The 115,343-nt window shown below is 63.2% G+C and carries 78 protein-coding genes and 1 pseudogene (1 of these 79 only partly in view); 46 read left to right on the top strand and 33 right to left on the bottom strand.

Going from position 1 to position 115,343, the window contains the following annotated elements:
• The first annotated feature begins 299 nt into the window (after positions 1-299).
• Genes AC1DD7_RS02850 through AC1DD7_RS02870 form a run of 5 tightly spaced genes read left to right on the top strand, consistent with a single transcriptional unit; the run spans position 300 to position 5,618 of the window.
• Positions 300-1,433: an ABC transporter substrate-binding protein gene (locus AC1DD7_RS02850; protein ID WP_477513713.1), complete on the top strand. Its 1,134-nt coding sequence runs from the start codon at positions 300-302 to the stop codon at positions 1,431-1,433.
• A gap of 2 nt (positions 1,434-1,435) precedes the next feature.
• On the top strand, positions 1,436-2,437 hold the full coding sequence (locus AC1DD7_RS02855; RefSeq protein ID WP_477513714.1) for an ABC transporter permease: 1,002 nt from the start codon (positions 1,436-1,438) through the stop codon (positions 2,435-2,437).
• On the top strand, positions 2,413-3,165 hold the full coding sequence (locus AC1DD7_RS02860) for an ABC transporter ATP-binding protein (RefSeq protein WP_477513715.1): 753 nt from the start codon (positions 2,413-2,415) through the stop codon (positions 3,163-3,165). Before AC1DD7_RS02855 ends, AC1DD7_RS02860 begins: the two co-directional genes overlap by 25 nt.
• A 51-nt stretch (positions 3,166-3,216) precedes the next feature.
• A complete protein-coding gene (locus tag AC1DD7_RS02865; protein WP_477513716.1) occupies positions 3,217-4,584 on the top strand; it encodes an LLM class flavin-dependent oxidoreductase in 1,368 nt (455 codons plus the stop codon).
• Complete coding sequence (locus AC1DD7_RS02870) at positions 4,584-5,618, top strand: aldo/keto reductase (RefSeq protein ID WP_477513717.1); 1,035 nt, start codon at positions 4,584-4,586, stop codon at positions 5,616-5,618. Before AC1DD7_RS02865 ends, AC1DD7_RS02870 begins: the two co-directional genes overlap by 1 nt.
• Positions 5,619-5,643: 25 nt before the next feature.
• Here the strand turns inward: AC1DD7_RS02870 and AC1DD7_RS02875 are convergent.
• The 18 genes and pseudogenes from AC1DD7_RS02875 to AC1DD7_RS02960 form a co-directional block, all read right to left on the bottom strand.
• Positions 5,644-6,635 (bottom strand): annotated as a pseudogene (locus tag AC1DD7_RS02875) (AAA family ATPase).
• A gap of 33 nt (positions 6,636-6,668) precedes the next feature.
• Complete coding sequence (locus tag AC1DD7_RS02880; protein WP_477513718.1) at positions 6,669-7,493, bottom strand: inositol monophosphatase family protein; 825 nt, start codon at positions 7,491-7,493, stop codon at positions 6,669-6,671.
• Positions 7,490-9,811, bottom strand: a complete 2,322-nt coding sequence (ligA, locus tag AC1DD7_RS02885) for an NAD-dependent DNA ligase LigA (RefSeq protein ID WP_477513719.1) — start codon at positions 9,809-9,811, stop codon at positions 7,490-7,492. The genes AC1DD7_RS02880 and ligA overlap by 4 nt, the downstream gene beginning before the upstream one ends.
• A 69-nt stretch (positions 9,812-9,880) precedes the next feature.
• Positions 9,881-14,341, bottom strand: a complete 4,461-nt coding sequence (locus AC1DD7_RS02890) for an FtsK/SpoIIIE domain-containing protein (protein WP_477513720.1) — start codon at positions 14,339-14,341, stop codon at positions 9,881-9,883.
• On the bottom strand, positions 14,338-15,042 hold the full coding sequence (locus AC1DD7_RS02895; protein WP_431119257.1) for a hypothetical protein: 705 nt from the start codon (positions 15,040-15,042) through the stop codon (positions 14,338-14,340). Before AC1DD7_RS02895 ends, AC1DD7_RS02890 begins: the two co-directional genes overlap by 4 nt.
• 48 nt (positions 15,043-15,090) lie before the next feature.
• Positions 15,091-16,854: a serine/threonine protein kinase gene (locus tag AC1DD7_RS02900; protein WP_477513721.1), complete on the bottom strand. Its 1,764-nt coding sequence runs from the start codon at positions 16,852-16,854 to the stop codon at positions 15,091-15,093.
• Positions 16,851-18,710 carry an FHA domain-containing protein gene (locus AC1DD7_RS02905; protein ID WP_477513722.1) on the bottom strand — a complete coding sequence of 620 codons (1,860 nt, stop codon included), beginning with the start codon at positions 18,708-18,710 and terminating at the stop codon, positions 16,851-16,853. The genes AC1DD7_RS02900 and AC1DD7_RS02905 overlap by 4 nt, the downstream gene beginning before the upstream one ends.
• Complete coding sequence (locus tag AC1DD7_RS02910) at positions 18,697-19,599, bottom strand: PP2C family protein-serine/threonine phosphatase (protein ID WP_477513723.1); 903 nt, start codon at positions 19,597-19,599, stop codon at positions 18,697-18,699. The genes AC1DD7_RS02905 and AC1DD7_RS02910 overlap by 14 nt, the downstream gene beginning before the upstream one ends.
• On the bottom strand, positions 19,596-21,080 hold the full coding sequence (locus tag AC1DD7_RS02915) for an RDD family protein (RefSeq protein WP_477513724.1): 1,485 nt from the start codon (positions 21,078-21,080) through the stop codon (positions 19,596-19,598). Before AC1DD7_RS02915 ends, AC1DD7_RS02910 begins: the two co-directional genes overlap by 4 nt.
• On the bottom strand, positions 21,073-23,586 hold the full coding sequence (locus AC1DD7_RS02920) for a transglutaminase TgpA family protein (protein WP_477513725.1): 2,514 nt from the start codon (positions 23,584-23,586) through the stop codon (positions 21,073-21,075). Before AC1DD7_RS02920 ends, AC1DD7_RS02915 begins: the two co-directional genes overlap by 8 nt.
• The gene (locus AC1DD7_RS02925; protein WP_477513785.1) at positions 23,583-24,869 is read right to left on the bottom strand and encodes a DUF58 domain-containing protein; all 1,287 of its coding nucleotides are present in this window, start codon (positions 24,867-24,869) and stop codon (positions 23,583-23,585) included. The genes AC1DD7_RS02920 and AC1DD7_RS02925 overlap by 4 nt, the downstream gene beginning before the upstream one ends.
• A 52-nt stretch (positions 24,870-24,921) precedes the next feature.
• Positions 24,922-25,893, bottom strand: coding sequence for an AAA family ATPase (locus AC1DD7_RS02930; protein ID WP_477513726.1), 972 nt, complete (start codon positions 25,891-25,893; stop codon positions 24,922-24,924).
• A gap of 54 nt (positions 25,894-25,947) precedes the next feature.
• The gene (locus AC1DD7_RS02935; protein WP_477513727.1) at positions 25,948-32,037 is read right to left on the bottom strand and encodes an Ig-like domain-containing protein; all 6,090 of its coding nucleotides are present in this window, start codon (positions 32,035-32,037) and stop codon (positions 25,948-25,950) included.
• Positions 32,038-32,281: 244 nt separating this feature from the next.
• Positions 32,282-38,440 (bottom strand): Ig-like domain-containing protein, encoded by a 6,159-nt coding sequence (locus AC1DD7_RS02940; RefSeq protein WP_477513728.1) that lies wholly within the window; start codon positions 38,438-38,440, stop codon positions 32,282-32,284.
• A gap of 620 nt (positions 38,441-39,060) precedes the next feature.
• Positions 39,061-40,239 carry an adenylate/guanylate cyclase domain-containing protein gene (locus AC1DD7_RS02945; RefSeq protein WP_431119244.1) on the bottom strand — a complete coding sequence of 393 codons (1,179 nt, stop codon included), beginning with the start codon at positions 40,237-40,239 and terminating at the stop codon, positions 39,061-39,063.
• Positions 40,229-40,822: a PH domain-containing protein gene (locus AC1DD7_RS02950; protein WP_431119243.1), complete on the bottom strand. Its 594-nt coding sequence runs from the start codon at positions 40,820-40,822 to the stop codon at positions 40,229-40,231. Before AC1DD7_RS02950 ends, AC1DD7_RS02945 begins: the two co-directional genes overlap by 11 nt.
• Positions 40,815-41,738 carry a biotin--[acetyl-CoA-carboxylase] ligase gene (locus AC1DD7_RS02955; protein ID WP_431119241.1) on the bottom strand — a complete coding sequence of 308 codons (924 nt, stop codon included), beginning with the start codon at positions 41,736-41,738 and terminating at the stop codon, positions 40,815-40,817. Before AC1DD7_RS02955 ends, AC1DD7_RS02950 begins: the two co-directional genes overlap by 8 nt.
• Positions 41,739-41,794: 56 nt before the next feature.
• Positions 41,795-42,703: an SDR family oxidoreductase gene (locus AC1DD7_RS02960; protein WP_477513729.1), complete on the bottom strand. Its 909-nt coding sequence runs from the start codon at positions 42,701-42,703 to the stop codon at positions 41,795-41,797.
• A 216-nt stretch (positions 42,704-42,919) separates the two neighbouring features.
• On the opposite strand from AC1DD7_RS02960, the gene AC1DD7_RS02965 reads away from it, so the two are divergent.
• The 7 genes from AC1DD7_RS02965 (at position 42,920) to AC1DD7_RS02995 (ending at position 52,007) form a co-directional block, all read left to right on the top strand.
• The gene (locus AC1DD7_RS02965; protein WP_216925413.1) at positions 42,920-44,503 is read left to right on the top strand and encodes an acyl-CoA carboxylase subunit beta; all 1,584 of its coding nucleotides are present in this window, start codon (positions 42,920-42,922) and stop codon (positions 44,501-44,503) included.
• A complete protein-coding gene (locus tag AC1DD7_RS02970; protein ID WP_431119236.1) occupies positions 44,500-44,748 on the top strand; it encodes an acyl-CoA carboxylase epsilon subunit in 249 nt (82 codons plus the stop codon). Before AC1DD7_RS02965 ends, AC1DD7_RS02970 begins: the two co-directional genes overlap by 4 nt.
• A 74-nt stretch (positions 44,749-44,822) precedes the next feature.
• Positions 44,823-46,505 (top strand): DUF885 domain-containing protein, encoded by a 1,683-nt coding sequence (locus AC1DD7_RS02975; protein WP_477513730.1) that lies wholly within the window; start codon positions 44,823-44,825, stop codon positions 46,503-46,505.
• A gap of 114 nt (positions 46,506-46,619) precedes the next feature.
• Complete coding sequence (locus AC1DD7_RS02980; protein ID WP_431119233.1) at positions 46,620-48,053, top strand: dicarboxylate/amino acid:cation symporter; 1,434 nt, start codon at positions 46,620-46,622, stop codon at positions 48,051-48,053.
• Between the two features lie 92 nt (positions 48,054-48,145).
• Positions 48,146-48,604 (top strand): YbjQ family protein, encoded by a 459-nt coding sequence (locus AC1DD7_RS02985; RefSeq protein WP_477513731.1) that lies wholly within the window; start codon positions 48,146-48,148, stop codon positions 48,602-48,604.
• A 144-nt stretch (positions 48,605-48,748) separates the two neighbouring features.
• Positions 48,749-49,480, top strand: coding sequence for a TetR/AcrR family transcriptional regulator (locus AC1DD7_RS02990; protein WP_477513732.1), 732 nt, complete (start codon positions 48,749-48,751; stop codon positions 49,478-49,480).
• A gap of 1 nt (position 49,481) precedes the next feature.
• On the top strand, positions 49,482-52,007 hold the full coding sequence (locus AC1DD7_RS02995) for an MMPL family transporter (protein WP_477513733.1): 2,526 nt from the start codon (positions 49,482-49,484) through the stop codon (positions 52,005-52,007).
• 167 nt (positions 52,008-52,174) lie between these two features.
• On the opposite strand, the gene AC1DD7_RS03000 is transcribed toward AC1DD7_RS02995, so the two are convergent.
• A complete protein-coding gene (locus AC1DD7_RS03000; RefSeq protein WP_477513734.1) occupies positions 52,175-52,432 on the bottom strand; it encodes a hypothetical protein in 258 nt (85 codons plus the stop codon).
• Between the two features lie 111 nt (positions 52,433-52,543).
• Between AC1DD7_RS03000 and AC1DD7_RS03005 the strand changes: the two genes are divergently transcribed.
• The gene (locus AC1DD7_RS03005) at positions 52,544-53,209 is read left to right on the top strand and encodes a Maf family protein (protein WP_477513735.1); all 666 of its coding nucleotides are present in this window, start codon (positions 52,544-52,546) and stop codon (positions 53,207-53,209) included.
• Positions 53,210-53,269: 60 nt separating this feature from the next.
• Entirely contained in the window at positions 53,270-55,141 is a 1,872-nt protein-coding gene (locus AC1DD7_RS03010; protein WP_477513736.1) for an acetyl/propionyl/methylcrotonyl-CoA carboxylase subunit alpha, read from the top strand.
• A gap of 67 nt (positions 55,142-55,208) precedes the next feature.
• Here the strand turns inward: AC1DD7_RS03010 and AC1DD7_RS03015 are convergent, their stop codons facing one another.
• Positions 55,209-56,618: an MFS transporter gene (locus AC1DD7_RS03015; RefSeq protein ID WP_477513737.1), complete on the bottom strand. Its 1,410-nt coding sequence runs from the start codon at positions 56,616-56,618 to the stop codon at positions 55,209-55,211.
• A gap of 295 nt (positions 56,619-56,913) precedes the next feature.
• Between AC1DD7_RS03015 and AC1DD7_RS03020 the strand changes: the two genes are divergently transcribed.
• The 4 genes from AC1DD7_RS03020 (at position 56,914) to AC1DD7_RS03035 (ending at position 62,981) form a co-directional block, all read left to right on the top strand.
• Entirely contained in the window at positions 56,914-58,326 is a 1,413-nt protein-coding gene (locus AC1DD7_RS03020; RefSeq protein ID WP_477513738.1) for an MFS transporter, read from the top strand.
• Positions 58,327-60,570: a molybdopterin oxidoreductase family protein gene (locus tag AC1DD7_RS03025; protein ID WP_477513739.1), complete on the top strand. Its 2,244-nt coding sequence runs from the start codon at positions 58,327-58,329 to the stop codon at positions 60,568-60,570. It begins immediately after the preceding gene.
• Positions 60,567-62,129: an FAD-dependent oxidoreductase gene (locus AC1DD7_RS03030; protein WP_477513740.1), complete on the top strand. Its 1,563-nt coding sequence runs from the start codon at positions 60,567-60,569 to the stop codon at positions 62,127-62,129. Before AC1DD7_RS03025 ends, AC1DD7_RS03030 begins: the two co-directional genes overlap by 4 nt.
• A 120-nt stretch (positions 62,130-62,249) precedes the next feature.
• Complete coding sequence (locus AC1DD7_RS03035; protein ID WP_477513741.1) at positions 62,250-62,981, top strand: MBL fold metallo-hydrolase; 732 nt, start codon at positions 62,250-62,252, stop codon at positions 62,979-62,981.
• Between the two features lie 99 nt (positions 62,982-63,080).
• On the opposite strand, the gene AC1DD7_RS03040 is transcribed toward AC1DD7_RS03035, so the two are convergent.
• Positions 63,081-64,490, bottom strand: a complete 1,410-nt coding sequence (locus AC1DD7_RS03040) for an NAD(P)H-quinone dehydrogenase (RefSeq protein ID WP_431119213.1) — start codon at positions 64,488-64,490, stop codon at positions 63,081-63,083.
• A gap of 128 nt (positions 64,491-64,618) precedes the next feature.
• Here AC1DD7_RS03040 and AC1DD7_RS03045 point away from each other — a divergent pair, with 128 nt between their 5' ends.
• Positions 64,619-65,419, top strand: a complete 801-nt coding sequence (locus AC1DD7_RS03045) for a purine-nucleoside phosphorylase (RefSeq protein ID WP_224091904.1) — start codon at positions 64,619-64,621, stop codon at positions 65,417-65,419.
• 24 nt (positions 65,420-65,443) lie between these two features.
• On the opposite strand, the gene AC1DD7_RS03050 is transcribed toward AC1DD7_RS03045, so the two are convergent.
• The gene (locus AC1DD7_RS03050; RefSeq protein ID WP_477513742.1) at positions 65,444-66,736 is read right to left on the bottom strand and encodes an Ig-like domain-containing protein; all 1,293 of its coding nucleotides are present in this window, start codon (positions 66,734-66,736) and stop codon (positions 65,444-65,446) included.
• Complete coding sequence (locus AC1DD7_RS03055; protein ID WP_477513743.1) at positions 66,733-67,404, bottom strand: hypothetical protein; 672 nt, start codon at positions 67,402-67,404, stop codon at positions 66,733-66,735. Before AC1DD7_RS03055 ends, AC1DD7_RS03050 begins: the two co-directional genes overlap by 4 nt.
• Positions 67,405-67,942: 538 nt before the next feature.
• Between AC1DD7_RS03055 and AC1DD7_RS03060 the strand changes: the two genes are divergently transcribed.
• The 3 genes from AC1DD7_RS03060 (at position 67,943) to AC1DD7_RS03070 (ending at position 73,114) form a co-directional block, all read left to right on the top strand.
• The gene (locus AC1DD7_RS03060; protein ID WP_431119209.1) at positions 67,943-69,544 is read left to right on the top strand and encodes a glycoside hydrolase family 68 protein; all 1,602 of its coding nucleotides are present in this window, start codon (positions 67,943-67,945) and stop codon (positions 69,542-69,544) included.
• Between the two features lie 92 nt (positions 69,545-69,636).
• A complete protein-coding gene (locus tag AC1DD7_RS03065; RefSeq protein WP_477513744.1) occupies positions 69,637-71,268 on the top strand; it encodes a glycoside hydrolase family 32 protein in 1,632 nt (543 codons plus the stop codon).
• 100 nt (positions 71,269-71,368) lie between these two features.
• The gene (locus AC1DD7_RS03070) at positions 71,369-73,114 is read left to right on the top strand and encodes a phospho-sugar mutase (protein WP_477513745.1); all 1,746 of its coding nucleotides are present in this window, start codon (positions 71,369-71,371) and stop codon (positions 73,112-73,114) included.
• A 21-nt stretch (positions 73,115-73,135) separates the two neighbouring features.
• Here AC1DD7_RS03070 and nirD read toward each other — a convergent pair whose 3' ends face one another.
• Entirely contained in the window at positions 73,136-73,504 is a 369-nt protein-coding gene (gene nirD, locus AC1DD7_RS03075; protein WP_431119205.1) for a nitrite reductase small subunit NirD, read from the bottom strand.
• A gap of 282 nt (positions 73,505-73,786) precedes the next feature.
• Between nirD and nirB the strand changes: the two genes are divergently transcribed.
• From nirB to AC1DD7_RS03115, 8 genes are all read left to right on the top strand, one after another.
• A complete protein-coding gene (gene nirB / locus AC1DD7_RS03080; RefSeq protein ID WP_477513746.1) occupies positions 73,787-76,432 on the top strand; it encodes a nitrite reductase large subunit NirB in 2,646 nt (881 codons plus the stop codon).
• Positions 76,433-76,440: 8 nt separating this feature from the next.
• Positions 76,441-77,475, top strand: coding sequence for a uroporphyrinogen-III C-methyltransferase (gene cobA, locus AC1DD7_RS03085; RefSeq protein WP_477513747.1), 1,035 nt, complete (start codon positions 76,441-76,443; stop codon positions 77,473-77,475).
• Positions 77,476-77,485: 10 nt separating this feature from the next.
• Positions 77,486-78,643, top strand: a complete 1,158-nt coding sequence (locus AC1DD7_RS03090) for a uroporphyrinogen-III synthase (RefSeq protein WP_477513748.1) — start codon at positions 77,486-77,488, stop codon at positions 78,641-78,643.
• A 194-nt stretch (positions 78,644-78,837) separates the two neighbouring features.
• Positions 78,838-79,857 carry a LacI family DNA-binding transcriptional regulator gene (locus AC1DD7_RS03095; RefSeq protein WP_477513749.1) on the top strand — a complete coding sequence of 340 codons (1,020 nt, stop codon included), beginning with the start codon at positions 78,838-78,840 and terminating at the stop codon, positions 79,855-79,857.
• A 153-nt stretch (positions 79,858-80,010) separates the two neighbouring features.
• On the top strand, positions 80,011-81,306 hold the full coding sequence (locus tag AC1DD7_RS03100) for a sugar ABC transporter substrate-binding protein (RefSeq protein WP_477513750.1): 1,296 nt from the start codon (positions 80,011-80,013) through the stop codon (positions 81,304-81,306).
• Positions 81,307-81,395: 89 nt separating this feature from the next.
• The gene (locus AC1DD7_RS03105) at positions 81,396-82,358 is read left to right on the top strand and encodes a carbohydrate ABC transporter permease (protein WP_477513751.1); all 963 of its coding nucleotides are present in this window, start codon (positions 81,396-81,398) and stop codon (positions 82,356-82,358) included.
• 1 nt (position 82,359) lies between these two features.
• Positions 82,360-83,247 carry a carbohydrate ABC transporter permease gene (locus AC1DD7_RS03110; RefSeq protein WP_477513752.1) on the top strand — a complete coding sequence of 296 codons (888 nt, stop codon included), beginning with the start codon at positions 82,360-82,362 and terminating at the stop codon, positions 83,245-83,247.
• A gap of 36 nt (positions 83,248-83,283) precedes the next feature.
• Complete coding sequence (locus AC1DD7_RS03115) at positions 83,284-84,816, top strand: glycoside hydrolase family 32 protein (protein ID WP_477513753.1); 1,533 nt, start codon at positions 83,284-83,286, stop codon at positions 84,814-84,816.
• A 76-nt stretch (positions 84,817-84,892) separates the two neighbouring features.
• On the opposite strand, the gene AC1DD7_RS03120 is transcribed toward AC1DD7_RS03115, so the two are convergent.
• Positions 84,893-86,341: a sugar porter family MFS transporter gene (locus AC1DD7_RS03120; RefSeq protein ID WP_477513754.1), complete on the bottom strand. Its 1,449-nt coding sequence runs from the start codon at positions 86,339-86,341 to the stop codon at positions 84,893-84,895.
• A 135-nt stretch (positions 86,342-86,476) separates the two neighbouring features.
• On the opposite strand from AC1DD7_RS03120, the gene AC1DD7_RS03125 reads away from it, so the two are divergent.
• Positions 86,477-87,493: a LacI family DNA-binding transcriptional regulator gene (locus AC1DD7_RS03125; protein WP_477513755.1), complete on the top strand. Its 1,017-nt coding sequence runs from the start codon at positions 86,477-86,479 to the stop codon at positions 87,491-87,493.
• Between the two features lie 22 nt (positions 87,494-87,515).
• Here AC1DD7_RS03125 and AC1DD7_RS03130 read toward each other — a convergent pair whose 3' ends face one another.
• Positions 87,516-88,112: a dihydrofolate reductase family protein gene (locus AC1DD7_RS03130; RefSeq protein WP_477513756.1), complete on the bottom strand. Its 597-nt coding sequence runs from the start codon at positions 88,110-88,112 to the stop codon at positions 87,516-87,518.
• Between the two features lie 101 nt (positions 88,113-88,213).
• On the opposite strand from AC1DD7_RS03130, the gene AC1DD7_RS03135 reads away from it, so the two are divergent.
• From AC1DD7_RS03135 to AC1DD7_RS03185, 11 genes are all read left to right on the top strand, one after another.
• Positions 88,214-88,639 carry a hypothetical protein gene (locus tag AC1DD7_RS03135; protein ID WP_477513757.1) on the top strand — a complete coding sequence of 142 codons (426 nt, stop codon included), beginning with the start codon at positions 88,214-88,216 and terminating at the stop codon, positions 88,637-88,639.
• Between the two features lie 147 nt (positions 88,640-88,786).
• Positions 88,787-91,498, top strand: a complete 2,712-nt coding sequence (locus AC1DD7_RS03140) for a GMC oxidoreductase (RefSeq protein WP_477513758.1) — start codon at positions 88,787-88,789, stop codon at positions 91,496-91,498.
• Complete coding sequence (locus AC1DD7_RS03145; RefSeq protein WP_477513759.1) at positions 91,495-93,516, top strand: hypothetical protein; 2,022 nt, start codon at positions 91,495-91,497, stop codon at positions 93,514-93,516. Before AC1DD7_RS03140 ends, AC1DD7_RS03145 begins: the two co-directional genes overlap by 4 nt.
• Positions 93,513-94,601 (top strand): alpha/beta fold hydrolase, encoded by a 1,089-nt coding sequence (locus AC1DD7_RS03150; protein WP_442006285.1) that lies wholly within the window; start codon positions 93,513-93,515, stop codon positions 94,599-94,601. Before AC1DD7_RS03145 ends, AC1DD7_RS03150 begins: the two co-directional genes overlap by 4 nt.
• The gene (locus AC1DD7_RS03155; RefSeq protein ID WP_442006286.1) at positions 94,598-95,599 is read left to right on the top strand and encodes an acetoacetate decarboxylase family protein; all 1,002 of its coding nucleotides are present in this window, start codon (positions 94,598-94,600) and stop codon (positions 95,597-95,599) included. Before AC1DD7_RS03150 ends, AC1DD7_RS03155 begins: the two co-directional genes overlap by 4 nt.
• On the top strand, positions 95,596-96,078 hold the full coding sequence (locus AC1DD7_RS03160; RefSeq protein WP_431119171.1) for a hypothetical protein: 483 nt from the start codon (positions 95,596-95,598) through the stop codon (positions 96,076-96,078). Before AC1DD7_RS03155 ends, AC1DD7_RS03160 begins: the two co-directional genes overlap by 4 nt.
• Positions 96,075-96,557, top strand: a complete 483-nt coding sequence (locus AC1DD7_RS03165; RefSeq protein ID WP_442006287.1) for a hypothetical protein — start codon at positions 96,075-96,077, stop codon at positions 96,555-96,557. The genes AC1DD7_RS03160 and AC1DD7_RS03165 overlap by 4 nt, the downstream gene beginning before the upstream one ends.
• The gene (locus tag AC1DD7_RS03170) at positions 96,554-97,915 is read left to right on the top strand and encodes a patatin-like phospholipase family protein (protein ID WP_477513760.1); all 1,362 of its coding nucleotides are present in this window, start codon (positions 96,554-96,556) and stop codon (positions 97,913-97,915) included. The genes AC1DD7_RS03165 and AC1DD7_RS03170 overlap by 4 nt, the downstream gene beginning before the upstream one ends.
• A 160-nt stretch (positions 97,916-98,075) precedes the next feature.
• On the top strand, positions 98,076-98,936 hold the full coding sequence (locus AC1DD7_RS03175; RefSeq protein WP_477513761.1) for an FAD-dependent oxidoreductase: 861 nt from the start codon (positions 98,076-98,078) through the stop codon (positions 98,934-98,936).
• A 127-nt stretch (positions 98,937-99,063) separates the two neighbouring features.
• Positions 99,064-99,756, top strand: coding sequence for a deoxyribose-phosphate aldolase (gene deoC, locus AC1DD7_RS03180; RefSeq protein WP_477513762.1), 693 nt, complete (start codon positions 99,064-99,066; stop codon positions 99,754-99,756).
• Between the two features lie 52 nt (positions 99,757-99,808).
• A complete protein-coding gene (locus AC1DD7_RS03185; RefSeq protein ID WP_442006291.1) occupies positions 99,809-100,036 on the top strand; it encodes a hypothetical protein in 228 nt (75 codons plus the stop codon).
• A gap of 60 nt (positions 100,037-100,096) precedes the next feature.
• Here the strand turns inward: AC1DD7_RS03185 and AC1DD7_RS03190 are convergent, their stop codons facing one another.
• The 7 genes from AC1DD7_RS03190 to mfd form a co-directional block, all read right to left on the bottom strand.
• Positions 100,097-100,906, bottom strand: coding sequence for a PIG-L deacetylase family protein (locus AC1DD7_RS03190; RefSeq protein WP_477513763.1), 810 nt, complete (start codon positions 100,904-100,906; stop codon positions 100,097-100,099).
• A complete protein-coding gene (locus tag AC1DD7_RS03195) occupies positions 100,896-102,038 on the bottom strand; it encodes a glycosyltransferase family 4 protein (protein ID WP_477513764.1) in 1,143 nt (380 codons plus the stop codon). Before AC1DD7_RS03195 ends, AC1DD7_RS03190 begins: the two co-directional genes overlap by 11 nt.
• Positions 102,039-102,043: 5 nt before the next feature.
• Positions 102,044-105,010, bottom strand: a complete 2,967-nt coding sequence (locus AC1DD7_RS03200; RefSeq protein ID WP_477513765.1) for an oligosaccharide flippase family protein — start codon at positions 105,008-105,010, stop codon at positions 102,044-102,046.
• A gap of 35 nt (positions 105,011-105,045) precedes the next feature.
• On the bottom strand, positions 105,046-106,476 hold the full coding sequence (locus tag AC1DD7_RS03205) for a glycosyltransferase family 4 protein (RefSeq protein ID WP_477513766.1): 1,431 nt from the start codon (positions 106,474-106,476) through the stop codon (positions 105,046-105,048).
• Positions 106,473-107,285, bottom strand: a complete 813-nt coding sequence (locus tag AC1DD7_RS03210; RefSeq protein WP_477513767.1) for a glycosyltransferase — start codon at positions 107,283-107,285, stop codon at positions 106,473-106,475. The genes AC1DD7_RS03205 and AC1DD7_RS03210 overlap by 4 nt, the downstream gene beginning before the upstream one ends.
• Before the next feature lie 94 nt (positions 107,286-107,379).
• The gene (locus AC1DD7_RS03215; RefSeq protein ID WP_431119151.1) at positions 107,380-108,189 is read right to left on the bottom strand and encodes a metal-dependent hydrolase; all 810 of its coding nucleotides are present in this window, start codon (positions 108,187-108,189) and stop codon (positions 107,380-107,382) included.
• Positions 108,190-108,193: 4 nt separating this feature from the next.
• Complete coding sequence (mfd, locus tag AC1DD7_RS03220) at positions 108,194-111,826, bottom strand: transcription-repair coupling factor (protein WP_477513768.1); 3,633 nt, start codon at positions 111,824-111,826, stop codon at positions 108,194-108,196.
• Between the two features lie 57 nt (positions 111,827-111,883).
• Here mfd and AC1DD7_RS03225 point away from each other — a divergent pair, with 57 nt between their 5' ends.
• The 4 genes from AC1DD7_RS03225 to nhaA all read left to right on the top strand — a co-directional run.
• On the top strand, positions 111,884-113,485 hold the full coding sequence (locus AC1DD7_RS03225) for an SDR family oxidoreductase (RefSeq protein ID WP_477513769.1): 1,602 nt from the start codon (positions 111,884-111,886) through the stop codon (positions 113,483-113,485).
• Between the two features lie 50 nt (positions 113,486-113,535).
• Positions 113,536-114,033, top strand: a complete 498-nt coding sequence (locus AC1DD7_RS03230; RefSeq protein WP_431119148.1) for a DUF2505 domain-containing protein — start codon at positions 113,536-113,538, stop codon at positions 114,031-114,033.
• 1 nt (position 114,034) lies between these two features.
• Complete coding sequence (locus AC1DD7_RS03235) at positions 114,035-114,256, top strand: SCO4848 family membrane protein (protein ID WP_477513770.1); 222 nt, start codon at positions 114,035-114,037, stop codon at positions 114,254-114,256.
• Positions 114,257-114,416: 160 nt separating this feature from the next.
• Positions 114,417-115,343, top strand: partial view of a Na+/H+ antiporter NhaA gene (gene nhaA, locus AC1DD7_RS03240; RefSeq protein ID WP_477513771.1) — the 5' portion only. The gene runs 372 nt beyond the window's last position; only the first 927 of its 1,299 coding nucleotides appear in the window; it begins with the start codon at positions 114,417-114,419; the stop codon falls past the right edge of the window.

Raw genomic sequence — 115,343 nt, forward strand, 5'->3', positions numbered from 1 at the left:
AGAGCTGGCGAAGGGTGCTGCGACCGTGCTTGAGTTGCCACACGGCAACCGCACACTGCCGTTCACCCGCTTGGACAAGCTCGGAAAGACGAGCATTCGCCATATGCCAGCATTCGGACAATGCCGGCATTCGGACATACAGAACAGGAGGAACGATGCCCCCGGCCCAGATCAGCGTGACGCAGGCTCGCACCTGCTGTCCGTCCTGCCTTCAGAAATAAGCGATTTGCACCACCGCCGCCCGTTTGACGCCATTGGCTCCGGGCTGCGGCGACCTACCCGCACCTGAAAGGCCTCACATGTCCGCGTCCCCCCGCGTTCGAACACTGATCAACACCCCTCACCAACACACTGCACCCAATCGTCCTGCACCCAACCGCCGCCACATCCTGGGCGCCTTCCTTGCCCTCCCCGTCGTCGGCCTGCTGGCGGCCTGCGGCGGTTCGGCAACGGCTGGTGGCGGATCCACCCAGGCCGCGCAGGTCACCGCGCCGCTGGCCACCACTGTCCCGGAAGGAACCACCCTGGTGGTGGGCGACCCCACGGTCCAGGTTGCCTTGGAACTCTCCGGGCTGGACAAGAAACTCAGCTTCCCCGTGAAGTTCGCCAACATTTCCGGCGGCCCGGCTACCACCGAAGCCTTCCGGGCCAATGCCCTGGACGTTGGTTCGGTAGCCGACATTCCTCCTATCCACGCCACGTGGACCGGCCTGGACGTCCGGATCATTGCCAGCGTCTTCCGCCAGGACGCCGTGAACCACCCGCTCTACGAGCTGGGCGTGGCACCCGCTGCCGGGATCAAGGATCTCCAAGGACTTCGCGGCAAGAAGATCGCGTACAGCCCCGGCCAGGCGCAGGGCGCGCTCGTCCTGCGCATCCTGGAAAAGGCAGGCCTGCAGCAAAGCGACGTCAAGCTCGTGGAACTGCCCAGCACCGGGGACACCTATTCCACCGCCCTGTCCAGCAAGCAGGTTGATGCTGCCCCGCTGGGCGGCGTTCAAATCAAGAGATACCTTGCCAAGTACGGCGCCGACGGCGGAACCACGCTCCGGCACGGCCTCCGCGACGATCCCGGCCATCTGTATGCGCCGGCCAAAGTCTTGGAAGATCCGGCCAAGGCTGCAGCACTTGCTGAGTATGTGGGGCTGTGGGGTCAGGCACAGCGATGGATTCAGGACCACCCCAAAGAGTGGCTTGAAGGCTATTACGTCAAGAACCAGGGGCTCTCCGCCGAGGACGGCCAGTACCTGATCGACGCCGCCGGCAAGCGCGACCTGCCCACGTCGTGGACGGAGGCCATCGCCCGCCACCAGCAAACCATCGACCTGCTGGCCCGCGAGCAGAAGAAGCCGAAACTGGACGCCGCCAAGCTGTATGACCTGCGTTTCGAGGCCATCGGCGGCACAGCATACGCCGTGGCAGGGGGTGCTTAGCCATGACAACAACTGCTGCCCAGCGTGCGTCTGCCGCTACTGCCCGTGCCCGCACCGCTCCCCCGCCAACACGCGACGTCGGCACCCCGCCGTTGGCCGCCGTCGAACCTCATGGAGGTGCCGAACCTCATGGAGGTGCCGAACCTCATGGAGGTGCCGAACCTCATCTGGTTCTCGAGCCTCATCTGGATCCTGCGTTAACAGGCCGCCCGGATGTCCGGCCCGCCAGCCGGCGCCTTGGACCTGGTCGGCGTCGCCGCCTGGCCGGTTTGGTGGGTCCCGCCGCGCTGATCCTTGGGTGGGTTGCGGCCTCGGCCACCGGCCTGCTGGATCCACGGATCCTGTCCGAGCCGTGGACCGTGGTGTCCACGGCGGGCGAACTGATCGCAGACGGCCGGCTCCAGGAGAACCTGGCCATTTCTGCCCAGCGTGCCGGTTTGGGGCTCTTCTTTGGGATTGTGGTGGGCGCCCTGCTGGCGCTCGTGGCTGGACTGAGCCGGGCAGGTGAGGCGCTGATCGATGGGCCTGTGCAAATCAAGCGCGCCATCCCCGGCCTGGCCCTGATCCCCCTGCTCATCCTTTGGTTCGGCATCGACGAAACCATGAAGGTCCTGACCATCACCTTGGGTGTGTTCGTGCCGATCTACCTGCAAACGCACGCGGGGCTGCGGGGGATCGATCTTCGCTACGTTGAGCTGGCCCAGACTGTCGGGCTGACCCGGTCCGGGTTCATCCGCCGTGTGGTGCTCCCCGGGGCGTTGCCCGGATTCTTCCTGGGGCTCCGCTTCGCCGTTACTGGCGCCTGGGTGTCCTTGGTGGTGGTGGAGCAGATCAACTCCACCAGCGGCATCGGCTACATGATGGAGCTCGCCCGCACCTATGGCCAAACCAACATCATCGTCCTGGGCCTCGCCGTCTACGGCGTCCTTGGCCTGCTTTCCGACGCAGCCGTACGGCTCCTTGAACGAAAGGCATTGTCATGGCAACGTACGCTGGCAGGCTGACTCTGGACCAGCCGCTGCAGGCAGGAGCCTCTTCAGCGGAGACTTCCTTTGAGGTCTCCGTCCGCAACCTCATCCGCAGTTTCGGACCCAAGGGCGTGCTCAACGGCGTGGACCTGGACATCGCTCCTGGCGAGTTCGTCGCCCTGCTCGGGCCAAGCGGCTGCGGCAAGAGCACGCTGCTCCGCGCCCTCGCCGGCCTTGACCGCGACGTCCGCGGCAGCGGAATCGTCAAAGTCCCGGAACAGGTCTCGGTAGTGTTCCAGGATTCGCGACTCCTGCCGTGGGACACCGTCCTGGGCAACGTCACTTTGGGCCTCAGGGATCACGACGCCGGTGCCCGCGGACGCCGCGCCCTCGCCGAAGTGGGACTCGGCGGCCGCGAAAAGGCCTGGCCACATGAACTGTCCGGAGGTGAGCAGCAGCGCGTCGCCTTGGCGAGGTCGCTGGTGCGGGAGCCCCGGCTGCTTCTGGCCGACGAACCCTTCGGTGCCCTCGACGCCCTGACCCGGCTGAAGATGCACGTCCTGTTGAAGGATCTCGTGGCCGCACATCGTCCCGCCGTCTTGCTTGTTACCCACGACGTCGATGAAGCGATCACGTTGGCCGACCGCGTCATTGTCCTCCAAGACGGCCGCGTCGCTCTGGAGCGCAAGGCCGGAACCGCCGTCGACCATTCATCGCTGAGGGGCGAGCTCCTCGCTGCCCTCGGCGTCCACGTAGCTGCCTGAAACCCAACCTCTCACTCATCCCAACACCTCACGTAATCCAAGGAGAAACACATGTCCACCCCACCACGCCAACTCCACCTCAACGCCTTCCTGATGAGCACCGGCCACCACGAAGCCTCGTGGCGCCTGCCGGAAAGCGATCCTTTCGCCGCCACCAAGGTGGAGCACTACCAGCACCTGGCCCGCACGGCCGAACGCGGGAAACTGGACTCCATCTTCTTTGCGGACTCCCCTGTCCTCTTCGGAGAGGTGGGCCGTCGCCCTGCCGGCAAGCTGGAACCCACGGTCATGCTGACCGCCATCGCCGCCGCAACACAGAAGATCGGTCTGATCGCCACTGCCTCCACCACTTACAACGACCCCTTCAACCTGGCACGCCGCTTCGCTTCGGTGGACTGGGTGAGCGGAGGCCGCGCCGGTTGGAACGTCGTCACGACGGCGGGGCCGGACGCTGCGCGGAACTTCGGCGTCGATGACCAGCCGGCACACGCGGTTCGCTACGAGCGGGCGGCCGAGTTCATCGAGGTAGCCCAGAAACTGTGGGATAGCTGGGAGGATGACGCAGTCCTCGCCGACAAGGCCGAGGGCGTGTGGGGAGACGCCCACAAGATCCGCGCCATTGAGCACGAGGGCAAGCACTTCCGCGTCCGCGGTCCGCTAAACGTCCCCCGTTCCCCACAAGGCCACCCGCTGATCGTGCAGGCCGGATCCTCGGAGGACGGCAAGAAGCTCGCCGCCCAGTACGCCGAGGCAGTCTTCACCGCCCACCAGACAGTGGAGGATGCGCAGGCCTTCTACGCCGATCTCAAGGCCCGCACCTTGGCCGCTGGACGGGACCCCGAAGGCATCAAGATCCTGCCGGGCATCGTCCCGGTGATTGGTTCCACGGAGGCAGAAGCGCTGAAGCTCGAGCGCGAACTCGATGAGCTGATCAAGCCTGAATATGCCCGGGAGCAGTTGGCAAAGACCCTGCGGGTGGCACCCCAGGACCTGCCTCTGGACCAGCAGCTGCCGGCGGACCTTCCCTCCGAAGACGACATCGAGGGCGCAAAGAGCCGCTACACGCTGATCGTGGAGCTTGCCCGCCGCGAGCAGCTCACAGTCCGGCAATTGATCGGTCGCTTGGGCGGCGGGCGTGGCCACCGCACCTTCTCCGGGACGCCCGAGCAGGTAGCCGACGCCATCCAGGACTGGTTCCAAGCAGGCGCAGCCGACGGTTTCAACATCATGCCGCCGGTTCTCCCCTCCGGTTTGGAGATCTTCGTGGACCAGGTGGTGCCGATCCTCCAGCAGCGTGGCCTCTTCCGCACCGAATACACGGCGTCGACGCTGCGCGGGCACTACGGGCTTGCACGGCCCGCGAACCGATTTGCAGGTTCTGCGGCACAGCAGCTCACCTCCATCGGCTCGGCATTCTGATGACCGAATACCGCAACCTCGGGCGCACCGGCGTCAAGGTCAGCCAGCTGACCCTGGGAACCATGATGTTCGGGGCCATCGGCAATCCTGACCACGACGACAGCATCCGCATCATCCACAAGGCCTTGGACGCGGGCATCAACATAGTGGATACGGCCGATGTGTACTCCCAGGGCGAGTCGGAGGAGATCGTCGGAAAGGCCTTGAAGGGACGCCGCGATGACGTGGTCCTGGCAACCAAGGTCCACGGACGCCTCGGCGAGGACGTGAACCAGGCCGGCAATTCGCGCCGCTGGATCATCCGTGAAGTCGAGGACAGCCTGCGACGACTCCAAACAGACTGGATCGACCTCTACCAAGTCCACCGGCCGGATCCAGACACGGACATCGACGAAACGCTCGGCGCGCTCAGTGATCTCGTCGCGCAGGGCAAGATCCGGTACATCGGGACGTCCACGTTCCTTCCGGGGCAAATCGTCGAGGCACAGTACGTGGCCCGCGAGCGCCACCGGGAGCGGCCCGTGACCGAACAGCCGCCCTACTCGCTCCTGGCCCGTGGCGCTGAACGCGAGGTCCTGCCGCTTGCGCAGCGGCACGGGCTCGGTGTCCTTCCGTGGAGCCCCCTGGCTGGCGGTTGGTTGTCCGGAAGGATAAAGCACGACGGCGGACACCTTGCGTCGAGCCGGGCCGCACGCCAACCGGCCCGGCATGATCCTGACCTGCCCGAGAACGCCCTCAAGACCAAAGCCGTGCTTGAGCTGACGGACCTCGCCGACCAAGCCGGATTGTCCTTGATCCACCTCGCCTTGGCCTTCGTGCTGGAGCACCCTGCGGTGACCTCGGCGATCATCGGGCCACGGACACTGGAGCACCTCGAGGCGGCGCTCGGAGCGGACAAGCTTACGCTGTCCCCCGACGTCCTGGACAGGATCGACGAGATCGTGGCGCCGGGCACAACGCTGAACACGGCTGACGCGGGCTACGAGCCGGCATGGCTGACCGACCCGGCCCGGCGGCGTCGTTCATCGCGGTAAAACCCGGTTACCACGATTGTTGCTGTTACCGCTTGGGCCAACTCCACAACGGGCCTTCCAAGGAACCGAGTCCCTTGATCCTGGTCTCGCCCAAATCCTTGTAAAGTTCGTGCTCGTGGGCCGCTCCACTTTTCCGGAGCGCCCTGAGCAGTGCTTCGGAGTGGGTCACAACGATCATCTGGCTGTTGGCACTGGCTTGGACGATGAGTCCAGCCAGTGCCGGCATCAGATCGATGTGGAGGCTCGTCTCGGGTTCGTTAAGGACCATCAATTCCGGTGGGCGCGGAGTGAGCAATGCGGCGGTCAACAGCAGGAACCGCAACGTTCCATCCGAGAGTTCGGCTGCCTTCATGGGCCGCAGCATGCCAGGCTGCCGCAGCTCCGCCAGGAACGCACGGAGTCCCGGACCCGCAGTACTTCTGGAGCCCGGTCCTGGTCCGAAACTTCCGTCAGCATGCTCTGGAACGTGTCCAGCCGACGCGAAAGTTCAGTCCAGTCCCCGTCAGGTCCCCGGAGCTTCGCAAGGCTTCCTTTGCGATCTACCAACAGGGAACCTGGCCTTGCGACCGGCCCGGAAAAGATCTGTTCGCGCTTGATCTCGGGATCCAGGCTAAAAGCCGAAGGGCGGGGCCTGCCTGTTTCCTGGTCGAATCCGGCCCCACTGGACACGGGCATGCCCAAGTCCACGAGGTAACCGAAGTCGTCCCCGGAATACCCCAGTTTCAGGTTGACAGAATCCCGGCGGACCGTGCCTTGGACCGGAACTTCGCCACGCCGCATTGCTTCGCTGATTGACTCAGGGCCGGCCCAGAGTGTGGACGCCAGTCCGCCATCCCTGGCCAAGGATCCCACCACGTTTCCGGAGTCGCCCCCGGCGCATTCAGCCAGGAGGCGCAGCGCGCGGTACAGGGAGGATTTGCCACTGCCGTTGGCACCTGTGACCACGTCCAAGCCATGCAGCTCCACCGCGAGATCGCGAATGGAGCGGTAATTGGCGATCGCAAGGGTCCTGATCACGGCGAAGGGATGCTGGTCATGGGTACAGGAGGGTCACAGGGGAAATTTGCCGGATAGCTCCAAGGCCCCTGCGCACGTCCACGCGGCCAAGCGATCCTCGATGGTTGGGCCGCCGTCGAGTGGGCTCTCAAGCCGTGGCCTGCGCACCCAACATCCCGCTTCTTCGGCGATCAGGGCGCCTGCAGAGAAATCATGCTCGTTCAATCCGCGCTCCCCAAAGGCGTCGTAGGTGCCATCTGCCACCAGGCACAGATCCAAGGCCGCGGAACCCAGCCTCCGAACATCCGCGAAGCCGTTCATCAGTTCGGCGAGGCCTTCCGCTTGATTGGCGCGGGTAGCGGGATCGTAACTGAATCCTGTGGCAAGGATGAGGCCGGTACGTCCGGGAACGGGGCCAGCCAAGCGGGTAGTCTCCCCCGCAACTTCCAACCAGGCGCCCTCGCCCCGGGCCGCCGAATAGACGCGGCCAAGGGCCGGCGCGTGAACTACTCCCGCCAGCCAGACGCCGTCGGCATCTGCTACGGCCACTGACGTGGCGTAATAGACGATGTTGCGGATGAAGTTGGTGGTGCCATCAAGGGGATCAATGGACCAGCGGTAACCCGAGGCTTGCTCGGGCCGCGTTGTACCGTGCTCCTCGCCCGTGATGGTGTCGTTGGGCCGTGCCGCCAGGATTGCTTCGCGGACTGCGTTCTCGGCTGCGACATCGAACTCGGTCACCCAGTCACCGGCATCGCCCTTGTTGGATATTCCCAACCCCACGCCGCCTGTGCCCGCGGCAGATCTCCGGGACAGGACAGCCGCGCCCGCAGCAGCAGCGCGTTTCGCTACGGCGAGCAACTCAATGGCGTCGGTCATTCTGCTTCTGCCTTCACTGTCTCGGCAGCGTCGGTTTCGGTTTCAGCGTCAGCATCGGCGTCGGCCTCGGCCTCGGCTTGGGCGTCGGTCTTTACCGGGCCATTCGCCAACAGCTCGCGGAAACCGTCCTCATCCAATATCGGAACACCGAGCTGCTCGGCTTTATCCAGCTTGGTCCCAGCACTTTCACCAGCCACGAGGTAACTGGTGTTCTTGGACACGGATCCGGAAGCCTTTCCGCCACGGATGATGATGGCTTCCTTGGCCTCGTCCCGGCTGAAGTTGGGCAGCGTTCCCGTGACCACGATAGTGAGGCCCTCAAGGGTTCGCGGCACGCTGGTATCGCGTTCGTCTTCCATCCGCACGCCGGCAGCGGCCCAGCTGTCCACGATCTCGTTGTGCCAGTCCACGGCGAACCATTCCTTCAGGGCCGCCGCGATGGTAGGTCCAACTCCGTCAACATGCGCAAGCTGCTCTTCAGTGGCATTCCGGATCGCGTCCATGCTGCCAAAAGCGGTCGCCAGGGCCCGGGAGGCCGTGGGTCCCACATGGCGAATGGACAATGCCACAAGGACACGCCACAGGGGCTGCTTCTTCGCTTTCTCCAGCTCGGCAAAGAGTTTTTCCGTGGTTGCCGTTGGCTTCGATGGCGACTTGGCCGTCCCCCGTGAGTAGAAGTACGGAACGAGCTCATACTGGCCCGTGCCTACGCCCTTGGACCTCTTCTCCCGGCGGATCATGACATTCGCCAGATCCTCCCGGGTCAAAGAGAACAGGCCAGCTTCGCTCGTCAATGGCGGAGTTTCCGGCTCCGCCGGCTGGGTCAGGGCGATCGCCGCTTCCCAGCCCAGGGCTTCAATGTCGAACGCACCGCGGCCGGCCAGATGGAAAACACGCTCACGCAGCTGGGACGGGCAGGACTTGGCATTGGGGCAACGGATGTCCACGTCGCTTTCTTTTGCCGGTGCCAGCGGGGTGCCGCACGACGGGCACTCGGTGGGCATCACGAATTCGCGCACGGGTGGATCCTGTTGGTCGCGCAGCGCCAGTACAGGTCCAACGATCTCGGGAATCACGTCACCGGCCTTGCGGAGAATCACGATGTCGCCGATCATGACGCCCTTGGCCTTGACCACATCCTGGTTGTGCAGAGTGGCCATTCCCACGGTGGAACCCGCGACCTTCACTGGCTCCATCAGGCCGAACGGCGTGACGCGCCCGGTGCGGCCCACGTTGACGAGGATGTCCAAAAGTTTGGTGTGGACTTCCTCCGGCGGGTACTTGTAGGCGGCGGCCCATCTGGGGACGCGGGAGGTGTAGCCGAGCGCACGTTGGGTGGCGAAGTCGTCAATTTTGACCACGATGCCGTCGATTTCGTGAAGGAGGTCGTGCCGGTGCTCGCCATAATGGGCGATAAATTCCAGGACGCCTTCAAAGGAATCCAGAACTTTGAAGTAGGGGCTGACAGGCAGCCCCCAGTCAGCCAGCAGTTTGTAGGTTTCGGATTGGCTCTTGGCATCCAGGCCTTCCCGGGCGCCGATACCGTGAACGAACATGCTCAGGGGACGCTTTGCTGTTTCTGCCGGGTCCTTCTGGCGGAGCGAGCCCGCAGCCGCATTACGTGGATTGGCGAGCGGGGCTTTGCCTGCGGCAACCAGGGCTTCGTTGAACTCAACGAAGGCCTTGGAGGGAATGAACACTTCCCCACGGATCTCAACTTCCGAGGGAAAACCCGAGCCGCTGAGTTGACGCGGGATCTCCTTGATGGTGAGGACGTTGTGCGTGATGTCCTCACCGGTTGTGCCGTCGCCTCGGGTGGCCGCGCGCACCAATTTTCCGTCCCTGTACAGCAGGTTGACGGCGAGTCCATCGATTTTCAGTTCAGTCAGCCAGGCAATGGGTGGGACGCTGTCCCCGAGCCTGGCCACAGACGCTTCAGCCTTGCGTACCCAGGCTTCGAGCTCCTCGAGGGAAAAGACGTCGTCCAGGCTGTACATCCGCTGCAGATGCGCGACGGCGGTGAAGGCGGCAGAGACTTCGCCACCGACTTCCTGCGTGGGTGAGTCGTTGGAGACAAGTTCCGGGTGCAGCGCTTCGATTTCTTCCAGGCGACGGTAGAGTTCGTCGAACTCGGCGTCGGAAACCGTGGGCGCGTCCTCTTGGTAATAGGCATACCGGTACTTGCGCACGAGGTCCGCAAGTTGCTCATACTCATCCCGCAGGCTCTCCGAAGGGGGTGTTCCCTCTTCTACGACTAAGGCCGCAGCGGCAACCTGGGTTGTGGTGTCGACCGGATCTGGATTCTCTGGTGTGCTCACACGTCTATCTTGCCGCAACCCACGGACATTATTGACCCGTCAGGATGAGAGCCCCATGCCGGCCGATTCCTAGCTGCGGTTCTCCGGCGGCATGGCGATCTGCAGCTTGCGTACCTTTCCACGTCCCACGATGTACCCGCGGCCAGGGATGAAGTCCTTGCTGATCCTGCCCAGCGAGGTGTTCAGGAGGGTATCCCCTTCCACATCTCCAGGGTTGAGCAACAGTCCACGCCTGCCCGATTTGAAAGGCTGGGCCAAGGACCACGCCTGGGACCACGTGGAGGTTTCGGACTCGCCCACCACCCACTGATCGGCCTTGATGGCAGCCGTGACCAACCGTCCCACGCCTGATTCTGCCAACGTGTCCGTGAACTCGGTGAGGCCCTCGATGAAGATGGCCATGCTGCCGGGGTTGTCCGTGGCTTTGTCGATGAGATCATCCACCACGTCCGAGACCTCGTCCGGCCCCACCAAGGACCTGCTCCAGATGTTCAGTGAGGCAACCGCAGAGCGGCGCGAACCGATGTAGATGAGGTCTGTCCGCGGGTTGGACCGCCGCAGCGCGTATGCCAACGTGACCAAGGCAACTGTGCGTCCGGCACCAGGCGGCCCCGCGAGCAAGAGCGAACCCTTGGCAGCGATGGTGGCCGAACCCAAGGTCTCGTCGTCCACACCAATAACAGGATTGTCCGGGGCACCGGTGGGCAGGATATCCAAATCCACTAGTTCCGGAAGTCGCTGGATCTGTGGCGCCTGTTCCAGGCCCTGGCGAACCATGGCCTGGCTGAGTTTGGACACTTCGCGCGCCTGCAGGGCCAGGTTCGAGTTGCCACCCAGCACGGCCAGTTGGACTTCCAGGCCATCGAGCAAACCGCGGCCGGGAGGCGAGGCTGCGCTGAGGACGTCCTTGGGCACATCAAGCGTCATGTAGTCGTCTTCGGAGCTAAGACGCAGGACCAAACGCTTTTGGATCGAGGCAAGGAGCGACGCCGGAACAGAGTTGGTTCGGTCACCGCTCACTACCAGGTGGATGCCCAGGGGACGTCCATCGGTTGCCAACTGGAGGAAGATGTCCCACAGTGCGGACAGGTTGCTGTACTCATAGCCTTCACGGAAGGCGGACATGCCGTCCACCAGGATGAAGATGCGCTTTTCGTCCGGACGGTTTGCGAGTTGCCGGTATTCAACAATGGTGGAGGCCCGGACCTCGGCGAACTGCGTAGCGCGGTCATCGGCCACCTCCTTGAGCCAGCGCAGAAGGCGCCCAACCCGTTCGACGTCGTCGCCGTTGATGACCTCACCCACGTGCGGAAGTCCATCCAGCATCTTCAAACCTGAAGAACCACAGTCGATGCCATACACGTGGACGGGACCACCACGCGGCGTGACAGCGGCCGCGATGGCGATTCCGCGCAGCGCCGCCGACTTGCCCGAACCACCAGTACCGTAGACGGCCATGTTGCCGTCCTTGTCCGGTTCATAGAACACGGTGGGCTGGTCCTGGTGCGCGGGGTCATCGGCCACGCCCAGCAGGAGTCGCTCGTCCGTGCGTGGGTTTGGCAATTTGGAGAAGTCGTAGGTCATGGCGAGTTCGTTCAGCCACGGCTTGCGTGGTGGTTCAATCGCCAGGAAGTCCGCGGCCCGGATGATGTTGCCGGTCATTCTGGCGATGTCGTTGGGGCCCGCAGGTTCCTCCTCCACAGCTGTGGCAGGCGGCGGCTCCCAGGAGGGACCGGATCCGAAGGCCATTTCCACGATGTCGATCCGGGGGCGCTGCGGCTTCTCGGTGGTCCAGCCGCCGGCATATCCGGTCTGGAACCCCTGGATGCGGCCGGGCCCGGTCTTCGCAGCACCGCGGCCTGGAATGGAAGGATCGAAGTAGGCCGCCGTGGGGACGCCAAGAATGTCCACCGCATCCACTTCATCTGCCATGCGCAACGCAACCCGGAGGTTCGTGTTTGCCCGCAGGTTGTCCTTGATGACGCCCGCAGGGCGCTGAGTGGCGAGGATCAGGTGCAACCCCAGGGAACGTCCACGGGCAGCAACGTCCACCACGCCGTCAACGAACTCAGGAACCTCAGTTGCCAGCGCCGCGAATTCGTCCACGATGATGATGAGGTACGGCGGCGCCTCGGGGTCTGCTTCCCGCTGTAGCGCCAGCAGGTCCTTGGCCTTTTTACGGTTCAGGAGGCGTTCACGATAGTGAAGTTCGGCCCGCAATGAGGTGAGGGCCCTGCGTACCAGGTGCGGAGACAAGTCGGTGACGAGCCCCACGGTGTGCGGCAGGTGCAGGCAGTCCGCAAAGGCAGCACCACCCTTGTAGTCCACGAACAGGAAGCTGACGCGGTCCGGGCTGTAGGCCGCTGCCATTCCCATCACCCATGACTGAAGGAACTCTGATTTGCCCGCGCCAGTGGTTCCGCCCACGAGGGCGTGCGGTCCTTCGTTCTTGAGGTCCAGGTAGAACGGTTCAACGCCCTTGGAGCCCACCAAGGCACGCAGGCTTCCGTTGTCCTTGCGGTTGGGCACGGCCGTGGCATGGACTGAATTGTTCTCCTGCCAGCGTTCGGCAACAGCCTGCGGGTTGTCCATCAGTTCCTTGCCGATCAAGGTGGCGTAGGAAACGGCACGCGGGAGGTCCGAATCGTCCTCGAGCGGATTTCCGACGTCTACCAGCGGCGACATCATGCGCGCCAGCTGCGTGGCGAGACCGACGTCGAGGCTTTCGCAGCTCACCGGGTAGGTGTGGCGGCCAAGGCGGACCTGGCCGGTAGTGGTGCCGTGATCGCCGTCGACGGAGAGGAAGTCCCGGCAAGCAGCAGGCAGGGACTGCACATTCGCTGCCACCCACATGACGTGCACCCCGAAGTCCGGGCCGCGTTCCACCAGCCGCGTCAGCCGTCCCCGGTCCACAGGCGCATCGTCCTCAACGACTACCAGGACGGCAGGTACTACGGGGCCGGGAATCTCTTCGTGCTCGTCCTTGAGCGCGGGGCGTGGCTGCGGACCGGGCTCTGTGGCTTGGGCCTCGCGCTGCTCCACGAGGTCTTCCAGGCGCGAGAGCAGCGAGGCACCAGCAGCAGGGCCGGCGGCCAGATGGTCGCCGGAGAGCGGGCTGTGGCCGGAACCAACGTGCGGGAGCCACTGCAACCAGTCCCAGCGCTCACGCGAGCGGGCCGAGGTCAGTGCAGTCAACACCACCTCCGCGGGCGAGTGGAGTCCCACCAACTGAAGCACCATGCCTCGGGCTACATCGTCCACCACGCTGCGGTCCCCTGCCACGCCGAACGAACCCGAAGTGCGCAGCTGGGACACGATCGGCACGCCATCAATGACGCGGACCTGCTGCAGGCATTCCTGGATTTCCCTCATGTACCGGGGTTCAGTTTCGTTGGCGCCGGGTTCTTCGAACTGAATCCGCGACGGCGAAGATCCGAGTCCGAACCGGACACCAAGGAAATGCTGATGCTCAGGACGGTTGGTCCACAGGAGCGGGCCGAGTTTGTAGATGGCATCCACGGTATCGCTGACGGACGGCGCTTCCTGAAGCCGCACGGCCCGTTCAATGTTCTGTTGCCTGTCAATGTCCTCGCGGAACGCCAGCATGGAAGCCTGGAACTGCTTATGGCCTTCCTTCGCCTGGCGCTTGCTCTGCATCTTGTGGTCCACATAGTGGCCAACAATGAACAGCGGCATCATGGCCATGAAAAGCACCGAGAGCAGGTTCTGGGTGAATGCGAAAAGAACGCCACCCATCAGCAGCGGGGCGATCAACATGATGTACGGGAATGGTTGGTGTTCGGGGCGTTTGGGGCCGGCTGGCGGCACGCGCTTGGGAGACTCAAACCTCGGCAGCACACGCGGCGAGCGGTTGAAGTCGACCAGCGGCGATGATGGGCCGCCTCCATGGTTCCGCGACAGTGACACAACTCCCACGGTGGTATCGCCCAGGGTCACCGTATCCGAGGACTCAAGGGTTGCCCGGGTGACCGGCAAACCTTCCATGAGGAGTCCGTTGGCCGAGTTCGTGTCCACGATCTCCACGGTCTCGCCAACTGTGATGCGCGCGTGGCGTTTGGACGTCAGCGGGTCCGAGAGACGGATATCGGCGTCCCTGTCCCGGCCGATGTAGCTGGTGCCGAAAGGCAGTGAAAATTCGCGTCCGACGTCGGGCCCTGACATCACGCGCAGGGTCGCCGCGGCTGGTCCCCGGTTTTGGCCGTTGGTACCGCCGTTGCCGTTCGACGCGAACTGCTCGCTCACCTGCGCGAGCGAAACCTTGGAGCCGGGCCGCAGCCCGGACTCGAGCAGGTTATCCGAGGGCCTGAGAACATGGCCGGAAAGCCCGCCGCCCACGAACGCTTCGTCCACGCTGATGGACAGGTTCGACGGCGGTTCGGTGCCCTTTCGCGCGGGGTCGGCAGCCCAAAGTTCGGTGGCGATGTCCGCCACCGTGGCGCGACCATCCACCGTAACGGCGAGGTCCTTTGCTTCCGCGGGGTCTCGCCGCAAGGTCAAGCGGAACTTCATGCTTCGTCTGCTCCAGTCATGGTTTCCAGAAGGTACAGGTCCGCGGCTGTCACCAGGTGTGAGGTCACGGCGTGCTCCACCAGGCGGGCGCGACGGTTGGTGGCGAGTTTGCCGGCGCCGCCACGCAAGCCCACGACGCCCACGCGGTCCAATTTGTCGCAGACGTTATCCAGCTTGCGATTGAAGCGGGTCAGGGCCCAACCAAGCCTCTTGGCCGCCTCCGCCGAGGACGGAATAGCGCTGAAGCCGGTGCCATCCCGGCGCAGCATGGGCTCGGCGAGGGCGACGATCAGTGCTTTCTGCGAGTCGGTAAAGACCACCGGCCCGATGGTGGTGTCCCCCGCTTGGTCCTCGTCCCTGGCTTCATGCCGGAAGGAGGGCGTCTTCAAATGCACAGCGAACTCATAAGTGGTGGGCCCGGCGGTGAAGATGACATTGGTGTGGCTGAAAACGAGCGGAATCCGGGCGCCGGGGGCCAGCCAAGCCTGCATGCCGCCCGATCCGTCCGCGACGGTTGCAGAGAGCATGCTGCCTACGTTGCTCAGCCACCACATGCCGTCATAGCGTGCAATCTGCAAAAAGCGCCGGTGGAGGTACGGGTTGTCGTCGACTTCCAAGTCTCCTTCCCGACCGATGTCAAAGACGTCTTCGTCGGATGGTTCGTACCATTCCCCACAGAAATCTATTGCTAGATCCCCCATGATCTGTGCCTCCTCAGTCGGCGGTAAGTATGTGTCAGGTGACTGCTGCTAATCCACGCAGGCAATGGATCCCTGTCCGCCCGACGAGGCACTGCCGTCAGCACGGACTATCAGTACCTGGATGCAGAGAGGCGATTCCGTCCCATAGGCCAGCGCCCGGGGTTCCACTTCGGAGTTGCTGAATTCACCGTCGAGGACGGCTGTCTTGTATCGCCATTTGTACGTGTCGCCCTTCTTGGGCTGCGGGTTCTTCCACTCGAAGTCTGCGAAGTCGGGCTTGTCCGCCCTGCGCTTGCCGACCAAGCCTTCCACGTCGGGAACCCCGCCGTCGCCCAAGGCGTCGACGGCTGACTTGCTCGACGTCTCCGTGGGGAGCACTTTCGGCTGCGCCTGGGCACCCAAGACCACGCCAACCGCAACGGCGACCACCAAAACCGTGGCACCAGTCGCCGCCAGCCAGAGATTGCGCTTGCCATGATCCACGGCGGCCGCATCGTCTTGGGACGCCGGCGATGCGCCGGCAAATGCCTTGGAGCGCCGGACCGTTGCGCCTGCGTCGTCCTGTGGACGCGAAGGCTGCCAACCGCGCAGTACCGTCGACTCCGCCACGTCCGGTTGCCCGACCTGCCGGTAATCCCTGACTGGCACTTGGAACTGCGGCGGGGTTTGCTGGGCCGGGTTTGACTGGGCCGGGTTTGACTGGGCCGGACTTGGCTGCGTGGGACGGATCTGGCCCGGCTGGACCGTTTGCGGCGGGCCGGCAGGCTGTGCAGGAGCCTGGGTGGCGCCGGGAACAGTGGAAGGGAAGGTCCGCGCCGGGAACGTGGGAGCCGATCCAGTGGTCGCAGTTCCCGAAGCGTCCGGATCGATCGAGGCGATGCTGCGGACGCGCGTTTCCTCGAAGTTGTCGTCAGGGTGCTGTTCGTCTCCGTGACCCGGTTCTTCGAGCACCTCGAAGGGCGTCACGGACAGGTTCAGCTCGGTCTGGATCCGCTGCAACGCCAAGGCAAAAGCGTGGGCCGACGAGTAGCGGGATTCCGGAGACTTCGCCATGGACGTGGACAGGACGAGTTCCAGGGACTCCGGAACGTCGGCACGGCCGAGCCTGGGCAGGGGCGAGTTGGTGATGCGGGAGATCAGTTCCCGCTGCGAGTTGTCCTGGCCCGGAAGAACAAAGGGTGAACGACCCGCAAGGAGCGTGTACAGCGTGGCACCGAGCGCCCAAATGTCCACCGGAACGCCATCAACTGCTCCGCCGCGGAATTGCTCCGGCGGTGACCAGGGGATGGACATTCCGGCGTCGTCCTCGGTATCGGCCCCAATGGTCCCGGAAATGCCAAAGTCAGTGAGGGCGGGACGGTTGTAGTCGGTGACCAGGATGTTGGCGGGCTTGATATCCCGATGCACGATGCCGGCCCTGTGTGCGGTCTCGACGGCGGATGCCACCTGGATGCCGACGGCCAGGACCTCATCCACGCTGAAGCGCTGGCGGCGGTAGCGGACATCGAGGCTGGGCCGGGAGCAGTACTCCATGGCCAGGTAGGAATGGCCGCTCTCCGTGATTTCCGCCTCGAAAATCGTCACGATATACGGGTGCGAGGACAACTGCGCCATCAGGTTCGCTTCGGACTCGAAACGACGGCGTGCGCCCTCGGTTTTCAAGTCGGACAGCAGCACCTTGACGGCTACTTTACGGCGCGGCCTGTCCTGCTCGTACAGGTACACGTCAGAGAAGCCACCGGAGCCCAGGAGGCTGATGTACTTGAATCCGGGAATGGGCGGAGGCGGCGCGGGGGGCCTCTTGGAACTCAAAGAATCTCCTCGAAACGCAATGAAATGTCGTCGCCCAATTCAGCGATGTCGCCGTCCAAAAGGATGGCCATCTCGTTTTGGGCGAGCCGGCGGGGTGCTTGGCCTTCTCGAATGAGCACGGTTCCGTTCGTGGCTTTGAGGTCGCACAACATGACGTGCCAACCCTCCAACCGAACCTCTACGTGTGAGCGGGAAATGTCCCCTCCGGCGCTCTCTACCTGGACCAGGCGCGGCATGGTGCCACCTTGGACACGGGACACCGACGGCTGCCTCCCAATGATAAGTGACTGGTCCAAATCGATCACTTCACCGGTGGATAACCGCATCCTGCCCAGGCGGGGCCGCGGGACCTGGAGCGAATCACCGGAGAGTGCGAAACCACACGTGGCACATTGGGAGTACGTCGGCGGGTTGGCATGACCTTGGGAGCACACCCGTGCTAAAACGCTGGGACCGTTGCTGGCGGGGGCATCCTTCGGTGCAACCCCGGGCTCAACGCCTTGTGCGTCCTGGCTGGCGATGCTGCTCTTCATGATCGTCTGCCCGTCATGATCAGCGTCGTCCTCCGCGGGGACACTATCCAGGTGCGGACTGTTCGTTGGCATGGTGGGTGGAAGCGCGGGCATCGACGCCAAACCCGCCGGGGCCGACTCCCATCCCGCCGGAACCTGAGGCGCAGGCCGGTTGCCATTCGCTGAAGCGGGAGGGGATTGTGGCTGAGCTATCGATTCGGACTGTCCCTCAGAGGCGGGCACTGCGCCAGGGCTGCGCAGCCAGGGAACGGACTCGATCAGTGCAGGCACATGCCCGACGCCGGACCCGCCGTCCGCGGCCTTGTCACTGCCCGCTTCGGCCGATTCACGGGCGGAACTTGGTGCCGAAGCTGTCGTGGGTGTTTCTGGTGCCCGAGCTTCTGATGCCGGAGTTTGTGGCGCAGGGGTTTGGGCCGCCGGAGCATCGTGATCGTCAGATTCGTCGTCCACGCGCACAGCTGCGTCTTCGATGTTGCGCATCACCGTCTTGTCCCACAGGTGGTCATAGTTGGTGGTGGTCTCCAGCGAAGGAACCATGGGATCCGTGGTGCTGGTGTGGACGGGAACGCCCGAGGATTCTTCAGCGCTTTCGGGGTGTTCAGCGATTTCGGGGTGTTCAGCGCTTTCCGGCTGTTCGGGACTCTCCGGCTGCACATGACCTTCGGACTGTTCCGGCTGCACATGATCTTCCGGCTGCCCATGATCTTCTGAATGTCCGGGCGCGATGGTCAGACCCAGGTCCGCATCGGCGTAGCCAATCATGGTTTCATCGGAAACCACGGCCGGCGCCGGAACGTTCACAGTACCGGGTTGGAGCACTACGTCGAGGGAGGCAAGCAGAACCACGCCCTCCCCCAGCGGCAAGCTGCCGTCCGGCGTCGAGGCTTTACCAGGTTTTGCCGGGATACCCAGGTTTGCCGGGACGGAGGGGGAACGGGCTTCCGAGCCTATCCGCAGGCTGTACGAATCAGCCGCGGTGAGCCGGCGCTCCGTCCAGGTAGTCACGTCGCGTCCGGAGAGCACCTCTTCCCCGGCGGACATTTTCACAACGAGTTCAAGGTCGCCGCGAAGGAACACGCGCAGGGCGTCCTTGGAGTCGATGATGCCAAAGGGTGGAATGCGGCTAAGGGAAACCCCGAAAGCCTCGGTCACTTCGTGGAGGACCTCATGGGCTTCGGGCGCCGACGCGAGAAGTTCCCACACGGAATCGATCAGTGCAGGCGAGGTGTCGGGGCCGAGCAGCACCACAGTGCCCTGACGGACGACGCCGAACCAGTCACCCCGCTGGTATCGGGCGTGGGATGGGTTGTTATTGCTTTCCATCTACGCCCTCCTCCTGATCCGTTCCGGTGACCCAGGCCCTGGGGAGTGTGTCCTCCTCCACCTCGGATTCGGTCTCCGGGCGCGGCGCGGTGGTGGCGATGCCGGCGTCGTTAAGGACGTTCTTGGCGTCAACCACAATCACCGTAACGTTGTCCCGTCCGCCGCTGCGCAAGGCAGCCTGGATCAAAGCATCCACTGCGTCCTGCGGATGGGCCACGGTGCTGAGGATGCGGAAGAGATGGTCATCCCCCAGTTCGCCGTTCAGCCCATCGGAGCAGACCATGATCCGGTCCCCCTCCTGAATGGGCAGCAACCAGAAGTCCGCCTCCGTTTCGTCGCCAGTGCCCAAAGCGCGGGTGACCACATGCCTGCGCGGGTGAACAGCGGCTTGCTCCGCGGTGATGTCACCGGAGTCCACCAGCTCCTGAACCTCTGAATGGTCCACACTGATCTGGGCGAAATGACCCTGGCTGAGGCGATACGTCCGGGAATCCCCAATGTTCATGACCAGCCAATAGGGCACGCCCATTTGTTCCACCACCACGACGCCGGAGAGCGTGGTGCCCGCGCGCGCTCCCGTGGCTTCGCGGATGCTGGCATCGGCCTTCAACAGGCACTCCTGCAGGTCCGCTGCCGACGCCGAACGGACCCCTGCCGCGAGGACAGGGGAACTGCCCAGGGTCCGCACACACACGCCACTGGCGATCTCGCCTGCCTCATGGCCCCCCATGCCATCGGCCACCGCGAAGACGGGATCCGAGGCTATGAAGGAGTCCTCGTTCAGCTCGCGACGGAGTCCGCGGTCCGTGCCGTATCCGTAGCTGAGTTGAAAGGCGGATCCAGCGGCGTTGGCATCCGCATCGGCGGGGCTGGCCGGCTGTGAGTTCATGCTTGTCCTAGGTGGAAGGAACGGTCCCCGAAGTGAACGGTGGAACCGGGTCTGACGAAAACTGCTTCCCCCGCATGAAGCCGGGTCTGGAGGCCATCGGGCGTAGTGACAGCGCTGCCATTGGTTGAGTTGCGGTCTGTAACCCACACACCATCGCCATCAACCCGGAGGTGCAAGTGGGTCTTGGAGATGGACCTTCCGGGATCCGCAACGGCCAGCAACTGCTCGGCAGCTTCGCCCGGCTGGGGTGCGGGATTGCGGCCAACCAAGACGGTTCCACCCAGTTCGACGTCCTGGCCGTCGTCAACACGGATGCGGAGCACGGCCTCCGCCCGGGCAGTTCCGGGCCGCATCTGCGTCCTCTCGACGTCGTCGTCCGGGTGCGAAGGGGCAACGGGAGCTGGCTGGGGAACCGGCTGCGGGGCCGCAGGAGGACGCCACTGGTTGGGGTTGTGGGAAGGCTGCGCTGTGGGCATTGGGGCTGGAACCGGGGTTGCCGTTGCTGCTGGCCCGGGCTTTGCTGTTGCCCTGGACATTGCTGTTGCCCCGGACATTGACGGCATGGGTGACACCACTGGCTGCACGGGCGGCAGCTCCACGGGCGCGAAGCTGTAGGGCCCCTGGATTCCTCCGGTGGCAACCGGGTTGCGGCCCGCGTGGACGTCGAAGACCAAGGACTTCGCTGCTTTGTCATGCCAGCCACGTAGCTTGCCGTTCCTGTCCCAGGCATTGGAAACAACCACCAGGACGGCCCAAACCACTCCAAGGACCATGAGCGGGAGGGCGATCCACAGGACCAATCCAAGGAGGCCAAGGCCCAACAGCACAGCACCCAGGATTGCACCCAGCAGAAGGAGCCCGCCGGTGAGAATGCCACGGACAAAAACCACACCGCCGCCCGGAGCGTAGCCGTCGGCATCGGAGCTGCGAATGCCCATCAGTTGATTACCGATGGTGTTTCCGGACCGGGCTTCGATTCCCAGAAGTACAAATACGTACAGGACTGTGACACCGAGGCCGATGCTCCCCAAGAGGACCAGCAGGGAGGTGTCGTAAACGATAAAGCCATTCCGCCGGCTTTGCGTGATGCCCGCAATGCCAAGTGCGAACGTGGTTGCCAGGACGGCAACAGGTCCCAACCAGTCCAGCACTGCCGCACCCAGGCGTTTTCCTGCAGATGCCGGTACCAGCTCGAGCTGTGTAGTCATTGTGGTCCCTCCCCCTGGCCCCGGATGTACGTTTGCAGCTGCTTCACGTCCCGGCTGCATCGGTGCTGTTGACGCCGGCACTACCGAGATACTACCGGGATCGGGCAGGCCTTGCCGGGTTGCGAAGTCAAGGGCGGCAGCCTGGGCACGGTTGACGTTGCGTTCCTTCCGGGCTCCACGATTGGTCAGCGGCGATCCGCAATGAGTACAAAAAGCTGCGCCGGGGCGGACCGGGTGCTTGCAGGCCGGGCACAGCTCAGCTTCACTACTCATCAATGCTGCCCTTCTTCTTGAACAGGTTGCCCACGGTGAACATGCCACGCTTCGTGGGGGCCGGGGGCGTCTGTTCCCGCCGGCGCAGCGCAGCCCTGCCATCGGAAAGCAACGACCTCGGCGAGAACCGGGCCTGCTGCCGCTTCCAGAAACCAACGCTTCCGGTGATGTCCTCAAGCGAGGAATCCACGATCTCCCAGTACTCCTTGACTTCTTCCTCGCTGGGTTGCCCCGCCCCGAAAACCGCGGCGTCAGCCCTATGGGCCAACATCGTGGTGGTGGTTCCCGTCACCGGGAAGGCATCCGCGATGACAGTAGCCGATTCCCTCCGCGTGGACTTGGTGTCGATCGAGGCGCCCATGTCAGTGGCAAGGCTCAACACCTCGTTCCACCCACCGCCGACCCGCTGGGCGGGGTGGCCATCACGAAAACGTGCCTTCCGACGTCGTGATTTCAGCAGAAGTATCAGCAGCAGCGGCACGGCGAGAACTCCCAGCGGAATCATTGCCACGCCGATCGCGGCAAGCAGCGGCCCCCAGAACAGCCACGGGTTGTTTTTCTTCTCGTCAGCATCCAAGGCATCCGGGGTAGAGTCCGGCGGGAGGTCCGCCGGCTCCTGCGGCGGGGGCGGCGGCTGCAGCACCTGCGGCTTGGGCTTGGATTTGTTCTCCGGGTCCGGCGGGATAGGCACGTTGTCCTTGGGCGGGGTGGGATCGAAGGATACCCAGCCGACGCGGTCGAAGGCCACTTCCACCCAGGCGTGCACGTCCTTGCCCATGATCTTGACGTCCCCCGCACCGTTTTCCGGGCTCTTGGGATCCGGATAGAACCCCATGACAACGCGCGAAGGGATACCGAGGTGACGCAGCATGAGTGACATCGCCACGGCGTATTGTTCGTCATCGCCCAGCATTTGCTTGGCGGAGAGCAGGCTGCGAACACGTGCCGCACTGTGACCAGGCAAGCTAGGGAGCTGGCCGTCAGCCACCAGGCCGTTGCTGAACGCCCCGCTCTTCTGGAAATGGGCTTCGATCTGTCGCACCCGGTCGATTGCCGTGGGAGCGTCAGCCGATAGCTCGTTTGCCTGTGAGGCGACGATCGGCGGTACTTCCTGGGCTTCGGGCAACGTGAGCTTGGCGAAGTCGTACTGCGTCAGCTGGCCATGTTCAAGAGTTCCCGGATCAGAAACCTGAACTGTGTAGTTGTCGCCCTTTGCCAGGCCCTTGGTGGTCACCGCAGTATCGGTGCCGGCGTTGAAGTACAGTCCCGACGCCGCTCCGGAGCCCTGCAGGAAGCTCATACCTGTGGTGTGGCGGCCTCCGGGGACAAAATATCCCTGGTAGTCCTCGATGCTGATTTGCAGCGTGTAATTGGTTCCGGCTACAGGGCTTCCCGTGTCGGCCAGCGTGTTCAGCGAACGGGCATCTCCCACCTTGCTGAAGTTCCCGGAACTGTTGGGATCCATGGTGTAGTTCAGGCCGTTAAAGGCATCCAGTGCCGCCAGTCGCACGCGTGCATCCTTGGGTAGACCCTTCACAGTAAACAGCGTCTGGTCCTTCTCGTCCTTCACGAAATTCCGGAAGCTCGCAAGCGGCGTGATGTAGTCGCGGGGGTCGAACGGCGGAACGATCGTGTTGCGCAGTACCTTCCGGTCGTCGCTGGCAGTCACCAAAGGCGAAGCGACTGCGGTGATTCCGACGGCGGCGACCACCACGGCAGCAGCAGTCCCCAGGCGGCGAAGCTTCCCGCGGCGGGCCGCACCGGCGTCGGACTCAGCCCTGTTGGCCGAAACCGTCTTGGTGCTGCTCTGCCGGAGTGCGTCACGGCGAAATGTTGCCCAGACGATCGAGACAATGGTCAACGAAACTCCGCGCTCCACATTAAGGAAGCCCGCGCTGGTACTGAAGGCGATGCCGGTGACGAAAAGGACCAGAACCGGCAACAGCGGCCAATACGGACTCTTCAGGCGCCAGGTCAACAAACCCGCAGCCAGCGCAGTGATCATTGAACTGAGGAACGGCACAATGAGCATGCCGTTGGCCGTGCCTACGGGCACGCCGACCGTGAGCATGTCCTTCCACGCAAAGACGATGCCCAGGAGCAAGGTTCGCAACGAATCCAGGCTCGGCAGGATCCCGAGGACGGCTGAGTCCGGCACGGCCAACGCCGAACCGAGCAGCATGTACGCACCGAAACCCAGTGCGGTGGTGATCAGCAGTCCCAATCGGAGATGCGCGTTCAGGATCGCGATACCGAGCCCCAGGAAAATGCCGCCCAGGCCGGCGATGATGTAACGCGGGTCGCCACCGAAGCTCAGGCTGAAGCCAAGCACGCCCAGGAACAGCAGGACCACCAGGGCGCCGCAGTCCACGGCAAAATGCCACAGGGGTCGGCCGTCGGCGAATAGTGAGCCTGCGCTGGCACGCCTGGCTCCTCTGGTATCCCTGCGGCTGGCGCCGCTGTTCGTCTGCCTGCGGCGCGCTCGAGGATTTGGTGCGGTGCTCATGCTGCCGCCTTTCTCAGCACGATGGCCAGGTCATCGAGGTCGCCAACGGTGAGGACCGTCAGGTCTGCAATGTTGGCCCTCGACGGCGCCGCTCCGGGTTGGACGCGGACGGCCAGGCTGCGAACGCCCGGCGGAACGGACGCGGCCGCGGTGCGTAGCTGCGTTGCCGTGACGTGGCTCCCGACCACGAAGAACACCACCGATGCGTTGGGAACGGTGTCCGAAAGGTTCCGGGCGAGGTCGACGGCGGTCTTCCGCAGGGGTGCCCCCACAATCCTGGTCATGTCGTCCAGCATGTTGCGGCCGGTTTCACAGCGGAGCGGTCCCTTCTGGGTCAGGACGTCCAGCTCACGCTGCTCCCGGATGGCCTGCCGGCCGATGGACGCGGCAACGGAAATGGCCATTTCGAATTCGGGTTCGGAATCGTATTCGTCAGTGTTGATGGAGAGCGAGATAGCCAGGTGCGCGCGGCGCGTTTCCTCGAACTGGCGAACCATGAGTTTGTTGGTGCGGGCCGTGGTCTTCCAGTGAATGTGACGGCGGTCGTCCCCGGGAACGTAGTCACGCAAGGCGTGAAAGGACACATCGGCGCTGGAAAGTTCCGTGGTGGGCATGCCTTCAAGGTCGCGGATGAAGCCGGCAGCCGAGCCTCCCAACGGTACGGTGCGCGGGTGGACGAAAAGGTCCACTGGCTCAGTCCAGAGCACGCGCCGCCGCAGTAGATGGAGCGGATCAGCACGCACGGATCGTGCGGGACCGACAACAATCACAGCACGCCGTGCCGTCGGAATGGTGAAAAGGTCCTCATGTACCTGGGCCGGCTTCATGCGCGGCAAGTGGAAGACGGCGGTCGCGGCGCCCACCGGCAATTCCAACGCGGCGGGCAACAGCGGCCTGGCCGAAACGTTGGACACGGCGATGCTGCCCACTGCGTCGTCCCCCACCGCCACACGGGTGCGGGCCAGATCCAGGACCACGCCGTAGGCCGAGCGGCCCACGATGAAGCCCACCGCCAACACAAACAGCAGGAAAGCAACCATCGCGGCAGACTTCGCCTCTTGCCAACCCCAGGCCTGCCCGGCGATCCACAACCCAATAGCCGCAGCAAGGACCACCCATCCGAGCACACTCACCACGGAAAGGACAGGCCAGGCGAAGCGAAGCCACAGCTCCCGCACCTTGGCCCACGCCGGTGCGACAAACTCACCTGCTGTTCCCACTGCTTCAGCCCATACGGCCGAGGGATGGAGTTTGCCGGGCCTCTGGATGCCGGGTTTCTGGATGCCGGGTTTGCGCTGCCAAGCACCGACTACTTTGTTAAGCGTTCGCACAGCCCTATGCGCTCGCGCGTTGCTGCGGGGCCGCGACCTCGGCCAGGACACGCGTGAGCACGACCTCCGGCGTTGCGCCCGAGAATTCGGCCTCGGGATCCATCACCAAACGGTGTGTCCAGACCACGGGTGCAAGTTCCTTGATGTCGTCCGGAAGGACAAAGTTGCGTCCCTGACCGGCGGCCCAAACCTTCGCGGCGCGCACCATGGCCAATGCACCACGGACGGAGACGCCAAGGCGGGTCTCGGAAGCGCTGCGCGTCTCCTCGCAGAGCCGTGAAATGTATTCCAGCACTGCAGTGTCCACGTGGGTGGTGGCGGCGAGGTCCGCCATGTCAGCCACGGCCTGGGTAGTGATGATGGGAGTGAGGTCCTTGGAACGGTCCTTCAAGTTGGCCCCGCCCAGGAGCCTCACCGTGGAGGCGTGGTCCGGGTAGCCTATGGACGTTTTGATCAGGAATCGGTCCAACTGTGCCTCGGGCAGGCGGTAGGTACCGGCCTGTTCAATCGGGTTCTGCGTAGCCAGGACCATGAACGGACGACCTGCCTCGTACGTGGTGCCATCCACGGTGACCCGTGATTCTTCCATGACCTCCAGCAATGCCGACTGGGTCTTCGGCGAGGCGCGGTTGATCTCATCGGCCAGGACAATGTTGTTGAAGACCGGGCCTTTATGGAACTCGAATTTCTGGGTCTTCTGGTCATAGATGGTCACACCCGTGACGTCCGAAGGCAGGAGGTCCGGAGTGAACTGGATGCGGTTGTGGGAGCCCTGCACTGTCGCAGCCAAGGCGCGGGCCAGCGAGGTCTTGCCGGTACCCGGCGCATCTTCAAACAGGATGTGGCCTTCAGCCAGCATCGCCGTGAAGGTCAGCCGGATCACGTGGTCCTTGCCCAGAACGGCCTGGCCCACGTTGGCAACGAGCTTCTCGAACGTTTCTGCAAACCACGCGGCCTGCTCGTTTGTCATGGTCATGGGGTTGAGTCCTTTTCTGGGTATGACGGGTTGGGATGACGTGTTGTGGGCAATTCAGCAACCGCCGGGCCGGGGTCCGTAGAGATCCACCGTGGTGGACTTGACGAACCAGCCGTCCTTGGCAGTGCCTTGGAGCCGGTACCAGGGAGTGCCGTTGCCGTAAATGTCCTTGGTGCAATTGATGGTGATCTTGCCCCAGGAGCGCTCCACCCAGCCGACGCCGCAACTGGCAGGGCTGCCTGGAGTGTAGGAATCCGGCAGACCGGGTTTGCCCGGGCAGGTCCGGACGCTGCTGGCGTCCACCTGGATCTGTGACGCTGGCGGCGGTGGGGTGGGATCGTCGCCGCTGGTGGAATTGGCGCTGCCGGCCGGTCCTGCCACAACAGTCACAGCCCTGACCTTCAGGTTTCGGGTGTTGTTCCAACCGCCACCGGAGGCATCAAAGCTCGTGGCCTTACCCACGCCGTTCCAACCGCCACCGTCCAGGCTGACTTCGTAGTGATCCAAGGGACGGCCGTTCATGGCCGGGTTGTTCCACGTCCAGTGCACCTGGCCATCGCCCTTGGCGGACTTTCCACCGTTGACGTTCGGCGCATTCGGGGGCCCATAGGGGTTCCCCGTGCCGATTGCCTTGGCATCGCCGGACATGCCGTTCTTCACTGAAGTGGCAATGATGTTGACCACCACGTTGTTGCCGTTTGGTTGGCCGCCGATGTCTCCGCCGCCGCGGCCAATCGGGCCCGAACCGTAGGCTGTCTGCCAGCGGTAGGTGATCTCGTTGTCCTGCGAACCGTTGCGTTCCGCTGCGGTCAGCGGGGTGAACGTCACCCGGAGCTGTCCACTGGTGCCAGTCGCAGTGACCGAACCGCTTCCTACTGTGCCGGGCTTGCCCGCAGCACGAATAGCAGCCGACTGCTGGCTGACTCCGCTGACACCGGCCTTGTTGGTAGCCGAAACAGTAAAGGTGTAATCAGCCTCAGCGTTTGCCACGGTGACATTCTGCGATGTGGCGGCTACTGATTGGGAACCCACGACGGCGCCGCCCCGGTAGGTGGTCAGCGTGTAGGCAGACACGGGGTCGCCATTGTTGTTGGGAGCTACCCAGCTGACTTTCAACTGGCTCTGGCTGCCAACTGATCCCGCGCCGGAGACAGAGGGAGCAGCCGGTGTTGCCGGTACCCCTGCCGGAGTTTCCGCGGCGGAGTAAGGACTCCACTCCGAGGGTTCTTTGGCGTCGTTCCTGGCCAGGACACGGACCTTGTAGGCAACGCCGTTCGTCAGGCCTTTCCAGACGTAGCTTGCACCGGTGAGGTTCTGGATCTGGGGATTCTGGCCCGCGGGAGCCGGGGAGATCTCCAGGTCATAGGACTTGATGGGCGAGCCCTTGCTGGCTGGCGGGACCCAGGCTACGGACAATTGCTTGTCCCCGAATTTGAGCGTCGGTGCCACGGGGGTGTCCGGTTTGACGTCGGGTCGAACCTCGGCGGACACGGGCGAGCGATCGGACTCATTGATGGCGTTGGTGGCCGTCACGGTGAAGTGGTACTTCACGTTATTGGTCAGGCCAGTCAGCGTGCAGGTGTTGGCAGGGCAGTCCTGTTTGAAGCCGCCTTCGCCGTACACCGTGTACTTGGTGATGGGCGAACCACGGTCCGCAGGGGCATTCCAGGTCAGCAAGGCTGTTTGGTCGCCGACGCTCTGTGCCAGCGGAGTGGTGGGGGCCGCCGGCTTGTCCTTCACCGTGAGCCGGATGCGTGCCGTGGCGTACCGCGAGAGCTCCCCGGTCTTGTCCTGCACTGTGTATGCCACAACCATTGTTCCGGTGAAGCCTGTTGCGGGTGTCACCGTCACGTTTCCACCACTGGAATCCGCCGTCCCCTGGCCAGTCTCCGTTACAGCCGAGACGATTTTCAGGGGTGTGTCCGGGAACGGGTTCGAATCGTTCGCCAGCGCATTGACCGTGACCGGTTTGCCCGATTGGGCATCAGGTTCCACGTCATCATTGGCAACAGGTTTAGGGCGGTTGGATGCCGACAGGGAGAGCTTGTACGTAGCCAGTGCTTCCAGTCCGCGGCGGTCCTTGGCTTTCACCTGGACTGTGCCGCTTTGGCCGATCTGCACGGAATCATCAGCGGACACCTTGAGTGTCTTACCGTCGACGTTCACCCGGAAACCGCCGGGCGCCGCGCCCACCAGCTCGTAGCTCATGTTCTGGACATCGTCGGAATCAGGATCCGAGGTCAGCTTCTCCAGGTCCAGACTCGCCGAGTCCCCCTTGGGAACCTCAACCTGGCTGCCAAGCAGCGTGGGCGGATTGTTCTTATTGGGGTCCGGAAGCACCTTGGTACGGATGCTGAGCGTGGACTTCAAGCCGTTGGGATCATCAGGACCGGTTCCATCCGTGACTTCAAAGCTGATGGATCCCGGGCCCACGTATTCTGCGCCTGCGGTGTACTTGATTGCAGTGCCACCATTGGCAATAGGATCGCTGCCGTCAGCCCCGATGAGCTTGATTCGGTCCGCCTGGGTGAGGCGTGGTGAACGTCCATCACGGACCTTGACCCAGTCGGCCAAATTCACGGTGACGGACTGGCCCGATACCAGCTCCACCACCTCATCCTTGGCCAATGTGGGAACCTGCTGCCCGATGCCCGGCACCCAGATGATGGCCGTGGACTTCTGTCCGTCCACGTCCTCCACGGTGTACGGCACCAGTTGGGGCTGCTCCGTGAGGTCAACGATCACGTTGCCCTCAGAACCGGGCCGGGCCGTCTCCAACCCGGTACTGATCTTGAGATTCTCCCCCACACCATCCGGGTCTTCATCATTCTTCAGGACGGGCACGTCTACGGCCGTCTTCCCGAGAGTCTGGGCCGATGTCACGCGGTCGTCGCGGGCAATCGGGGCCTGCAGCGGGATATCGTTCTTGACGATCACCCTGATGCTGGCCTGGCCCACGGCATCGCGGTCGTCGGCCACCGAATAGCGGACGTTCACCGTGCCTTCGGCAGCAGGCGCTGTAATAAGGATGCGGCCACTGGTCTTGCTCACGTGGGCGTCCAAGCCGGCGTCAGCTTCAATGCCATCGGCCACGATCCGGATCAGGTCACCATCCGGATCGGTGTCGTTGGCAGTAGCATCCACGGCAATCTGCCGGCCCGGACGGACCTTGACTTCGTCATCCACCGGAGCCGGCTTCTGGTTGTCTTCACCGCGCGGTGCAACCCCCACTGTGACAGTTCCCGTGTTGACGGCTCCTTGGCGGTCGATCACCTTGTATCGGAACGTATCGGTACCTGCACCGTCGCCTGCGCCGACGAAATCGATGAAGTTGCTGCCCGCCGTCGCGGTTCCCATGCTGGGTGTGCTGTCGATGCCGGTGAGCTGGACCGAGTCGCCGTCGGGGTCTATGCCATCCAACGGAACCGGAATACGGACGCTGCCGCCAGCCACTACCCGTGCCGTCAGATTCTTGGGCTGTGGCCGCGAATTCTGGGCGCCTTCCAACGGGAGGATGTGGATGGTCACTGCAGCGGCGCTCTTTTGTCCCTGTGGATCCACGGCGTTGTAGATAGCGCGCACGGTCTTGGGGGCAGGACCTGCGATGAAGCGGAGCGTGTCTTCGGAAATGAACGCCTTGCCGTCTCCTTCGGCGATAGGCTGGGCCAACACCGGATCAACAGAGAGCTTTTCGCCCTGCGGATGTGTGTCGTTGTCCAGGACAGGAATGGTGACGACGTCGTTGACGCGCACGTTCACCTCGTCGGGTTTCGGCTGGGGAGCCTCGACGACGGCGGGGGCCGGCACCGGGACGACGCCCACCGTTCCGGTGGCCGAGGCGCGGCCGTTGGACATGGTGTAGCTGAACACAAAAGGTTCCTTGGCGCCGAGGACGTCAGTGACGCGAAGGACACTGTGGTCGATCACACTGACAGGTGCCGAAGAGCCGTCGGGCACCGTAACCGACTGGAGGACGAGGACTCCGCCGGAAGGATCGGAGTCGTTGGCCAACGGATCAACCAACACGCTTCCACCCACAGGCAGCAGGGCGACGTCGTGGACGGCAACCGGGGCTCCGGCGTCCTTGCCGGACTCCACGTCCACGCGGATCAAGCCTTGGCTGCTTTGTGGTCCGTTGCTGGCGATGTAGCTCAAATACACAGGGCCGGGGGTGTTGCTGCGGAACGTGAAGGTTCCGCCGTCGGTCACTGGACCCAGCTCTGCCGGGCCGGCAGCCTCAACATGGGCCACGCGCAAGGCGCCGCCGTTGGGGTCAACGTCATTCTTCAACGGGGAGATGACCAGGTCCTGGCCCACCACTGCTGTGACGTGGTCCGCGTTAACTACCGGTGCGAGGGCTCCGGGCGGTTGCACATTCACCACCACCCTGCCCGTGGTGGTGGCGCGGCCGTCCCAGACGGTGATGGTCACGTTCTTTTTGCCGGGCGCTGCGCCGGAATCCTGGTACGTGAGCAACCCGTCCCGGCGGACCTTGACCTGGTCTTGGTCATTGTCAGCCTTGGCGTCCAGCAGGACGAGGTCGTCGCCGTCGGGATCCATCCAGTCGGTAAGGATGTTTTGGCTAACGGATTTGCCCTGCTCCACCAGCATCGTAGTGGGCTCGGCACGCTTGAACAGTGGAGGCTTGTTCTCTTCCGGCGCGACGACGTGCAGCGTCACCTTGCCACCAGCCGACAGGCCACGGCCGTCCGCTGCGTTGTAGTCGAAGACCTCCGTGCCGGGCTTCGCGGTGGGAGGGACCTTGATCTGGAACGCTGAGCCACCGTAAATGTTCTCCAGCGCACCCGACTTCGGGCCGTTGGCGCCAACCGAGGCGGTGAGGACATCGCCGTCGGGATCTGAATCGTTGTCCAGGACGCTCAGGACTGAAGTGCGGCCGGGACGTACGCCGAACTCATCGGTTTTGGTCTCGGGCGGACGGTTCGGCTTGGTACGGTCCGGGAGGACGTTGATGGTGTTGTTGTCCGCGGATTCCTGGTCCTGGTCATCGGATTGGTTCTTTGGCGGGACAACATCGTCCCAGTTGTTCACGAGCTGCATGTTCTGGTTGACCAGCCACACGCTGCCGGAGTTGATGTCGTTGAGGACCACGAGGTCCCGGTTCACGCGGAAGACGTAGCTGGGCGATGCGCTGGCCTTGGGGACATCGTTTTTCTTGTCATCTGCGTCGTTATCGCAATCACGGATGTATTTGTTGGCCCCGGCCCACGCTGAGTGAACACATTTGCTGACCTGCACGGGCGCGGCGGGAACTCCCTCTCCGTCCACGTTGACTGTCGCCGCCGTGGACCCGTCCAAAGGCTGCTTCAGGAGGGCTTTGCGCGTAGCGATTGCCACATAGCCGCTGTCTTCGCTGCTCTGCTGGAGCTTGGCCTCCCGGGCGTCCTGCAGCTGGAGCTTGCGGCCACCGGGAAGGAAGAGGTTTCCGGATGCGGCATCCAGCACTACCGGTTTGTCGCCCACAACAGCAATCTGCAGATCACCGGCGCCCTTGAGCTCGTCCACCTTGGTTACTTCCGAGGCTGTCCGCTCGCCGTTGGCGTCCACGGTGGTGATGGTGATTTCGCCCTTGCCCGGGTCCGCCGTGTAAATCCGGTTGTCCTGTCCGACGGCCGACATCATGTTCTGCGAGCCAGTGAGGACGGGTTCGGTGGATTCTTCGTCGAAGCCGTTCACTGTGGAGGGCGAAAGTGCCCACACCTTTCCACGGGCGGGGTCCGTGACTGAGAGGACGCTGGAACCGTAGCTGACCTGCGAGGACGAGGGCAGTTGTTTGTCGCCACCCAACTTCAGGTTCGCCGCAGAGACCTGGTTGATGGTGGAGCCGGACTCATCGTCCACAAAAACGTTGCCGTCATGTTGCAGGACATCGAAGGTGGTGGTTGCCGGTGTCACGGCTCCATCAAGAACCCGGGAGGGATAATTCAACCGTCCCACGGCGTTCTTTGTCTTGCTCACAACCCACACGCCGCCGTCGTTCAAATCGACCTCGGCCGTCTTGAACCCCGGATAGAGCACTGCACCCGCTACCAGCAAGGCGCCGGCCGCAGTCACTGCAGTTGCAGATACGAGTTTCTTGTTTCGACGCTTTTTCAGCCCCAGCTTGCCGAAGAAAGATGTCACAGCCCCAAAATTCCCTTGTTGTACAGCCGCCCCCAGGCGGCGTCCAGGCCGACCGGCATGTGCCGGCAGCCTTGCATTCCGCAGTACCCCCATACGGCGGCGGAATTTTCAGTCCCTAAGACTATCCCACGCACCGAACGAGTAGCCAAGGGAACCCGAGATTGGACTCTCCATTGGCTTTGACAGCCTATGGCCTTCCCCGGGGACTCGGCGATGGGGAGAACTCCCCTCCCGTGGACGGCGGCTAGCATTGCGGCGCCCCCACCCGGCCAGGCTCACCCACCGTGGTGTGGAAGGAGATGATGTAGCGGCCCACATTCCTGTCCGAACCGTCTTCGATCCTCCACCAGGTGAACATTTGGTTGGACTGGTCGCCTTGGACGATGTAGCACTTCACCACCATCTTCTGCCCGGGGTATTCCCATGGCGGCAGGTTGGCATTCACGCCATCGCAGTCAAAGTAGGGCGTTGGCCGGTAGTTGTCTCCGCCCAAGGTGTAGGTGCAGGAACGCTGAACCACCGAGGTGTTCAAGACGCCCTCCCAGACTCCCTGCCGGCCCGATGTGGCACTTGCGCTGACTTCCGGCCCTGGCGTCCCCAGGGAATTGAACGTCTGGACATAGATGGTGCGGGTTTGCTCCCAACCGCCGGTATTGATCGTCCTGCTTCCGGAAGCCGCAACCGTTTCCCAAGCACCGTTGTCGATCCTGATCTTTGTGGTCTTGACGTCGTTGCTGGACGGCGGGGGCGAGGCCCAGTTAAGCGTTACGGACTGGTTGTTCAGAGCACCGTTCGTTCCAGATGCAGAAGGCGTGCCCGGGGATCCATATGGCGTGGCCGTTGCCGGGGCGCTCGCATCCGAGCTGGGCGCCACCGAGGAATGTGCGGTGATGGTGATGCTGCTTGCCTGGCCGTTGGCGAAGCCGCCCACGGTCTGGCCCGGCTGGATAGCCCCTGACTGGCCGGTACTCGCCCTGTAGGTATAGCTGACTTCATTCGCGCTGGAGCCGTTGCGTTGCGCAGCAGTCAACGGGTTGAAGTTGACGGTGAGCTGGGTGCCTGCTCCCCCTGTGTTGGCGGGGGTGGCACTGACATTTCCTACGGTTCCGAGCTTGCCCGTGGCGCGACGCGGTGCCGACGCGGCACTGACTGCGCCCTTGCCCGCTTTGTTCTCGGCCTGCACGGTGAATGTATAGCCGGCCTCGGAGTTGCTGGCAGTGAAGGTGGCACTGCGGACGTTGCCGGGTACGGTTTGTGTCTGCGCTGCTCCGCCGCCGCCACTCATCGTGACGTAGTAGTTCTTGATGGGGTCGCCGTTGATGTCCGGTTCAGACCAATCCGCACGGAGCTGGTTCTGCGTGCCAACAGAAGATACGACGGCGGTGCTGGGCGCCGCCGGGGCGCCGGGCAGCCCGGCTGGGTGGTCTTCCGCGGAGTACAGGCTCCAGTCCGAAGGGCCGAGCTCGTTGACAGCCTGCGCGCGGACTTTGTACTTCACGCCATTGGTCAGGCCCGGCCACGTGTAGCTCAACCCGGTGACCTCGTTCTTGACCGCGATGCCGCTGGCTGGTGGTGGTGAGATCTCCACGTTGTAATGCTTCACTGGTGACCCCTCGGTCTTCGCTGGGGTCCAGGTGATGGCCAGGTTCTTATCCCCGGCTTTGACCGACGGCGCGTCCGGCGGCGAGGGCTTCTCGTCCGGGCGGATCTCGTTGGATGGGACGGAGGCGGCCGAATCACCTACCTCGTTGGTAGCAAATACGGTGAACACGTACTTGACGTTATTGGTCAGGCCGGAGAGCGTGCACGTGGTGGTGGGGCACTCCTGCTGGAACCCGGCTGCCTTGACCGTGTACTTGGTGATGGCTGCGCCATTGTCCGACGGCGGTGCCCACTTGAGCACGGCCGTACGGCTCCGAACGTCGGTCGCCACTGGAGCAGATGGGGCGTCGGGCTTGTCGCGGACGGTGATGCGTAGACGTCCAATGGCCTGCCGGCTGGGGTCCCCGGTCTTATCCTTCACCGTGTAGCGGACCACTAGCACGCCCTTAAACCCGTCCGCGGGCGTTACCGTGATGGAGTCGCCGGAGATGGCGGGCTGACCCGAGCTGGATCCGGTTTCCACCACCGCTCCCACGATGGTCAGTGGTGATTCATTGAAGGGGTTGAAATCGTTCCCCAGCACGTTGATGGTTTCCGATCGCCCGGCGTCGGCCTTATCCACCACATCATCGTTGGCTGCCGGGAGTGGACGGTTGGAGGAAACCACCGTCACTGTCACAGCAGCCCGGACGGGCTCGGACCTGCCGTCGGTGACCTTGAGCGGGAAGGTACCACGGGCTCCGGGGTTGATGGACGGGCCCGGGGTGACTTTGAGGACGGTACCGTCAATCCGCGCGTCGAATCCGCTCGGCTGTTGGCCGTCGAGCTCGAACTTCAATTTGCCTTGGTCCTGCGCGTCCACATCCTTGGCGAGGTTGGCGAGGTCAAGCTCTGAGGCGTCGCCCTTGGGAGCATCGATCGCAGCGCCGCTGAAAGTAGGGACGTGGTTGGCATTCGGATCCGGGAGCACCCGCGTCATGATGGTGAGGGTGGACTTGAGCCCTTCGGCGTCGTCCGGTCCAGCGCCGTCCGTCACTTCGAAGGTGACAGAACCTGGACCGACATAATCTGCTCCGGCGGCATACCGCAGTGCTGTCCCGTCGCGCGCGATCACGTTCAGGGGATCTCCGCCCAGGACCTGGATCTTGTCCGCCACGGTGATGCGTGGCGTCCGACCCTCCCTTACCTTGACGTATTCCTGGAGCGCCAACGTGAGCTCATCACCGGCGGTGACTTCCACGACGTCGGTCTTGGCGAGGGTCGGGTACTGAAGGCCTTGGCCGGGAACCCACATCACTGCGGTTGCCGTCTGGCCGTCGATATCAGTGACGGTATAGGGAATCAGCTGATCCTGCGGGACCAACGTCACCACTACATTTCCGGCGGTACCCACGCGGGCGTTCGGGTTTCCATCGGGAAGGGAAATCTTCAGGTCTTCGGCTATGCCATCGGGATCGGAATCGTTCTTCAGGACGGGTACGTCTACTGCGGTCTTGCCCAGTGTCTCGGCCAGGGTGACGTGGTCGTCCTGTGCCAGCGGCACGTGCAGGTCCGCCGTCGGGCTTGTTTGAACCCTGATAACAGCACTGGCTTCCGCCTTTTTGTCGTCCTGGATCTGGTAGCTGATGCTTTCGTTTCCGGCCACACCGGGCGCAGTGAGCACTACATTCCCCGCAACTGCCTCTACCTGCAGCCCAGGATTCGCTTCGAACGCAGACGCCAAGCCGATGGGATCGCCGTCGGGATCTGAATCGTTCTGGAGTGCGTTCACTGCAACCCGGCGTCCGGGACGGACGTCAATGGCGTCGTCAACGGCGATCGGCTTCTGGTTATCCACGTCAGCCGGGGCGATGCCAACGATCACCGTGCCAGTGTTCTCTGCCCCGATCCGGTCCTTCACGCGGTAGCTGAAAGTGTCCGTTCCGGAAGACTTGCCGCCAGCCGTGAACTCCAGGTAGCCGTCCCGCAGAAGGGCTGTCCCCAACGTCGGGGCTTTGTCGATCCCGATGAGCTGGACAGAGTCGCCGTCGGAGTCGATGCCGTCCAGCGGAACAGGGATCTTCACGGTCATGCCCGCCACAACGCGGGCCGTGAGGTTCCGGGGCTCCGGCCGGCTATTCGTGGCGTCATCCCGGGCACGGATTCGGATGGTGACCTGTTGGGAGTCCGTTTGACCGGACGCGTTGCTGACCTTGTAGATCGCATAGACCGTCTTGGGCTCGTCCCCCGCAATAAAGCGGAGCGTGTTTCCGGCGACGAACATGCGGCCGCTTGCTTCGTCCGGCTGCTGGGCCAGGGCTGGGTCCAGGTCGAGTTCGCCACCGTTGGGATCCGAATCGTTCTCCAGGACCGGAATCGTTACGACGTCGCCAGCGCGGACAGTCACATCGTCGGGCTTCGCCTGCGGAGCCTGCAGCTTGGTGGGCGCCGGAACCACCTGGACCGAGATGTCACCCGTCGCCGAAGCCTTGCCATTGGAAATCGTGTACTTCAGGGACAGCTGCCCTTCCGCCCGGATGTCGCTGATCTTGACCACCGAGTGGTCCAGCACGGCCACACTCACCGGCAGCCCATCAGCTGCCGTCACCGACTGCACTACCAGGACGCCGCCTGCGGGATCCGAGTCGTTGCCGAGGACGTCAACCACGGTGCTCCCGCCGCTGGGCAGGAGGGCGATATCGCGCACGGCTACCGGCGCGCCGTCGCTGTTTCCGGAGACGACGTCGATGCGCACCAGCTGCTGGGCACTCGCCGGTCCGTTGGTCACCATATAGGTGACGTAATGCGGTCCGACAGCACCGGAATTGAAGGTAAACGTTTGCTGGTCCGGCCCGACCACCGCCGTCGATTGGCCGTCGGGCTGCGCCTGGGCGAGACGAAGCGTGCCGCCTTGGGGGTCCGTGTCGTTCTTCAGTGGGGCGATCACCGTGTCCTGGCCCGCCACAGCAACCACGTGGTCCGCATTCGCGATGGGTGGCAAGGCTCCAGGAGCGCGCACATCCACGCTGATCTGGCCCTCCGCGGTGAGCGTGCCATCCGAGACTTTGACGTTGAGGGTCTTCCGGCCCGGCCCCGCACCCGAGTCCTGGAAGGTGAGCAGGCCGTCCGGCCTGACCCGGACCTGGTCAGCCGGGTCGCTGCTGGAAGCAGCAACGGCGAAGATGTCGTCGCCGTCGGGGTCCGTCCAATCAGTGAGGACAAACTGGCTGGCGATCTTGCCCGACTGAACCACCAGCGCGTTGTTGCGGTTCGCCTTGGGCTGGGGCGCCTTGTTTTCCTCAGGAGGGACGATTCGGAGGTCTACATCAGCAGCGCCCGATCCCCCGCGGCCATCGTCCACCGAATACTTGAATGTTTCCGAACCGGAAGCGCCAGCCGGCACGGCGATCTGGAAACCCGTGCCACCATAGACCGCTGACAACGCTCCCGACTTCAGCGGCTCCCCCACGCCGACCGTCAACACGTCGCCATCGGCATCGGCATCGTTGTCCAAGACCGGCAGGATGGTGGTCTTTCCTGCCCGGACACCGTACGAGTCCGGCTTCGCGATGGGTGGCGTGTTGGGTTTGCTGCGGTCCGGAAGAACTGTCTGCTGGACTTCGTCCGCAGAGTCCTTATCGGCGTCGTCCGAGGTCTGCTGCGGCGGAATGACGTCATCCCAGTTATTAACCAGCTGCATGTTCTGGTTGACCATCCAGACGTTTCCGGAGTTCACGTCGTTCAGCACCACGAGATCACGGTTGACCCGGAAAACGTACGACGGCGATGCACTCGCTTTGGGCACGTCGGCGCGCCGGTTGTCCGCTTCATTGCTGCATTCGCGGACGTATTTGTTGGCCCCGGACCAGGCGGCGTAAGTGCAGGAGCCCAGATGGACCGGCGCTGCGGGAGTTCCCTGGCCATCCGCCTGGACCGTTTTTGCTGTTCCGCCATCCAGCGGCTGCAGGAAAAGGGCTTTGGGCGTAGCAATGGCCACGAAGTCGGCAGCGGGACCGCTCTGCTGCAGCCTGGCGTCCCTGGCATCGTCCAAGTGCACCTTGTTTCCGTTGGGCAGGACGATGTTCCCCGTGGCCTGGTTGAGGACGATCGCCTGGCCGCCCACCGCGGCAAGCTGGACTTCGCCGTCAGCCTTCAGGGCGTCATCGGTCCGCACTTGCGAGTCGGTTGCGTTGCCATCTGTGTCTACCTTCGTGGCAGTGAGCTTTCCTGCTTTCGGATCCAAGGTGTGGATGGTGTCATCCGTGCCGACCACCGAGGCGATACCCGTGGACTGCTCAAGCAAGGGCTGGGATTCATCGCTGAAGCCCCCGATGGACGTTGGCGAAACAGCCCAGACTTTGCCCTTGGAGGGATCGGTGACCGCTAATACCTTGTTGCCGAAGCTGACTTCCGCCGCGCCGGGCAGCTTCTGGTCTCCCCCGAGGCGCATGTTCGCGGCACTGACCGGGTTGATGCTGGCCCCGCTGGCGTCGTCGATGAAGATGTCGCTTGCCTGCTGGAGAATCTCGAAGTCAGTGCTGGCCGGGGTGACGGCACCGTCCAACGACTTTGACGGGTAGTTAAGCCTGCCTGCCGCGTTTTTCGATTTGCTGACCACCCAAACGCCGCCGTCGTTGAGGTCTACGTCAGTGGTTTTGAAACCTGGATAAAGTATGGCACCGGTGACAACCACAGCTGCGGCGGCGAGGAACGCTGTCGCGCTCAGACCCTTTGGCCGGCTGAATGGGCGTTTGTTGGAACGGCCCGGTGTTTTGGAACGTGTTTTAGAACTGCCCTTGCCGGACACATCAGGCAGAGCCATTCACATTCCCCCACTATGCGGCGACGGGGCCTGAGCCTGACGCCATACGAGCACGAACCATCCCCAAGACTACCCGTTTTGTCCATCGATTTGCGCAGATGTGACGGGTGGGCTCAACCACATCCCTCTCTCATCCGCACCACTTTCCCCGATCCTTCTCTCACATCCCCACCGTTTTCCCCCCTCCCTCGTTACCTTTTCGTAGCCCGTTTTGCGGTCGTATGGTTTTGTGAGACAGCTTGATGGGAGCTTCAGTTCAGATGACCACGCCCAGAAGAAAATACGATGCCGCTTTCCGTGAGGACGCTGTGCGGCTTGTTTTGTCCACGAGCAGGCCGGCGCGACAGATCGCCGAGGTGATCGGGATGGAAGGAAGACAGGCTGGCAATCTGGCTTCGCCGGCATCGGGAATCTCAACCCGCCAGTCACCGACGCGGGCTACGAGGTTCAATTCCCGGCTCAGCCGTGCGGCGGAACGCCTCGTCCCCGGTCCAATGAGCTCCTAAGAGTCGTCGTTGGCCGCCCAAACAGGACCCAAGGCGTCTTGAGAGAACGATCACCAACAACCCACACGACGTGAGAGAAGGATCGCCAAAAACCCGCGGGACGTGAGAGAGCGTTTAGTCCAGCACCAGGCCCTTGCCGCGGCCACGCGCGAGCATCACGGGGTGGATTTCACCGAAACCACGGACATTCTCGGACTTTTGCGGGACCAGCACGAAGCGTTCGTCCTGTCCAAGTGCAGCAGCGGTCATTGCATCAACCAGCACCGTCCCCGGCTGGGCCAGGGTGGTCAGCCGCGCCGCAAGGTTCACGGTGGGACCGTAGATATCGCCGAGTCGGGACAGGATGCGACCCCACACCATGGACACCCGCGCCTGGGGCAGGATCTCGTCTTCCGTGAAGGCCTGCGCCAAAGCCAGGGAAATTTCCGCGCCTGCAGCCGGGGTCTCGGCAATATAGAGAACTTCGTCGCCCACGGTCTTCACCAGGCGTCCGCCACCCACGGAGATGATCTCGGCGCACTTGTTCTCGAAGCGCTGGACCATTTGGGCCAGGGTTTTCTCGTTCATCCGCCGGGAGAGGCTTGTGTAGGAGACGAGGTCGGCGAACCCTACGGCACGGGCCAAGGGCAAAGGAGAATCGTCCTCGTCCCCTTCGCGTCCTTCCTCGCTCGCTTGCAGGCCCGCCTCGGCACGAACGGCAAGCCGCTGAACGCCGGCGTTGAGTTGACGACGGTAGGAGTAGACCAGGATCTCTTCCAGGGAATCCACCAGGGCCGGCAGCTGGCCCACCAGTTGCTTACGGGCCACGGCATCCGGAATTCCCTGCTCCTGGACCATGTCTTCAACCAGGGCTTCGATCTGCCAGACCACCATGCGGTCCGTCATCTGGCCGATGGAGCGGGTAACGGATATCGCAGCTTCCTCGGTGAGGATCCCGGCACGGACGAGGTCAAGAATCGTGGACAACGCTGCTTGGTCACGTTCGGTGAAAGCGACGTCGTCGTCGCCGAAGTTGGGGAAGCCCAAAGCCCGCCACAACTTCCGCGCGGAAAGAATGGAGACACCGGCACCTGCAGCAACTTCACGACGGCGGAGCTTGCGTTCGCCGCCAAGCAACCTCGCCTCAAGCGCTTTGATGGCCAGGCGTTCTGCGGACATCACGCCGGTGGGCGGGCCGGTGGTCACGGGCGCCTGGACGGGCGCTGGTTCCGTGTCCTCATCCACTGAAGGTTCGGGTACGGCGTTGAACTCCTCGTCCAGGTCCTCGCCGGACTGCTGATCCTCAACGCTCATCTCTTCCACCTTCTCTCAATTCCCACGGCAATCCATCAAAGTCCGACAGGACTTCACCCTCAAAAACCCCACCTTTGGGCAGTTCATCCATGGCGTCAAGAATGTAGCCCCTGAATTTTCCGACCTCCGGTACATCCGTCAAGACGGCTTCGCCAGAGGGCCCGGTATCCAAGGATATATTCCCGGAGTGCAATGTCCGCTGCAGCAGGTTCTGGTGGACCCCCACGCTGCGGACCGCCATCAATGACACCTGCCAGTCGCCGCGGCGAAACATTCCGTACTTGGCAATTATCCGGCGGTTTGTCAGGATGAACCGGACTGAACGCCATTTCAACACCCGCTTCAAGCTGTAGGCCACCAGCACGAGCCCTGCCAAGCCCACACAGGCACCGACAAGCCATGGCGTCCATTCCACTGTAATGAATGGGGCAAGGCGTTGCGGATTTCCTTTGATAATCCACGCACAGGCGTAGGCTGCCAGGGCAGGAACCACTATGAAGGCCAGCGTTGGCAAGAACAGCGAGCGGGCCTGTTGCCGCGTGATGGTGATGACCTGCTCCCCCGGAAGCAACTCTTTACGCATAACCGCTTTCCGTGGCGCGCAGATGGACCACATCACCAGCCGTTACAACATGTTCCCGGCCGCCGTGGTCCACTACCAGGAGCGATCCGTGCTCGTCCAAACGGGAGGCATGGCCCACCACTTCGTGATCACCGGGCAGGTGCGCGCGCACCTCGCGTCCCAAGGTGACCATTGCCGACTCAACGCGCTTATGCAGCGAGGGCCCACCTGCCAACCCTGCCGCGGGATCGCCTTCTGAGTTGCAGAAGCTGCGGTAAAGCCGGCTGAAGCGTGAAAGGTAGCTCTTCAGCAGCGCGGTGCGGTCCGTCGTCGTGGCCCCTTCCAAGGCCAGCGATGTAGCGGTTGGTACCGGCAATTCATCCTGCGCCAGCGAGACGTTGAGGCCAACGCCCAGGATCACTGCAGGGACCGACCCGTCACCCAGCGGCGTCATCTGGGCCAGGATTCCAGCGACCTTCCGTCCATTAACCAGGACGTCGTTGGGCCACTTGATCTCTGCCGTAACGCCAGCCGTTTCCTGCAGTGCTTCGCGCAGGGCAACGGCGGCAAGCAGTGAGAGCCACGAGTAACTCTGCGTCGGCACGGGCATGCCTTCGGCTGTGACGGGCCGCAGCACCATCGACACTGAAACGGCAGAGCGCTCCGGCGATTCCCAGTGCCTGTCCAGCCGTCCGCGTGCCGCTGTCTGGTGCTCGGCGGTCAACACGGCGAGATCAGCCCATTTTTTAGGCTCCACGGTTACGGCACGCACGAGGTCCTGGTTGGTGGATCCCGTGGACTCGACAATGTTCAATTGGGAAATACCGGTTGCCGACAGGAAATCAGGCTCGAGCAGCGCCTCACGGTCCAATGATGGCCGGTCTTCCCCGGACCTGGGGACAAGGGGTTCGCTGCTGGCAGGCTGTTCGGCATCCATAGCTGAATCCTATCCAGTTGCGGCCCGCAGAACTTGCCCAAAACATGGGAATCCGCTTAGAGGAAGATGTCTGGCACCAGGCCGCCCTCAGGCGCGCCGAGGCTGTATGGCGCAAACTCCTTCACACCGGCTGCCCTGAGGACTTCTTCGTCGGTGTAGAAGTTCCCCGAACCCGTGACGCCGTCAGCAAGGTTGGCGCCAGTCAGCACAGCGTGCGCAGCATCGGCCATGATCTCCGGTCCGCGGGCGGCCTTCACAATTTGCTGCCCACCGGGCATGTTCCGGATCGCCGCGGTATCGATCAGTGTGCAAGGCCAGAGCGAGTTGACCGACACGCCGTCGCCCTTTAACTCTTCGGCGAGTCCCAAGGTGGTGAGGCTCATTCCATACTTGGCCATGGTGTAGGCCAGATGCATCCCGGCCCATTTTGGATCGAGGTTCAGCGGTGGAGACAGCGTAAGAATGTGCCCGTTCCCGGATTCCCGCAGTGCAGGGAGGGACAGCTTCGAGAGCAGGAAGGTTCCCCGGACGTTAATGTCCTGCATGAGGTCGTAGCGCTTCATGTCGATCGCATCCGTGCGCGAGAGGTCGATGGCTGACGCGTTGTTGATGACGACGTCGATTCCCCCAAAACGCTCGACGGCGGCACTTACCGCCGCGGCGACGTCGTCGTCATTGCGGACATCGCCCACGAGGGGCAGAGCCTGACCGCCGGCAGCGACCAGTTGATCAGCCGCGGTAAAAACGGTCCCTTCCAGTTTCGGATGAGGTTTTCCGGTCTTGGCCATCAGCACGATATTGGCGCCGTCGCGGGCCGCGCGGGTGGCGATGGCCAATCCGATGCCACGGCTGCCGCCGGACATGATGATGGTGCGGCCCTTGAGCGAACCGCTGGCTATATAAGGGGTACTGCCCTTCGGCTTACTCTCTTCGGAAGCTGGGGAAGCATCGTTGCTTGGAGTCATGGAGACACTCTAACCCAAGTATGTTACTGACGGGTAACATAGCGGCAGCTTTGGCTTGGGCGCTGAAAATTGTAGGGTTTCTACAGCGGTTCGCGGCAATGGCGTCACTAGACTGGCCAGCGGGGCCTGTTCTTTGTACGGAAGCTACTTAAGTCAGCTACTTGTTTGCACCAGAACTGCGCCAGCGAAAATCAGCTACAGAGCCGGAGACACTTGATGAGCCACGATCTGACAACGACAGCGGGAAAGATTGCAGACTTCCGCGACCGCCAGGCCCGTGCAGAGCAGCCTTCCGGCCCGGAAGCGATCGAAAAGCAACACGCACGCGGTAAGAACACTGCCCGCGAACGCATTGACCTCCTGGTCGATCCCGAGTCATTCGTTGAGTTCGACGCCCTCGCCGTCCACCGCTCCACAGCCTTCGGCATGGAGAAAAAGAAGCCCCTGGGCGACGGCGTCGTCTCCGGTTACGGCACAGTGGACGGGCGCCTCGTTGCCATCTACAGCCAGGACTTCAGCGTCTACGGCGGCTCGTTGAGCCAGGTCAACGGCGAGAAGATCGTCAAGGTCCAGGAATTCGCCCTCCGCAACGGCTGCCCTGTAGTGGGCATCAACGACGGCGGTGGCGCGCGCATCCAGGAAGGCGTGGCTTCCCTTGCCATGTTCGCGGATATCTTCCGCAACAACGTCCATGCCTCCGGCGTCGTCCCCCAGATCTCGCTCATCATGGGTCCGTGCGCCGGCGGCGCTGCCTACTCCCCCGCCCTGACCGACTACGTGGTCATGGTGGACAAGACGTCCCACATGTTCATCACCGGCCCCGATGTCATCAAGACCGTCACGGGCGAGGACGTGGATATGGAAACGCTGGGCGGTGCCCGCCAGCACAACGCCACCACCGGAACGTCCACTTACCTTGCCTCCGACGAAGCCGATGCGATCGAATTTGTCCGCGAACTCCTGGATTTCCTGCCTTCCAACAACCTCTCCGAGGCGCCGGTTGTAGAACACGACCAGGAATTGGAACTCGACGACGACGATCTCGCCTTGGATGGGCTGATCCCTGATTCGGCCAATCAGCCGTACGACATGCGCAAGGTCATTGAGCAGATCGTGGACGACGCCCACTTCCTTGAAATGCAGTCGCTGTACGCCCCCAACGTGATCATTGGCTACGGGCGGGTCGAAGGCCACACAGTTGGCATCGTTGCGAACCAGCCCATGCAGTTCGCAGGCACCCTGGACATCTCCGCATCCGAGAAGGCCGCCCGGTTCGTCCGGCACTGCGACGCTTTCAACATCCCCATCATCACCCTGGTGGACGTGCCCGGCTTCCTCCCCGGCAAGGACCAGGAATTCCAAGGAATCATCCGTCGAGGCGCCAAACTCCTGTATGCCTACGCTGAGGCCACCGTGCCCAAGCTCACCGTCATCACCCGCAAGGCCTATGGCGGCGCGTACATCGTGATGGGCTCCAAGAAGCTGGGCGCGGACCTGAACCTCGCGTGGCCCACCGCCCAGATCGGTGTCATGGGCGCCCAGGGTGCGGTGAACATCCTTTACCGTCGCGACCTCGCAGCGGTTGCCGAGGCCGGCGGCGACGTCGAAGCCAAACGCGCCGAGATCATCCAAGGTTATGAGGAAGAACTCCTCAACCCTTACCAGGCAGCTCAGCTGGGCTATGTGGACGCCGTCATTGCACCCTCTGACACGCGTCTCCAGATCATCCGCGGCCTGCGCGCCCTTCGCGACAAACGCGCCAGCCTGCCCACCAAAAAGCACGGGAACATCCCGCTGTGAGCCCGGCAAAGCATCGGGCAGACGAAAGCCCTTCAACACCCGAACCCGTTGCTCCCATGTTCTCCGTGGTCAAGGGAGAACCAACCGCCGAAGAGCTCGCGGCACTTGCCGCCGTCGTCGCCTCCGTCGGAGTACCCCAGACGCCGGAGCCTGCAAAGCCGAACGTTCGTCATTGGGTGCGCCGTCAGCAGTTGCGCCTGGACCCCACGCCGGGTCCGGGCGCGTGGAAGCGCAGCCGCGGCTAGCTTCGCTTCTCGCGGTTGGGGAAGAAAGTGCAACAACCCTTTCACGTGAGCCGACTCACGGTTAGGCTCTGTGGGTGACTACTGCAAACACGCCTGCACGACCCAAGACCGCCATCGATTCCGTTGCTGACGCGTACACGGAAAAGCTGATCGAACTCAATCCCAGCTTCGCCACCACGTTGGGGTTGCCGGGGCACGAGACTGAATATCAGGACTACTCGCCCGCGGGTGCCCAGGCCCATGCGCAGGCCGCCCGGCAGGCGTTGGAATCGCTGGCGGCGTTGGAACCGACCGACGAATCCGACGTCGTCACCCTGGACGCAATGCGCGAGCGGCTCGGCCTGGAGCTGGAGATCCACGAAACCGGCTGGGATGCTGCCGACCTCAACAACATCGCCTCGCCCGCGCAGGATATCCGCGCCATCTTCGATCTCATGCCCACGGACACCGTGGAGCAATGGGAGCACATTGCCGGCCGTGCCGCCAACGTTCCAGGGGCCATCGAGGGCTACATTTCCTCCCTTCGCGCTGCCAAGGAAGACGGCAAAGCAGCCGCGGCGCGCCAGGTTCGGATCGTTATCGAACAGACCGCCCGCTACGCCGCCGCGGACGGCTTCTTCGCCAAGATGGCTTCATCCGCTTCCCTTGGTGGGCAGCCGCTTCCCGCAGACGTTCAGTCCAAGCTCGACGCCGGAACCTCAGCTGCGCGATCAGCCTACGAGTCGTTGGGTACTTTCCTCCAGGACGAGCTTCTCCCCGTTGCCCCGGAAAAGGACGCGGTGGGACGGGAACGGTATGCACTGGCCTCCCGCTCATTTATTGGCGCCGAAGTCGATCTGGAAGAAACGTATGCCTGGGGCGTCCAGGAGCTTGAACGGCTCATCGGCGAACAGGAAAAGGTAGCCGCGCAGATCAAGCCCGGCGCCAGCATCGAAGAAGCCAAAAGCATCCTCAACAACGATCCCGCCCGCCAGATCAAGGGAACGGACGCCCTGAAGGCGTGGATGCAGGAACTCTCGGACCGCGCAGTATCCGAGCTCGCAGACGTCCACTTCGACATCCCGGACGTCATGAAAACCCTCGAATGCATGATCGCCCCCACCGACGAAGGCGGCATCTACTACACCGGCCCGTCCGACGACTTCTCCCGGCCCGGCCGCATGTGGTGGTCCGTTCCCGCCGGCGAAGACACCTTCACCACCTGGTCCGAAACAACCACGGTCTTCCACGAAGGCGTCCCCGGCCACCACCTCCAGGTCGCCACCGCCACCTACCGCCGCGAACTCCTCAACAACTGGCGCCGCAACGTCTGCTGGGTCTCCGGACACGGCGAAGGCTGGGCACTCTACGCCGAGCAACTCATGCTCGAACTCGGCTACCTCAAAGACCCCGGCGACCATATGGGCATGTTGGACGGCCAACGCATGCGTGCCGCCCGCGTTGTGTTCGACATTGGCGTTCACCTGGAACTACCCGTCCCCGAACGCTGGGGCACCGGAACCTGGACACCCGAGAAGGGCTTTGACTTCCTCAAGGCCAACCTCGACATCAGCGAAGGCCAGCTCCAGTTCGAATTCACCCGCTACCTCGGCTGGCCCGGGCAAGCACCCTCGTACAAGGTGGGTCAGCGGCTCTGGGAGCAGATCCGGGCCGAGCTTGAAACCCGCGAAGGGTTCGATCTCAAGTCCTTCCACAGCAAGGCACTGAACATCGGCTCGGTCGGCTTGGACGTATTGCGCCGGGCGTTGCTGGGGTAATCGCCAACCGCCCCGAGACGCACGCCACACCTACGGCGGGAATAACTTCATATGTACGTAATATTTCTAAACGTCCGTTCGCTATGTTATTTGGGGTGCACCTAGCGTGTTCCTGTGAGCACCTCAAATAACATCACTTCCGCGCCTGGAAAGAACGGCTTCCAGCTTCCCAAGTGGGCAGGATCCTTCGGCGTCCAGATCATTGCAGCCCTCATTATCGGCCTCGTACTTGGCCTCATCGCCAAGTACACCGGCAGCACCAAGACCGCCCCCAACGGCCTCGGCGCAACTCTTCAAACGATTGGCTCCAGCTACGTCTCGTTGCTGCAGACCGCCGTCGTTCCTTTGATCTTCACCGCGGTGGTGAGCTCCATCGCGAACCTTCGACAGGTTTCCAACGCGGCCCGCCTAGCCTGGAACACGCTGCTTTGGTTCGCCATCACCTCACTGGTTTCGGTGCTCATCGGCATCGGCCTGGGTGTGCTCCTGCAGCCTGGTGCAGCTACCGGGATCACGCAGAAGGCCGAGTACGCCGGCAAAACCGGTGACTGGTGGGCATTCCTGATCGGGCTCTTCCCGAAGAACTTCCTCGGACTCGGCGCGAGTTCCACTGTCACGGAGAGCGCCAACGCTGCCACCACGGTCAGCACCTCCGTCAGCTTCAATGTGCTCCAGATCCTGGTAGTCGCGATCGCCGTCGGCATCGCTGCCCTCAAGGTCGGCAAGCAGGCAGAAGCCTTCCTGACCTTCAACGCCTCGGCATTGGCCGTCATCCAGAAGGTGCTGTGGTGGATCATCCGCATCGCCCCACTGGGCACTATCGGCCTGATTGGTAACGCCGTTGCCATCTACGGCTGGGACACCATCGGCTCCCTTGGCAAGTTCACTGCCGCCATCTACATTGGCCTGGCACTGGTGCTCTTCGTCCTGTATCCGATCCTGGTCCGCGTCCACGGCCTTTCCATCAAGCAGTACTTCTCCGGTGTATGGCCGGCCGTGCAGTTGGCCTTCGTCTCCCGTTCCTCGATCGGTACGCTGCCGCTCACCCAGCGTGTCGCCGAGCGTAACCTCGGCGTTCCCTCGGGCTACGCTTCCTTTGCCGTACCGCTGGGCGCCACCACCAAAATGGACGGTTGCGCAGCGATCTACCCTGCCATCGCAGCGATCTTCGTGGCCCAGTTCTTCGGTATCAATCTGGACTTCAGCCAGTACCTGCTCATTGTGCTGGTGTCCGTGCTCGGTTCTGCGGCCACGGCAGGTACCACGGGCGCCGTCGTCATGCTCACGCTGACCCTGTCCACGCTGGGACTGCCGCTGGCCGGCGTCGGACTCCTGCTGGCGATCGACCCCATCCTGGACATGGGCCGCACGGCCGTCAACGTGGCGGGCCAGGCGCTCATCCCTGCAATCGTCGCCAAGCGCCAAGGCATTCTGGACGAATCGCTGTACAACGCGCCCCGCAATGGTGCCGCGTTCGCCGACGAGTTCGCCAACGACACTGCTGCTGCCGAGAACGAGGCGCGCGAACTGGCCGATTCCAAGGCATAGCACCAGCTGGCTTTTCGCACCGCGCAATCCCTTGGGGACTTCTCCCCCGGGGATTGCGCGGTTTAACGGCGAAAGCTGGATAGGCTCGGAACATGTTGATCGTCACCTCCAATGAGATACCTGGCCACCGGATCGACGCCGTCTTCGGCGAAGTCATGGGCCTCACTGTCCGTTCCCGCGATATCGGCTCCCAGATGCTTGCCGGTTTCCGCTCCCTTGGTGGCGGCGAGCTGCCTGAAATGACCAGGGCACTCTACGAAAGCCGACAGGAAGTCATGGCCCGCATGGTCAACGAAGCACAGCAGCGCGGCGCCAATGCAATTGTCGCCATGCGCTTCGACACCTCCGAAATGGGGACCAACTGGACGGAAGTCTGCGCATATGGCACGGCCGTTTACGTGCTTCCGCTCGGCGAAGGCGAACCCGGCGCGACCGGCCAGTCCGTGTACTTGAGCAAGACAGCGTCCCAGCCTGCCCAAGGGCAGCAGGCGCAGCAACAGCCAGCGCAGCCAACTCACCCTGCGCCCCAGGCTCCCCCGCACCAGTTCTGACCTACTTCCCTCCGCATCACCGGTCCCGCTCTTGTTCGCTCTACTCGCAGTTGAACGGTGAGTAGAGCGAACAAGGGCGGGATTCGTCGTACCCGGGCAAGAAAAAAATTGCGCAGAGTGCAAAGTTGCACTTAGTGTAAGTATGTGACTTCAACCAGCAGTGAGCCGACCACCGCGGAGCCCGTCGAAACCAGCGGCCCCTCACGGCGCGAACTCAACAAGGCGGCAACCCGCGCCTCCATCGCCACCGCTGCCCTTGACCTTCTGCGCAGCAACGGCCCCGGCAATTTCACGGTGGAGGACATCACCGCGGACGCAGGTGTTTCTCGGCGCACCTTCTTCAACTACTTCGCGAGCCTCGAGGCTGCCTTGGCATCCGTGGCCGACGGCTTCATGGATCGCGCCCTTGAGCAATTCCGGTTGAGGCCAGCCGAGGAATCGATCCTCGAATCCGCACAGGCCGCGCTGATGGCCCTCGCTGACCCCATGTCCGTGGCACCTATGGCCGAACTTTTCAGCCTCACCCAGGAGAACCGCTCCCTCGCCCGTTCCGAACTCGAAGCATGGGAACACTGCACGGGACAGATTATCGACGCCGCCCGCAGCAGACTTGGACCAGAGACCAGCGAGCTCTACTTGCATGCCCTTGCCGGATCCGTCATCTCATGCGGCAAAGCTGCCATGACAGTCTGGTTCGCCGAGCGGGGTCCTGACCTGTCGGCCGAATCGCTGGCGACTCTGCGCCAGTACCTCATCGACGCCATGGGCCTCCTGGGAGCCGGCTTCGCGCCGTCGTCGGAAGCCACTCCACAAGCGACGCCGGCTGCGAACGCATCAATCCTCTCCTCCGTTCCCAACTCCACAGATCGGTTCTGACATGGCCTCGTTCCTCTACCGCCTGGGCAAGTTTTCTTATCGCCGCCGCTGGCTGGTCATCTCGCTGTGGCTGGCAGTCCTGGTGGCCGTGGGAGGTTCGGCCGCCGCCTTCCACGGCACCATGTCCAACAACTTCAGCATCCCTGGTACGGAAACGCAGAGGATGGCCGACAAACTCAAAGAAGCCCTGCCCGACGCGTCCGGCGGCTCGGCGAGCGTGGCCTTCGACGCCGGCGAGTCCGGTTTTGACCAAGCCAAGAAGGACGCCGTAGCCACTGCGCTCACCAAGCTTGAAGCCATGCCGGACGTGCAGGGAACGGTGAATCCGTTCACCACCCAGGACCAGCTGGACAAGGCGGCCGGCGAGATTGCCGCAGGCGAAGCGAAGGCTGCCGAAGGCAAGACCCAGCTGGACGCGGCCCGCGCCCAACTGGAAGCGGGCGAAGCCCAGCTCGCGGGAGCGGAACAGCAGATGACAGCCGCAGGCCTCCCGCCTGCACAAATCGAGGCCCAACTCGCGCCGCAGCGTGCCGAACTCGCCGCCAACAAAGCAAAGCTCGACGCCGGTGCCAAGGAGGCAGCCGACGGAGCCACCGCGTTGGCCGTGGGAAAGCGCCAGCTGAAGGCCTCCCAGGGGATGCGTTTCGTGTCCACCGACAACAAGGCCGCCATTGCCCAGGTCCAATTCAAGACCTCCATCAACGCCGTTGCTCCCGCCGTCCGCAAACAAGTGCAGGAAATTGTTCAGGGGGTCTCCTCGGCCGGTGTCACAGCATATGCCAGCAAGGAAATCACCGAGGACGTCTCACAGATCTTCGGAGTCGCGGAGATCGTCGGCGTCGCCGTGGCAGCCCTCGTTCTGATCCTCATGCTGGGCACACTCATCGCCGCGGGCCTGCCCCTCGTCATGGCCCTCATTGGCGTGGCTGTGGGGGTCGGCGGAACGTTCGCGCTGACCGGCGTGATCAACATGAGCTCCATCTCCCCCATGCTCGCCCTGATGCTGGGCCTTGCAGTTGGCATCGACTACTCCCTGTTCATCGTCAACCGCCACCGCAACCAGCTTCTGGCCGGGATGGACGGCGAGGAATCCGCAGCCCTCGCCACCGGGACGTCCGGAAACGCCGTGCTGTTCGCGGGCCTCACCGTCATCATCGCGCTGGCGGCACTCGTGGTCCCGGGGCTGCCCTTCCTGGCTGTGATGGGTGTTGCCGCCGCAGCGACAGTTGCCGTCGCCGTCGTCGTGGCTTTGACGCTGACCCCCGCCATTCTGGCGTTGATCGGCCGCAAGCTGATCTCCAAGCGCGCATGGGCCAAGGCCGCCAAGCACAATGCCGAGCCGGGCCACGAAGCCGCGGATCGGGCCCTGGAAGAGAAGCGCAGCAGCAGTGGCTGGGGCGGTTTGGTCACACGGCACCCCTGGGTTTCCCTCGTGGCCAGCGTCGTGCTGTTGGGCGCCCTGGCGCTGCCGGCCTCCCAGCTTCGTCTGGCACTTCCCGACGGCGGATCCGAGCCTGTCGATTCGCAAGCATTCAAAGCCTACGACCTCACACGCAACAGCTTCGGCGAGGGCGTCACGGGGCCGATCGTCGTCGTGGCCGGGTTCCCGGAAGGCCTCAGCGAATCCGATGCCAAGAACAAGCAATTCGACGTCGCGGAGCAGTTGCGCAGCGTGGAGAATGTCACGGCGGCGGTGCCGGTGGCCCTGAGCGAAGATCGCCAGACGGCCGTCTTCCAGGTCATTCCCAAGGAAGGCCCAGCCAGTGCCAGCACAGTCAAGGTAGTTTCCGACGTCCGGGCCAAAGGCACCCAAATCCGCCAGGACCTCGATGTCAGCATCGGCCTCACCGGGCAGACTGCCGGCAACATCGACGTCTCTGCAAAGCTCGGGGCTGCCCTCCCACCGTACTTGGCGATCGTCGTCGGACTTTCGCTGATCCTGTTGCTGCTGGTGTTCCGCTCGATTGTCGTGCCTCTGCTCGCCACCGGCGGGTTCCTCTTGTCGCTGGCTGCCGCATTTGGCGCCGTCGTAGCCGTCTACCAGTGGGGCTGGTTGGGTGCGATTTTCGACGTCGCCAACCCGGGCGCCGTCCTGAGCTTCCTGCCGATCATCCTGATCGGCGTGCTGTTTGGCCTCGCGATGGACTACCAGGTGTTCATCACATCGGGCATGCGTGAATCCTTTATGCATGGGGAGAACGCCAAACACGCTGTTCGCACCGGCTTCAGCCACGCGGCAGCAGTGGTCACGGCGGCCGCGATCATCATGGTCAGCGTGTTCTCAGGCTTCATTTTCAGCCACCTCACCATGGTCCGGCCGTTGGGCTTCGCGATGGCGTTCGGTGTGCTCATCGATGCGTTCGTAGTCCGTATGACCATCGTTCCCGCCGTCATGTACCTGCTTGGCGAGAAGGCGTGGTGGTTGCCCAAGTGGTTGCAGCGCGTCCTGCCGGATGTGGACGTCGAAGGCGCCAAACTGAACCGCAGCGACCGCCCGAAGGCCGGCTCCGAGGAACTGGTCCACTAACCCTCTCTCACATCCACCCCCGATCTGACGGACGTTCTCTCACATCCACCCACGATCTGACCGACGCTCTCTCACATCCACCCCCGATCTGACCGACGTTCTCTCACATCCACCCCCGATCTGACGGACGCTCTCTCACATCCACCCACGATCTGACGGACGTTCTCTCACATCCACCCGGAAAGCTCGACGTCGGCACTCAACTCCTGGGTGCCGACGTCGAGCCGGCCGCCGTATGACGAGTGAGTGTCGGTCGCGGCACATTGGGCCAGTCCTGCCCTCGGGAGACCCAACCGGTCCGCAGAAATGAGCCACGTTGCGTCAGAGTCGGGCCTGCCAAGTGAGCGGACAAAATTGGTAGCCCAGCAACCAAAAGCCGAGGTCCTGTCGACCAAGGTGTTGTCCAAGTCCACGAGCAGCAGCATTCGACCAGCGTAGGTGATGTGAGAGAACGTCGCCGGAAAACCGGCAGGACGTGCGAGAACGTCGCCGGAAAACCGTCAGGATGTGAGAGAACATCGTATTAGGCTGGGACCGTGACCCGATTGATTCTTGCCTCGCAATCCCCTGCCCGCACCAAGTTGCTGAGGGAGGCGGGGGTCCAGCATGACGTCCTGGTTTCGGACGTGGACGAGGACGCGGTGCAAGCGCACTACGGCGTCACCGACGCACACGACACCGCGCTGCTGCTGGCCAGGGCAAAGGCCGAAGCGGTCGCCGCACTCCCCGAAGCCGAGGGTGCCCTGGTGATCGGCTGCGATTCGGTCTTCGAGTTCGACGGCGAATCCCACGGCAAGCCCTACACCGCGGAGGTCGCTCGCGAGCGGATGCTGCGCATGAGCGGATCCAAGGGAGTTCTCCACACGGGTCACTGGCTGGTCGATTGCCGGGACACCGCTGCCGAGGTGGACGAGGACGAGCCTGCAGACGGAACGGGAGCAACAGTCGGCTCCGTGTCCAGTGCCGAGGTTCACTTCGTCGAGATGACCACAAACGACATCGACGCCTACATCGCCACTGGGGAACCACTGCACTGCGCGGGCTCGTTCACCATCGACGGCCTGGGTGGCGCGTTTATCCGCAAGGTGGACGGTGACCCGCACGCCGTCGTCGGTCTTTCCATCTCTACACTGCGCGAACTGCTGGTCCACGCGAACGTGGGCATCACCGAACTGTGGGACGCGCACGACGCGCACCAGTAGAAGCGATTTGTAGCAACCCTACAAAGGAACATCTCCTCACACACGGAATCCCCCATCAATATGGGCGGAACCCTCACAATCACGCTAGGCTCCTCAAGGACAGAAGGAGTCAACAACTTGTCAGCTAACCCGGCGCAGCCCATTTCCAGCCCTCTCACCAAGGTCTTGATTGCCAACCGCGGCGAAATCGCGGTCCGCATCATCCGAGCCGCCCGGGACGAAGGCATCGCCTCCGTAGCCGTCTACGCAGACCCGGACCGTGACGCCCTGCATGTCCGCCTCGCCGACGAAGCGTATGCCCTTGGCGGCAACACCGCAGCCGAGTCGTACCTGGTCATGGACAAGATCATCGACGTCGCCAAGCAGGCCGGCGCTGATGGGATCCACCCCGGGTACGGTTTCCTCGCCGAAAATGCAGAGTTCGCTGCCAAAGTCATCGACGCCGGCATCACCTGGATTGGCCCCTCCCCCGAGGCGATCTCTGCCTTGGGTGACAAGGTCCAGGCGCGCCACATCGCCGAAAAGGTGGGCGCCCCGCTGGTTCCCGGCACAGCTGATCCTGTGGAGTCCGCGGACGAGATCCTGAAGTTTGCCGAGGAATTTGGCCTGCCCATCGCCATTAAGGCTGCTTTCGGCGGTGGCGGACGCGGCATCAAGGTTGCCCGCACCATGGAAGAGATTCCTGAGCTGTACGAATCCGCCGTCCGTGAGGCAATAGCAGCTTTCGGCCGGGGCGAATGCTTTATCGAGCGCTTCCTCGACGCCCCGCGCCACGTCGAGACGCAGTGCCTGGCGGATGCCTACGGCAACGTTGTGGTTGTCTCCACCCGCGACTGCTCGCTACAACGCCGCAATCAGAAACTCGTCGAGGAAGCCCCGGCTCCCTACCTGAGCGAGGAGCAGAACAAGCGGCTCTACGAATCTTCCAAGGCGATCCTGAAGGAAGCCAACTATCTCGGCGCCGGTACTTGCGAGTTCCTGGTTGGCCAGGACGGCACCATCTCCTTCCTCGAGGTCAACACCCGGCTCCAGGTGGAGCACTGTGTTTCCGAGGAAGTTACGGGCATCGACCTCGTTCGCGAACAGTTCCGCATCGCCCGCGGCGAAGCTCTTGGCTACGAGGACCCCGAGGTCCGCGGCCACTCCTTCGAGTTCCGCATCACCGGCGAAGACCCGGGCCGCAACTTCATGCCCGCCCCGGGCACGGTCAGCACGTTGAAGAACCCCACGGGTCCTGGCATCCGCGTGGACTCCGGCATTGAGGAGGGTGACGTCATCAGCGGAAACTTCGACTCCATGCTGTCCAAGCTGATCGTCACCGGCGCCACCCGCGAGCAAGCCCTCCAGCGCTCGCGCCGCGCCCTTGAGGAGATGGTGGTGGAAGGCATTCCCACCGTCATCCCCTTCGACCTCGCCGTTGTCACGGACCCCGCCTTCGCCCCGGTGGAGGGACCGTTCAGCGTCCACACCCGCTGGATCGAAACCGAGTTCGTCAACAACATCCCCGCTTGGACGGCCAGCGGTGCGGGTACGGAAACGCCCGACGCCGGTGAGCGCCAGCGCGTCGTCGTCGAGGTTGGTGGCAAGCGGCTTGAGGTCGTTCTGCCGTCCGGCTTGGGCGCCAGCGTCGCCACTGTTTCCAGCGGCCCGGGCACCAAGTCGGGCAAGTCCAAGAAGCGCTCCCGCTCGGCAGGGGCCGCAGCGGCTGCCGCCGGTGGGGACGCACTGACCTCGCCGATGCAGGGCACCATCGTCAAGGTGGCAGCTGCCGATGGCGACATCGTGGCCGAGGGCGATCTGATCGTTGTCCTGGAAGCCATGAAGATGGAACAGCCGTTGACCGCACACAAGTCCGGCACTGTTCGCGGGCTCGCAGCCACGGCCGGTGAGACGGTCGCTGCCGGGGCTGTCATCGCCACGATCGAGGACTAAGAACCGAAGTTAAACACGTCGGCCCCGCACTTTCCGGTGCGGGGCCGACGTCGTTAATTCCCGAAGGTCAGGCGACGTTGTTCTCGTAGTCCATGTCCTTGGTTTCGCGGGTGAGCCATAGCGCCACGAAGGTGATCACCGCAGCGATCGCCATGTAAACGCCAACCAGCCACGTGCTGCCGTTCGCTGCCTGCCAGAGAGCGATGGCGACGAACGAGGCCGGGGCCGCTCCGATCATGGACGACAGGTTGTACGCCACCGCAGAACCGGTGTAGCGGACGTTGGCCGGGAACAGCTCAGGCAGGATGGCCGCCATGGGACCGAAGGTGAGGCCCATGAGGGTGAAGCCCACAATGAGGCCAACCATCGCCGCTGCCTGGCCGGGACCAAACATGGTGAACCACAGCGCACCGAACGCGAAGATGCCGACGGTGACGCCCAGCAGGAACTTGCGGCGGCCCCACTTCTCGGCCAAAGGTCCGGAGACCACGGTGAAGATACCGAAGAAGACGACGCCGATGATCAGCATCCAGAGGAAGTCGGACCGGGTGATGCCCAGGCCGGGGACAAACGCCGCAATCTGGTCCGCCGTCATCGGCTTTCCTGCCTTTTCAGCTGCGGCCTGCGCGCCCGCCAGGGTGGGCTTGGTGCCGTAGGACAGGGTGAACGTGGTCATGATGTAGAAGAGCACGTAGGTAGCAAACATGATGAAGGTGCCGGCCAGAACCGGCCGCCAGTGGCTCTTGAGGGTCGCGGCCAAGGGCAGTTTCTGGACCTTTTCCTGTTCGATCACCTTGGTGAAGGACACGCTCTCCACCAGCTTCAGGCGAACGTAAAGACCCACAATGACCAGGACCGCACTGAGGATGAACGGAACGCGCCAACCCCAGGCGAGGAACTCTTCGGCCGTCAGGGCAACGTTCATCCAGATGAAGATGACGTTGGCGATGATGAAGCCAATAGGGGCACCCAGCTGCGGGAACGTTCCATAGATGGCACGCTTGCCCTCCGGCGCATTCTCTGTGGCCAGCAAAGCTGCGCCGGACCATTCGCCGCCCAAGGCCAGGCCCTGGAAGAAGCGCAGGATAACCAACATGATCGGGGCCAGGATCGCCCACCCCGCCATGGAAGCCGTAGGCAGGAGCCCGATCAGGAAGGTTGCGATACCCATGGTCAACAGAGAGGCAACCAGGGTTCCCTTGCGGCCGATCTTGTCACCGAAGTGGCCGAAGACGACGGCGCCGATGGGACGCGCGAAGAAGGCAACACCGAAGATGGCGAACGCACTGAGCAGCGCATTGATGTCAGTGGCGTCGGGGAAGAAGAGCTTGGGAAAGACGAGTACTGACGCGGTGGCATAGGCGTAGAAGTCGTAGAACTCGATCGTCGTGCCGATCAGGCTGGCGAAGATCACTTTGCCCCGCGAGTTCACTGGTTTTGTGGACTCGCCTTCCTTGGACGTGGCAGTCGAAGACATGTAGTAGCAGCTTTCGTTCACACCGGCCGATGCCCCTGACGAGCCTGCCCGGCGAAGGATTATTCGAGAGTTCAATAATAGTTCCCGCAGTCCATTGACTGGACAACTAAGTCCACCATGCGGACGAGTCAAAAAGTCTCACCCTGTGGTCCGGGACACATTACCTCACCATTGCCTCACGCGCCGGTGACCCCGCCGATAGGGAAATGTCACAGCACGTTTACAAAGGGCGACGGTCCACGAAACGCGTGAAACCTACCTTGGAAGAACAACGTCCCCACAAAGGAGGCACTCCGTGACTGTTGACCGCACTGCAGAAGAACTGGCCCCCGCCCAGTCCACTGCTACCGCCGTTCCCACCCTTGAACACCGCCCCGGCCGCTGGATCGCCAACTGGGATGCCGAGGACAAGGGCCAGTGGGAAGCTGAAGGCCGGTCCATCGCCAAGCGCAATCTGTACTGGTCTATCTTCGCCGAATTCCTCGGCTTTGTTGTATGGCAGCTCTGGTCGATCGTTGTCGTCCAGCTCCCCGCAGCAGGTTTCAAGTTCGATACCAACCAGATCTTCTGGCTCATCTCCATCCCCAGTCTCGTAGGCGCCACGCTGCGAATCCCCTACACCTTCATGGTGCCGAAGTTCGGTGGCCGCAACTGGACCATCGTCTCGGCACTGCTCCTCCTGATTCCCGCCAGCGGCCTGGCGATCTGTGTTTCCAACCCGGAAACGCCGTTCGGTGCCATGCTCCTGGTAGCAGCCCTCGCCGGCTTCGGCGGTGGCAACTTCGCCAGCTCGATGGCCAACATCACCTTCTTCTACCCGGCCCGCGAAAAGGGCTGGGCACTGGGCCTGAACGCCGCGGGCGGTAACCTTGGTGCCGCCGTCGCGCAGCTTGTGGTTCCCATCGCCATCACCCTGCTCGCAGCTGGAACCGTGAACCTGCCCATGGCCGGCATCATCTGGATCCCGCTGATCCTGATCGCAGCTTTCGGTGCCTGGAAGTACATGAACAACCTCACCAGCGCCAAGGGTGATGTGGCCGGATCCGTAGCGGCCCTCAAAGAACCGCACCTGTGGATCATGGCCTTCCTTTACATCGGTACGTTCGGCTCGTTCATCGGCTTCGCCGGCGTCTTCCCCAAGCTGATCAAGGACTACTTCCCCGATTTCTCCTCCATCCACCTCGGTGCAGTGGCCCTGTCCCTGGCATTCCTCGGCCCGCTGGTCGGTTCCCTGGCCCGTCCCTACGGTGGCCGCATGGCAGACCGCATGGGCGGCGCCCGGATGACCATCGCCTCGTTCGCTTCCATGGCCGTCATCACGCTGACCATGATCTGGACCCTGCCGCTGAAGAACTTCTGGCTCTTCCTCACCTTGTTCCTGGTGCTCTTCCTGGCGAGTGGCTTCGGTAACGGCGCAACGTACCGCATGATCCCGGTGATCTTCGCGACCTCCAGCCGGGCCGCCCGTGCAGGCGCCCCGAGCGCCACCACCGCACGGTTGGCGTCCTCCTCACTGGGCCTGATATCGGCGATCGGTGCCTACGGCGGATTCGTGATCCCCCAAGTGCTCAACGCCTCAAACACAGCAAGCGGCTCCTACACCCCGGCGTTCTACGGATTCGTTGGAGCCTACGTCCTGATGCTCACCGTCTGCTGGGTCTGCTACATCCGCCCCGCCCAGAAGCGCAACACGATCGGACACATCTAGATGCCCAACGGCGCCGATACCCACTGCCCCTACTGCGCGCTCCAGTGCGCCATGACGCTGACCCCGGCTGCCTCAGCAGCCGGGGCAGCGCCCGCGCCCTCGTCCGACGCAGCACCGGCAAGCCCTGCCACACCTACAATGCCCGGTGAAGGTGCCGCGCCCCTGGAAGTTTCAGGGCGCGATTTCCCCACCAACCGGGGCGGGCTGTGCCGCAAAGGCTGGACATCGGCGTCGTTGTTGCGTCACAACGGCCGCGTCACCGAACCGATGCTCAAAGGATCCGACGGCGTCCACCAACCGATCTCCTGGGACCAGGCGCTCATGCTGATCACCGCCGCTGTGAAGGACACCCAGAAGCAGCACGGAAACGACGCGGTTGGAGTTTTCGGTGGTGGCGGCCTCACCAATGAGAAGGCGTACATGCTGGGAAAGTTCGCCCGGCTGGCCCTTCGCACTTCACGCATCGATTACAACGGCCGCTTCTGCATGTCTTCGGCAGCCGCTGCAGGCAACCGCGCCTTCGGCGTGGACCGCGGCCTCCCCTTCCCCGTCACGGACCTGGACTCCGCGTCCGTGATCCTCATGCTCGGCTCGAACGTCGCCGAGACCATGCCTCCGTTTGTCCAGCATCTTCAGGGTGCGCGCGACGCCGGTGGGCTGATCGTAGTGGACCCCCGCCGTTCGGCTACGGCAGCTTTCACGGGCGACGGCGGCGGCCTCCACTTGCAGCCGACGCCCGGCACAGATTTGGCCCTCCTTTTGGGCATCAGCCACGTTGTTGTCCACGAAGGCCTGGCCGACACCGGCTACATCGAGGCAAACACCAAGGGCTATGCTTCCGTGGTCCGCAGCCTCAACGCCTTCTGGCCCGAGCGCGTCCAGTCCATCACCGGCGTCCCGGCCACCCTCATCCGTGAGACCGCCAGGCGTCTGGCACAAGGCGCCCGCAACGGCGGCAGCTACATCCTCAGTGGCCGTGGAGTGGAACAGCACGTGGATGGTACGGACACCGCAACCGCTGCCATCAACCTCAGCCTCCTCCTTGGCCTGCCCGGCTCGGCCCGCAGCGGCTACGGCACGCTGACCGGCCAGGGCAACGGTCAGGGCGGCCGCGAGCACGGCCAAAAGGCCGACCAGCTTCCCGGCTACCGCAAAATCACCGACCCCGCTGCACGCGCCCACATCGCCAAGGTCTGGGGTGTGGACGAGTCGCTGATCCCCGGAGCCGGCCTGCCCGCCGTCGAGCTCCTCAAGTCGCTCGGAAAGCACGACGGCGTCCGTTGCCTCTTCGTGCACGGCGCCAATGTGGTGGTTTCGGCGCCGGACACCAACGCGGTAACCCAGGGACTCCGCAGCCTGGACTTCCTGGTGGTTTGCGACTTCTTCATGTCCGAGACCGCGGCCGAAGCCGATCTGGTCCTGCCCGTAACGCAGTGGGCCGAGGAAGAAGGGACACTGACCAACCTTGAGGGACGCGTCATCCGACGCCGCAGGGCAATCACCCCTCCCCCGGGCGTCCGCAGCGAATTGTGGCTGATGGCACGGCTCGCGGAAATGCTCGAGGCTCCATCCATGTTCAGCGATGACCCCGAGACAGTGTTTGAAGAACTCAGACTTGCTTCCGCCGGTGGGCTGGCTGACTACTCCGGAATCGACTACGCCATGCTGGATCGTGGCGAAGCTGCCTACTGGCCGTACCCCGTGGGCAGCCAGGGAACGCCCCGCCTTTTCGCTGACGGGTTCGCGCATGCTGATGGCCGCGCCGTAATGGTCCCGGTTACCCCTTCCAAGCGGGCTGTACGTTCGTTTGCGGACGACTCCTTGGCCCTCGCCACTGGCCGTCTCCTGGAGCACTACCAGTCCGGTGCCCAGACACGCCGCGTGAGCGAGCTGCTGGCCTCCCAGCCGCAGGCCAAGCTCCTGATCCACCCTGGCACGGCCGCAGCGCGTGGCATTGCCGACGGCGACTACGCAACAGTGACCAACCAACGCGGTGAGGTCCTCTGCCGGGCGGAACTCAGCAACTCGGTCCGCCCGGACACTGTGTTCCTCCCGTTCCACTTCCCGGGCCAGGAAAATGCCAACCGCCTCACTGAGGCGGTCACCGATCCCATCTCCGGCATGCCGGAGTTCAAGACCAGCCGGGTATGGGTCCGGCGGGCAGCGTCCACCACAGTGTCAGCGGCTCCAGTCGCCGTGCCTGCCGGATCCGGGCTGCCCCTGCACGCCAAGGAGGCATCATGAGCGAGCGCATTGTTGTTGTTGGATTCGGCCCGGTTGCTGCGCGACTGGTGGACGAACTGCTTCCCGCGGTCCGCGCAGGACTCGTGCAACTGCTGGTGGTTGGACAGGAAGCCGAGGCCGCCTACAACCGCGTCATGGTTGCAGAACTCGGCGTCGGACGGACCACTCCTGAGGCCCTGGCCATGGCTGATGCTGCTGAACTGGAGGCCGACGGCGTTGACGTCCGGTTGGGTGTCAAGGTGAAGAGGATTGACCGTGCGCGCCAGCACGTGATTCTCTCCGACGGCACCAACGAACACTACGACCGCTTGGTGTTTGCCACCGGTTCCCGGCCGGTCATTCCCAACCTCACCGGTTTGAACCCTGATCCCGCGGGCCCCGTTCTCCCGGCTGGTGTCACTGCCCTGCGCGATCTTCGCGATGCCGCAGTCCTCCGTGAAGCTGTCGCTGGCGGTAAACGCGTGGTGGTCCTGGGTGGTGGCGTGCTTGGCCTGGAAACCGCTCTCGCAGCCGCGGAGGAAGGCGCCCAGGCAACGGTGGTCCACAACGGCCCCTTCCCTTTGGGCCGCAGCATTGACCGTGGCAGCGGATCCGTCCTGACGAGCAGCCTCCGTGCAGGCGGCGTCCGGATGGCCGGCAACGCGAGGTCTACTGGTGTGGAGACGGCAGGACCCGGCGGCAGCTTCTCGGCTCTGCTGCTGGATGACGGCTCGGCGATCGACGGCGACCTGCTGGTTCTATCCTGTGGTGTGCGCCCGAGGATCGAACTGGCCGAAGGCTGTGGTCTTCCCACGGGTGCCGGCATCCTGGTGGACCACCATCTCCGGACCTACCACGAGCCACACATGTTCGCGATCGGCGATTGTGCCGAGGTCCGCTGCCCTGACGCGTCCTGCCTCGATTGCCGGACCGCCACCGGCCCCTCCGGCTTGGTAGGCCCGGGCTGGCGTCAGGCCGAATGGCTGGCTGAATATTTGGTGGTCCTGGCACGGGAAGGCCAGGAAACCGCTGACGCGCTGGAAGCCCTGCCCACGGAAAAGCCCGGCGTCGTGGTCCTGAAAGCACGGGGCATCAACCTGGCTGTTGCCGGCGATAACCAAGCCGATCCATGGGACGAAGAGCTCCTGGAAGCCGGGGCAACCTCCGGCCGGGCACGTCGCCAGATCTCCCAGTGGGCCGATCCGGAGCACGGCCGCTACGTCAAGATGACCACGCGCGGTGGAGTGCTGGAGGGTCTGGTGGCAGTGGGCATGCCCCGAACTGCCGCTGAACTGGTGGTCCTTTTCGAACGTTCCTCGGAGTTGCCGGCCGACCGTTCCCTGCTGCTCCGCCTGGACGGACCTGACCAGTTGGATTCCGGCGCCACGAGCAACGATCCCCAGCGCACTGTGTGCCGCTGTGCCGGCGTCAGCGCGGCAAGCATTGAGGATTCCGTGCTGGAGGGTTGCAGCACTGTTGGGGAGGTCTCCAAGGCCACACGGGCAGGCACAGGGTGCGGCGGATGCCACGAGGACATCAAGGGGCTCATCGAAAAGCACTTCCAAGCGGCGGCCGCCTGAGGCGTAGCCCGTCGTAGCGGATGGCACCCAGTACGCGGGAAAGCTGCGCGTTCGCTGGAAGTTTCCCTGCGAGCCCGCAGCTCTCCCGCGAGTTCGTATCCAGCGGTCTAGAATTCCCGGGTGAACGTATCTGAGCAGGCGCCGGGAGTCTTCTTCGTCCAGGGACCCGCGTCCAACTGGGTCATCGTCCGGGACGGCACGGCCTTCCTACTGATCGACGGCGGATACCCCGCCGACCGTGACTTGGTCCTCGAATCGATCAGGGGGCTAGGCCTGGATCCCGCCGATGCCAAGGCCATGCTCATCACCCATGGCCACGTGGACCACACGGGCTCCGCTGCCTTCTTTTCGCGGACGTTTGGCACGCCCATCCTGTGTTCCCCGGAGGAATTGGCACACGTTCAAGGCAAGGAGAAACACCAGGTCACGTTCGGTCAGGTGATGATCCGGGCTTGGCGTCCCCGCGTTTTCCGCTGGTTGCTCCATGTCATCACAGCGAAAGCCCTCCAGGCGGAGCCGTCAACCCGCGCCGAGGCGTGGGACGAGGACAGGCTCCGGAACCTGCCTGGCCAGCCGGAAGCCATCCTCTTGCCCGGGCACACTCCAGGCAACGTTGCCCTACTGCTCCCCGGGGCGCAGGCCATCGCCGTCGGCGACACATTTGTCAGTGGCCACCCGATCAGCACACAATCCGGGCCCCAGATGCTGCACCGGATGTACCACTCGGACCCGGAGACCGCCCTCGCAGCGGCACGCTCATTGAACACCGTCCAAGCCAACGTGATCCTGCCGGGCCACGGTCCCGCGTTGCACATGTCCCTCGCTGAAGCCATCGCAGCCCTCCAAACGTAGGAAACAGAAACGCCCGTTTCGATGACGCGCTGCGTGCCAGACGGTAGGAATCGTCTAGCATGCAGCAAGCCATCGAAACGGGCGCCACAGGAAAATAAGCTACATGTGCACGTGCAAGCGCCGCGCTGCCTCCGAGATGGACCCGGTTAGCGACGGGTACACCGTGAACGCACTGGCGACGTCATCAACGTGCAGTTTCTGCGTGACGGCCACGGAGATCGGGAAGATGAGTTCCGAAGCATTCGGTCCCACCACCACGCCCCCAATCACGGTGCCGGATCCCTTGCGGGCGATGATCTTGACGAAGCCATCCTTGGTGTTGCGCATCTTGGCGCGGGCGTTGCTGAGCAGCGAGAGCATCACGACGTCGCCCTGGTACTTGCCGGACGCGAGATCGGCCTCGGACACACCCACCGAAGCGATTTCCGGGGACGTGAAGATGTTCGACGCCACCTGGTTGAGCTTGAGCGGCTTCACGCCATCACCCATGAAGTGTGCAACGGCGATGCGGCCCTGCATGGCGGCCACGGACGCCAACGCGAACACGCCGGTGCAGTCGCCGGCTGCGTAAATATTGGGGGCAGTGGTGCGCGAAACACCGTCCACCTTGATGTGCCCGGACTCCGTCAAGGTCACGCCGGCTTCCTCAAGCCCGATTCCCGCAGTGTTGGGGATGGAACCCACACACACCAGGCAGTGCGAGCCCGTAACTACCGATCCGTCGCCCAGGGTGACCTTCACGCCGTCGTCGGTCCGCTCAACCGCGTTGGCGCGCGACCGGGACAACACGCGCACGCCGCGGCGCTCGAACACGCCTTCCAGCAGTTTGGCGGCGTCCGTGTCCTCACCGGGGAGGACCTGGTCACGGCTGGAAATCAGGGTGACCTTGGAGCCGAGGCCGTTGTAGGCGGAGGCGAATTCCGCGCCGGTGACACCGGAGCCCACTACGATCAGTTCCTCGGGCAGCTCGTCCAGGTTGTAGATCTGGGCCCAGTTGAGGATGCGTTCGCCGTCGGGCTTGGCCGTGGGGAGCTCGCGCGGGTGTGCACCGACCGCCAGCAGGATGGCATCAGCATCAACGGTTCGTGTGCCCTCAAGGGTCAGGACCTCAATCGTGTTGTTGTCCAGCAATTTGCCGGAACCGATCACGATCTCCACGCCGAGGCGTTCCAGCCCCGCGCGAATGTCGTGGGACTGGCCACGGGCCAGATCCAGGACGCGGTCGTTGATGTGCTTCAGATCGGCGCGGGGCTTGGAGCCGCCGCCGTCGCCGTCGAATTTGACGCCCAACTCGTCCGCCTCACCGACGCGGGTCATGAGGTCGGCGGTGGCAATAAGGGTTTTGGAAGGCACGACGTCGGTCAGCACGGCGGAGCCGCCAAGGCCTGCCCGCTCGATGATGGTGACTTTTGCGCCGAGGGAAGCGGCCACCATGGCGGCTTCATATCCTCCGGGACCACCCCCCAGAATCGCGATACGGGGGGAACTGAAGTCAACTTGGGTGGTCACAATTCTCAATTCTCGCTCATTGCACCGCAGGCTGCCAGTCAGCCAAGCCTCACCCCCGGCGTCGAACGCGTCCCTACCAAATTGCTGCACGCGCAAGGTAGCTTGTACCAGTGAGTAACACTGAGCTGATGAACACAGACCCTTTCGAAGCTGCCCGGGCTGCCGCGGACTTCATTGCCGCCGAGACCGGTGTTGAGTCCCACGACGTAGCCTTGGTGCTCGGTTCCGGCTGGGCCGAAGCCGCCGATCTCATTGGCGAAACCACCGCCACCTTGAATGCTTCGGAGGTTCCCGGCTTCCACCAACCTTCCGTTGTGGGCCACGTGGGAACCATCCGCTCCGTCCTGACCAAGGAAGGCAAACGCGCCTTGGTTCTTGGAGCCAGGACCCATTACTACGAAGGCAAGGGTGTCCGCTCAGTCGTCCACGGCGTTCGAACTGCCGCAGCCGCGGGCTGCAAGACGCTGGTCCTCACCAATGGCTGCGGTGGCCTCAACGAGGAGTGGACCCCCGGCACCCCTGTGCTCATCAGCGACCACATCAACCTGACGGCCACATCGCCGCTTGAGGGCGCCACGTTCGTGGACCTCACGGACCTCTACTCCTCACGCGTCCGGCAGTTGGCCCGCGAGGTGGATCCGTCGCTGCAGGAAGGTGTCTACGCCCAGTTCAGCGGCCCTCACTACGAGACGCCGGCCGAGGTCCAGTACGCCAAACGGATCGGCGCGGACCTCGTGGGAATGTCCACGGCGTTGGAAGCCATCGCCGGACGCCATGCAGGCATGGAGGTCTTCGGCATCTCGCTGGTCACCAACCTTGCCGCGGGCATCAGCCCGGTTCCGCTGAGCCACGCCGAAGTCCTCGAGGCCGGCCAAGCGGCAGGCAAGCGTATCTCCACGCTGCTGGCGGAAATCATCGCGAAGCTCTAAAGGCCTGCTAGCCCTAAAGGCCTGCTAGCCCTTTACCGGCCCTTGGGTCGGAAGCGTTGGACCAACGCTGACCACCACTCCGTTGCTGGACACGCCGTCCACTGTGGCCGTGATGATTGCCTGCCCTTGCAGGGCGCCCCGTACCAAGCCATTGCTGACGGTGGCGACGATCCGGCGGCTCGACGCCCATGCAATGACCGGGTTCCCGGGCTTGCCGTCGCTGTACTTGACAGTGGCGGTCAGCTGGACGGTAGCACCCGGTTCCAGTGCATGCGGACCAGCAGGACTCACGACGACGGCAATCACCGCATGCTCCACGGTCACCTTCGATTGCGCTTTCCATTCCTTGCCATCGGTGTCCACGCGCTTAGCTTCGATGAGCACTTGCCCCAGGCCCTGCGCGGTCAGGAGTCCGGAGGCGGAGATTGTTGCGACCTTCGGGTTGCCGGTGGACCACGTCACGTTGGGTTCGGGCTTGGTGGTCCCGTCCGTGTACGAGGCAACTGCGGTCAATTGGTGCGTCTGCCCTTGCTTGATCGTGAGTTCGGCGGGGTCGATCGCCAAGCCCGAGAGCTTGGCCGGCGGTGCCGTGTTGACGGTGATGCGTGCGGTGGCCTCGAACCCATCCTGGGAGGCGGAGATGGTGGCGGTGCCCGGATTTGCAGCGGTGACCAGGCCGTCGCCGTCCACGGTCGCAATGCCAGGATCATGGGACCCCCATATAGCTGTGACGTTGAGCCTCCCGAGTGACCCGTCGCTATACGTTCCCTCGGCGACGAGCGGTATCTTGCCTCCAGGGCTGGTCTCAGCATCGCCCGGGGTGATGCGCAGGGCCGTCAGCGAGGCCGTTCCCGGCGTGGTGACCTTGAGCTCGAAGCGTCCGGAGACGCCGTCGACCGTTGCTGTCAGGCCAGCGACACCCGGCGCGACCGCCGTCGCCTGGCCATCAGCGGTGATTGCGGCCACCGCGAGGTTGTCCGAAGCCCACTCGACGCCTTCCTGTAAAGGACGTCGGGTGCCGTCGGTGTAGCTTGCTTCCGCAGACAACTGAAGGATGGCCTCGGGATGGAGCGAGCTTGCCGGAGCGCTGACGGCGATGGATTCCAGCACTACTCGTGGCTGGTCAAGGAACACGCGGACAGCCACCAGCCCGGCCGTCACTAGCACCGCGGCCACAATCACCACCACCCAGGTTCTCACCAGCCTTCGCCGAACAGTGGACATGCCTTCGCCCAAGGCACGGTCCAGGTCGGCCGGGTGGGTCTTCGCATGAATCGCAGCCTCGGACAACAACCGCTCCCGCAGCGCGTCCCTCACGGCCGGCCTTCTTCCAACGCCAGGCGGTTGGTTTTCTCTTCGGCAGCCGCCAATGATTTGCCGACGTCCAGGGCGGGACGATCCGTCATCCCGGCAATCTCACCAACAGTCAGGTTCGCGAAGACATGAAGCACGACGGCGACCCTCTCGTCGTACGGCAACCTCGCCAACGGACTCTGGCTGGCTTTGGCCTTCTTCTTCTTGCCTTCGCGGCTCTGGAGCCAGTGTTCGTGTTTCTTCAGGAGTTCCACGAAGACGCACAGTGTGTAGACGCGCAACTGGGGCGTCACCGGACCCTTCCACACATTGGTGGATTGGGACCACGCTGCCTCCAGCAAGCGACGGGCAGTTTCGGGGTTGTCGCAGAGCAAGTGGGCGCAGTACTCCATGTCCCCCCTCTGCCGTTCGAAGACGCTGCGAAGCTCGTCTTCGCGGTCTTTCAGGGCGGGCGCGAGCTTGATGCTGGGAGAAGCTCCGACTTCGATTTCCCGGATGGCGGGCATGAGGACGGCAACGGCCAGGGTCAAGAGCCCCGCACCAAGGGGCAGGGCCGAGAGCAGGGCCGGAAACAGCAAACTCACCACGATCGCTGCCAGGGCAAGGACAGCGAGGACCAGCCGCAATGGAGTCAGTGAGGACCGCCAACGCCGCTTTGGTAACTCACACATGCTGCACCAGCTCACACCAGGCGTGATCCGGTTTCCTTTGGTGGCTCCGGAGTCGCTACCACATTTTACGTCCATCGATTGGACATTTGAAGGCTCCAACAATGCCCTCCATTACCCGCCAGTAGGCCTCCATCGCCTCTGTGACTTGGACCATTTCAAAAGTAAACACACAGCAAATTCTCAGATTAAATCTGCTTTATTGCGAAACATTTGATTCCCCTGCAAGGTTGTGGCACGCGCACGCGTTGAGAAATGTAAACGCTTGCACACGGCTGTCTGCCAACCCGTTTTGGCCTTCGAAACGTGCTTTGATTTGTCCCGCGAAGCACGTCTAGCGTGGGAGTCGTTCCGGTAAGTCGACGTATCGGAGCCGCCGCGGCGAGAACCCCACAAGGGATCGCCGCACCTCGAAACGATGGCGTCCCTCGAAGACGCCTTCAGCGGATCGAGCGGACACCGTAGTAGCGAGCCCCCTTAACAGGGGACCAGGGCATGCGCCCCACTCCACGAAGTCCAACACTCCGCGAGAAGAGCAAGCATGAACACGCACTCAACCCTTCAACGGCCGCGCCGCCGGCTGCGACAGGCAGCCGCCCTCGCAGCCGCAGCAAGCGTGGCAGGCAGCATCCTGCTGGTGACGCCGGCTGCGCAGGCCAACCTGCCGGCTGACCCGCCGTCGAACACCATGCCGGCACCCACGCCCGGCTTCCCACTGCCCTCCGTCCACACGCAGGAGGCGTATGATCCTGCCGCCGACTTCACGTCCAAATGGACCCGTGCAGACGCAAAGCAGATCATGGCACAGAGCAACACCAACGTTGCTCCGGGCCAGAACTCCATGAGCCCCGACGTCACCATGCCGGAAATCCCCAAGGACTTCCCCGCCATGAACGACGACGTCTGGGTTTGGGACACCTGGTCCCTGACGGACGAGAACGCGAACCAGATCAGCTACAAGGGCTGGGACGTCATCTTCTCCCTGGTTGCTGACCGGCACGCCGGCTACGGCTTCGACCAGCGCCACTGGAACGCCCGGATCGGGTACTTCTTCCGCAAGACCAACGCTGATCCGGCCAAGGACAAGTGGAACTACGGCGGACACCTGTTCCTGGACAACTCCTCCATCGGCAACACCGAATGGTCCGGCTCCACGCGCCTCATGCAGGGCAACAAGATCAACGTCTTCTACACGGCCACCACGTTCTACGACGTCGCCGAGCGCAACGCTGGCGGGGGCGGCATCGCTCCCGACGCTGTCATTGCCAAGGCACTGGGCAACATCCACGCCAACCAGGACGGCGTGACCTTCGACGGCTTCGAGCACACCAAGCTGCTGGAGCCGGACGGAAAGATGTACCAGAACAAGGCCCAGAACCCGGGCTTCGCGTTCCGTGACCCGTACACCTTCGCGGACCCGGCGCACCCGGGCAAAACCTTCATGGTCTTCGAAGGCAACACCGGTGGCACGCGCGGCGACTACAAGTGCAAGCAGGAAGACCTCGGCTACCGCCCGGGCGATCCCCACGCTGAGACCCTGGACCAGGTCAACACCACCACAGGTGCCTGGTACCAGACCGCAAATGTTGGCCTGGCAGTGGCCGACAACAAGGACCTCACCAAGTGGAGCTTCCTGCCCCCGATCCTGTCCGCCAACTGCGTCAACGACCAGACTGAGCGTCCGCAGATCTACATCCAGAACGAAAACGGCAAGAACAAGTACTACCTGTTCACCATCAGCCACCAGTTCACCTACGCCGATGGCATGCGCGGCCCGGACGGCGTCTACGGCTTCGTGGGCAACGGCGTTCGCTCCGACTTCCAGCCGGTGAACAACAGCGGCCTGGCACTGGGCTCCCCCACGGACCTGAACATGCCGGCCAACGCGCCGGAGGGTCCGGACCCGCGCCAGAATGGCCGTCAGTTCCAGGCTTACTCGCACTACGTACAGCCTGGCGGCCTCGTGCAGTCGTTCATCGACAACGTGGACGGCGTCCGCGGCGGCTCCCTGTCCCCCACCGTGAAGATGAACTTCCAGGGTGGCGTGACGCAGGTTGACCGTACCTTCGGCAAGAACGGCCTCGGCCCGTTCGGCTACCTGCCCACCAACCTCCGCGTTGGCGGCGAAGGCCTCTACAAGTAGGCCGCAACACCCCCGGCCCTTAGGCCACGGCAGGGGTGCGGGCTCCACAGGGCCGGTACCCCTGCCACTCCCCAACCCCAGGATCTCTCCCCATGACTTACCCCAATCCCCGCCTGTCCCGCCGTCATCTGCTGGCCGCAAGTGCCGCCGTCGTGGTCGCCTTTTCCGCTGCCGCCTGCACCGCTCCAGCACCAGAAAGCCCGACGTCGGCCCCCACCCCAGGCGGGCACCGGCCATCCGCTTCGGATCCGTGGCGGCCCGCAGCCCACCTGACTGCTGAAAAGAACTGGCTCAACGATCCCAACGGCCTCGTGTACCACGACGGGACCTACCACGCCTTCTACCAGTACAACCCTCGCGGGAACTCGTGGGGCAACATGTCCTGGGGCCACTCCACCAGCAAGGACCTGGTGCACTGGGAACAGCAGCCTGTTGCCATGGAGGCGAGCCCGCGGGAGGAAATCTTCTCCGGTTCGATCGTGATGGATAAGAACAACGCGTCCGGTCTGGGATCTGCGCAGAACCCGCCCATGGTGGCCCTCTACACCAGCGCATATGGAAAGAACGGCGCGCTCCCCCAAGGTGCGCAAGCGCAATCCGTGGCCTTCAGCCTGGACAACGGAAGCACCTGGCAGAAGTACAAGGGCAACCCCGTCCTGAACCTGGCGCCCACCAACAACAACTTCCGCGACCCCAAGATCACCTGGTACGAACCCGGCCGATACTGGGTGATGACCACGGTCGTGGCGGACGCGCAGGTAGTGAAGATGTTCAAATCCACGGACCTTCTCCACTGGGATTTCCTCAGTGACTTCTCCGGGGTCGGCGCCCAGGGCGGACTCTGGGAAGTGCCGGAACTTGTCCAGATGGACGTAGAGGACTCCACCGCGAAGAAGTGGGTCATGCTGCTGAGCATCAACCCCGGCGGCATCGCGGGAGGCTCAGGCATGCAGTACTTCGTGGGCGAATTCGACGGCACCCGTTTCACGGCCGAAAACGCCGCGCCCGCCGATGCTCCGCTCACCGAGTCCCAGTGGCTGGACCATGGCGCCGACTACTACGCAGCAAACTCCATCTCCGGAGCGCCCGGCGGCAAGCCAGTGCTCCTTGGCTGGATGGGCAATTGGGACTACGCGCAACACGTTCCCACCACGCCGTGGCGCGGGTCCATGGCCATCCCTCGCGAACTCACCCTGGTCCGGGGCCAGAAGCGGCTCGAACTGCGATCGGCAATTGCCGGCGTGGCGAGGGAGGCACTCGAACGCTCAGGTGAGATGAAGAGCAAAAACCTCACCGTCGGCCCGGAGGCGCAGGATCTTGGCGCCGATTTTGCCAGCCGTACGCAGCTCATTGAGCTCGAAATGGACCTTACCTCTGCGCGGGAAGCAGGAATTCTCCTTCGCCGATCCGCTGACGGCAGCGCTGGCCTCCGTATCTCCTACAACAAGGAAAAGCGCACGGTAAAGGTTGACCGTTCCAAAGCCGGGACCAGCAATTTCTCGGAGAAATTCAGCCCTTATCACGAGGTTGCCCTGCCCTCCTCCGGCAGCGATGGCACGGTCCGCCTGCGCATCCTCCTGGATTCCTCGTCCGTGGAGGTCTTCGCCCAGGATGGGGCGGCAGTTATTTCGGACATCTTCTTCCCGGACTGGGACAACACGGGATCTTCTGTATTCAGCATGGATGGGAACACGGACTTCACCGTCCAATCCCGCGCCCTCTAAAGCAACGCGGGGTCAGATACGGCCCATTGCGACTGGATTTATGGGCCATATCTGACCCCGCGTTGCCCTTGACGTGGGCAATGAGGATAGTTTTGTCCCTATGACATCAAGCGATGCCGCCCTTAACCAGCTGCTCACCGACGCCCGCGAATGGGCTTCCCACGATCCGGACCCCACGACGTCGGCCGCTCTCCTTGAGCTCACCGACCTCGCCAGCGGCGGTGACGCAGGAGCAGTCCAGGAATTGGGCGACAGCTTTAGCGGCACCCTGCAGTTTGGCACCGCGGGCCTTCGAGCGGCTCTCGGCCCAGGACCCAACCGGATGAACAGGGTGGTGGTGCGCCGGGCAGCGGCTGGCTTGGCTGCATTCCTGAACGAAGCGGTGTCCGCAGCTGCTCCTGGTACCCGGCCGCGCGCCGTCGTCGGCTTTGACGCCAGGTATAACTCGGACATCTTCGCGGAAGAGACGGCTGCCATCTTCACAGCCGCGGGGATCGAAACCTTCCTCATGCCGGCAGCACTCCCGACGCCGTTGCTCGCCTATGCGGTCAGGGCGCTGGATTGCGATGGCGGCGTGATGGTCACTGCGAGCCACAATCCGCCGCAGGACAACGGCTACAAGGTCTATCTTGGCCGGCACGCCGTGACCGAGAGCGGCAGGGGTTCACAGATCGTGGCCCCGTACGATGCCCGGATTGCGGAAAAGATTGAGGCCGTGGGCACCCTGGAGTCAATCGAGTTGGCCGAAGCTGGCTGGACCGTGCTTCCCGGCTCAATCGCCACGGAATACCAGGCGGCAATGGCAGGCTTGGCGGATGCAGAGCACTTCCCCTCGCGGGACTTGAAGATTGTCCTCACCCCCATGCATGGCGTGGGTGGTGAAACAGCCGTATCGGTATTGAACGCAGCAGGCTTCACGGACGTCACCCTCGTCGCCGAGCAGGCCGAACCTGACCCCGACTTCCCCACCGTCGCATTCCCCAACCCGGAAGAACCAGGCGCCCTGGACCTGGCGCTTGCGGCCGCGGCGGACCTGGGTGCCGACATCGTCCTGGCCAACGATCCCGACGCCGATCGGGCTGCGGTTGCTGCGGTTGACCCCGCCACCGGCGCCTGGCGGATGCTGCGTGGGGACGAAGTTGGGGCGCTCCTGGGCGCACACATCGTTGCGCGTATGGCCGCCGGTGCCGGCGAAGAACCACGGGCAGGCGTCTTCGCCAACTCGATCGTGTCCTCACGGCTGTTGTCACGCATTGCGGCTGCAGCAGGCTACGCCCATGAGGAAACACTCACGGGCTTCAAGTGGATTTCGCGCGTCCCGGGACTCACTTATGGGTACGAGGAAGCGCTGGGATATTGTGTGGCGCCTGATCTGGTCCGGGACAAGGATGGCATCTCAGCGGCAGTTCTTATCGCCGAATTGGCAGCAACCGCAAAGGCCGAGGGCAAGACGATCTTCGACACCCTGGATGAGCTGTACCTGGTGCATGGGCTTCATGCGAGTGACCAGTTGAGCATCCGCGTGGCAGACCTGGGGCTTCTGGATGCCATGATGAACCGCTTGCGGGTCAACCCGCCGGAAGCGTTTGGAGGCTCCGCCGTCGAGGTTTTCACCGATCTTGCCGAAGGCAGCGAATCCTTGCCGCCCACCGACGGGCTTTTGTACCTCACGCGGGATCAGAGCCGCGTGATTATCCGGCCCAGCGGCACGGAACCAAAGCTCAAGTGCTACTTGGAAGTTATCCAGGCTGTGGAGTCGGCAGCAGAGCTTCCCGCTGCACGACAAGCAGCGCGGACATCCCTGGACGATGTCCTGCGGGATGTCCGCGAAGCGTTGGGCTTGTAGCCGCCGGAGTCTGGCGGGTTCTTAGAGTTCGACCTCGATGTAGCCATCCACAAGGCGGGTGGCAAAGGTTGCGAGCTTGAGGCCCGGGTCCGTGAAGCACTCACCGGTTTCGAGGTCGTAGACCTCTTTGTGCAGCGGCGACGCAATGGTTGGCCGGCTGCCGCGGGACCCGATAATGCCGCGGGCCATGACGTTGGCCAGGGTGGCCGGGTCCTGCTGTGCGACGGCGAAGACTTCGCCGGGTGCGATGCGGAACAACGCTACCTGCCGGCCTTCGATGAGTGCCGCTTCGCCCCAGGCCACTTCGAGTTCGTCCACCGGGCACACACGGTGCCATTCGCCAACGGCGGTAGTAGTCAGTTCGTCGGCACGGTCCAGAATTACGGTCATTTCAGCCCCTCTCACTGTGTCCGGGCGCTGGCAATTTCCACCTTCACTCCCCCGGACCGGGCCACGCTTGCGGCCACTCTTCAAAGCTAGGGCGCGGGTGTTTCATCGGGGGTCCGCATTTGTGTCCGGTGCGTAAAAGAGACCTCACACCCCGCGAAATGCGTTCGTGATGCAGAAGTTAAGATCACGAAACAAAGGGGAAACTGAAGCGAAACTGCCCGTCCCTAGGCTGGAAGCACAAGTTGCGGAGATCCGTCTGCAACATCTGCGAAAGGCCCACCAGTGACCGGACACACTTCAAGTACAGAGAACCCGCGCCGCATCGTTGTCGTCGGAGGCGGCCCTGCGGCCCACCGTTTCGCCGACGCAATGTACAACCGCGGTCTTGAAGGCTGGCAGGTTACGGTGCTGACCGAAGAGGCGCACCTCCCCTACGACCGCGTTGCGTTGAGCAAGGCCCTGACGGAAACCGATGTAGACCTCACCCTGGGCGATGCTGCCATGTGGGAGCACGAGGCCCTGACGCTGAAGACCGGCGAGCGCGCAGTCAAGATCGATTCCGTTGCCAAGAGTGTCCTCACGGCGGCAGGCAACAAGTACGAATACGACCACCTGGTGGTTGCCTCGGGTTCGGATGCAGCCCGGCTTCCCATCCCTGGTTCCGAGCACACTCACGTTTACCGGACGCTCGAGGACGTCTGGGCCATTAACAAGGCCATTGCAGAGCTTCGCGAGAAGCTGGGCCGCAAGGTTAACGCGGTCACCATCGGTGGTGGCTTGCTGGGCCTTGAATCCGCTGCAGGCACTGAGCAGTTGGGCGCCACGCCGATCGTCATCAACGGTGCACCGTGGCTCATGAACACGCAGCTGGATGAAGGCGCCGGCCAGGCGCTTGGCCGCTTGATCGAGGCGAAGGGCTTCGAGGTCCACGGTGGCGTCTTCCCGTCCGAAGTACTGACGGACGACGACGGCAACGTCACCGGAGTCCTGATGGCTGACGGCCGGACTATTGATGCGGACCTCGTGATCGTGGCTATCGGCGTGAAGCCGCGAGATGACCTCTTCCGCGCAGCTGAGGGCGAAGAGCAGCTGTTCAGCCTGGGCCAGCGCGGCGGCGTGGTGATCAACGATTTCTGTGCCACAGAGGTGGACGGTATCTGGGCGATCGGTGAAGTGGCCAACTTCGAAGGCATGTGCCTGGGCCTCGTTGCCCCGGCAAACACCATGGCCGAGATCGTGGCGGACCGCCTGCACGGCGGGGCGGCCACGTTCCCCGGTTTCGATACCGCCACCAAGCTGAAGTTGTCCGGTGTAGATGTTGCGAGCTTCGGTGATGCCTTCGCCCGCACCGGGCACTCCCTCGAAATCGTCTATGCCGACCCCGCCCGTGGCGTTTACCAGAAGATCGTCACTACTGACGATGCCAAGACCCTCCTGGGCGGCATCTTCGTGGGTGACGCGTCCCCTTACATGAGCCTGCGCCCGCTGCTCGGACGTGAACTGCCAGCCGAACCCGGCGCCTTCCTGAGCGCTGCCGGTGGCGGCGAGGCTCCGGAAACCGAGCTTCCGGACGATGCCATCCTGTGCTCCTGCAACAACGTGTCCGCCGGAACCATCCGTGACACCGTCAACGGTTGCGGTGCCTGCGAGGGCAACGCTCCCGTGCAGGAGCTCGGCGAGCTCAAGGGTTGCACGCGTGCCGGCACCCAGTGTGGTTCCTGCGTCCCCATGTTGAAGAAGCTCCTCGAAGGCGAACTGAAGAAGTCCGGCATCGAGGTTTCCAAGGCCCTCTGCGAGCACATCAGCCTGTCCCGCCAGGAGTTGTTCGATGCCATCCGTGTCCTGGAACTGACCTCCTTCGAGGAGATCATGGCCAAGTATGGAACGGGCGCCGGCTGCGATATCTGCAAGCCGACCATCGCCTCCATCCTGGCCAGCCAGCACTCCGCCTACGTCCTGGATGCCGGCCGTGGTTCCCTGCAGGACACCAACGACCGCGCGTTGGCAAACATGCAGAAGGATGGCACCTACTCGGTGGTTCCGCGCATTGCCGGTGGTGAAATCACTCCCAAGGGTCTCGGGGTCATCGCAGCGGTCGCCGAAAAGTACAACCTTTACACCAAGATCACCGGTGGCCAGCGCATCGATATGTTCGGCGCCCGACTGGAGCAGCTGCCGGACATCTGGAAGGAACTGGTTGATGCCGGTTTCGAGTCCGGCCAGGCCTACGGCAAGAGCCTGCGCACGGTGAAGTCCTGCGTCGGATCCACATGGTGCCGCTTCGGCGTCCAGGATTCCGTAGCCATGGCTATCGCTTTGGAACTGCGCTACCGGGGCCTGCGCAGCCCGCACAAGCTGAAGATGGGTGTTTCCGGTTGCGCCCGCGAGTGTGCAGAAGCCCGCGGCAAGGACGTCGGCGTCATCGCCACCGCTGATGGCTGGAACCTGTACGTGGGCGGCAACGGTGGTGCTACCCCGGCACACGCGCAGTTGCTCGCCAAGGACCTGGATGACGAAACGCTGCTGAAGTACATCGACCGCTACCTCATGTACTACATCCGTACCGCCGACCGCCTGCAGCGCACCGCGCGTTGGCAGGAAGAGCTCGACGGCGGCATCAAGCACGTCGAGGAAGTAGTGGTACACGACTCCCTGGGCATCGCCGAAGAGCTTGAGGCCGCCATGGCCAAGCACATCGACACGTATGAGGACGAGTGGGCTGAGACCTTGAAGGACCCGGAGCGCCTCCGCCGTTTCCGTTCCTTCGTCAACGCCCCCAACCAGAAGGACGAGTCCATCTCCTTCGTTCCGGAGCGCGGCCAGATCCGTCCCGCGACGAACGAGGAAAAGGGCGGCGTGCTCATCGCCTCCACCATCCCGGTCCGCCGCGAAACTGTCGGCGCAGAACCCGTCGGCGCAGAGAACTAGGGGTACCCATGCAGCTCACCATTGATCTCACAGGCCGTGAAGTCCTCGTCACGGGATCCGAAAAGGCCGCTCGCCAGGCGGTTCGCCGCTACCACGCTGCCGGGGCCAAGGTGTTCCGCCTCAGCGCCCCTGCCGGCGCACCCGGCGACGGACCTCTGCCCGAGCGTCCGTTCCTGGTAGCAGTGGTGGACGACGGCGAGACCGGTTGGGAGCCGTTGGTGGAACGCTGCGGCGGCGCCGGGATTCCGGTTGCCTTCGAGCCCGCACCAGGCGCTGAGGGTCATGTGACCCTGGTGGGCGGTGGCCCTGGCGCCTTGGATCTCCTCACGGTTGGTGCGGTGGACGCCCTGCGCGATGCCGACGTCGTGTTTTACGATCGCCTGGCCCCGTACCAGGAGCTGGCCGACCTGACGTCCGGCGAGCTGGTGGACGTTGGAAAGCAGCCTGGCCACCACAAGGTGACGCAGCGTGACATCGAGAAACTGATGGTGGAAGCAGCCCTCCTTGGCAAGAGCGTGGTCCGGCTCAAGGGCGGCGATCCATACGTCTTCGGCCGCGGCGGCGAAGAAGTGGCCGCCTGTGTTGCCGCTGGCGTTCCCGTCCGCGTGATCTCCGGCGTCACGAGCGCCATCTCCGTTCCGGCCGCAGCCGGGATTCCGGTAACGCACCGCGAGGTCAGCCACATGTTCACTGTGGTTTCCGGGCACGCTCCCCTGACGGAGAAGGAACACACGCACTTGGCAGGACTGGGCGGCACGATCGTTGTCCTCATGGGCATCGGAACCCTCCCGCAGCTTGCCGCCGGCCTGCGCCGCGCGGGCATGGAGCCCGACATGCCGATGGCCGTGGTGGAGCGCGGCTACCGCCCGGGTCAGCGCACCACGATCGCCGATCTGGGTACGATCGAAACGGCAGCTACCGGTTGCAGCAACCCGGCCGTGCTGGTCATAGGCGAGGTGGTCCGGGTGGCTGAAGCCAACCGTAATCATGCCGAAGCATCCGCTGAACTGAGCCGACTCGCGGCTTCGCTCCTTGAAGCCTGAAAGTAAATCAATGACTGTTGCACGTGCACTTGAAATCCAAGACGTCACAACCGCCACGGACGTTTCAGAAGCTACCGAAGCGCCGCTGGACGGGTTCCGCATCGGCGTCACCTCGCATCGCCGTTCCAGGGACCTCATCGAGGCCCTGGAACGCCGCGGTGCGAGCGTGCTCCATGCTCCGGCCTTGAAGATCGCGCCCGTGCAGGAGGACATGGTCCTCATCGAGGACACCCGCACCATCATCGCCGCCAAGCCGGATATCTGCATCGCCACCACGGCCTACGGAATGCGCCGCTGGTGCGAGGCAGCGGACTCCTTCGGCATCGGCGAGCAACTTCTGGAAACACTCTCGGCGTGCCGCATGTTCGTTCGGGGACCCAAAGCCCGCGGTGCCGTCCGCGCGGCCGGCCTTGCCGACGTCGGCATCAGCAGTGACGAAACCACGGCGACACTCGTGGACATGCTCCTGGCAGAAGGCGTCCGGGGCAAGACCGTAGCCGTGCAGCTGCACGGCTACACCGACGTGCGCCAGCTGGAGCGGCTGCGGATGTCCGGCGCCACCGTCCTGACGGTGACTCCCTACCGCTGGGTCAAGCCCGACGGCGAGGACAAGCTGCCGCGCCTGATCGAGGCCGTGTGCAACGGCAACCTTGACGTCCTGACCTTCACCAGCGCTCCGGCAGTGGACGCAATGTGGAGCACCGCGCACGAGATGGGCCTGTACCGCCAGCTTATTGAAGCGCTCAAAGGGCCTGTGACGGTTGCCGCCGTTGGGCCCGTCACCGCACAGCCACTGGTCGACGCCGGGCTGACGCCACTCATTCCCGACCGCTACCGCATGGGCGCACTGATTCGCCTCGTGACGGAGCACCTGTCCCTGAACCATGTGCGCCGCCTGGAAACCAGGAGCGCCACCATCGAACTCCGCGGGCGCTGCCTGCGGATCAACGGCGAAGTGATTGACCTTGCACCAGCCCCGCTCCTGCTGCTCCGGGCCCTGCTCGGCGCCGGTGGTGCGGTGCTGTCCCGTGAAGCGCTCTCGGATCTCCTGGACCTCCGCGGTTCCGTGCACGCCTTGGACATGACCGTCAGCCGTCTGCGTTCCTCGCTTCCGGACGGCAAGCTCATAGAAACCGTCGTGAAGCGCGGGTACCGGCTGCGGGCTTAGATTCGCCCCCAGGAAAGCACCGCAACGTCCGGGACGTTGCGGTGCTTTTCGCCGTTAACCGGATCTGCGCTGTTGTCGCGCGCCTTGTCCTGACAGGAACATTTCCTTGGCAGAAACCTTGTCCTTGACAGCTGCAAAACGTTTTAGGTAATGTGATCCAAACAACATCCAAAACGTTTTGCAAAGGACTGTCGATGACGACGAGGGTAGGCATCCGCGAAGTGGCGAAGGCTGCCGGCGTTTCGATCACCACGGTGTCCCATGCACTCAACGACGCCACGAGCGATCGCGTGAACCGCAAAACGCAAGAACACGTACGGGCCGTGGCCAAGGATCTGGGCTACGCCCCCAATCGCCTGGCGAGCGGACTGCGGAACCAGCGTTCGCAGATCATCGGCCTCGTCAGTGATCAAATCACCACCACGCCCTTTGCCGGGGCCATGATCCGCGGTGCCCAGGAAACCGCATATCAGCGGGGCTACCTGCTGATGGTGCTCAATTCAGGGCTTGACAACGATCTTGAGAAACACGAAATCCAAACCCTCCAGCAACACCAGGTGGACGGGATCATTTACGCCCGTATGTACCACCAGGGCGTCACGGTTCCGGAAGAACTCTACGAAGTCCCTACCGTGCTGCTGGACGCGGCCTCCGCTGACAGTTCAATCTCCTCAGTCGTCCCGGATGAAATCGCAGCCGCAGAAAGTGCGGTGGAAATCCTGGCTGCTGCGGGGCATACGAGGATCGGGATGATCAACAACATTGACGACATCCCGGCCACGCACGGACGGTTGGAGGGCTACCGACACGCCCTCATGCGGAACGGGCTGCCGGAAGATCCCCGGCTCGTCGCCTCTGCGCTCTCGGACACTGTGGGCGGCAGGCAAGCAGCGGCACAACTGCTGTCCTTACCTGATCGGCCCACTGCCCTGTTCTGCTTCAACGACCGCATGGCCATGGGCGCCTACCAATCAGCTTCCGCAGCAGGCCTCCGCATCCCGGAAGACCTCTCTGTGGTGGGAATGGACAACCTCGAACTCATCGCAGACTCGTTGTGGCCGGGGCTGACCACGGTTGCCCTTCCGCACTACGAGATGGGGTGCTGGGCCGTTACCCGGCTTCTGGACGACATTGAAAAGCCCGGCACGCCGCCGGGGCAGAAGAAACTCATCTGCCCTGTCATAGAGCGGGGCTCGGTGGCACCACCCCACTGACATAAGCCACTAACCCACGCGAAAGACCACGTCAAAACACGACGTCACAACACCGGATTCCACAAAGAAAGGGACGCAGCCGTTGCAGCGGCTGCGCCCCGAAGGACCCGGGTCAATCATCCACACCCAAAAACAGCAGAAAGATTGAGAATCATGTACACACGATTCACACGGATCCTGGCAACCAGCATAGCTGCGGCGGCCCTCGTCGGCAGCCTGGGCGCCTGCAGCAAGGGCAGCTCCTCGTCCACAAGCGACAGCCCCAAAGAGATCACCATGTGGACGCACGCCGCCGGAAACCCGGAGGAACTGGCGGCAACCCAGGCGATCGTGGACTCCTATAACAAAAGCAGCGGCGCGAAGGCGCAAATCAAGGTGCAGGCTTTCCCGCAGGAGTCCTACAACGATTCCGTCGTTGGGGCCGCGTCAGCCGGAAAACTTCCCTGCATCGTGGACATTGACGGACCCAACGTTCCCAACTGGGCATGGGCCAAGTACCTGGCGCCGCTGAAGCTGTCCGCGGACCTTTCCAAGAACCTCCCCAGCACCGTTGCCAAGTGGCAGGGCGAGACCTATGCGGTTGGGTACGGCGACGTCGCCTTGTCCATGTTTGCCCGCAAATCCGATCTCGCTGCGGCGGGCGTCCGGGTCGCCACCCTTGAGAAGCCATGGACAAAGGACGAGTTCCAGGACGCGTTGACCAAACTCAAGGCACTTGGTAAATGGGATTACCCGTTGGACATGGGTACTGCCGGAACGGGCGAATGGCTGCCCTATGCGTACTCGCCGTTCCTGCAGTCCTTCGGCGGAGACCTGATCAACCGCGAGGATTACCAGTCGGCTGACGGAGCCCTTAATGGCGAGAAAGCTGTGGAATGGGCCAAATGGTTCCGCGGGCTGGCGGATCAGGGCTTCATGGCGACGAAGAGCGGGAAAGATTCCACCCAGGACTTCCTGAACAACAAGAGCGGCCTCCTCTACACCGGTTCCTGGGCTGGGGACAAGGCCCGGGCCGCCCTCGGAGATGAGCTCGTCGTCATGCCCAGCGTGGACCTGGGCAACGGTCCCAAGATCGGCGGAGCTTCCTGGCAGTGGGGCGTCACCAGCGGCTGCAACAACATGGATGCCGCGATGGACTACCTGTCCTATTCCTTGAAGCCGGAAAACGTGGCTTCCGTCATCAAGGCAACGGGAGGCATCCCCGCCACCAATGAAGCCGCCGCCCTGATTCCAGCGTTCGCCGAGGGCGGTGCCAACCGTATCTTCATGGAGTTCTCCCGCGAGTACGCGGTATTGCGGCCTGAAACCCCGGCTTACCCGTTCATCGCCACCGAATACGGCAAGGCTGTCCAGGACATCCTGGCCGGTGCGGATCCCAAGGCGGCCCTGGACAAGGCGGTCAAGGCGATCGACGCCAACATCAAGTCCAACGGCGGCTACAAGAACTAGCCGGCGGCAGCCGAACGGAACGGCGACGGCGGCACTCACCTGCCGTCGTCGTCGGACCTCCCGGCCCCAGCTGTCAACGGAGAACCCCCATGACAACCACCCGAATTCCCCCTACTTCTGGCCGCCGCTTGGCGGCCCCCGCCCCCGCCGCACCGCCCAGCAAACCCCATCGCCGGCCGCGCTACGTGCGCGAGCAGATCGCCGGCTGGGGAATGATCGCCCCGGCCGCCGCCCTCCTGCTGCTCTTTGTCTTCCTCCCCGCGATCCTGGGCTTCGGCCTGGCCTTCACCAACGCCCGCCTTGTGTCACCGCGACCTGTTGAGTTTGTGGGTGCGGATAATTTCATCCGGCTCTTCACGGATCCCACGTTCTGGCGGGCACTGCTGAACGTCAGTTACTTCGCGGTTGTGGTGGTGCCCGTCCAATCGGGCCTTGCCCTGGCGATGGCGCTGCTGATCAACAAGAAGTTCCGCGGGGTGAACTTCTTCCGCACGCTGTACTTCCTTCCCGTGGTGACGTCCATGGTGGTGGTGTCCCTGCTGTGGATGTTCATGTACCGCAAGGACGGGCTGATCAATGAGTTCCTGTCCGCGGCCAGCTTCGGCCTGATCGATGGCCCGGACTGGCTCAACGATCCCGCCACATCCATGCCGGCCATCATCATCCTGTCGATCTGGCAGGCCGCCGGCTTCCACATGATCATCTGGCTCGCCGGCCTGCAGAGCATCTCCGGGGAACTGTACGAGGCAGCCCAGCTTGACGGGGCAAGCCGCTGGCACCAGTTCCGCTACGTGACCTGGCCGGGCCTCAAGCACACCCGCACCCTGATCCTGGTGACCATCACCATCCAGGCACTCGGGCTCTTCGACCAGGTCAGCGTCATGACCCAGGGCGGGCCGCTCGATTCCACTACCACCATCATCTTCGAGGCGGTGCGCTCAGGGTTCAAGCAGCAGGAAACATCCTATGCCTCGGCCATCTCCCTCGTATTCTTCGTCCTGGTGCTGCTGATCTCCGCAGTGCAGCGCTACCTGACCCGAGAGAAGGACTGACATGAAAGAGACACTCACATCCAAGAGTCTCAGCGGTGCAGGGACCATGGTGGTGCGGATTCTGTTTGCCGTCGTCGCCGCCTTCCCCCTCCTGTTCATGGTGGTGTCTTCACTCAAGCCGGACCAGCAGATCTTCGGGGACATGTCCTCAGTGGCAGCCTTCCTGCCCATCGGCAACATCTCGTTTGACAACTACACTGCTGTCTTTGACCGTGTGCCGGCCGCCCGCTTCCTGATCAACTCCATCGGGGTCTCGGCCGTGACGGTGGTGATGGGCATCTTCATCAACAGCCTGTGCGCCTTCGCTTTGTCCCGGATGCAGGTCCGCGGCAAGCGCATTGTGTTCACGGCGATCCTGGCCACGCTGATCGTGCCCTTCCAGACCCTGGCGCTGCCGCTGGTGTGGTGGGTGAACCAGTTGCCGTTCTTTGAGCTCAATGGGTTCAGCCTGGAGATCTCCAAGGGCTGGCTGGACACCTATCAGGTCCAGATCATCCCCTTCATCGCCAATGCGTTCTCCATCTACCTCTACCACCAGTGCTTTGAGTCGATCCCGAAGGAGCTGGACGAGGCCGCAAGGATTGACGGCGCTGGCTGGTTCAAGATCTACCGCCTGGTGGTGATGCCCCTGGCAGGCCCGGCGACAGCCACGGTGGCGATCTTGACGTTCCTGCCCGCATGGAACTCCTACCTGTGGCCGCTCATGGTGGTCCAGTCCGAGGAGCTCCGACCCGTCATGATCGGCATCCAATACTTCTTCCAGCTCAACGTCTCCTGGGGCGAAGTCATGGCTTATGCGTCCCTCATCACGGTCCCGGTGGTGGTGCTCTTCATCGCCTTCCAGCGCTCCTTCATCAACAGCATCGCCTCCAGCGGCGTCAAGGGCTGACACGGCTTGCCCCTCATGCGAAAGGGAAATGCTCCCATGAATACAACCGCCGACCTCGACTGCCGCTACCGGCCCAAGTGGCACTATTCCGCGCAGCGCAACTGGCTCAACGACCCCAACGGGCTCCTCTACTCCAATGGCGTCTACCACCTCTTCTACCAGCACAACCCGGAGGGCGATACGTGGGGCAACATGTCCTGGGGCCACGCCACCTCGGTGGACCTGCTGCATTGGGAAGAGCAGCCCGTGGCCATCCACTGCGACGACGAAGAAGCCATCTATTCCGGCTCCGCTGTGGTGGATGTCCGTAACACGAGCGGTTTCGGCACCCTCGAGAACCCGCCCCTCGTGGCCATCTATACGAGTGCTTACACCTCCGGCTCGCCCAGGGCCGGCCTCCAGGCGCAGTCCCTTGCCTACAGCACGGACGACGGCACCACTTGGACCAAGTATTCGGGGAACCCAGTCCTGGACAGGGTCTCCCCGGACTTCCGGGACCCGAAGGTCTTTTGGTACGACGGCGACGCCGGCAGCTACTGGGTTATGGTCGCCGTCGAAGCAGCCCGACGCGAAGTCGTGCTGTACAGCTCACCGGACCTGCTGTCCTGGGAATACCTCAGCACCTTCGGCCCGGCGAACGCCACCGGAGGCGTGTGGGAATGCCCGGACCTGTTTGAACTTCCGGTGGAGGGCGATGCGTCCAACACCCGGTGGGTTCTGGTGGTGAACCTCAGCCCGGGCGGTATCGCCAGCGGCTCCGGCGGCCAATACTTCGTCGGAACGTTCGACGGCGTGACGTTCCATTCCGAAACTACCGTCACCGAAGGCCTCCAGTCCGATGACACCCGGATGGCCGAGTACGGCTGGCTCGACTGGGGCCGGGACTACTACGCCGCTGTATCCTTCAGCAACGTACCCGACGGACGCCGGCTCATGATCGCCTGGATGAACAACTGGCAGTACGGCGCTGAGACACCCTCCGACGGCTGGCGCAGCGCCATGTCGCTCGTTCGCGAAGTGAAGCTGGTTTCCCGAGGCGGGCGTCCCGTGCTGGTACAGGAGGCCATTGACCCTTTCGAAGGCCAGGGGACGGAGCTGACATTGGGCCGGAATCGGCTGGAGCCCGGGCTGACGTGGCTTCCCGAAGAGCTATCCGGGGACGTGTTGAGGATCGATGCCGAGTTCGAGCCAGGGCATTCCGGAAGGGTCGGCATCGTGCTGCGGGCCGACCCGCAACTGGACGCCGGGACAGGTGTCTTTTCCACAGGCTCAGAACGCACAGTGCTGGCCTACGACCCCGCAACGGCGGAACTCAGCCTGGACCGCACCGAATCCGGGAATGTCGGATTCCACGAGGCATTTCCGTCAGTGGATCGCGTTACTGTGCCGCTGGAAGACGGCCGGATACGGCTGCGGATCTTCCTGGACCGCTGCTCCATCGAGGTCTTCGCCCAGGATGGCACAGCGACCATTACCGACCAAATCTTTCCGGCGGACTCCAGTACCGCCCTCGCCCTCTTCGCAGAAGGTGAGGGGGCCAGCCTGGTGAGCTTCGCCGTCGTGCACTAACCAGAGGTTCGCAAAAACGGCCGGAGGGGAACGACGCGTTGAGCGTCGCTCCCCTCCGGCGGTTTTGGAGAAGTAATTAGTTCTTGTGCACCAGGTAGATGGCGCCGGTGGTCACGTCCTCTTCGAGTGCCTCCAGCGTACGTCCACGGGTTTCGGGGACCTGGGTGTAGATAAACACCAAGGCGAAGATGCCCACAACACCAAAGAGGAAGAACGTTCCCGTAATCCCCATCCCGGCAACGAGGGTGGGGAAGAAGAGACCCAGCAGGGCGTTGGCGATCCACAGGCAGAACACGGACAGGCCGATTGCGAAGCCTCGGACGTGGAGCGGGAAGATCTCGGACAGCATGACCCACACCGCAATGTTCAGGAACGTCTGCATGGATCCCACGAATGCAACCACCAGGAAAAGGATCACGAACGGCCTGGCCGCATTGCCCACCGGAAGGACGATCGACGCGATCCCGATGAGGAAGTGGCAAACCGTAGTCAAGGTGAAACCCAGAAGCAATGTTGTGCGGCGGTTGACGCGCTGCATCAGCGTGAGTGCAATGACACCACCGACGACGGCGATCACACCGGGCGCGATGTTGGCGACGAGCGCGGCATTGGAAGTGAATCCCGCCTCAACGAGTACGGACTGGCCGTAATACATGATCGAGTTGATGCCCGTCAGCTGCTGTGCAACGCCCAGGCCAATGCCTACAAGAATGATGCGCAGGATCCACTTGTCCTTCAGCGCGCCCCATGAGGTAGCCCTCGATGCCCTTTCTTCGTCCGCCAGATGCTTCACGTCTGCCATTTCTGCCTCGGCGCGGTCCTCCGAGCGAATGGTCTTGAGCACTGCCAAGGCTTCCGGGTTCCTACCCTTGGAGATGAGCCACCGTGGAGATTCCGGCATCCGCAGCATGCCAAAGAACAGTGCGATGGCGGGAAGAGCGGCAACAGCGAGCATGATGCGCCAGACTCCGCCAACTTCGCCCCAGACATTGCCGATGATGGCATTGACAACAAACGCAGCCAGCTGGCCGATGACAATCATGAGTTCGTTCCGCCCGGCCAGGGAACCACGGATTTCGTAGGGCGCCAGCTCGGCAAGGAAGACGGGCACCACAGTGGAAGCACCGCCAACGGCCAGGCCGAGGATGACGCGCCCGATGACCATTACCTCGAAGCTTGGCGCCGAGACACAGGCCAGCGTACCCATGAGGAACAGCACGGCCAGGAGGATGATCGTCTTCCTACGGCCCCAGCTATCCGAGAGGCGCCCGCCGCCGACTGCTCCGGCAGCTGCCCCAAACAACAGTGAACTGGTGACAATCCCTTCCGTCAGCGGTGTCAGTCCTAGGTCGGTTGTCATTGGCCTCAGCGCGCCGTTGATGACCCCAGTGTCATAGCCGAACAACAGGCCCCCGAATGTAGCCACCAGGGCAACAAGCCCCAAGCGCTTACGATGCGGGCCATTGGTTAGCGGCGGAAGGGCAGCATTGCCGGTTCCTTTGCTCTGCGTTTGCGTAGCAGACATCAGGACTCCTTTGTCGGTGTGTTGCAGGCCATAGTCGCCTGCCCTGAAGTACAGACTAACGCGCGAAAGGCTTAAATGTAAGGTCAAACTAACAAATGACGAATTTTCATTCTTTTCCCCGTGGGAGGATGAACTATGGCTCCCGATTCTCAGCACCGCCCTGCCACGCAAAGCGACGTCGCGCGCGAAGTGGGCGTTTCCCGGACCTTGGTGTCTTTCGCCTTCCGCGGCGCACCAGGTGTCAGCCACGAAACGAAGCAGGCCATCTTCGAGGCCGCCAAGCGTCTCGGGTACCGGCCCAATGCGGTAGCGGCCGACCTTGCACGCAAGCACCGTTCCGCCGTCGGGCTTTATCTGCTGGACATCCGCAACGAGATTTACGCTGACGTCCTCAGCGGCGTCCGCACCGCGCTACCACAAGACAGTAACCGGCTCATCCTAAGCGTTTCGCGGTCCGTGGACGGCGTGGATCCGGGCGCACTGGAGTCCCTGATTGAGGCCCGTGTTGGAATTATCATCGCGGCTACGCTGCTGGACTCAGACGAACGGGTGCAAGAAATGGCCCGGATCGTCCCCCTGGTGAGTGTGACCCGGCCGGTGCACGGCGTGGACAGCGTGTACTCGGATGACCTTGCGGGCGCACGGGCGGCAACCCAGCATCTCCTCGGCCTCGGGCATACGCGCATCGCCCATCTTTCTGGCCCGGTCTACGACGGCCACGTCGTCCGCCGCCAGAGTTACGAGCAGACAATGCGCGACGCCGGGCTCTCACCCCAGACGGTCGCAGCCGAGGACTTCACACCGGATGCCGGACAGCGGGCTGCCGCACAGATGCTGAACCAGCACGACCGGCCGACTGCGATTTTCACCCACAACGACCAGTTGGCGCTTGGCGTTCGCGAAGCCGCCTACGCACGGGGCCTCTCCATTCCCGAAGATTTGTCCCTTGTGGGCTACGACAATACAAGGACCGCCCACCTGCACGGCATCGACCTCACGTCCGTGGACTTGCATGCTGCTGAATTGGGTCGGACCGCCGGCACAGTAGCCCTGGAACGGCTCAATAATCCGGATGCCCCCATCGCCGACGAACGCCTCATGCCGCAATTGGTGGTGCGCAACTCCACGGCCCCGGTCAGGCGCGCGGGGTAGGTTCGTTTACCGGTAGGTTCGTTTACCGGGGCAGGCGGTACCGAACGTGGGTGACGAGTTTGGTGCTGGCCACTTCCGTAGGCTCAAGCTTGAGATTACCCACGCCGTCCAGCAACCGCTCGCCACCACCAAGAGTCATGGGCGAAATGTGGAGCCGTAGCTCGTCCATCAACCCCGCTTGGATGTACTGCCGGGCCGTCTGGGCTCCGCCAGCGATCGCCACGTCTTTGCTTCCTGCGACGTCCCGTGCCTGGGCAAGCGCAGTTTCGATCCCGTCGTTCACGAAATGGAAGGTGGTGCCGCCCTGCATCTCCAGCGGCTCGTGCTGGTGGTGTGTCAGGACGAAAACAGGCGCGTGATATGGCGGTTCCTCACCCCACCATCCCCGCCATTCCTTGTCCCACATGTCTGGGCCCGGTCCCGCGAACATATTCCGCCCCATGATGAACGCACCGGCGGCGAGGATTTCCTCAACCTGGGCCGCGTTGGCTTCGGGCTCTTCAAACATCCATCGGTGCAGAAGCTCTCCGCCGTCGCCCAAGGGCTCCGACATCCGCTGGTTGGGACCAGCAACGAAGCCGTCCAGGGAGATGGTCAAATCGCAGGTCACTTGGCTCATTCGCCCATCATGCCACTGGGCAACCTTCGCCAACCAGGGCAGCTCTCGCCAAATCGGCCACCTACGGCGGAAACTGGGGCTACACATCTCAGGAGGACCACATGACATCCGAACTGCTGGAGCGACTCAACATCCTGGTCGGCGAATGGGAGACCACTGCCCCCGGCATGGACGCCGTGAGCCGGACAACGTTCGAATGGTTGCAAGGTGGCGGATTCCTTATCCAGAGATCCACGGTTGAGAGGCCGGAATTCCCGAATGCCATCTGCACTATCGGCGCTACCGGGTCCGACGGCGCACTTCAGCAGCATTACTTCGATTCCCGGGGCGTCGCCCGCATCCTGGACATGACCCTGGAAGAGAACGTGTGGACCCTTTTCCGGGATGGACCCGATTGGCCGCAACGCTACACCGGCCGGATCAGCGAGGACGGAAACACCATCACGGGCCGATGGGAGCGGGGAACCTACCCAGGCGGACCGCTTGAGCACGACTTCGACCTCAACTTCACGCGCATCCTCCCATGACAGTCGGCGAGCAACGCCGGATCAACGGATAACTCCACCTCATGGACAGATCCCCGGCCCGGTGGGAACATAAGGGCGATAGTCCGGAGGCACCGCCGGTCACGCCGGGGCTGCCTTCAGGTCAGCTTTCCTCTGAGAGGAACGGCCATGGGTCGTCTGGGGACCGGGAACAGCGGGAATACGGGTGCGGAACCCGCAACCGATCCGGCGCGCCACAGTGCAGGCATCGAAAAAGTTGACGCCGTGGTGGTCGGTTCCGGATTCGGCGGTTCGGTGGCTGCCCTCCGATTGGCCGAGGCCGGACAATCCGTGGTGCTCATGGAACGCGGCAAGCCCTATCCGCCCGGCAGTTTCGCGCGTTCGCCGGCGGAGATGGGCCGGAATTTCTGGGACCCGGATCGCGGACTGTACGGGCTCTTCGATGCATGGACCTTCCGGGGCACGGAGGGGTTGGTATCCAGCGGCCTGGGCGGCGGCTCACTGATCTACGCCAACGTCCTCCTTCGCAAGGACGAAAAATGGTTCGTCAACGAGTCCCCCATTCCCGGCGGCGGTTACGAGAATTGGCCTTTCACACGGGCGGACCTTGATCCTTACTACGAGACCGCAGAAGAGATGCTCCAACCGGTCCGTTATCCGTATGACGACACGCCTAAAACCATGGCAATGGAGAAGACCGCCGCAACCCTTGGCCTACCCATCAGCAGACCACCCATTGCCGTCACCTTTTCCACGGACCCCACCAAGGAACCGCAGACAAACAGGCCACTCCCCCTCCCGGCCTACGGCAGCATCCACGGACCAAACACCATCCGCACCACATGCACGCTCAGCGGTGAATGCGATATCGGCTGCAATGCCGGCGCCAAGAACACCCTGGACCACAACTACATTTCGGCGGCCGCTCATCAGGGGGCGGACATCCGCACGTTCCACGATGTCCGCGGGATCAGGCCACTTGCCAGGGGAGGTTACGAAGTCCGCTACGTGGTCCACGATCCCGAACGCCAAGGCGAGCTCCTCAAGGAGCGGATCATTCACTGCCGCCGGCTCATCCTTGGCGCCGGCACCTTCGGCACCAACTTCCTGCTCCTGCGCAATCGAAGCTCCCTGCCCGCCCTTAGCGACGCCATAGGCACCCGTTTCAGTGGCAACGGCGACCTCCTGACGTTCATCATGGACGCCAAGACACCGGCCGCCAACGGATCCCCACCCGGAGTGCGAACACTCACCGGCAGCCGCGGACCCGTCATCACCACCGCGATCAGGATCCCCGATTCCAACGACGACGACGGCGATGGTCGCGGCTACTACGTGGAGGACGCCGGGTATCCAGCCTTCATTAACTGGCTCATGGAGACCGCCCAACTCAGCACCACCGTCAAACGGACAGCCAAAGTTGCCCGCCAACTGCTGATGGACAGGCTGTTCGACGCCGGGCGCTCGAACGTCTCCGCCGACCTCGCCGCTGCGCTGGGTGACGGCCGCCTGTCCTCCAGTTCGGTGCCGCTGCTGGGGATGGGCCGAGATATCCCCGACGGCGTCATGACCCTTCGCGACGGAAGACTCGCCATTGCATGGACCATGGCCACGTCCAAGGACTACTTCGGACGCGTCCGCGGAACAATGTCCGAGATCGCCAAGGACCTCGACGGAGATTTCGTAGACAACCCGCTGTGGTGGGCCAAACGTGTCATCACGGTGCACCCCATCGGCGGGGCACCATCGGGCCGCCACCCTGGCGAGGCGGTGTGCGACTCCTACGGCGAGGTGTTCGGTTATCCCGACCTGTTCGTGATGGATGGGGCAGCCATGCCTGGCCCGGTGGGCGCCAACCCTTCACTGACCATTTCCGCTTTTGCCGAACGTGCATGCCGTCACATCCTGGAGAACGCCCACAGTGCCGGACACAGGGGAATTACCCCCGCCGATGCTGCTGGAAGTGACGACCTGGCCAGTGATGACTCGGCTGGCGCTGACAGCCGGGCCAACGACCTCGACGCTTCGGCTCCACGCGAATTGGCGCCGGACGCTACCAAGGGCAAGGGCGCGCCCGAGGAGCGGCCCGCGAGCGCGGTCGCAGACGGCGCAACCGCCACGACGGCAGCAAGGAGCCGTGGTTTGGGGCTGCCGCGACCCCAAGACCAGCAACCAGCGGCGACAGACGCCACCACCTCTGTGCGTTTCACGGAGCAGATGCACGGCTGGTTCAGTCCCGGTCTCAGTGATCCGGAGAAGGGGCGAAGCCTGGGCAGGGACCGGAGCCGCAGGATCATGTTCGAGCTGACGATTACCGCCGAGGACATGCACGCGTTCGTTGAGGATCCGAGCCACCCTGCCAAGGCCGAGGGCTATATCCTCGCAGACTACTTCGGCGGCCGAATGCCGGTGGAACGTGGTTGGTTCAACCTCTTTGTGGAGGACGTTTCCGACGACGGCAGGCCGGCCAGGCGCATGCTGTACCGGTTGTGGCTGCGGGACCCGGGCGGAACGCCGTTCACGTTCACCGGGTACAAGCTGATCCATAACGAGGCCGGGCTGGATATTTGGCAGGACACGACCACGCTGTCCGCCACGATCCTGCGCGGCCATGTTCCGCCGTCGGAAGCGGTTGACGTTGAGGAGCCAGGCGGGCAGGAGCCAGGCCAGGAGGATGTCTTCGGTGCCGGCATTCTGTACATCCGCCCCTTGGACTTCGCCAAGCAACTGACCACGTTCCGTGCCAAGGGCCCGGCGCCGGCCGCGGGTTTGGCGTCCTTCATGAAATTGTTCGCCGGTGAGTTGTGGGAGGTCTACGGGCGGGGCCTCAAACGGGTCCCGTTTCCGGTCCGGAGACCACTGCGACGGCCACGCAGATGAAGAGCTGGGAGCTTGCGAAGCACCGTACTGTCCTGGGCTTCACTCCCCAGGCAGCGGTTCGCTGGCTCTCGCCGATGTCGCTGGCACGGACGGCATTGAAAGTCATGGCAGCCACTGTGTTCGCAGACTTCGGTGACAAGAGGGAACTTGAGGGGAGCTTCCCTGCCGATCAATTGCGCCTGGATAAACTCCCGGTCCCCGGCCAACCAGCCCAGCCGCCGGTCACGAGCCGCGGGCTTCCAAACCCCGGAGAGCTTGAGGCATCCCGCACCACAAAGCCCGACGAGCCCTTGAGCCCCGCTGATCTGTGGCTCGATTACACCGCAGATCTTGGCGACGGCTTCGACGCGACCTACTCCGTCGCAATGCTGCTCGCCCAGGACAAGGTAACCGTTCAGGGCCATGAGCTCCCCCGCGGAAGCGTGCTGGTCCTCGGGGGTGATGAGGTCTACCCCGTCGCCTCACCAGCTGCCTACGAGAATCGGATGGCAGGACCGTACCGGATGGCGCTGCCCACCAAGCACAATCCCACACCCATCATGCTCGCACTCCCCGGCAACCACGACTGGTACGACGGCCTGACCTCGTTCATCCGGATGTTCACCCGGCAACGAAGCATCGGGGGCTGGCGGACCATCCAGACGCGCAGCTACTTTGCGGTCCGGCTCACAGGGCAATCCCCTACGCAGGTTTCCGGCGAACAGCACCAGGGTACGCCCGGCTGGTGGCTCCTGGGCCTGGACAGCCAGTTGGGGCAGTACATCGACGAACCACAACTGGACTACTTCTACCGGAATGTCACGCTCCAGCTCCAACCCGGAGATGCCATCATCCTGTGCGTAGCGGCTCCCTTTTGGGTTGACGCCGAGCACCCTGGGCCGAACGAGTTCAGGCAGGTCAACTTTTTCGAACAGGATTACCTTCGCCGTCGGTTCAATCCCGAGACCGGCCTGTTCGAGGCCACGGGCGCAAACGTCCGGCTGTGGCTCACAGGCGATCTGCACCACTATTCCCGCTACGAGGAGCAAACGTCTCCTGACGAACTGGGCACGGATGAATCAGGCGCCCAAAACCTCCCACCGGACCCAACAAGAACGCAAATGATCACCTGCGGCCTGGGCGGTGCGTACCTTTCAGATGCCCATTGGCTCCCGGAACACCTCGCCCTTCCGGGCGACGCGAACGCACCTGGCCTGTCCTCCAGCGTCACCCAAACCGCAAACCCTCATGGCGACCACGAAGAAGAAACAACCCGCCACTTCACCCGCATGCCCACCCTCTACCCGGATCAGGCCGATTCCCAGTTGCTCGGTCCGAGGCTTGCGAACCCCTTCTCGCAATACTGGCTTCCCATCCGCAACCCTGGCTTCGGTTTGTCCCTGGGCATTGTCCACGTCATCGCTGCACTAACGCTCTGGACAGTCTTCAGCGCATTCCGCGGGGAATCGTTCGTGGACAGCCTCCGCAGCCTGACCCACGGAAACACCCTGCTCCTCGTCGTTGTCCTGATCCTTGCGGTGCCGCTCCTGCTCGCAGTCGTGTCACTGCTTGCACGATCCCTCGGGCTGGCGAAGGCAGGAATCGTGGTCTTCACCCGTGGCGCGCTCTACCAGCTGTCCGCCCTTGCGGTGAGTGCCGCCGTCGTGATCCTGCTTCCCTGGCCCAACGGCTGGCCCGACGTCGTGATTCTGCTGCTGGCGCTCGCGCTGGTGTACCTGGGTGGTTGGGCGCTTGGCAGTGAAGCCTTCGCGCTGTTCATCCTGGCGACGCCCAGCGGCGAGGTCTCTACCTGGAAAATGTCCGGCCAATCCATCGAAGACCACAAAGGATTCCTGCGCCTCCACCTCGCCGCCGACGGCAGTCTCACTGTCTACCCGCTGGTGGTGGATACAGTCTGCCGCGATTGGCAGCTGGCAACGAACGACGACGGCGCGCGGCTGGTTCCGCAATCCGACTTACCCGCCGTGCGGCTGCTTGAAGAACCCATCACCATCACGCGGAAAGGAACCGCACCATGATCATCACCCGTGCCGAGCACCGGACCGAGGTCATCCCGTTCCGGGCCCGGGACAACACCCCTTTGAGCCTGGTCCACGTGACATCGCCCGTGGAGGTGAGCAAAGGCCCCGTCATGCTGGTCCATGGTTCGGGCGTCCGAGCGGAGCTGTTCAGGCCTCCGGTCCGGACCACCATCGTGGACGTCCTGCTGGAGGACGGATGGGACGTGTGGATGCTGAACTGGAGGGCGTCCATCGACCTCGATCCCCTGTCCTGGACGCTCGCCGACGCCGCCGTGTACGACCACCCTGCCGCCGTCGAGCATGTGCTGAACGCTACCGGCGCGGCAACGATGAAGGCCGTGATCCACTGCCAGGGATCGACGTCGTTCACCATGTCCGCCGTGGCCGGTCTCCTGCCCCAGGTGGACACCATTGTCTCCAACGCGGTGTCCCTGCATCCCGTGGTGCCTGCGTTCTCGCGGCTCAAGATCGACTACCTCACGCCCGTGGTCAAGGTCTTCACTCCCTACCTGTCCCCCGCATGGGGCTACAAATCGCAGGGCTACTTCACGCGGGCCATCCGAGGCCTGGTCAAAGCCACCCACCGCGAGTGCGACAACATCGTCTGCAAAATGGTCAGCTTCACCTACGGCAGTGGCCGCCCGGCGCTCTGGGCCCACGAAAACCTCGACGACGCCACTCACCAATGGCTCAGCGGCGAGTTCGCCGAGGTCCCGGTGACGTTCTTCGAGGAGATGGGCCGCAGCATCAAAGCCGGGCACATGGTAGCTGCCGGAAACCATCCGGAACTGCCTGAGAACTTTGTGGCCGAGGCTCCCCAAACCGATGCACGGTTCGCGTTCATCGCCGGGCTGGACAACCTCTGTTTCCTTCCCGAAAGCCAGCAACGCACGTTCGACTTCTTCCAAAAGCACCGGCCCGGGAAGGACTCGCTCCACCTCATCCCCGGCTACGGACATCTGGACGTCTTCTTCGGTCAGCATGCCTGGCAGGACACCTTCCCGGTCATCGTGGAGGAGCTCAACAAGGCCCCTTCCAATCCAGCCCAAGAGCCCAATCCAGCCCAGGAGCCACTGTCATGAAAACACTTACCGAACTGGTTACTCCCCTGCTCAAGCTCATGCCGTCGCCGGTTCCCCGACGCCAGGAACGCCTCCGCGGCCAGCACGCACTGGCCGATGGCATCAAGTACGTCATGCCGGTCAATTCCGACGACTCCCCGGTGCTCATGGCGGCCTTCCCCATCAACAAGAAAGCCGCAGCGGCCGCACTCCCCGGCACCGAGATGCGGCCCTTCAGCCTGGGCGGCAAAGGGCTGCTGGTAGTCACGGTGGTCAATTACAAGTCCACGGACATCGGCAAGTACATCGAATACTCACTGGCCATCGCCATCACCCACGGCAGCAGGCCAGCCCCGCCCATCCTCCCGCTGATCTTCCAGAAAACCTTCAAGCTGGGGCAGTTCGTGGTGGACCTGCCGGTCAGTTCGGAGGTTTCCGTCAAGGGTGGAAAGGGAATCTGGGGCATGCCGAAGCACCAGGCCAACCTGGACTTCGTCGTCACTGACTCCACAGTGTCAGCACAGTACGACAAAGATGGCCAACTCGGTTGCTACATCGAGATCGAACGTCCCGACCCACTTGGCCTGCCACTGAAGCTCGCTGCGTCGAACTACTGCGTCTTCCGGAACATGCTCTGGAAATCGGACATCTACTTCGAAGCTACCGGAGACATCGCCCTCGGAGCACAGGCCAAGGCACGCCTCATCCTCGGTGACGCGCCCGGCGTCGAGCCTTTGAAGAACCTGCAGGTGGAAAGCAAACCCGTGTTCACCGCTTGGCTGCCGCAAGCCCACGGTGTCCTGGACGACCACTACGAAGCCTGGTTCCTCACCGCACCTACAGAATCCGCCGCAGCAGCCATTCGCGGAGGCGACATGCTGGACAGCATCGTGAACCTGGGCCAGAGCCAGGAATGGCTGACCCCGCCGGACCGGAGCAGGATCGCAGGGACGGCGCCAATGGGCACAGCACGAGACTCCGGCGCCGTACCTCGCGCCACTCCGGGAAGCCTCCAATGAACTGGCTACTGCTCATCAACGCGCTCTACTTCCTGTTCGGCGCCACGATGTACGTGGGCACCATGTGGGTCCTCAAATTCTTCCTGTACCCCACATGGCGTTCGCTGGCCCGCGAGAACGTCGACATGCACTTCGGCATCCCCACCCGCGCAGCCACCAAGTTCTTCACGGTCGTGGTGCCCATCATGTTCATCTCAGGCGGCATCCTGGTGTGGTCCGAGTGGGGCACCATCCGTGTCATCCCAGCCATCATCTGCCTGCTGGGAATCATCGTCCTGACCTGGGTGGGCCAAGGCATCATCATCCCCATCAACAAGCGCATCCGCGGCGGCGACTTCGCGGACGACGCCGAACTCCGCACCCTGCTGAAACGCTGGATGATGCTCAACGACATCCGCTTCTACGTCTCCACGCTGACGTGGGCGGCCATGGTGTGGCTGCTCGTGGACCGTGGACGCCTGCTGGAGTCCTTCGCATGAGCGCCCAGCAGCCGGCACAGCCCACGCCCCATAACCAAACTCACCATCAAGCGCGACGCCCCGGCGTGTTGGCTTGGACCACCGCCGATCCACTGCGCGCCATCCTGGCAGCGATCGCGATCATCACGGTGCTGACCGGTGCCGTGCAGGTCCCGTTTGGCGGACAAATATTGCCCTTGATCGGCGCCGACCCCACTCCTGGAATGCGGCAACTGTTCGGCACAGTGGGCATGTTCATGGTGGTGGTTGGCGGACTACTCCTGCACACCCTGCTGAACCCCGCACCCTCCCCCGAGGTGGTGCTCTGGTCCGGACTGCAAAAAGCCGGGGCGTTCGGCGCCGTCGGCATCGGGGTACTGAACGGAGTCTTCTCACCCATCGCGCTGCTGGTGGCCTTCTTTGACCTCGCGACGGCGGTACTCCTGTTCGTCTATTGGCGCAGGATCAGTGGGGGCATGACCGGAGGAACCGGACTGTGAAAAGGTCATTGGTGCTCGCCGGTGGCGGCATGCGCGTGGCCTGGCAGGCCGGCGTCATGCGGGCGCTCGCCGAAGAAGGCCTGGAGTTCCAGCATGTTGACGGCAGCTCCGGCGGGATCCTGACGGCGGGGATGCTGCTGTCCGGGGTGTCGCCGGAAGAAATGTGCACCCGCTGGTCCAGCGTGAACGTGAAGGACTTCGGCTCGGCGCTGCCGATCGGTGACTACCTCAAGGGCCCGTGGGCGCTGCCAGCTATTGGGGACGCGGACGGCATCCTGAACAAGGTCTTTCCCGCACTCGGGATCAATGATGCGACTATCCGGGGCCGCGCTGCGGAACCGGGCGCCGTCGAAGGTTCCTTCAACGTCGTGGAATTCACCGAAAAGCGCTGCCACGCCATCGATGCCACCGCCATTGACGCGGAGCTTATGGCCGCGGGAATGTCACTGCCCATCTTCCTGACACCGCTGCACCGGGACGGGAAGATCTGGACGGACGCCGTCTGGATGCGCGACGCCAATGTAGCCGAAGCCCTGCGTCGGGGAGCGGAGGAAGTATGGCTGATTTGGTGCATCGGCAACTCGCCCTATTGGGGTGACGGGCCCTTGGAGCAGTACGTGCACATGATCGAAATGAGCGCCATGGGAGCCCTCCTTGCTGATTTCGAGGCTGCGAGCGCGGCTGGACGCGAGTTTGTGCTGCACGTGGTGCGTCCTGAGCATCCGCTGCCGCTGGATCCCGAGTTCTATCTGGGAAGGATCGACGCCGATACCCTGATCGGCATGGGATACCGGGACGCCCGGGCGTACCTGGACACGATGACGACGGCCGGCGTCCCGAAAGATGCCAGTTGCACCGCCATGACAGAACCGGCTGCGGGTGTCCGTTTCAACGACACCTTACGCGGAGAACTGGGGGGCTCACCCCTGACGTTCAAAGCCACCGTCATGCTGCCCACGGCGGGGTCCACTGTGCCCCCACAGTTCACCGGATTCCTGGAGCACCCGCTCTTCGACGGTCGCGTCTTTTTCTCGGATGGACGCGTTGAAACAGAAGGCCACGACATCACGTACCGTGCCCGGATCAGGCTCGACGGCGGGTGGCAGGACGTGTCCCTGACCCGCACCTTGCGGGACGATCCCGGTCCGGATGCCTGGACCGACTCGCGCCAGGCAGTATTGCAAGTGGACGGGTTGCCGGCGGGAAGCCTGACCGCCGAGCTGACCATGAGCCTGGCCGACGCCGCGGGACTTCTGGCCTCGGTGGAGCCAGTGGGTGCCCACGGCTTCGTTGACCGGGCAGAGGCCGTGGCCAGCTTCGCCGCCAACGGTTTTCGGGAGTTGCTCGCACGGTACTGAACTCCACTGTGATCGCTAACTCCGCTGTGATCCACGTTATTACCGGCTGGTAAACAGCGCGCTACCGATCTGCAAAAGATGGCAACAAGGGGGAAACACCCGTGAAAAACCGGCACCCTACGCTGATGATCAACAGGTCACGCCAGCGAAAGGGCCAAACATGTCCTCCACACCCGTTCACATCGTCATTGCAGGCGCAGGTCCCGCAGCCCAGGCTTTGGTGCGGCGGCTGGCCGGCAGCGGTTCAGGTTCCCGGCAACGCCCCTTCGATGGCACCGTCACCGTGCTCAGCAATCGCGACGAATGCCCCGAGGCGCTCCTGGAACTGGCAGATCTGCCGCAGGTCTCGGTCCGCTTCGGGCAGCCCGCAAGTTTCATTGACGCCGCAGCGAAGATCGTCACCACCGTGGATGGCATGGAGTTCTCCTACGACCAACTCGTGATCGCCACGGGTTCAGCTCCAAGCCTTCCGCCGGTCGCCGGGGCCGAAACGGGCCTGAGTTACTCCACCATCGATGACGCCGCGAACATCGGTGAAGCGATCAAGGACGTCACCAGGATCGTCGGCCGGCGCCCGCTGGGAATCCTCGTGGGCAATGGTCCCGCAGCGGGCCAGGCAGAAGCCGTGCTCCGGGCCCGCGGTGTCCGTCCCGTCCGCACCACCCTCCGGCCAGCCGCCGTCGTTCGTTCCACCTCAGGTTCCACGCCAGCGGCGACCGGCATCCTGTTCGAAGACGGCAGCAGCATGAACGGCGACCTCGTGGTCCTCGCCGAGGAACGTATCGCGCGCAGCGAGCTTGCCGAAAGCGCAGGTCTCCTGATTGCCTCCGACGGCGGGATCGCAGTAGGGCGCGATCTCACCACCTCCGTCCCCGGCATTTGGGCGATTGGCGACGCGGCTTCCTGCGACGGCCTCCGACTGGGTCTTCTCCTTTCTGCCGAGTCCTCCGCGATGCTGTGCGCCTCGGGGATGCTGTTGGGCGCATGGGGCAGCAACCAGCAGGCCGCGATGGCGGCCTGACTGCTGCTTCTCTTGCCATTGTGGACAACCCCGACCGGCACCCGGACCATATGGCAAGATGGTCCTTTGACGGGCAGTGACAACCCTGCGGCCATCGGGCCGGCCATGCCCGGCACGGAAGGATCCCATGAGCAACGAAGCCGTCGCGCCTGCAAGCATCGCCTCGTACATCGACCACACACTGTTGAAGCCGGAGGCCAGCGAGGCAGAGGTTTTGAAGGTTTGCGCCGAGGCCGTCGAGTACAAATTCAAGTCCGTCTGCGTCAATCCGATCTGGGTCAAGACCGTCACGAAGGCCCTCAAAGGATCCGGAGTCTTGACCTGCTCCGTTATTGGGTTCCCGCTGGGCGCCACACCCAGCGACGTCAAGGCATTCGAAGCCCGCGGCGCGGTGTTGGATGGCGCCGATGAGATCGACATGGTGATCAACATGGCGGCCGCGCGCGCGAATGACAAGGGCGCCTTGGTGGATGACATCACCGCCGTCGCCGAAGCTGTCCACGCCGGCGAAGCGATCCTGAAGGTCATCATCGAGACGTCCATGTTGACCGATGAACAGAAGGTCATTGCCTGCGAAGCCGCCGTTGAGGCAGGGGCTGACTTCGTCAAGACCTCCACTGGTTTCAACGGCGGCGGAGCAACCGTTGAAGACGTTGCCTTGATGCGCAAGACCGTCGGACCTGATGTTGGGGTCAAAGCGTCAGGCGGAGTGCGGTCCCTGGCTGACGCACAGGCTATGATTGCTGCTGGTGCAACACGTATCGGAGCGAGTTCCGGAATAGCCATTGTCAAAGGTGAACAGGGTTCATCGGATTACTGAGGCATCCGCGACCGCCACAGATTTTGAGCCCTGCGGGGCCGAGGAGGAATGAATGTCCAAGAACGCAACAAGCGCCCCCATTGAAAAAGAGAACAACCTCGGCACAAGCATTGTCCTGTTCGTGGTCATGATCGTGCTCTTCCTGGGCGCTATCTACTCCCTGTCCTTCCTCAGCCTGGATAACCCGTGGCCGATGGCCGTCTGCCTGGGCCTGTTCGCCCTCGCATTCTGGATTCCGCAGACCATTCTTGGCCGCTCGGACTCAGCTGGCGAAAGCTAAACTTTCACGCAATATGTGATGGCCCGGGCATGTGCCCGGGCCATTGCTTTTGGGGCGGGCTTAACTGCTTGAGCTTCGGGAAGAACGCGGGACAAAGTAGGTTTCCGCTTTGATGGGAATTACACCGCTGGGGAACAACCCATCGGCTTGTGTGGAGTACTGCCTGATCCGCGGGTGCTTGGATGACAAGCCTTCTGCCCAAATCCACGGTTGGTACCCAAGGCGCGCTAACCCTGCCGTATCCGGCGGCGAGACCAAATCGTAGGGAAAGTCCGAATAAAGGACCAGGTTTTCAGGGTGGCCTTCCCCGGCCTTGCGGGTGATGAGGTGGTCAACATGGCTACCCACACCTACAGGAACGAAGAGCAGTTCGGCCTTGGTCACGGCCATTAGCTCGGCAACATCGTCCTGGAGTTGCCGGATGAGCGTTTTATCTCCCCGTGCTATCCGTCCGAGCGCGATGTCGAATCGATACGTCGAGTAGCGGTGTGTCAGTTCCGGCAGGAGCTTGTTCCACGCGCCTCTGGCGAGCCGCGGTAACTGTCGACGACGGAACAAGGCATCCACGGCGCCCAGATGTATGAGCTGTACGCCCATGGCAGCAAGGACAGCCTTGTCCTCTGCTTTGCGGGCCTCGAACAGTTGCACGCCATCCTCAAGCGTGGACTGACGCACGAAAGAGCGGGCGGCCCGGGTGTGCGGTGCAGGGGAGGCTTCCGTGAACACAGTTGCCACGATGATCTCCCGTTCCTGCGCCTGCGCCTCAATAAGCGCACCACAGGACAAAACCGCGTCGTCAAGGTGGGGCGACAGGAACAGCCAGGGAGCGTCGCCTGCCAAGGATCGTTCGATTTTCGATTCAATTGCCATGCGGAGGCCCTCCCTGTGGATGAGGCCCGGTTGGAGCTGCTTCAGCAACTGCATTGCGAAAGGATGTGGCCTGCATTTCGGCGAGCCGGTCCCAATTGAAGCCTGAAGCAAACGCCCTGCCTTGGGCCCCCACCTCCATCAGTCCGTCCTGTGCGTATCTGCGCGTTATCTCGGCGGCAAGGGCCTCGACGTCGAACGCCGGAACCAACCAGCCGGCGGCGTCGGGGACAATCTCCCTCAAGCACGGGATATCGAAGGCAATGACCGGAGTTCCAACTGCCAATGACTCGATGGCCACCAACCCAAACGTCTCCTGCCTGGAGGGAACAACCACAAGCCGCGCATCACTCATCGCTTGGAATTTCTGCTCCCCGGAGAGCCACCCCATAAGGCGTATCCGGTTCGAGAGGCCTCTCGCTTCGATGACAGCGCGAAGCTTGGCTTCGTCGGGACCGGCACCTGCAATCAGGAGTTGGCCATCAACACGTCCCGCACATTCTCCCCAGGCCGCCAACAGCAAATCGAGACCCTTGCCACTGAATTCCAAGCGCCCGATGCACAGGATGTCCTGTCCGGGCTTGGGTTCGGTTTTCCACGCCGCGGGATCCACGCCATTACCGATCACCTCCACGCGGACGTCCCGATTCATGGCAGTCAGGCGGTCCGCGATGCCCTGCGATACTGCGATCATTCGCCCGTAGCGCCTAACACCCCATCGTTCCACCCAGTGCAAGGGCAAGCCGTATTCACGTGCCTTCTCACGCGCATGCAGCCACTGGACCAGGCCAATGGTGGGGCGCTTGGTCCAGAGCGGCGCAGCCATGCTGGAGAAGGGCGCGAAAAAGTCCTCCACCACCAGATCAACGGCTGCGCGACGCCGTCGAACCTCAAAGGGCAGCATCAGCACATAGCCCAGGAGCCGGGTCAGCCTGTTCCGCCCATGGCCTATTCCGATTGGCACGTAGTGAACGCCGTCCTGCACACGCTCAGACCACCCGGGGTACCTGGTGGTCAGGACGGTCATCCGGAAGCCGTTGGCAGCCAGCCGGCGATCGACCTCGTGTGTCCTCACTGATCCCCCACCGGCGCCGGGCATGCCTGGGTCTTCGAACCCAAGATGTAAAACCCTCATGATCTTTACCGTTCTGTGCCATGGTCTTTGGACGGGAACCCGATATTCGCCGATGCAGCAACGTCCAGATCGGCTTCACGCACGAACCAGCGCGTCGTATCACCATTGGTGGGTCCCTCGGAAGTGAAAACAGGGGTTGCGTGCTCCTTTAGCCAAGCGAGCATGGTGGGATTCGCGTAGCCGTATCCCTGACTGGTGGGCAGCGACTGGGTCAGGATGTAGTTGACGCCGTGTTCTTTCATCAAGGGTGCTGATGGCCAGATTCCGAACCTGGCGTCATCCCTGAATACCAACTCCGCAGTGCTGTTGGTGACGCTGACGCGCGCATCTGCCGGCAGGTTCGCTTTGACCCACTGCCTCGCACTGGCAAAGCCATTGTCCACAGTGAGTGCCGTCCGCACCCCGAGAAGCACCGTCAAGGCGATGAAGCAGATGGAGATCGCCGTGAGCGCGCTACGAGCCTTGGGGTATCTCTCCCTGAACTCCACCACGGCCAGCACGGAGCACAAGACCCCTGCCACCATGACGCCATACCCATATTGCTCTTCGAAGGTGCCGAACACAGCACTGTAGGCACCAGCGACACCCAGCGCGAACCCTGCGAGTCCAATGAACCGCCGCCCTGCATGAAGGCTGAAGCACAGGAGGAGGCCCACTACGGGACACAGCGCCAGAAGAACATAACTGGTGCCGAAGTGACCGCTCTGCTCGATCAATCGGGACACGATGCTGGGCGAGCCTTCCGCCGTGAAACCCGTGTTCTTCTCAACCCCGGACATCCGAAGCAGCCCATTGCTTTTGGCCCACACCCAATCGGGCATTTGTCCCCGGAGGGCTACCACGGCGAGGTAAGCCGCATAGGGAATGACAGCCACCGCCACCACAACCGCAGCCTTCCGCCAGGGCAGGGTCTGCTTCCACAACACAGCAACCAGCACCGGGGCGATGGTGCAGATGATGAAGAAGTCCTTACAGAGAACGCCGTATCCCAGGAGCAATCCAGCTAACGACCAGCGCAGGATAGCGGTCAGCCTCCTCGCGGGTTCCGGCGTTCCTACCAATACCAAAAACCCTGCAACCACAGCCACCATGGCCGAGGTCTCAAGGAAGGCATGGCTGTTGTTGCGCAGGATGACAGGCTCGAAAGCAAGAAGCACGGCGCAGAACCACGCGGGTCTGATACCGGCAAGCCTTTTGACAAGGAGGAACCCCAAGCCCGCGGTCAATGCTCCGAGCGCCGCATTCAGCCACCGCAACTGCACTACGACATCCACAATTTCACCAGAGACGTTAAACAGCGTGATGACGCCGGCTTCAAGGAGGAAATAGCCGGGCGGGTGGAGGAAGAAGGGCCCGTCCGGGAGCGTGGGAAAGTGGCCGGCACTGACAGACTCGCCCAAACGCACGTACAGTAACTCATCCACCCAGAGCTCAAAACCCTGTTCCAAACCGAGGGCACGAACGCCGAAGGCTCCGGCAACCACAGCCAGGAACGGCATCCAGGTGCCCGTGAGTCCCTGAATTCGCCGTGCAACCTTGCTCCAGCCGGGCAACAAGCCGCGCTGATGTGCCAAGATGGCAAAACCGGCAGCGGCTGCTAGGAGCAGCCATACAAACGGTTGAAACCCGCTGGCCACGGCCAGCACCACAACCAGTCCGACTGGGTACGCAAACCACCGCCAGGCCACACGGCCCGGACGCGCGGCGGCGGCAAGAACCGGATGAGCGATGAGGGCCAGAACCACGGACGCCAGCACCGAGCCCGCCGCTGAGCCCACTGCCATGCCGCTAACAGCATTCAGATGCCAGCCAACCCACAGCCCACCGACCACCAGAAGGCAAGCGATGGCAAGGCCTACCTGGCATCGCCGGTAGGCCCTCACCGCGAGAAGGATTGTGGACAGTACCATCAGCACTGCGTAGCCAAGGCCAGCTACTGCCAACCATGGCAAGAGCTCCAGGGAGCCGTGATACTTCTGGGGCACAATCAGCCCGGCCAGCGCATGCGGTGCCGTCGCGATAATGACGAAGGCCACTACAGCCAGTTGCCCAAAGGAGGCGAAGGCGGCTCCAAGGATCTGACGCACGTCCGCGCCTGGGGTGCGTAGCAAAGGGAAAACCACCAAGGCAGTACCGGCCGCCACATACACCGGCCCCTTGGCAATTGATGCCAATGCTTGGAATCCCGCTGCGGCCGAGGATCCTTCGTCCAGAAATCCAACCACCACAACATCGAGGCCAACCAGCACCGAAACTACGCACAACACCGACGCGATCTCGATGGTCTCCGCCCATCGCCATTTGTCCAGGAGGACCCGCGGACGCCAATGCAGGTCCCGATAGAAGGAAAGCGGCACGGCGAGCGGAGCTACTGAGCCCACAGCAAAACCGAGGACCGCTCCCCCTGCACCCCATGCCAGGAAGATCACCAACACGCTGAACCCGAGCCTGAGGACAACTTCGCCGATGTTTGTCAGGGCAACCCAGGTGAAACGCAATTCACCCTGCAACCAACCCGAGGGCGCCGTCACGATGAAGATAGCCAGCGAACCCAACGCCACAGCTCCTGCCAGCGCTGGTGTGGCAAAGGCCAGAGTCACTATTCCTGTCACTGCGGCTGCCGCTGCTCCCGCCAGGCATGACACAAAAACCGAGAAGGCCATGCCATCCTTGCGTTCCTCGGAGTCTTCAGGATTGACAGCGACTACGTGGGACAGCGGAAGCGGCACCAAGGCTGATGCAACAATCCCTACGATTCCCATCAGCATCGCGGCCGACGCAAAGTGCGTGTAGTCCGCAGTGGGCAGCATGTTGGCCATGAGTAAACTGCAGGCGTAACTGACTGCCCCCACTACCCCGGCCGACATCGCCAGGAAGACGCTGTTTTCACCTACTTTGCTTCTGTGTCCGGATACCTTTTCCACGCCACCGGATTTGGCTTCCTGATCCTTATGAAGCAGGGTGTCAGACATGTTCGCACCCCTGGCCGATCGCGGCCGGATGCGCCCTACAGGCCATCAACAGCGTGGGCAGGCGAAGCAGCGCTTCCGGGTCCGGCCAGCAGGACGCTCCGTCCGGCCGGTTGCAACTCAGCCGAGTCAACCCCAATCTGCTTCAGGACAGCGAAGGCTTCGAACTCATCCCGGCCCTTCATCAAGACCGAGGCTTGGCCGTCGCCCTCCCACACTTCATCCGTGGGGCGCAGTATGGCCCGGAGGTCGGCCCCTAGCGGTACTTCGAAACGCACCAGTGTGGACATATCGGAGCGGGAACTGCGACCACCGATCGCCTCCAGGCTTTGCATCTCTTCAAGGACAACACCAGCCAGAAGTGCCGAACTCCGCTCCCACGTAAAGCAACGTGCCCACTCCTGGCATTGTGCAGAGAACTCCCGGGATGCCTCATGGGCGGCCAACGTCTCCAGGGCGGCAACCATGGCGCTCCCGAATTCCTTGGGGGTATCCACCAACCATCCTGTGCTGCCGTCCACCACGGAATCGCGGATGCCTGGAACACGCAAGGCAAGGCAGGGAACGCCCCAGGCAGCCGCCTCGATGACTGAACATCCCCAGCCCTCGGACGCCGACGTGGAAGTAGTAAGCCATGCCCGGTTCAGCAGCCTGTTGCGGACCTCGTTGGGCTGATAGCCGTGGAAAGTCACAACATGGCTGAGCCCCAGGTCCATCGCGAGTTGCTGAAGGCGGCCTCTTTCAGGCCCGTCGCCCACGATTTCCAGGCGCAGATTAGGGATACGGGAGGCTGCAACGGCAATCTGGCCCAATAACAAGTCCAGCCGTTTGTGCGGCACCAAGCGACTGACGACGGTAATGGTGGGCTCAGGCGCCCTGGGGCCGACCTCTGCCGGAACGTCGATAGTGCCATTGGGTACTACGTGAATTGGTCCGGAGAATCCAAGCTTGCGAAGTTCCAACCGCGTAGAAGGTGATACGGCAACAATGGCCCGCTGGCCATAGACAGCTTTCGCGCCGCGGCTTTCCAGGAAGCGGCCGAGGGCAGCCAACGGCGGCGAGAATCTGCTGCGGAATTGCTCTTGGTGAACGTGGTGAATCAATTGAACGATGGGCGTCCCGCCTGGCATGAAGAGCGGCGAGAAGAACGGGATCCCGTTTTGGCAATCCACTACAGCATCGTAAAGACTGCCTGTGCGCACGAGCTTGAGGGCTGCGTGGGCATAGATTGCCAAGGGACCGCCACTGCGTAGTATCCGGATGCCGTCGATGACGTCCTCCGCAGTCTGGTTCGCTTCACGCCCGGTGAACCACGTGACTTTGACCCCGGCTTCTATCCACCTGCGGGAAATCTCGTGCATGTATTGCTCGGCGCCCCCGGCTTGGGAATGACCGACGTCGCGCCAGTTCAGGATGAGTACGTGCTTTCCAGCAAGATGTGTTGGGGACATTGGGAAAGCAGTGGTCATAGGATCGATTTCTCTAGTTGAAGCACGGAGGCAAAACTGGCGATTCCGTCGTGGAACGGCCGGAAGGTTGACGATTCTCCGTCAGTCCAGGCGACAGGCAGTTCGATGATTCGGGCCCCTTGGTGTTGCAGCCTCAGAAGCAGCTCCACATCAAAGGCAAATCCGGTCGCGCGGCATTGCACCATGGCCGCTGTCAGCGAGGACCGCTCAAAAAATTTGAAGCCGCACTGGGTATCGAAGATGCCCTTCACTTTGGACTTGGTCAGTGCGCGGAAAGCAGTACCGCCCACGCGCCGTCCCAGTTGTTGTCGCCGAACAAGGGTGGAACCCGGCGCGTGGCGCGAGGCAATTACTGCTGCAGCACCCTCTTCGAGGTGGGACATGGCAGCAGTCAGCGTATCCAACGGTGTGGCCAGATCCGCATCAAAGAACCCGGTGAAACGTGACGTACCGCTGAGGAGGCCCCGGCGGACAGCTGCCCCCTTGCCACGACGGGAACAACCGATCACGGAAATCGGGACGGTGCTTCCTGTCTCGCGGCTTCCTGTCTCGCGCGAAATACGGCGGACTACAGCCCCGGTCTCGTCAACGCTGCCATTATCTACAACCACGATCCGCGAAGACCACGGCTGACTTGCCAGGAAATCGACGGCCTGCAGCAGGGTATTGGGAATTCGTCCGGCCTCGTTGTAGGCCGGAATTATTACTTCAAGATCAACGAGGGAACGACGCAGTGAATCCGCATGTCGCAGTGCCTGAAGGCCTCCCCTGCTGCCGATGTGCATACTGCGTGAGTGGAGCACAGCCATCTGAACCTCCGTATACGTGAAAACGTAAAAATTCGTCTTCTCGTAAAGGGAGTGGGCACAGGCCGCGAGACATGACGCCAACTTGGCGTCCGGATCACGGGGCCTGGATCACACCGCCCAATGCCGCCAGCACTCCGGGCCAATGTTGCTGGGCCAGAGCCCAGCCCGCTGCGCCCATACCCACCATGGCGTATCCGCTGACAGGAATCAGCACCAGCCACTCGCGCCGTGATCCGGCCCTTCCCAGCAGCGGAATCGAAAAAGCCCCGTTGGCCCGCCAGATGCCACTGATCAGTGATTTCCGCAGGAATTTAGGTGGCTTGATGACGATCGGCCACAGCAACGGTACGCCACCCACGGTGATCATGTCCCCCACAATGTGGACCACGACGCCCGTCAGCATCGACAGCGGCAACCAACCCCATTGATCCGGTGCGAACCAGGTCACCAGGCCGGCCATCACCACAGCGAACAGCCAGTTGGTGATCCAGCCCGACTTCGGAAACAGGTTCAAAGCCTTGGCTGCCAGGTTGATCATGAACATGCACAGCAAACCGGCGCCGACGGAGAGCTTGCCTGCCGGTGTGACCATCTGAAATTGAGCTGCCATGGCCGCCAGCACTACAAAGGCCGAGGCTCCCAACAGAGAGTGAGTTCCTTGCCGGTGGCCGCCGCTGGCTTTCTCGATTCCCACCGCAATCACATTGGACAGCGGCGGCAGCGAATTCGCTATGGTGCTGTGCCGGTGATCCCAGTCGCACACCAACGCTGTGCCCGCCGTCGCCATGGCTCCGATCAGGATGCCTGTGGAGTCCAGCGGGTACCAGCCCAAGGCGTAGGGACCGGTCGAGGCAATAGCAATCCACGCCGCGGCTCCTGACGCGGCGTGGTGTCCTCCCATCATTCGGTTAGCCTGCCTTTACGGGTACGTCTGAGAAGATCGCTTCGATCACGTTGTTGGCCCACTGGAGGATCTCGGCGTCCTGGAGATCACGGCCGCCGATCCTGGCCGTTTTGGGCTTCGGGATCAGGACGGCGTCCAGCGCTGGCTTAACCTGGGAACCCGGGTACATGCGGTTCAGGCGCATGGTTTTGGATTCGGGCAATTGCGCCGGCGAGAAGCGTATGAAGTTGCCTTGGAGCGCGACGTCGGACAGCCCGGCTTCGCGGGCCCCCACCCGGAAGCGGGCCACGGCGATGAGGTTCTGCGCGGGCAGCGGCGGCTCACCATAGCGGTCCACGAGTTCCGCGAGGACCTCATCGATGGCCTCGTTGGTCACAGCGGCAGCCAACTTCCGATAAGCCTCCAGGCGCAGCCTCTCACCGGGCACATAATCATGCGGCAAGTGCGCATTGACGGGCAGTTCAATCTTCATCTCGGCTGCCTTCTCCTCGGCCTCGCCGCGGTACTCGGCAACAGCCTCGCCCACGAGCCGGATGTAAAGGTCGAAGCCCACTCCCTGGATATGGCCGGACTGCTCCCCGCCCAGCAGGTTGCCCGCACCACGGATTTCGAGGTCCTTCATAGCCAACTGCATGCCGGCGCCGAGCTCGTTGTGGGCCGCCACAGCCTTGAGTCGCTCCAGGGCTACCTCGCCCAGGGGCTTTTCCGAGGGATAGAGGAAGTAGGCGTAGGCACGTTCACGGCCACGACCAACTCGGCCACGGAGCTGGTGGAGCTGCGACAGTCCGTACTTGTCGGCGCCGTCCACAATCAGGGTGTTGGCGTTGGAGATGTCCAGCCCGGTCTCAATGATGGTGGTGCAGACCAAGACGTCGAACCGTTTCTCCCAGAAGTCCACAATGATCTTCTCGAGGCGGCTCTCGGACATCTGCCCGTGCGCCACTTCCACCCTGGCCTCGGGGACCAGCTCGCGGATCTGCGCGGCAATACGCTCAATCGAGGACACACGGTTATGCACGAAGAACACCTGCCCTTCGCGCATCAGCTCGCGGCGGATGGCCGCTGATGTCTGCTTGTTCGTGAAGGGACCCACATAGGTGAGTACCGGGTGGCGTTCCTCCGGCGGGGTTGCCAGGGTGGACGTCTCACGGATGCCCGTCAGGGACATTTCCAAGGTACGGGGAATCGGCGTGGCGCTCATGGCCAGGACATCCACGTTGGTGCGCATCTTCTTCAGGGCTTCCTTGTGTTCCACACCAAAGCGCTGCTCTTCATCCACGATGACCAACCCCAGGTCCTTGAACTCAAAGTCCTTGGACAGCAACCGGTGCGTACCGATCACGACATCCACGGCGCCGCTCTTGACGCCCTCGGCTGTTTCTTTGGCTTCCTTGCCGCTCTGGAACCGCGAAAGGGGTTTTACCCGCAGCGGGAATCCGGAGAAACGTTCGGTGAAGGTCTCGTAGTGCTGCTGCGCCAACAGCGTGGTGGGCACCAGGACCGCCACCTGCTTGCCGTCCTGGACGGCCTTGAAAGCAGCGCGGACGGCGATCTCGGTCTTGCCGTAGCCCACGTCGCCGGAAACCAGGCGGTCCATGGGGATTTCCCGCTCCATGTCCGCTTTAACCTCGTTGATGGTGGTCAGTTGGTCAGGAGTCTCGACGTACGGGAAGGCTTCCTCGAGCTCACGCTGCCACGGAGTGTCGGGGGCGAAGGCGTGTCCGCGGGAGGCCATCCGGGCGGAGTACAGCCGGATCAGCTCTCCGGCGATCTCCTTGACGGCCTTGCGTGCCTTGGACTTGGTGCTGGCCCAGTCAGCGCCGCCCATCTTGCTCAAGGCAGGGGCGTCTCCGCCGACATAGCGGGTGACCTGGTCCAGCTGGTCCGTGGGAACGAACAGACGGTCCCCCGGAGCACCGCGCTTGGATGCTGCATACTCCAGGACCAGGTACTCACGCAGCCCGGCATCGGACGACGACGTACCGGTCACCTTGCGTTGAATAAGCTCCACGAACCGGCCGATTCCATGCTGCTCATGGACCACAAAGTCGCCTGCGTGCAATTGCAGCGGGTCCACGGCATTCCGCCGCTTGGATGGCATGCGCCGCATGTCCTTGGTGGAACTGGCGGTGGCGCGGCCCAGCAGGTCCGCTTCGGTCAAGAGGCCCAGTTTGAGGCCATCCAGGACAAAACCACGCCCGACGGCGGCAGTGGTCACCTCGATGATGCCCGGCTGTGGATCCTTATCCAGCGAGTCCACACGGGCACAGGGGATGTCGGCATCGTGGAAAAGCTCAACCAGTCGCTGGGCCGGTCCCGGACCGTCAGTAACTACTACCAAGCGCCACTGCTCCCGGACACGGGAGCCAATGAAGTCCAGCATTTCCGCGACCTCGCCCTGGTAACCACGCGGTTCCCGGGCATGGAGGTTGAGCACGTCGATGTCCAGCACCAGGTCCTCATCGGTCGCGAGAGAGGTGATGGACCACCAGGACACGCCGTGTTCCAACGCGGCGGATCGGGTGTCTGTCAGAGAACGGAAGCTCGCGGCGTGCAAGTCAGTGGACGCCTGGGAGGACAGATCCAGGGGCGCCGAGCCGCCGTCGGACGCCGTTGACCAAGCAGCTTCCAGGAACTCTTCGTTGGTAGCAGCGAGGTCGTGCGCGCGGGTGCGCACCTTTTCCGGTTCGATGACCACGCTCAGGGACCCGGCCGGAAGCTGGTCCACGAACGGGACCATGGCATCCACCAGCACAGGGGCCAGGGACTCCATGCCTTCAACGGCGATGCCACCGGCGATCTTCTCCAGCATGTCAGCCGCGGCCGGCATATCGGCCTTGAGCTTGGCGGCACGGGACATGACGGAGGGCGTGATCAGGATTTCACGGCAGGGTGGTGCATGCAGTTCCGTGGGGTGGTGGATCCCGGGTGCGGACAGAGAGCGCTGGTCAGCCACGGCAAACCAGCGCATCTGGTCAACTTCATCGCCGAAGAACTCCACACGGATAGGGTGGTCCTCCGTGGGCGGGAAAACGTCCAGGATGCCACCGCGAACCGCGAATTCGCCGCGGTGCGTCACCATGTCAACCCGGGCATAGGCGGCGTCGGAGAGGGCCCGGACAACGTCGGTGAAGGAGCGTTCCTGGCCTACCTGCAGCGTGACGGGAACGAGGCCGCCCAAACCGGCGACAATCGGCTGGACCACGGCGCGAACCGGAGCAACCACCACACGCAAGGGCGCCGCCGTCGAGGTTTCAGGGTGGGTCAGGCGGCGAAGGACGGAGAGCCTGCGGCCCACGGTGTCCGACCGCGGCGAGAGCCGCTCGTGCGGGAGGGTCTCCCAGCTGGGAAAAGTGGCCACTGAGTCCGCGGGGAGATAGGAGGCGAGCGCCGCTGTCAGGTCTTCGGCCTCACGCCCGGTAGCGGTGACCGCCAGGACAACAGGGGCGTTCCCGGAGTCAGCTCCTTGGGCAGCCATGGCGTCGGCCATTTCTGCGAGCAGCACTGCCCGCATCCCGGTAGGGGCGCTGATCTGGTAGTCCGTGCTCCGGGCCGAAAAGGGCCGCTGAGCCTCAGTTCGGACGCGCGCAAAAGTCTTGTCCTCCGCCAGTGCGCGGCGCAGACCGTTGAGGCTCATGGCTGAAACTCCTAGGGTGGGTCCAAGGGCAGGCAACACAAATGCCCGGAAATTCGAATGAATGCCGGGTCATTCCAGCCTACCCCTCCCTCCAGCCCAGGAGTTCCGTTGCAGCCATCCCCAAACCAGTCATCCCCAAACCAGCCTTCCAAGACCGTCCTCGTCACGGGCGCCACCGGTTACATCGGAGGCCGCTTGGTCCCCCGGCTTCTCGAGGCTGGCCACCGGGTGAAGGTGGTGGTCCGCTCCCCACAGAAGATCGCCGACGTTCCTTGGCACGACGACGTCGAAATCATCACGGATTCCCTCTCCGATACCGGAAGCCTGGAGAACGCACTCCAGGGTGTGGATGTGCTTTATTACCTGGTTCATTCCATGGCTTCAGGCAGTGGATTCGAGGCGAAGGAAGAAGCCATGGCCCGGCTCGTGTCAGACGCAGCCACCCGGGCCCACGTCACCAGGATTATCTACCTCGGCGGCCTGCATCCGGAGAACGAGGAGCTCTCCACGCACATGCGTTCCCGCGAGACGGTCGGACGCGTCTTCCTTGAATCCGCAGTGGATTCCATCGTGTTCCAGGCCGGCGTCGTCATCGGGTCGGGTTCGGCGTCGTTCGAAATGATCCGCCACTTGGCCGATACCCTTCCCGTCATGCCGGCACCCAACTGGGTTAATAACCGCATCGAAGCCATCGCCGTGCGCGATGTGCTGCACTACCTTGTGGCTGCTGCCACGCTCCCGGACGGCCTGAACCGGACGTTCGATATCGGCTCCCGTGACGTCCTGAAGTACAAGGACATGATGAACGAGTACGCCGTGGAGCGGGGCCTGCCCCGGCGTTTGGTGATCGCCCTTCCGGTTCCGGCGCCCAAGCTCGCCGGCCTGTGGGTTGCACTGGTCACGCCCATTCCGCTGTCCATGTCCTTGCCGCTGGTGCAGTCACTGCAGCACGACGCAGTGTCGCGGGAGCACGACGTCGATCATTACATTCCCCAGCCCGACGGCGGCCTGACACCGTACCGCCGTGCCGTCGCCTTGGCTTTGGGCAAGGAACGTGACGGGCAGGTGGAGACCACCTGGGCAAATGCCGGAATCGACGCCGACCCTCTTCCCAGCGATCCCGATTGGGCCGGTTACAAGGTCTTCCTGGACGAGCGGACCTTCCACAGCGACGCGAAGCCTGAGCATGTGTGGACCGTCATTGAGGGCATCGGTGGCAAGAACGGCTGGTACTCACTTCCACTGGCATGGCGTGTGCGTGGGTGGTTGGACAAGCTCACCGGTGGGGCGGGGCTGCTGCGGGGCCGCAGGCATCCGAAAAAGCTGGGCAGCGGCGAAGTGGTGGACTGGTGGCGGGTGGAAGCCATAGACCGCGGACATTTGCTGCGTCTCCGGGCCGAGATGCGGGCGCCCGGGCGGGCATGGCTTGAGTTGGCAGTGGAGCCCGACGGCGGCGGGAGCCTTTACAAGCAGCGCGCCATCTTCTTCCCACGCGGTCTGGCGGGCAGGCTTTACTGGCTTGGCGTGTACCCGTTCCACGGGATCATCTTCCCGTCGATGGCACGGAACATTTCTGCGGCGGCCTCAGCGATGCAGGAAACGGACACACATGAACTTGAACAACAGGCCGGTTCCGGCGTGGCCACGGACACCCCGTAGGATGTTGGGAGCTAAAAGAGCTTCACCACCAATATATCCACGGAGGACCCATGGCCCTGAGTGCATCCACCACCCTGCCGCACAGCGTTGACCGAGTAGCGGCCGTATTTGTCGACGAAGACTTCCTGCGTCACACGAGCGAACTGGTGGGCGGCTCCCTGGAATCGTTCACGATCGACGGCGACCCTGCCGGCGCTTTCAGCACCACCACCGTTCGTACGCTGCCCACTACCCGCTTGCCGGATATCGCCCGCAAGTTCGTGGGCGAGCGCCTGACCGTCACGCAGACCGAGCAGTGGGAGGCGCCCGCAGCAGACGGCTCCCGCGCCAGCAAGATTGCGTTGAAAGTCTCCGGTGCCCCGCTTGATGTCACCGCCGTCCAGCGCCTCGTAGCTGAAGGCGCGAACACCCGGATCGAGCTTGAGGGCAACGTTTCCTCCTCCGTTCCGTTCCTCGGCGGCAAGATTGCCGATGCTGCTGAGCCCATGGTTGGCAAGGCCCTGAACATCCAGTCCCAGCAGGCGCAGGCCTGGCTCGAAAGCCACTAGCATGCAGCTCCCTGCCATTCTGGGCTGGGTCCTGATCGTTGCCGGCGTATGGTCGCTGGTTGTATGGCCTCAGTTCCTCAAGCGCGTCATGAAGGACCCCCGGGCCCGCGACGCCGCCGGCAAGGCCACCAGGTTCCTCACTGTCCACGTCGTCCTGGTCACCATATCCATGGTGCTGGGACTCGCGACGGCGGCCATCGGGATCGCAGGCCTCGTTTCCTAGGTTTTCGCCCAACTGAGTCGCAGCAGTGCGCGTTTTGAGAGCTCATAACGCGCACTGCTGCGACTCAGTTGGGTAGAATGTACTTTGGTGTGCCGGGAAGTCTGGTCGGCGGTGTCTTTGCGATGCCTGCCCTTTGACCACTCGACCCACAGGAGCCCCCGTGGCCAAACAACCCCTGACCACCATTGTTTTCAGCCGCTCCAGCTACCCCGAGTACCGCCGGATCCTCTCGATCCTCCGAACAGAGACCGTGGGCGGCGCCCTCCTTTTGGCCGCCACGGTGATTGCGCTGATCTGGGCAAACTCGCCCGCCGCTGACGGTTACTTCGCACTACGCGACCTCAAAATAGGCTATGAACCCTGGCACCTGCAGCTGGGCCTGGGGCATTGGGCCTCCGACGGCCTGCTGGCCGTGTTCTTCTTCCTCGCAGGCCTTGAACTCAAACGGGAGTTCGTCGCCGGGGAACTCCGCAAACCTGCCCGCGCCGTTGTACCCGTGGCCGCGGCCGTCGGTGGAGTTGTCATCCCAGCCCTGATCTACGTCCTCTTCAACCTCGGCTCCGCCTCGGAGACACTCAAAGGCTGGGCCATTCCCACGGCTACGGACATCGCGTTTGCCCTGGCTGTCCTTGCCGTGATTAACACGCACCTTCCCGCTGCCCTGCGGACCTTCCTGCTGACTCTCGCGGTGGTGGACGACCTCATCGCCATCGGCATCATCGCTTTCTTCTACTCCACGGGGATCCAGCCGCTCATGCTCCTGGCCGCCTTGGTGCCGCTGGCCCTGTTCACGTTCCTGGTCCAGAAGAGGGTCCGCAGTTGGTACGTCCTGCTCCCCCTTGCCCTGGCGACCTGGGGTTTCGTGCATGCCTCCGGTATCCACGCCACCGTGGCCGGGGTGCTGCTGGGCTTTGCGGTTCCGGTCTTCAACAGCGGAAGAAAGGGTGAGCCCGCCCAAGGGCTCGCTGAGCACTTCGAACACCGCCTGCGCCCCTTCTCGGCGGGATTCGCCGTACCTGTCTTCGCCTTTTTCTCCGCAGGAGTGGCGCTGGGCGGGTTCGACGGCATGCGGGCAGCGCTCAGTGAT

It is taken from the genome of Paenarthrobacter sp. 10L412 (assembly GCF_056395565.1).

Coding starts and splice junctions, on each gene's coding strand:
- AC1DD7_RS02850 (WP_477513713.1), top strand. CDS start 300: ATGTCCGCGTCCCCCCGCGTTCGAACACTGATCAACACCCCTCACCAA.
- AC1DD7_RS02855 (WP_477513714.1), top strand. CDS start 1,436: ATGACAACAACTGCTGCCCAGCGTGCGTCTGCCGCTACTGCCCGTGCC.
- AC1DD7_RS02860 (WP_477513715.1), top strand. CDS start 2,413: ATGGCAACGTACGCTGGCAGGCTGACTCTGGACCAGCCGCTGCAGGCA.
- AC1DD7_RS02865 (WP_477513716.1), top strand. CDS start 3,217: ATGTCCACCCCACCACGCCAACTCCACCTCAACGCCTTCCTGATGAGC.
- AC1DD7_RS02870 (WP_477513717.1), top strand. CDS start 4,584: ATGACCGAATACCGCAACCTCGGGCGCACCGGCGTCAAGGTCAGCCAG.
- AC1DD7_RS02880 (WP_477513718.1), bottom strand. CDS start 7,493: ATGACCGACGCCATTGAGTTGCTCGCCGTAGCGAAACGCGCTGCTGCT.
- AC1DD7_RS02890 (WP_477513720.1), bottom strand. CDS start 14,341: ATGAAGTTCCGCTTGACCTTGCGGCGAGACCCCGCGGAAGCAAAGGAC.
- AC1DD7_RS02895 (WP_431119257.1), bottom strand. CDS start 15,042: ATGGGGGATCTAGCAATAGATTTCTGTGGGGAATGGTACGAACCATCC.
- AC1DD7_RS02905 (WP_477513722.1), bottom strand. CDS start 18,710: ATGGAAAGCAATAACAACCCATCCCACGCCCGATACCAGCGGGGTGAC.
- AC1DD7_RS02910 (WP_477513723.1), bottom strand. CDS start 19,599: ATGAACTCACAGCCGGCCAGCCCCGCCGATGCGGATGCCAACGCCGCT.
- AC1DD7_RS02915 (WP_477513724.1), bottom strand. CDS start 21,080: ATGAGTAGTGAAGCTGAGCTGTGCCCGGCCTGCAAGCACCCGGTCCGC.
- AC1DD7_RS02920 (WP_477513725.1), bottom strand. CDS start 23,586: ATGAGCACCGCACCAAATCCTCGAGCGCGCCGCAGGCAGACGAACAGC.
- AC1DD7_RS02930 (WP_477513726.1), bottom strand. CDS start 25,893: ATGACCATGACAAACGAGCAGGCCGCGTGGTTTGCAGAAACGTTCGAG.
- AC1DD7_RS02940 (WP_477513728.1), bottom strand. CDS start 38,440: ATGGCTCTGCCTGATGTGTCCGGCAAGGGCAGTTCTAAAACACGTTCC.
- AC1DD7_RS02945 (WP_431119244.1), bottom strand. CDS start 40,239: ATGAGCGTTGAGGATCAGCAGTCCGGCGAGGACCTGGACGAGGAGTTC.
- AC1DD7_RS02950 (WP_431119243.1), bottom strand. CDS start 40,822: ATGCGTAAAGAGTTGCTTCCGGGGGAGCAGGTCATCACCATCACGCGG.
- AC1DD7_RS02955 (WP_431119241.1), bottom strand. CDS start 41,738: ATGGATGCCGAACAGCCTGCCAGCAGCGAACCCCTTGTCCCCAGGTCC.
- AC1DD7_RS02960 (WP_477513729.1), bottom strand. CDS start 42,703: ATGACTCCAAGCAACGATGCTTCCCCAGCTTCCGAAGAGAGTAAGCCG.
- AC1DD7_RS02965 (WP_216925413.1), top strand. CDS start 42,920: ATGAGCCACGATCTGACAACGACAGCGGGAAAGATTGCAGACTTCCGC.
- AC1DD7_RS02985 (WP_477513731.1), top strand. CDS start 48,146: ATGTTGATCGTCACCTCCAATGAGATACCTGGCCACCGGATCGACGCC.
- AC1DD7_RS02995 (WP_477513733.1), top strand. CDS start 49,482: ATGGCCTCGTTCCTCTACCGCCTGGGCAAGTTTTCTTATCGCCGCCGC.
- AC1DD7_RS03000 (WP_477513734.1), bottom strand. CDS start 52,432: ATGCTGCTGCTCGTGGACTTGGACAACACCTTGGTCGACAGGACCTCG.
- AC1DD7_RS03010 (WP_477513736.1), top strand. CDS start 53,270: ATGGGCGGAACCCTCACAATCACGCTAGGCTCCTCAAGGACAGAAGGA.
- AC1DD7_RS03015 (WP_477513737.1), bottom strand. CDS start 56,618: ATGTCTTCGACTGCCACGTCCAAGGAAGGCGAGTCCACAAAACCAGTG.
- AC1DD7_RS03025 (WP_477513739.1), top strand. CDS start 58,327: ATGCCCAACGGCGCCGATACCCACTGCCCCTACTGCGCGCTCCAGTGC.
- AC1DD7_RS03030 (WP_477513740.1), top strand. CDS start 60,567: ATGAGCGAGCGCATTGTTGTTGTTGGATTCGGCCCGGTTGCTGCGCGA.
- AC1DD7_RS03045 (WP_224091904.1), top strand. CDS start 64,619: ATGAACACAGACCCTTTCGAAGCTGCCCGGGCTGCCGCGGACTTCATT.
- AC1DD7_RS03055 (WP_477513743.1), bottom strand. CDS start 67,404: ATGTGTGAGTTACCAAAGCGGCGTTGGCGGTCCTCACTGACTCCATTG.
- AC1DD7_RS03060 (WP_431119209.1), top strand. CDS start 67,943: ATGAACACGCACTCAACCCTTCAACGGCCGCGCCGCCGGCTGCGACAG.
- AC1DD7_RS03065 (WP_477513744.1), top strand. CDS start 69,637: ATGACTTACCCCAATCCCCGCCTGTCCCGCCGTCATCTGCTGGCCGCA.
- AC1DD7_RS03070 (WP_477513745.1), top strand. CDS start 71,369: ATGACATCAAGCGATGCCGCCCTTAACCAGCTGCTCACCGACGCCCGC.
- nirD (WP_431119205.1), bottom strand. CDS start 73,504: ATGACCGTAATTCTGGACCGTGCCGACGAACTGACTACTACCGCCGTT.
- cobA (WP_477513747.1), top strand. CDS start 76,441: ATGCAGCTCACCATTGATCTCACAGGCCGTGAAGTCCTCGTCACGGGA.
- AC1DD7_RS03090 (WP_477513748.1), top strand. CDS start 77,486: ATGACTGTTGCACGTGCACTTGAAATCCAAGACGTCACAACCGCCACG.
- AC1DD7_RS03095 (WP_477513749.1), top strand. CDS start 78,838: ATGACGACGAGGGTAGGCATCCGCGAAGTGGCGAAGGCTGCCGGCGTT.
- AC1DD7_RS03100 (WP_477513750.1), top strand. CDS start 80,011: ATGTACACACGATTCACACGGATCCTGGCAACCAGCATAGCTGCGGCG.
- AC1DD7_RS03105 (WP_477513751.1), top strand. CDS start 81,396: ATGACAACCACCCGAATTCCCCCTACTTCTGGCCGCCGCTTGGCGGCC.
- AC1DD7_RS03110 (WP_477513752.1), top strand. CDS start 82,360: ATGAAAGAGACACTCACATCCAAGAGTCTCAGCGGTGCAGGGACCATG.
- AC1DD7_RS03115 (WP_477513753.1), top strand. CDS start 83,284: ATGAATACAACCGCCGACCTCGACTGCCGCTACCGGCCCAAGTGGCAC.
- AC1DD7_RS03120 (WP_477513754.1), bottom strand. CDS start 86,341: ATGTCTGCTACGCAAACGCAGAGCAAAGGAACCGGCAATGCTGCCCTT.
- AC1DD7_RS03125 (WP_477513755.1), top strand. CDS start 86,477: ATGGCTCCCGATTCTCAGCACCGCCCTGCCACGCAAAGCGACGTCGCG.
- AC1DD7_RS03130 (WP_477513756.1), bottom strand. CDS start 88,112: ATGAGCCAAGTGACCTGCGATTTGACCATCTCCCTGGACGGCTTCGTT.
- AC1DD7_RS03135 (WP_477513757.1), top strand. CDS start 88,214: ATGACATCCGAACTGCTGGAGCGACTCAACATCCTGGTCGGCGAATGG.
- AC1DD7_RS03140 (WP_477513758.1), top strand. CDS start 88,787: ATGGGTCGTCTGGGGACCGGGAACAGCGGGAATACGGGTGCGGAACCC.
- AC1DD7_RS03145 (WP_477513759.1), top strand. CDS start 91,495: ATGAAGAGCTGGGAGCTTGCGAAGCACCGTACTGTCCTGGGCTTCACT.
- AC1DD7_RS03150 (WP_442006285.1), top strand. CDS start 93,513: ATGATCATCACCCGTGCCGAGCACCGGACCGAGGTCATCCCGTTCCGG.
- AC1DD7_RS03155 (WP_442006286.1), top strand. CDS start 94,598: ATGAAAACACTTACCGAACTGGTTACTCCCCTGCTCAAGCTCATGCCG.
- AC1DD7_RS03160 (WP_431119171.1), top strand. CDS start 95,596: ATGAACTGGCTACTGCTCATCAACGCGCTCTACTTCCTGTTCGGCGCC.
- AC1DD7_RS03165 (WP_442006287.1), top strand. CDS start 96,075: ATGAGCGCCCAGCAGCCGGCACAGCCCACGCCCCATAACCAAACTCAC.
- AC1DD7_RS03175 (WP_477513761.1), top strand. CDS start 98,076: ATGTCCTCCACACCCGTTCACATCGTCATTGCAGGCGCAGGTCCCGCA.
- deoC (WP_477513762.1), top strand. CDS start 99,064: ATGAGCAACGAAGCCGTCGCGCCTGCAAGCATCGCCTCGTACATCGAC.
- AC1DD7_RS03185 (WP_442006291.1), top strand. CDS start 99,809: ATGTCCAAGAACGCAACAAGCGCCCCCATTGAAAAAGAGAACAACCTC.
- AC1DD7_RS03190 (WP_477513763.1), bottom strand. CDS start 100,906: ATGGCAATTGAATCGAAAATCGAACGATCCTTGGCAGGCGACGCTCCC.
- AC1DD7_RS03195 (WP_477513764.1), bottom strand. CDS start 102,038: ATGAGGGTTTTACATCTTGGGTTCGAAGACCCAGGCATGCCCGGCGCC.
- AC1DD7_RS03200 (WP_477513765.1), bottom strand. CDS start 105,010: ATGTCTGACACCCTGCTTCATAAGGATCAGGAAGCCAAATCCGGTGGC.
- AC1DD7_RS03205 (WP_477513766.1), bottom strand. CDS start 106,476: ATGACCACTGCTTTCCCAATGTCCCCAACACATCTTGCTGGAAAGCAC.
- AC1DD7_RS03210 (WP_477513767.1), bottom strand. CDS start 107,285: ATGGCTGTGCTCCACTCACGCAGTATGCACATCGGCAGCAGGGGAGGC.
- AC1DD7_RS03215 (WP_431119151.1), bottom strand. CDS start 108,189: ATGATGGGAGGACACCACGCCGCGTCAGGAGCCGCGGCGTGGATTGCT.
- mfd (WP_477513768.1), bottom strand. CDS start 111,826: ATGAGCCTCAACGGTCTGCGCCGCGCACTGGCGGAGGACAAGACTTTT.
- AC1DD7_RS03225 (WP_477513769.1), top strand. CDS start 111,884: ATGAATGCCGGGTCATTCCAGCCTACCCCTCCCTCCAGCCCAGGAGTT.
- AC1DD7_RS03230 (WP_431119148.1), top strand. CDS start 113,536: ATGGCCCTGAGTGCATCCACCACCCTGCCGCACAGCGTTGACCGAGTA.
- AC1DD7_RS03235 (WP_477513770.1), top strand. CDS start 114,035: ATGCAGCTCCCTGCCATTCTGGGCTGGGTCCTGATCGTTGCCGGCGTA.